The sequence below is a fragment of the Paenibacillus sp. NPDC101420 genome (assembly GCF_050277435.1).
Lineage (GTDB): Bacteria > Bacillota > Bacilli > Paenibacillales > Paenibacillaceae > Paenibacillus_AQ.
On the sequence record NZ_JBNNSE010000001.1, the window covers coordinates 1,850,353 to 1,965,695 of the forward strand.

Here is a 115,343-nt window from a genome sequence, read left to right on the forward strand (position 1 = left end):
TGGCGTCGGCGTTGCTGTCGGCGTCGGCGTTGCTGTCGGCGTCGGTGTTGCTGTCGGCGTCGGCGTTGCTGTCGGCGTCGGCGTTGCTGTCGGCGTCGGTGTTGCTGTCGGCGTCGGCGTTGCTGTCGGCGTCGGCGTTGCTGTCGGCGTTGGTGTTGCTGTCGGCGTCGGTGTTGCTGTCGGCGTCGGTGTGACCGTTGGCGCCGGTGTTACTGTCGGAGCGGGTGTTGCTGTTGGTGTTGGAACTTTATTCTTCACCTCAAGACTTACCCCTGTCGTCAAGGCAATAGTCACTTCATGTGGTGTTTGATCAAGTACATAACCCACAGGTGCTGTTTTCTCAATCACTACATATTTCCCACCGGTAAGCTTGGTAAATTCGAGTATCCCATTTATATCTGTAGTACCGTCCTTTATCCAGATCTTATCGTTGTCAACAACGCGATATAGATCAAATGTAGCTCCACTTAGTAGCTTTGCAGGATTACTAAAGTCTATCTTCGTAATGGTCAGGGGTCCTCTTACACCACTTCCTGTTCCAGAACCGCTGGAAAGCTTAACTGTAATTTCCTTGGTACTTTCATTTGTTATTACCTTGACGTTCTTACCATCAAAACTAACTTTATTGGTTACTTTATCATTGTTCTGTGCTGTAATCAGGGAGTCATATTTCAGAATATAAGCCTCCGAAATATCCTTTAGGAAACTAAGCTCAAAGCTTTCCTTTCCATTGCTGTCCGCAGTAATCTCCAGCTTATAATCCGTATCTTTGATCAACTCTTGATTGGTTGGTGTTATAGTCCCATCAGCTTTAACAGTCGTTTTATAGACATGAAAAGTATTAGACAGTAGGATCTGATTATCACTCGGAATATCTGTAATTACCGCTTCTTTTACAAAAGATTGGTTACGGTTGATGTTAACTGTCCAATGTATTTTATTGCCGTCCTGATCGCCGCCTTTATTAACGTATTCCCCACCTTGTGGAATACTAACAGTGGCTTCCAGTTTTGCGGATTCTTCTTTCGTACCGTCATACAATATGGCTGTATTTTTAATTTCATTTGAATCAATCGCTTGATCAGCGAATGTAGTTTTGAAAGTGACGTAGAACGCATAATTAATGGTTTTATTAAATGTCACCTTCAGCTCATTACCATTTAGCTTCACATTATAATCAGCGGAATTCACGTTAGCTTGAGGAGAAGGATCACCATTCTTCCCATATTCCCATTTATAAACTTTTACAGAATCCTCGTTGACGACTTGCCCAGCCGAAATGGTATCTACCAATTGTGCTTGGCTTAACGTTTTCTGATTATAATTGGCACCAATATTCCAGGTGATCTCTTTGGTTACAGCATTGTAGGACCCACTCTTTTTCCCATTTTTTTTAACTTCATCTCTTGGATTAAAGGTTGAGGTCGCTTCTTTATGCTTTGGCTCCTGTACCCCATTCACCGTTTCTTTCCAATCGAGTGCACCTTTATTTGAAAATTGCGTTTTGCCCGAAGCCAGCCAATCATAGTTAAAGCTTGTTGTATAAGTAATAGTATAAGGCTCATTAATTGAACCATTAAAAGTAATTACAAACCCATCGTCCACTGCAGGTGGATTATGATCATTGTAAACAACAGTATGAACGGTAGCAGTTCCACCTTTGGTCGGTTTAACCTTTAATGTGCCAGGAATTAGCTTTAATCCCGCGTTGCCAAAAGTATCGGTCACCACTAAATTTTCCATAGTCTTGCTGTCATCGTTAATTTGAATCGTCCAATCAATAGTCTTTGTCGCATAATTAACATTGCTATAGTTCTTATGAAGAATTTGCTGTTTAATATCGCGATTTCCAGTTTCTGATTTTCCATCATAAGTAATCTTGTTCGTAATTTGGCCATCATCAAATACACGGCCATTTGCTTTTGTCTGATATTCAATTCGGTAAGCAGAACTTAAATCATTGTTGAATTTCAGATCAAAACCATTTAACCCCGTTGCAGTTGTTGGCGTCACCGTATATTCGCTTGAAGCAAGTTCTGCGCCTTTGATCCCTTTACCATTGCTGTCAATCGTTACCGGATAGACTTTGACAGAGGTAGGGATTAAATCTTGGGAGTTGTTAAACATATCCTTTAAGATAGCATTTGCCGCTAAAATTGTTTTTTCATTGTAATTGAAATTAACAGCCCAAGAAATCGTCTGAGTTGCCGCATCGTATCCAGTGGACTCTTTCGACAGCGGCTTGCCGCGCCCAACTGTAACTGTAGTACTAGCTTTCTTAGAAATCCCGCCATCCCCAGTTAGAATAGCCTCATTATAGAACGATGCTGCATCTATACCTGAACCGGTAATATCTGTATAAAATTGAACTCGATAGGCCTTGGTGATCGGGTTATCCGTAAATTTAAGTTTAAGCTCACCTGAAGAGGAGGCGGATACATCATACTTGCCGCTATTCACCAAACTACCAAGACTTGCAGTCCCATCGACATTCACGTCAAGCTCATAAACAGCAATAGATACGGTATTTAAAGACAATCCCAAAGGAAGCTTGTCTGTAACCTCTGCATTGTAAACACTATCCAGAACCTTGTTTACATCAACCGTCCAAGCAATGCTTGTTGGGTTATAATACTGCGGTTTCGGTGAACCGTTTTTTTCTATCGTAGAGCTAACCTTTGGCTTAAAATTAAGCTCAATGGTCTGAGTTCCTCCCTGAATAGGGAATGTTATTGTCTGCTTAGCAGAGCCTGTAATCTTTTTGGAGCTCAGTAGCGACCTTACTGTAAAGGTGCCGCCCACTTGATCATGGGATTCAATATATTTGTTAAATGTGAATACAACTTTATTGGTATTTTTGTCAACCGTATAAGTCCCTACAGGCTCATCGTCAAAAATGAGATTACCATTCAGATCATTATAAAGTTCAAACTGTGTTGGAAGATCAAACGTAAAGGTAGAACCCTCCTTATACCCATGCCCATCTGAAATTGCCCATGTATAGTTTAATTCCGAATAGGAATCAAGCTGATATACGCTTTCCGTAACCGTATTTGTGTATTTATCATCGGTGTATACTGCAAGCGAAACACTAGTAATGAGATTATCTCCAATCACAGTACCATTTCCACTCGCATATGCTGGCGTATTGAACCCGAAGCCAAAGCTATAAGCCCACTGCGTCACAAGTAATAATACTATGAGCCATGCGCTTATTTTCTTTTTTGATAACATTATTAAAATGCCTCCTTTTCAATTCGTTTATTGTGCTTTCCCAAGTTCTATACTTTGGATCTTGTGCTCTTATGCTCTAATGCTCCGCAGTGACCTCCTTGATTTTTTCTCCTTCTACTAATCGCCATGCTTACATCTATTGTAAATAATGCATCTATACATAATCTGAACAGAGTCCTGTACAAGTCTTTTCCATACTTTTTCTTCCAAATAAAAAAACAGGGATATGCGATGTAAACTCGCATATCCCTGTCGTATCTCATGTATTCTCTTCTAGATCTTAATAGTAAGCGTAATACTACTTAAAAAATAAAAAATACAATGTACATTTTATATACTTGCGTGGTCACGTTTGGTGTAAGTTTTACGCTTCTCTAGAAGCTTGTTAAGCGCATCAATATAAGCACGGGCACTCGCTTCCAGAATATCGGTGCTAAGTCCACGACCCTGTGCAGCAACTTCACCCTGCGACAGTACTACATGAACCTCGCCCTGTGCATCTTTACCACGGGAGACGGATTTAATGGAATAGTCCCCAAGGGTAACTTCCTCACCCGTGGCTTTATCAATTGCATTGTAGATGGCATCTACAGAACCATTGCCTTCTGCCTCTGCTACAATAGGCTCCGCTTCCGGACCATCGATAATCACCTTAGCAGTTGGAACAGCTTTATTACCGTAAGTAACGTAAATCGTCTGAAGTCTGAATACTTCTGGCGTATCAATTAGTTTCTCTTCAATTAATGCCAAAATATCTTCATCCGACACTTCTTTTTTCTTATCCGCCAAGTCCTTAAACCTTGAAAAAGCTGTATTAAGCTCTTCTTCAGATAAATCATACCCTAGATCACTTAACTTATCGCGGAAAGCATGGCGTCCAGAGTGCTTACCAAGTACCAGTTTGCTCTCTTTAAGTCCAATGGTCTCCGGTGTCATGATCTCATAAGTGGTTTTCTCTTTCAGCATTCCGTCCTGGTGAATACCCGATTCATGAGCAAATGCGTTAGCTCCTACAATCGCTTTATTCCCTGGAACTACCATACCTGTCAGCTTGCTGACCAAGCGACTTGTGCGAGAAATCTCGGACAAAGTTAAGGAAGTTTTTGCGCCAAAGAATTCAGCACGTGTCTCCAGCGCCAATGCCACTTCTTCAATCGCTGTGTTCCCGGCACGTTCACCGATACCGTTGATCGTTCCTTCGATCTGATCTGCACCATTCTGAATCGCGGCTAACGTATTGGCCGTAGCCATGCCAAGGTCGTTATGACAATGAGCACTAAGCTGCACGCGTTCAATATCAGGCACATTCTCTTTTAAATATTTAAAGATAGCTCCGTACTCAGAAGGATTCAAATAACCCACAGTATCCGGGATATTAACAACATTAGCCCCTTCCCGGATAGCCATGCCGACCATTTCAGCCATGAAATCATACTCCGTACGGCCCGCGTCTTCTAATGAAAACTCGAGCTTAGGGAAATATTTCTTAGCGTATCGGATAGCAGACTGTGCAGTTTCCAACACCTGAGCCTTATCCATCCGCAGCTTATGCTGCCGGTGAATAGGAGATGTAGCTAGAAAAATATGAATACAAGGGTCCTGCGCTCCCTGTAGTGCTTCTTTTACAGCATCAATATCTGTCTCTCTAGAACGAGAAAGGCCGATTACCGTGACGTTCTTCACAGCTCTTGCCACCGCATTAACAGAAGCTAGATCTCCTGGAGAAGCTGCTGGAAAACCCGCTTCCATGCGATCAATTCCCAGCTTCTCTAACTGGTAAGCGATCTCCACTTTCTCACGCGTGTTGAGGTTCACACCAGGTGACTGCTCTCCATCTCGCAGTGTCGTATCGAACACATAAATTTTCCGCATGCTAAGCACCTCCCAAAAATTGTGCTGAAACTCTCAAATGCGGCTCGCAAAGTCACGGCCGCATTTGAAGGTAATACTATTTAATCATAAGTATGATTATAATTATTTCTTAATCCAGTGCATCATTTCACGCAATTGGCTACCTACAACTTCTACTGGGTGAGCAGCTTCGTTGCGGCGAGTAGCGGTAAGGAAAGCACGTCCGGATTGGTTCTCAAGGATAAAGTCACGAGCGAATTTACCTTCTTGAATATCTGTCAGAACAGCTTTCATAGCTTTTTTAGTATCTTCAGTTACAATGCGTGGTCCAGTTACATAGTCACCGTACTCAGCAGTGTTACTGATGGAATCGCGCATGCTGGACAATCCGCCTTCGTATACCATGTCAACGATCAGTTTCAATTCGTGTAGACATTCGAAGTAAGCCATTTCAGGAGCATAGCCTGCTTCTGTCAAAGTTTCGAATCCAGCTTTGATCAGTGCGGATACACCACCACAAAGTACTGCTTGTTCGCCGAACAAGTCGGTTTCGGTTTCTTCGCGGAAAGAAGTTTCGATAACTCCTGCACGTGTACAACCAATACCTTTTGCATAAGCAAGACCGATTTCTTTCGCTTTACCTGTTGCATCTTGTTCGATAGCAATCAAGCCAGGAACGCCAAAGCCTTCAACATAAGTACGACGAACCATGTGACCTGGAGATTTTGGTGCTACGAGCAGCACGTCCGCATCTTTAGGAGCAACGATTTGTCCGAAGTGTACGTTAAAGCCGTGGGAGAACATCAAAGCTGCGCCTTTTTTGAGGTTTGGTTCCACTTCATTTTTATATACGGATGCTTGAGTTTCATCTGGCATTAAGATTTGCACAACATCTGCACGGGATACTGCTTCAGCTACTGGCAATACTTCAAAACCGTCATTTTTCGCAGTTTCAAAAGATTTACCTTCACGAAGACCGATGACAACTTGAAGACCACTGTCACGTAGGTTTTGTGCTTGGGCATGTCCTTGGCTACCGTACCCGATTACCGCAATTGTCTTTCCTTTTAATACACTAAGTTCTGCATCCTGTTCATAGTACGTTGTAACTGCCATTGTCAATATCCTCCTTTAATTTGAGACCCATCATAAAGAGCGGGTGCTTCAAGAGAACTGGATTCGTCGATTAGATCAAGCTGCTCCTCAAGCTCCCGCTCTTTAGCGGGAATGTCATTCATATCATATCAGATTAATGCAATCAAGCAGTAATCCGTTAAAGTCGCAAAATAAACTATTTAAGAGTTGCCACGTACCATAGCCGTAACACCTGTGCGAGACAGCTCTCTGATTCCATAAGGCTTCAATAGCTCGATCATCGCGTCAATCTTCTGTGTCTCCCCAACTACCTGCACCAGTATAGTGGTGCTGCCGATATCGACAACTGAAGCACGGAAAGTCTCAACTACACCCAAAATTTCCGGACGCTCACTTGGATCAGCATTCACTTTAATCAGAGCCAGCTCGCGTGCAACCATAGGCTTAGCTCCAAGATCAACAACTTTGATAACATCAATTAGCTTATAGAGCTGCTTCTCGATTTGTTCAAGGGTATGCTGGTCGCCAAGAGTAACGATAACCATCCGGGATAATCCAACCTCTTCGGACTGGCCGACTGTAATACTCTCAATATTAAATCCACGGCGACCGAACAAGCCTGACACCCGTTGAAGCACACCTGGCTGGTCATTTACGAGTACAGAAATCGTATGTCTTGTCACTGTTATTCATCCCCCATCAGCATATGATCGATGGTTGAACCTTGAGTTACCATCGGGTAGACATTCTCGTCTTTTGGAACAACGAATTCTACCAATACTGGACCCGGTGTTTCCAGAGCTTTCTGCCATGCATCACGTGCTTCTTCCTTATTCGTCGCCCGTAGACCTTTTACACCATAGGCCTCAGCCAGCTTAACGAAATCCGGACTACCTGCAAGGTCAGTATAGCTATAACGTTTGTCATAGATAAGATTCTGCCATTGGCGAACCATTCCAAGCACTTGATTATTAATAACAACGATTTTGACAGGTATATTGTTAATCGCACAAATCGCCAGCTCTTGGGAACACATTTGCATACCGCCATCCCCGTTAATCGATACTACCAACCGTTCAGGATGTGCCATTTGCGCACCGATAGCTGATGGGAATCCGAAGCCCATCGTTCCAAGACCACCTGAAGTAATCCATGAACGCGGATGATTGAACTTGTAATATTGTGCTGCCCACATCTGATGCTGGCCAACGTCCGTAGTAACAATCGCTTCACCATTAGTGGTGTCATTAATCATTTCAATAACCCATTGTGGTTTAAGCTCTGTCTCCGAATCTTTATACCGAAGTGGCTGATCAAGCTTCGACTGCGCGATATGCGTTCTCCAAGCATCAGCCTTAGATGCACGGCCAACCTCAGGAATCAGCATTTCCAGTACAGTTTTTACATCTCCAACGATCGGAATATCAGGCGATACATTTTTTCCGATTTCTGCAGGATCGATATCGATATGCACGATCTTGGCTTTTGGCGCGAAGCCGTCCAGCCTACCCGTAACACGGTCATCGAAGCGGGCACCGATATTAATGAGCAAATCACATTGCTGAATCGCATTGTTTGCGGTATATGTGCCATGCATACCTGGCATTCCCATCCAAAGCTCTTCAGCACTTGGGAAGGCTCCAAGTCCCAGCAGGGTTGTAGTTATTGGAATCTCTGTCCGTTTCACGAATTCGAACATAGCCTCATGTGCTCCGGAGTAGATAACTCCACCACCTGCAATGATAATCGGACGTTCAGCAACCTCAATCGCACGAACCAGTTTATCAAGCTGCAGTTTGTTTGGAACTGTACAAGGGTTGTAGCCACGAAGATTTACGGTCTTCACTGGTGTGAACAACGTCTTTGCTGCCGACACATCTTTCGGTATATCGATCAATACTGGACCTTTACGACCGGTATTCGCCACATGGAAAGCTTCATGTATTACGCGAGGGAGATCCTCAACATCTCTTACAAAGTAGCTGTGCTTAGTGATTGGCATCGTGATTCCAGTTATGTCTGCTTCCTGGAAAGCATCTGTACCGATCAGGCTTGAGAAAACGTTACCTGTGATTACGACCAATGGAGTGGAGTCCATATATGCTGTAGCAATACCTGTTACAAGGTTTGTTGCGCCTGGACCCGAGGTTGCGATACACACCCCTGGTTTGCCACTTGCTCTAGCATAACCGTCAGCTGCATGAATCGCTCCTTGCTCATGACGTGTTAACACGTGATTGAAATCCGTAAAACCGTACAATGCATCATAAATGTACAATACAGCTCCACCTGGATATCCGAATACTGTGTCTACACCCTCCAATACAAGGCTGCGGAGTAGTATTTCCGAACCGGTAATAACTTCCGGCTCCATCCATTTTTCTTTTAGCTGCTCTGTAGACCGTAATTCCGGTATTTGCGCGCTCATCAGTATTCCTCCTCCGATATTTAACATTCATTATGCAAATGACGGACCGTCCTCTATACATCAGCAAATAGTTATTTATAAAACAAAAAAACCTTCCGCCTCCCACGCACAGTATTAGCGCGTGAGGGACGAAAGGTTGATCTTCCGTGGTACCACCCATGTTTGCATTACATCTCGCGATGCAACGCCTTATCAGGTATACAAAAATCCATCGATGTAGGCAAGGGCCCTAATCTCTGTAACCTGAAGTCCGTAACGCGGACTAAACGATTCCCCCTAATAATTCCACCACTCTAGCCAGTGGACCTTTCAGGGAAACAGCTCCGAGGTGAGCTCGTATATAAGGGATTTCGGTGGAGGTTGCAGCAAATCCTCACACTCTCTGAGCAAAAGAGCCCTTAAAACTTCGTCCTCATCATTGCCGATACATGTATGTTCGTTAAAATGTTTAGACACATTATATGATTCCTATCACGGATAGTCAATACCCTTATTTTTAAAATCGTCACAACTCCTGCTTCTACCCTCTCGGAACGCCTGCCCCTCTCCCAACATATGATGTACGACAATGCGTGGAAAGGGGACGCTCTATGATTCGTTATCGTCGACCGAAGCAGGATGACGTTGTTATTTTTGATTTAATCGAGCGACAGCTCGTTCCATTATCTCATCTGCCGCAAACTGAAATCACTAAAATCAAAAAGGATTTACCCCGTCGTCTAGGACACGGAATCACACTTGTCACCTGTCCCGACTATGAAAGCGATCCAAACGGGTTTGTCCATTTCTTGCTGCATGGTGATTTACTCTACATCGATATGCTAGCCATTGCACCAGATGCTCGGCGAAAACACTTGGGAAATATGCTTATGGATCGGGCAGAAAGATTTGCACTTTCTCGCGGTTGTCATCGTTCTAAGGTATCTGTCGATCTAGGGAATGCAGCAGCGCTAGCCTTTTATCGAAAATTGGGCTACAGCGTAGCCCGTTATCAATCGCTAAGTTTTTGTTACGAGCTTGAGAAACGATTCTCCTAGCCAAAGCAGCACTTATCGGAACTCAAAAGAATCCAAAAGGTGAATATGGTGTGCTTCCGTACCCATAACCTCCATAAGGAGTTCCATATCCGTAACCGCCACCATAAGGTGAAGCTCCACCATAGCCTCCTCCATAGCCTCCTCCATAACCTCCACCATAAGCATAAGGGGCAGTACCAATGGCGAGCAAATCAAACAACACTAATGGAATGATTGCTTTAGTTTGTACTTTTTTACCACTTACACGTTGCAAAATAAGACGATTTCCTGATACACGAAGCAGCTTTCCTGTAACCTGTGTGCCATCTTTTTTCACAGCGATGATCTGTTTACCTATGAGCCTCATAACCTGCTTTTTCGTAACTGGCTTAGTCATAATATCCCCTCCAAAAAGTTTTGCATGCCTCTGATTCCCACCATCTTCAAAACAGTTTATTCGCACAAAAGTACCTTCGCCTGTACACTTGCCCTTACCTCTTAATGTTTATCCATATCGATCCTAACAAAAAAAGCCGTATCTCCGGAAAAGTCCGGAAATACGGCTTGATAATGATATAAGCAAAAAATCGAAAAGATCTAGCGTTTACCAGGATCGTAAGGCTGACCTAATGCCTTAGGAGCAGCGGAACGACCTACAGCACCCACCAATACAATGATCGTTAATACGTAAGGAATCATAAAGATGAACTCTTGTGGTATGTCCTTTGACCATTCAAACAATTGTACGTAGTTACGGATCGCTTGAGAGAATCCGAAAAATACAGCAGCACCAAAGGCACCAAGCGGATTCCACTTACCAAAGATCATCGCTGCAATAGCGATAAAACCTTGACCTGAAATCGTATTATGCCCAAAGGTTCCAGTTGTAGTTAGAGTGATTGTAGCACCACCGATACCAGCCAGCAATCCACTCAGCATTACGCCGATATATCTCATCCGCTTCACCTTGACCCCTAAGGTGTCTGCAGCACTAGGATGTTCACCTACTGCGCGTAAACGCAGTCCAAATGGCGTTTTAAACAAAACGAAATAAATAACAATAACCAGCACAATGGCCAGATAAGTGGTCGGATAGGAATTAAATATCCCTTCACCGATCACTGGGATTTTGGAGAGTCCAGGAATTGAAACCTTGTTAAACCCATCGATTAGTGGAGTTTCAGCAGATCCATCAAACAGCAGCTTTACCATGTAGAGCGTACTGCCTGCGGCTAAAAAGTTAATAACCGTACCACTGATCGTCTGATCCGATTTAAAGGTAATAGCTGCAACTGCATGAATTAGTGAACCAATTACCCCGACGGCCATAGCACATAGTACGCCAATCCAAGGAGCCCATTCACCCATCCCAGCATCTTGAGCATAATAACCGCCTACTGCTGCGGCAAAAGCACCAAACATCATCAAACCTTCAAGTCCAATATTTACGACACCGGAGCGTTCAGAGAAGATGCCGCCAAGTGAGGCAAAAATGAGCGCTGTGGAAAAAACAAGCGTTGTATTAAGCAGTTGACCTAACGTCTGCAGATCCATCTATAACACCTTCTCTTTCTTGCGCTTGAAGTAAAAGGGCTTAAGCACCCAGCGCACAATCCCTTGTGCCGCAATAAAGAATATGATTGAACCTATAACGATACGAATAAGCTCTGGAGGAACATCTGCAGCAAAACTCATTCCTGCAGAACCATAAGTCAACGTACCATAGAGAATCGCAGCAAGAACAACACCAAGTGGGTGTGTTAAACCAAGTAGAGCCACTGCGATACCATCAAAACCATATCCTGGTGATGCCGCGAACACAGATTGATAATGGAATACACCCAGTACCTCCCCTGCTCCGGCCAACCCTGCAAATACTCCACTTATGAACATTGCTTTTACAACGTTACGGCCAACATTCATACCTGCGTACTCGGCAGCATGAGGATTGTAACCAACAGCACGCATTTCATATCCTTGCTTAGTCTTCCATAAGTAAACATAGAAGAATACTGCTGCGGCAAGGGCAATAGCTGTTCCCCAGTGCAGACGTGCATTGTCAAATAACGAATTCAAAAACGTCATAGAAAGTGAAGCTGGAATATCCTCGGAACGATTCTGTCCCGGGAGTAACAGAAATGCTCTTACAATATAATTCGACAAGTACAGAGCAACCCAGTTTAACATGATCGTGGTAATAACTTCATTAATCCCACGTTTGGCCTTCAAGTAGCCGGCGATGCCAGCCCACAGACCTCCACATAACCCCGCTATAATAACAGCAAGCGGAACCAATATGAATCCTGGCAAGGCTGCAAATTTAATGCCCACCACGGTCGCAGCTGTCATACCAATCATCACTTGTCCGTCTGCCCCGATATTAAACATCCCTGAACGGAATGCAAAGGCTACGGCTAAACCAGTGAGCATTAATGGCGTCATTTCGCGCACGGCTTCACCAAAGTTGTACAAGTTACCAAATACACGTGAGAACAGTGCGGAGTAAGCAGTTATCGGATCATAACCACCCATAAGCATAACTATTGCTCCCACAAGAAAACCAAGTACGATGGCGACAAGAGGAACGATATAGCTGTCAGTTGTGAAGATTTTTTTGAACTTATTCAACTGCCTTACCTCCCCGCTTCAAGCTGCCTGCCATCATAAGACCCAGTTCCTGGTCATTCGTATCCTGCGGGAACACTTCACCGACAATTTTGCCTTCATAGATAACAGCAATTCTGTCTGATACATTCATAATCTCGTCCAATTCAAACGAAATGAGCAATACAGCTTTTCCTTGGTCACGCTGTGCGATAAGCTGCTTTTGAACAAACTCGATAGCCCCAACATCTAGACCACGTGTTGGTTGTGCTGCAATAAGTAATGTCGGATCTTTATCTATTTCCCGAGCAATAATCGCTTTCTGTTGATTTCCGCCGGATAGAGAACGTGCTTTGGTCTGAATTGAAGGTGTACGCACATCAAATTGCTCCACAAGACCTTCAGCATATTTATCAATGACATCATTTTGCATAAAGCCATTTTTGTTATATGGACTCTTATAGTAAGTTTCCAGAACCATGTTCTCACTTACTGAGAAATCAAGCACCAAACCATGCTTATGACGGTCCTCTGGAATATGAGACACATTCATCTCCGTAATCTTACGCGGGGATAAATTAGCTATCTCGTTCCCGGACACCTGAATAGAACCAGAATCAATTTTACGCAGACCTGTAATGGCCTGAATCAGTTCACTCTGTCCATTGCCATCTACACCAGCTATTCCGAGAATTTCTCCGGCTTTCACATCAAAGCTAAGGCCGTCCAGCACTGAGACACCATCTTTACTCTTGCTGTTCACATCCTTCAGCTCGAGTACAGTTTTGCCAACCTCAGGAGCCTTCTTATCTACCTTGAAGGTTACGCCACGTCCAACCATCTTCTCAGCTAGTTCATTCGGATTAGTCTCTGCGGTATTTACGGTATCGATTACTTTTCCGCGTCTAATAATGGTGACCCGATCAGATATTTGCATAATTTCTTTAAGCTTATGCGTAATCAGGATAATAGATTTTCCCTCTGCAACAAGCCGCTTCATAATCGCCATCAATTCCGTAATTTCTTGAGGCGTAAGTACTGCAGTCGGCTCATCAAATATGAGAATATCCGCTCCGCGGTACAGGGTCTTCATAATTTCTACCCTTTGCTGCATACCTACAGAAATGTCATGAATAACGGCATTTGGATTCACTTGCAGGCCATATTGCTCCGATAGCTTCCGAACCTGTTCCGCAGCGGATTTATAGTCAATTTTAAGACCTTTCTTCGGCTCCATCCCAAGAACAATATTCTCGGTAACCGTAAAAGGTTCCACGAGCTTGAAATGCTGATGCACCATACCAATACCAAGCTCAATCGCTTTATTGGGATTATCAATTATAACCGGTTTCCCGTCGATTTCAATACTACCTTCGTCCGGTTGATACAATCCAAACACGATATTCATTAGGGTTGATTTACCTGCACCATTCTCACCGAGCAATGCAAGAATCTCACCCTTTTTTAAGGTCAAGCTAATGGAATCGTTAGCAACAATACCAGGAAATCGTTTTGTGATTTGCTTCAACTCTACGACAGGAGCCGCAGCACTCATGGAATCACCCTCATCACAGAATATATAACTACCATGCAGACACGGATGTACCGCCCTTTTCAAGACGGTATAACTGTGTCCAACTTATCATAACCAGTGCTTTAACAAGGAATAAGGCCAGCACATAACCGGCCTTATTCTTTGTTGCTTATTGTAATCCGATAAATAAAAGGGAGATCTTACTCGGTAGGAACTGTAATTGTTCCATCAATGATTTGTTTTTTGTAATCTTCAACTTTAGCCAAGATCTCTTCAGAAACGTTAACTTTAGATGTATCAGAGATACCTACACCATTGTCTTTCAAACCAAGAACAGTTGTAGTACCACCTTTGAAAGTACCATCGATTACTTCTTTGGAAACCTTCTTCACAGCTTCGTCAACGCGTTTGATCATAGAAGTCAAAGTTACGTCCGTACCAAATTCAATGGATTGGTCTTTGTCTACACCGATAACCCATACTTTAGCACCGCCAGCTTTGTTACGGGATTTAGCTTCGTTAAATACGCCATTTCCTGTTGCACCAGCTGCAGGGAAGATGATGTCATTACCATCGTTATACAATGTAGCTGCAAGAGATTTACCAGTATCTGGCTTGTCATATGCACCTGCATAAGTAATTGTAACTTTAGCGTCAGGCTTAACTGCTAATACACCAGCTTTGAAGCCTACTTCAAAACGTTTGATTACTGGGCTTTCCATACCGCCGATAAAAGCTACTTTGTTAGTTTTTGTAGTCAAACCAGCAACCACACCAACCAAGAAGGAACCTTCGTTCTCAGAGAAAGTAACGGATGCTACGTTAGGAGCATCTACAACGCTATCGATAATTGCCAAGTTAGCATTTGCGTTCTCACCAGCAACCTTTTTAATTGCGTCGCCAAGATCAAAACCAATACCCCAAGTCAAGTTGTAGCCATCTTTAACGAATTGGTTAAGGTTTGGCTCATAGTCAGCGTTTGATTTACTTTGCAAATATTTAACGGAAGAACCTGTTTCTTTTTCAAGAGCTTGTAATGCTTCCCATGCGGATTGGTTAAACGATTTATCGTTTACGCCTCCGATGTCAGTAACCATACCAAATTTGAAATCAGATTTTGCGGCATTTGTTCCGCCATTTGTTCCTGCATTAGTCTCGCCATTTGCAGCATTTTTAGCGTTGTTGTTTCCGCAACCGGCCAATACTACTGTGAATGCCAGCAACATTACAAGAGATAGCTTGAAAACTTTTTTCATTGAATGTGATCCCCCTTAAAATATTGGATGTCATCTGTGTTCTACTTGGACATTCCATAGATCAAATTATAACTGCAATAAAATCTAAAATCCAGTCCATAAATGACCTCAGGTCAATAAATATTTGTACTTTTTCGTAAGTAACCGCTTTCCATGACACGACATGTTATCATCATGTTTGAATGATGTTAGAAAACCTTATTTTACTTTGTATAGTATTCCAACACATTACAAATATTATTGCACACTTATGTGTTTTCTATTATTATGATTGCTTAGTATTTGCACTGAAAGGAAGTTATCAGATATGACCGATGAAAAAAATCCACAAACGATGCCGGCTTTTAAATATTGCCGTGAATCCCGTGTTTTCAAAACCGGACGCGTTTTCCCTAATGATGTTAATAATCACAAAACATTGTTTGGCGGTAAGCTTATGAGCGGCATTGATGAAGTAGCCTCCATCTCAGCTATGCGCCATTGCCGTGCTAATGTCGTTACAGCCTCTACAGACTCTGTTGACTTCTTGAGGCCCATCCGACCTACAGACTCCGTATGCTTCGAATCCTTCGTTTCTTGGACCGGACGTACAAGCATAGAGGTATTTGTAAAGATCATTTCAGAAAACTTATATACGGGTGAGCGCGCCGTCGCTGCCACTTCATTCCTTACCTTTGTTGCAGTTGGGGAGGATGGTACTCCCACTCCAGTTCCTGCCATAATCCCAGAAACCGATGAAGAGAAATTGATCAGCGAATCAGCTAATGAACGTTCTGAGCTACGTAAAGTAAGAAGAACCATCAGTAAAAAGCTCGCTGCCGAGCTCAATACTGTAAAGTACTGGGAATAACTCTGCATTAAGCAGAGTTTTTTTCTCGTTTTTTTACGGCAGAGAAATCATTTCCTCATTCTATATACTTCATACCACACAAAAAAGCACCGCTGCATGGGCAACACGCAGGCGGTGCTTTTCGATTATATTACAACACTTACGCGTTGATTTTCTCTTTGGCAATACCAGCCAAGGAGTTGAATGCGTTAAGATCGTTTACAGCCAGATCAGCCAGCATCTTACGGTTAACTTCTACACCAGCCAATTTCAGGCCGTATACAAGCTTGCTGTAAGAAAGACCGTTCAAACGAGCTGCTGCATTAATACGAACGATCCACAGTCTGCGGAAGTTACGTTTAGTTTGACGACGGTCGCGGTAAGCGTAAACCATCGATTTCATTACTTGTTCTTTAGCTGTTTTAAAAATGCGGTGTTTAGAACCGAAATAACCTTTTGCCAATTTCAATACTTTTTTATGTCTACGACGAACTACAAATCCGCCCTTAACTCTTGCCATATTAATAAACCTCCCAAAAATGTGTGATAAACTATTTCAAGTTAGCCAATCCTTGTTTCAAACGTCTTACATCCCCAGGGGCCATTACTGGATTACCGTTCAGAACGCGCTTAGCGCGTTTAGATTTGTGGGACAGCAAGTGGTTTTTGTGAGCTTTGTAACGTGTTACTTTACCAGTTCCGGTAATTTTGAAGCGGCCTTTCAGGCTGCTATGTGTTTTCATCTTAGGCATGGTGTTTCCTCCTTGAATATTATGCGGCGCCAAATTGCATGTAAGCAAGTGACTCCAGATTTATTGGGCTTTAGGAGCCAAGATCATAATCATGCTGCGACCTTCCAGCTTAGGCTGGCGCTCAACAACAGATATATCAGCCACTTCGTTCTTAACACGCTCGAGGATTTTCTGGCCGATATTCGCATGTGTAATCTCACGTCCGCGGAAACGAACGGAGCACTTTACTTTATCGCCTTCACCCAAGAACTTGATCACATTGCGGAACTTGGTTTGATAATCATGTTCCTCAATGTTAGCACGGAACCAGACTTCCTTGATATCAACGATCTTCTGGTTCTTACGGGCTTCCTTCTCTTTCTTCTGCGTTTCATAACGGAACTTGCCGTAATCCATGATGCGGCATACCGGCGGCTTAGCCTGTGGTGCTACATTGACTAAATCTAGATTAAGATCGATCGCCATTTGCAACGCTTCGCGGATCGGTTTAATTCCGATTTGTTCACCTTCCGCACCAACCAACCGTACCTCTTTGGCCCGAATTTCATCATTGATCATATGTTCCTTACTGATAACTCTCCACCTCCGGATCTTTTTAACAACTATACTGCCTTACTCCATAAAAAAGGGGTGCCGGTAACACCCGACACCCCGTGTTTGATCAACGTTCATGAACATTAACATTCATAAAGCATTGAGATCAAAACCAGCCGGCGAATATGCCAGTCAGGTGAGAAGCAGGTGCTTCTTCTTGCAATCCCTATGATTTGCGTACTTGAATACTATACACCACTCCAAACGGAGTGTCAATTCTTTTATTCAATATTCTTAAATATCTTATACCTGCTTGCTTTGCACTTCTTCAAGTCTTACGACACGCGTATGCTTGGTATGGCTCCATTGCTTGTTGTTCTGCGTGAAGAACGCATAGAACGTAATAGGATACCAAGAGATCAGGTAAATTGGGAAGAACACCAGATAAGCGTACACCTTCTTAAATTTAACCTTCTCCAAAGCCATCGCAATCCCAAAGGTCACCAGATTCAAACCGATCGCAAGGAAACCGAGCCAGACTGGCAAGCTGCCGTAAATATTAGCAATATTCGGTCCGTTAAAGAGGGCCATATCCACCCACATTACCGCCGTCATCAAGAAGGTGAGCAAAACAATGTACACATTTGCTCCGTAAAGCGCAAGGTCAAACTTCGTTAAGCTACGTTCTTTAATACTTTGCCAAAGTAATGGGAAAAAATAACGACGAGCTACAGTAAAGTGTCCTTGCATCCAGCGCAGACGCTGTCTTGAAGAGGCCTTGAAAGTTAGAGGCTTCTCATCAAATACCTTTGCGTCATAGTTGAACTTAGGATATACACCATGAGATGCACTGCGCATCGTAAACTCCAGATCCTCAACTAAGCTTGTAGCTCCCCAGCCCATCTCTTTAAGGAGATTGGTCTCGAAACACATTCCTGTTCCGCCAAGGAAGTTCGCCATATTCAAATTATGGCGTGAAAGTTGCCACAAACGGTTAATATACCAATACGACACACCATACGCTGCAGTAATCCAGGAATCTTCTGGATTCTTGGTGTCAATATAACCTTGAATAACACGCGCTCCTGAACAAAGATCATTATTCATCTCCATCAGGAATTCAGTATGTGCCAGATTATCGGCATCAAACATTACAACTGCGTCATATTGACGCTGCATGCCCCAAAGCTCCTTGAGCATCCATTCAATGGCATAACCTTTACCACGTAGATTTGGGTTAGTACGGACACAAGCGTTCATTCCGTGCTCTCTAACGATGCGAGCTGTACCATCTGTACAATTGTCACAAATTACAAATACGTCAAACAGTTCTGAAGGATAGTTAAGCTGCTTCAGGTTCTCCATTAACGCGCCGACGACTTCTTCCTCGTTATGTGCAGCAACAAGTACTGCAAATGTTTTTTCTGGCTTATACTTTGTCTTTGTCTTTTTCTTGTGCAGACCAAATAACGAAAAGGTAAACTGATATACTGCGATTGCTGCCAAGATCACTTGGAGCGTAACAAACAGTGCGTCTGTCATGACCTTTTGATGCCCCCTTTTTTCACTCTCGGTGTTCTTTTTTTTCTCTCTAGCTTGCTTGACGTTCCTTCTGACCCTTTTGTTGCATCCCTTAACAATAGACCAAGAGTATTCTTATTCTAGGCAGACTTCACAATTTTTATATGTGTTGTTTAAAAGAATTGTATGAATTCCATTTATTTGGATCCTTATTTATCTCTTACCCTTTTAAACATGTTTAGTCCGCTTGAATCATTGTACGGCGTTAGCGGCTCTAAGTCAAAACTAGCAAATTTCTAGCAAAACTGAGCTTTTCCTTGAAATGGACTACCTTTAAAAAGTATGATTAAGACAGATCTAATGCTAAAGAACGGACTGCTCATAAGCACCTGTTATCGGTAGCCGACTGGCGGAGGGACAAGATATGAGACATTTATTCATGAAGCTACATCTCTGGGAGCGGCACCTTTTTAAGTGGATCAACGGTCGAATGCATAATCGTTTTCTGAACTTTTGGCTCTTCTATCTCACTCATTTGGGTGGAGCTACAAGCACAATTGTTATCAACATACTGATATGGGCATTTGCTCCTCAGCCATGGAGAACCGCTAGCCTGCAAGCAATGACGGCTCTAGCTGTTAGCCATTTGCCCGTTGCTGTCGCTAAAAAACTGTATCCACGCATGCGGCCTTATCTGGCGTTACCGGATACGAACACATTTCGTAATCCATTAAAGGATCATTCCTTTCCTTCTGGTCATACTACAGCTATCTTTGCTTCAACGGTCCCATATATGGTAGCATTTCCTGCCTTGACCGTTATTCTGCTGCCGCTGGCCTGTATTGTTGGGTTTTCACGCATTTATCTGGGATTACATTATCCATCTGATGTCTTTGCAGGCTTAGTGATCGGAACCAGTGTTGCAGCGGGCACTATAGCCTTATGGATCTGAAGTATATATGGTTAAACCGGGAAAACCTTTGAGAATAGGTGAATCAAAATTGCAAAAAAAAAGAATTTTAATACTCTCAGAAGGCTTTGGAGCAGGACATACTCAAGCAGCTTATGCGCTGTCGAGCAGTCTGCGCCAACTGTCACCTAATTTACAAACGAAGGTGCTAGAACTTGGGAATTTCCTTAATCCCAAAATGGCACCCATTATTCTGTCTGCTTACCGTAAGACGGTAACGACTCAGCCAAAGCTGATGGGGTACGTCTACCGTCACCAGAAATCATTTAATCGTCTTACCACGCTTGCCCTGCATCGTATATTTTATACGCATACCAAAAATGTTGTAATGCAGTTGAAACCTGACGTTATTGTCTGCACACACTTCATTCCGGGTGCTGTAGTATCTCGTCTTAAGAGAGTGGATCCTACCCTAAAGATGCCTCTCGTAACTGTTATAACGGATTATGACGCACATGCCAGTTGGATCAGTCCAGAGGTAGACCGTTATCTGGTATCAACACCAGAGGTTAAATCCAAATTGCGTATGCGAAACATTCTTTCTGCAAAAATTCAGGTTACTGGGATACCCGTACACCCTAACTTTTGGCAGCATCCTGGAAAGCAGGAGATTCGACAGCAATTCAATCTCAAGGATATGCCAACGGTACTAGTCATGGGCGGCGGCTGGGGGATCATGAACGATCAGGTTGTAAATGCCTGTCTGGCGGAATGGCGAGAGAAGATTCAGATTGTTTTCTGTCTCGGCAAGAATGAAGAGCTGCTTCAGGAAATGAAAGAAGACTCACGTTATAATCATCCTAATATATCCTTGATAGGCTTTACGCGTGAGATTGACAAGCTGATGGAGGTGTCCGATCTGCTCGTCACGAAGCCGGGTGGAATGACCTGCAGTGAAGGGCTCGCTAAAGGAATACCGATGCTTTTCTATAACCCTCTGCCCGGGCAGGAGGAGGAGAATTGCCGCTATTTTACCGCAGCAGGTTTCGGAGAGCCGATAGAGTCTTTAGACGTAGTCGTAATGTGGATGGAACGTCTATTAAACAACTACGAGGATGTGCAGAATAAGCGAAAACTTCATCTTGAGGAAATCGCCCGTTACCACCCATTGCAATGTGCTCAGAGCATTATCGAATTATTGGAATAGTTAATTTAAAAGCGGCAGCCTCCAAACCACTTGGAGGCTGCCGCTTTATTATTGAAGCACATCTTTTGGAGCAGTGCTTTGTAACTACAACCGATATTTGTCCAAACGGGTAGCTTGATACTGCTTGAGCGCTTCCGCACCTACAATGGCCTCACAACGATGGATATTCACGCCACGTCCGACAAATTTCGTCTCGTATTCCGTCATAATATGATCCTCATTTATGATGCCGTCCGCATGTAGGTCTAACGAAATATTTTTCATCTGTAGACCAAAGTCCGCAAATGCATTTAATGAGAATTCAAATAGGCTTCGAGAATCTGTTTTCAAATGAATTTCACCTAAGTCGCTTAGCAGCCCCCGATATTTGTCAAGAAAACGCGGGTGTGTCAAACGACGACGAGCATGCTTACTCTTTGGCCACGGATCACTGAAGTTAAGATAAATTCGTTCCAGCTCTCCTGGAGCAAATACTTCCTCTGCATAATCAATATTGGCGAGTGCCAATTTCAGGTTGGGCGGCGTCTCATGACCTGCCGGCTCCCATACTGCTCTAGCCTTATCTCCAGCACGGCGGATCAGCTCATCATACATATCAACGCCGATAAAATTAATATCGGGATATTTGAAGCTCATTTGGCTGATAAACTGTCCCTTGCCCATTCCGAACTCCACATGGATCGGATGATCATTCCCGAACAGCTTGGACCACTCACCTTTATAACTCCGAGGGTCAAGAATGACTAGATCGGTCTGTTCTTCCAAACTTTCACGTATTCCTTTTCTTCCGCGTAAACGCATAGGTATTCCTCCGATTATCTCTTATACGATAACTGTCACTTGCAATATTGTGCCGAAATTGTCCCGAAAAGTAAAGGGATTGGGGTAAAAAAGAAAAAGGAATTCTCTGGCTCAGCTCTTAAATGAGCTATCCAGGGGAATTCCTTCGTTGTGTATATTTGGAATTAAGGCTCATTCTTTTCCGGTAGATTAGGATCTACTTTGTGTTTGAGCTGGTGGCAAATGTCTTTTTTTCGAATGCGCTGCGAATTTTACGCTGTGCATCTGTCTTGATCTTAGGGTTGCCGTTAAATTCCACACCTGTTAGTGCAAGGGCTTCATCTGGCGTTAAGTGGACTTCAATCGAATCTTTACCCTCAGCATATACCGTTTGAGAATTCATTGCTATCACCTCACGGTTATTATTATGGATCGGACGACACGAAATTATGAACTCCTGGCTGAATTTCTTTAAGCCACAGCAGCTTTTCACACTCTGAATATAACATACTATGTAAGCATTTTCAAGTTGAAAGCGCCTTACTTTCGGCCTATTTTTCATGCCAGTACCGGGAGTGAATGTTACGCCGAGCTCTGTTTTTTGATACAATGTATTGGATTATAAGAAACGGCTGTGTGTTCTTTTATAAAGGATGCCATCCGTCTCAGAAAAATATAAGGATAAGGATACTTATCTATGTTTATATTTTCAGAAAGGGGCTCCTCGTGTCTAATCTTCAATACACTACTCCTCCGCAGCTTTGGGGAGATAAACGTTTTCATACCTGGAATTACGAAATGCGTGAACATTTGAACACCAAGGTATTCAAAGTTATGCTTGATGCAGGCTTTACCTGTCCCAACCGTGACGGCTCCATCGCTAAAGGTGGTTGTACTTTTTGCAGTGCCAGAGGTTCTGGTGATTTTGCGGGAAGTCGCCGAGATGATCTCGTCACCCAATTTAATAATATCCGTGACAAGCAGCATCTAAAATGGCCAAACGCTAAATACATCGGATATTTTCAGGCCTATACGAATACGTACGCTCCGGTCGAAGAGCTTAGAGAATATTTCGAAGTGATTTTACAGCAGCCAGGTGTCGTTGGACTATCTATTGCTACACGGCCTGACTGTTTGCCGGATGATGTTGTCGAATATTTGGCCGAGCTAAACGAGCGCACGTATCTGTGGGTAGAGATGGGTCTCCAAACTATACACGATTCCACTTCTGAGCTAATTAACCGGGCTCACGACAGCCAGTGTTATGTAGATGCTGTTGAGAAGTTGCGGCGTCACGGCATTCGTGTCTGCACCCATATCATTCACGGTCTCCCACAGGAGACGCATGAAATGATGCTCGAAACGGTATCTGCTGTGGCTCGCATGGATGTACAAGGAATTAAGATTCACCTTCTGCATCTCATGCGTAAAACACCCATGGTGAAGCAATACGAAGCTGGGTTGCTACGATTCATGGAACAGGACGAGTATGTGAAGCTCATTGCCGATTCACTCGAAATTTTGCCCCCTGAAATGATTGTACATCGCTTGACTGGAGACGCTCCTCGGGATCTCTTAATCGGACCGATGTGGAGCCTCAAGAAATGGGAAGTGCTAAATGCCATTGACGATGAGCTAGTTGCTCGTGATACTTGGCAGGGTAAGTATTGGAGGAAGAGCTAATGGGCTTTATGTCCGTTTTAAGCTTTGCTCATAAATTAATCTCTGAGCGGTTAACTTTAGGTGATCGTGCGATTGATGCCACTGTAGGTACTGGTGCTGATACGCTTTTTCTAGCCAAAACAACCGAAGCTCGCGGTGAAGTCTACGGCTTTGACATTCAAGCTGCAGCGCTGAACCTGGCTGAAGAGCGCCTGCGGCTTGCAAAAGAGGAAGCTCCCTCGCTCGCCACCGTCACCTTACTGGAACGTAGTCACGCCGAAATGGCTGAAGCTGTTCCAGCGAACTGGCATGGCACCGTTGGAGCTGTAATGTTCAATCTAGGCTACTTGCCTTCAGGAGATGCCGACAAGAACATCATTACTCAGCCGGACAGCTCCATTACAGCCTTGGAAGCTTCTCTCCAGTTACTGCGTCCAGGTGGGATCATTACGGCAGTTCTTTATCCCGGCCATGCAGGCGGAGATAAAGAAGCCGCTGCCGTTGAATCTTGGGCAGCAGCTGTTTCCCAAAAGGTAGCACAAAGCATTGTTTATCGTCAGCTGCAGCGCACGGATTCACCTTATATGATTGCGCTCGAAAAGAAAAAAGGAAACCCCTCTTAAGCTGTAAGCATCAAACTATTTTATATTTGGGAAGGAAGATGTAGCAATGACTCAACCATATCCTTTGAAATTTCAACCGGAGTTTAAAGAACGTGTCTGGGGAGGACGCGCGCTGGAGAAATTCGGCCTAGATCTACCTGAAGGACATATTGGCGAAGGCTGGATGATCGCCGATCACGCGAATGGAACGTCATCGGTGGTAAACGGAGAGTTAGCTGGTCAAGGCTTAGATCAAATTCGTGAGCAGTTCGGCCATGAATGGTTCGGAAGCAAAGGGATTTCAGAAACGGGTGGAAGATTTCCTCTACTAATCAAATTGTTGGATTGCAACGACAATCTTTCCGTTCAAGTCCACCCTACAGATGATTATGAGGGATTGCCACAAGGTGAACTGGGCAAAACAGAGATGTGGTACGTGTTAGACGCTAAGCCAGGTGCCAAAATCATCTATGGTCTTAAAGAAGGCGTGGATCGTGAAACTTTGCGGGAAGCACTGGAGAAAGGCACCGTTATGGATAGCCTTCAAGAAGTATCTGTCTCTGCAGGAGACTCCTTCTATATTCCCGCCGGAACCGTTCATGCGCTATGTGCTGGTGTCGTTGTAGCAGAGATCCAGCAAAATTCCGACACTACATACCGCATTTATGACTATGACCGTCCAGGCCTGGACGGAAAACCACGTGAGCTTCATATTGAAGATTCACTTAATGTTACAGCTTATGAAGGCGCCGGGGCTACTTCGATGAAGACAGATAACGCAGTCCCTGGAGAGTGGCTGCAACTTGCCGCTTCGCCATATTTTATCGTAGAAAAAGGAATCGTAAATGGTTCATGGGACCTCACCACTACAGAAGACAGCTTCACTATTCTAGTCATCTGTGAAGGCAGCGGACATCTTACTTGGGATGGCGGCTCCCAACCTTATGCTGCAGGAGAATGCTATCTGATTCCTTCCAGTCTCGGCCGTTACGCTATCGAAGGTCATTCTACTGTGCTTCGCTCTTATTTACCATAAGTCGAGAACCTTTAGGAGGAATGGACCATGAAGGAAAATAGCTTTACCCTAACGGATCCCATAGGTGTAAATATCCATGTCTATGAATGGTTACCTGAATCCGATGTGCCAGTTAGAGGAATCGTGCAAATTTCTCACGGTATGTGTGAAACAGCTGTCCGCTATGCTCGTTTTGCGGAAGCATTAACCGGAGTAGGTTATGCAGTATATGTCAATGACCACCGGGGACATGGTAAAACCGCTGGTCAAGTCGATCTGCTTGGCGATGTTGGGGAGGACGGATTCTATTGGATGCGGCGCAATCTGCTCCAGGTAGCAGCCAAAGCACTCTCCAAACATGAAGGTAAGCCCATCTTTCTATTCGCTCATAGTATGGGTTCCTTTCTGGCTCAAAAGCTGATGTGTGAAGAGGGTAACGAAATCTATGCAGGATTTATCCTAAGCGGTACAAATGGTCCTCGCGGTATGCTGCGCCTTGGAGAATCTCTGGCTAGTGCACAGCTCAAGTTAAAGGGTGAACATCACCGAAGTGTACTACTGAACAGCTTAGTATTCGGCAGTTACAACCGTGCTTTTTCTCCCGTAAGAACTGCATATGACTGGCTGAGCAGCGATGATGCGGAAGTTGATAAGTACATTGCCGATCCATTCTGCGGAGCCATTTGTACAACACGCTTTTTCCGTGGTTTTTTCCACCTCCTAAGGGAGATCCATTCCGAGGAATCACTTAGGACATTATGTACAAGTAAGCCCATTTATATATTTGGTGGGGATAAGGATCCTGTAGGGATGAGCGGCCAAGGCATTCCTCGCCTTGCGGAGCTGTACAAGAAACGAGGGATATCGGACGTAGAGTATCGGCTCTATCCAGGAGGCAGGCATGAAATGCTTAATGAGGTGAACCGGGATCAAGTTACAGCCGATGTGCTTAACTGGTTAGAACAGCATCTCCCTTCTGAGGTTACGACTACAGCTTAAAAGAAAACCGTAGGTTTTTTGGATTATTTGAGACAGAGCAGCGATCCTCCCGTTATTAGGGGATCGCTGCTCTTCGTTTTGGGTTGTGAGCAGCTTACATTACTCCTAGCTCCTTTCTTCCCCTCCGCTCCCGGACTCATCTGGCGCTTTTGGCAGCCATTACTATCCCACTTCGTTTTCGGTCTTAGAAGACTTTTATGGCCAATCATCACTTCCCTCCACCACTTGCGAATTCAGAAGACGCTTGCGCATGTAACAAAAAAAGACCGCCCCCAAAGGAACGGTCTTTCCTCCCAACACAATCGCCCTATTACAAAGGCAGCGTATAATACTGAGCGCGTTGGCTCTCGTTCTGCTGATACATTACGATTAGCAGCGTGCGACCTTCTCGAACGGAAGGTGATTCAGCTATGGCTACAGCAGAGCTTGTGGTTTGGACAGACTCTTCTAAACTACTCTCTGTAACTCCCTGTATCAATGACTCAGGAGAAGGTACAGTCCCGTCGTTAGCATCGCCTGCTTCCTCTTCCTCTGAACCCCCATCCGCCCGTAGACCGCTGATGGATTCCAGCACCGCTTCAAGCGAGAACGGTAGCACTTCAAGCACCGTATATTTTTGCAGCTCTCTTTCGCTGAGTCCGGTTTCTGCCAACTGCGCAGAGATTTGACCCGGATTAGCAGCAATATCCCTCAAGTAACTCGACCAATCCGACTTATCCAGCACGAAATCCCACCAGATTTTGCGAGGCTTATACTTGTGTCCTAGGAAATAATCAAGCTTCATTAGCCCAGTAATAATATCCATAGACGGAGTCCCTCGATCTATCAAGAAGGACTGCAAACGGGTAAAGAGATCTTCTAGCTGATGCCCAATCTTTTGCCAGCCTCTCTCCTCCCAGTAGTCACCGAACTCCTGAAAGAAATCAAATGGTGAATCAAACACGTGACGGATCAAGTATTTGGCTGTATGGTCCATCCGGTGGCTGTTCCAGTATTTCTCCAGCACATCCTCAAGCCGCTTCAAACGAATAATATCCGAGAAGGTCATCATATGACTGCTAAGAATTTCGTAAGGGGCATGTTCCATATACGTATACTCATATTTTGCCGCCTGTGCACGCAGACCCGTCCCGCGAAGCATTTTGAGGAATCCAAGTTGCAGCTCTTCTGGCTCCATAACGAATACATCATTAAAGGTTTTGCGGAAGGTGGAGTAATCCTCCATCGGAAGCCCCGCGATCAAATCCAGATGCTGATCGATATTGCGGCTTTCCTTAATCTTCATTACCGTACGAGAGAGCTTCTTGAAATTCTGGCGGCGTTTAACAAGCTCGTTCGTCTCATCATTTGTAGACTGTACACCAATCTCAAATCTAAAGATGCCCGGAGGCGCATTATTCGACAGGAAATCCAGAACTTCTGGCCGCATGATATCTGCTGTGATTTCAAACTGGAACACACAGCCTTGATGATTATCGATCAGGAATTGAAACATTTCCATCGCATAGTTGCGGTTGATATTGAAGGTGCGGTCCAAGAATTTAATGATTTTGGCGCCATTTTCAATTAAGTAGAGTAAATCAGACTTCACTCGTTCAATATCATAATAACGTACGCCTACCTCAATACTGGATAAACAAAATTGACAGTTAAACGGGCACCCACGGCTCGTCTCAAAATAAACAATACGTTTGCTCAGATCTGGAATATCCTCTGGAAAACGATGCGGTGTAGGCAGCGTATTTAGATCGCTTTTGGGACGAGGTGGATTTACAATGATCTCCTCTCCCTTACGATAAGCAGCTCCGTACACAAAATGAAATTTCCGGTCGTCTCTCAGCTCCTGCAACAAATGATGAAAGGTCTCTTCTCCATCTCCGTTTACGATGAAATCAATGCCAGCTTCTCTCTTCATCCAATGCAGCGGCTCATAAGAGACTTCCGGTCCTCCGAGAACAATCGTAACCTCAGGCATCACTTGCTTAAGAATTCCGATCAGCTTGAGCGTCTCTTCGATATTCCAGATATAACAGGAGAAGCCAATCACATCTGGCCGTTTCTGAAACAAGTCGGACACGATATTCATCACGGGATCTTTAATGGTGTACTCCACCAAATGAATATCTTTAAATTCATGCTCACTGTAGGCTTTAAGCAAACGGATCGCCAGTGAGGTATGGATATATTTTGCGTTTAGCGTGGTCAGAACGATTTTCAATGCTACACGACCTTTTCTACATTTCATTTTGAAAAAACTCTAGGAATGCCTTACCATACTTCCGGTATTTCACTTCCCCGACACCCTTTACCCTCAGCATTTCCGCTTCGGTCTGCGGGCAAACCACACTCATCTCACGCAGCGTGGCATCATTAAAAATAATATATGAGGGCACATGCTCACGTCCCGCCAACTCTCGCCGGATCAGACGCAGCTGCTCAAAGACGGTCTCATTGACTGCCGAAGGTGACAGGTCATGCCCGCGACTACGAACTCGCGTACCAGATGCCGCACCTGCTCGTGATGGCCGCGCTACTCGCTGCATGACCTCACGCTGTCCGCGCAGTACCTCAGCAGCCAAAGGCTGGAGCCGCACTACGGGGTATTGTCCTTCAGATAAAGCAAGATATCCCTCAGAGATGAGTACATTGATGCTCTCTGAGATCTCCTTCTCTGTCCGGCTCGACATCGCACCGTGGGTCGGCAGCTTATCAAAACCATACTGCATCACCTTCTGATTACGAGAACCTTTCAGCACAGAAGCCACCAACGCAACTCCATAACGTTCCCGCATACGGTGAATGCAGGAGAATATCTTCTGCGCATCTACGGTCATATCTACAAGCTCTCGTTCATCTGTACATGAGCTGCAAATGCCGCATAACTTGTCCTCATGCTCCTCACCGAAATAATCCAGCTGGGCACTGCGCAAGCAGCGGGTAGTATAACAATAATCAATCATTTGCTGAAGCTTGCGATATTCGTTAGCTTTACGGTCCGTATCCTGTGGATTCTGCTCGATCAGGAACTTTTGGGTCATAATATCCTGCGCGCTAAAAAGCAAAATACATTCACTCGGCTCCCCGTCACGACCAGCACGGCCTGCTTCCTGAACATAAGCTTCCATATTTTTTGGCATATTGTAATGTATTACGTACCGGACATTGGATTTATCAATCCCCATCCCAAAAGCGTTGGTGGCCACCATGACCCGGATATCGTCATAAAGGAAGCCTTCCTGGCTATCTGCCCGCTCCTGATCATTCATACCTGCGTGATAACGGCCTGCCGCTATTCCTGAAGCCTGCAGCCTTTGATATAGATCATCCACTTCTTTGCGTGTAGCCGCATATACAATACCCGGCTGATGAGAATGCGTTGCGGTGTAATCCATGACGAACTCCCGCTTATTCTCTCCACGTAGCACAGACATCGCTAAATTATCTCTTCCGAGTCCAGTCATGAAAATACCCGGCTCGCGCAGACGCAGCAGCCGAACCATATCCTCCATAACCTCTGGTGTTGCCGTCGCTGTAAATGCAGCCAAAATTGGCCGTTCTGGCAACTCGTTCACAAAAGGCGATACCGACAAATAGCTTGTACGGAAATCATGTCCCCACTGAGATACACAGTGCGCCTCATCCACAGCCACACAGGAAATCGCCAGCTCAGCCATCTCCAGACGGAACCAGTCCAGCTCTAGCCTTTCGGGCGCAACATAAAGCAGCTTCAAATCGCCGCGACGGGCAGCCCGAATCCGCTCATTTACTTCTTTCCCGCTTAACGTGCTATTAATAAAGGCTGCCGGAATACCTGCCGTGGTTAACGCATCGACCTGATCCTTCATCAGAGAGATCAATGGTGAGATCACCAGTGTCAGCCCAGGAAGCAGCAGTGCGGGAACTTGATAGCAAATCGATTTCCCACCTCCCGTAGGAAGAATACCGAGTGTGTCGCGACCTTCCAGCAAGTTCTGAACAATCTTCTTCTGACCATCCCGAAAATCCGGATAACCGTAATATTTTTGCAGCTCAGCCTGCGCCTGTTCAATAGTAGGTGCTTGCATCATCATATCTCTCATAACCCCTTAAGCGTTTCTATCTTTAGTTTAGCGGTCAAAAGTGTATTGAGCAACACTCCTTAACTATGGTCCCCATGTTCTTCCTTTGAAATATTTACATAAAAGGCCTTCTTTTTAGCCAAGCTTTAAGAAGAGAGATTTCAAAGAAGGGTGGAGCGACCGTGCAAAATTGGAAACAAAAATATACCTCCTTTAAACATAAGCCTGCACGCAAAGAGTCCTCTGCCCAGGACAATCGTCCGGTAAAGCCACTGGATTCCAGCCTGGAGAGCAATATAAGCTTCATTCAACAAGTCTTTGGAGAAGACAGCGATCTTATAGTCCGTAACTTCAAGGTGTACGGTAGACATGATGCGGCTATTATCTTTTTTTCTTCTGTGGTGGACCAGAATCAAATTCAGAACTATGTTTTAAAGCCATTAATGAATGTTTCCTCTGATCTCTCAGAAATTCCAAAAGATCTAAAGGATTTACCTGATTACATCTGGAGTATGACAGTACAAGTAACACAAGGTAACCGTACTAAGGACCTAAATACTCTAGCCTCCATCTTGTTGGAGGGAAATGTAGTTCTAATCATAGATGGAATGGATCAGGCACTTTACTTCAATCTGCGTAAAATTGAGCATCGTAGCATTGAGCAACCTCAAACTGAACAAGTTATACGCGGTTCGCGTGATGGGTTTATAGAGAATTTAGAATCCAATATCTCTTTACTTCGCTATCGACTACAAACGCCGGATTTTCGTGTAGTAACTGCCCCTCTTGGCGTACGGACGCGCTCAAAAGTAGCTGTTTGTTATATCGAAGGAATAGCCGATCCAGGGCTAGTTCAAAAGGTGATGAGGAGATTATCAGCAATAAATGTAGACGGCATCCTTGATGCGGGGTATATCGAGCAATTCATAGAAGATCATCCCCTCTCCCCGTTTCCACAGGTTCAGCCAACCGAACGCCCGGATAAATCTATAGCCTCTTTATTAGAAGGACGAGTCATCATCCTTGTAGACGGTTCACCATTCTGCCTCATCGTCCCGGCGCTTTTCAATCAGTTCTTTCAGACGATGGATGACTATACAGAACGTTTTGTTGTAGGAAGCCTCCTAAGAATGATCCGCCTGATCGCATTATTATTTTCCCTTTTCTTCCCAGCCTTATATGTATCCATTATCTCTTTCAATCCTGAGCTACTGCCGACAGAGTTCGCCGTAGCAATAACTGGTGCAAGAGCTGGCGTACCCTTTCCAGCCGTATTGGAAGTTCTGATTATGGAAGTCTTCATGGAGGTGCTGCGCGAAGCAACCATTCGCTTACCGCAAATGATTGGCGGGGCTCTTTCTATTGTAGGTGTGCTTGTCATTGGTCAGGCAGCCGTAGCAGCAGGTCTGGCGAGTCCAACTACCGTAGTTGTTGTCGCTATAACGACCATAGGGTCTTTTGCCACACCCGCTTACAATGCCGCAATCTCTTCAAGAATGCTTAGATTTCCACTGATCATATTGGCAGGCTGCTTTGGTCTGTACGGAGTAATGCTTGGCACTATTGTTATTGTTAACCACTTATTATTCTTGGAATCCTTCGGCGTTCCCTACATGACACCCTTTGTGCCTACGATTTGGAAGGACCTCAAGGATAGTATTGTTCGTGTACCTTTATGGTGGATGCGAAGTCGCCCAAGCTTTCTCAATACACCTGATCCCGATCTTCTTGCGAATGATATTCCCAAAATGCATACCGATCTGATTTTTAAGGAGAAAAGTGAAGCTGATGAATAGTAACCGCCCCATAACAACGATCCAAGTCATGGCTGTAATCATCAGTACGATTATAGGAATAGGAATCTTAAGTATTCCTCGTTATATGGCTGAAGCCGGAGACAGTGGTGCACCGCTCGTAACTGCTTCTGGCGTACCTGTTGCTTTTTTAGGTTGCTGGTTTACAGCGGTTGTCTGCCGAAAATTCCCTAACGAAACGTTGTTCTTATTCAGCCGCCGCCTTCTCGGAACTTGGCTCGCGGATATTTTCTCCATGCTTATTTCTTTGTTTTTTGCTTTCTCTGCTGGGATCACCATGCGCCAATTTGGAGAAGTATGTGTTGCGGTTGTCTTTAAAAAGACACCCATAGAAGTAGTAATTCTCTTAATGCTCCTACTGGTTTCCTTATCAATCCGTAGAAATATTGTAAAATTCACTTATGTACATGTTTTTTATTTACCCTTTATTCTATTATCCGCTATCGCAATTATATTGGTAGCTATGAGAAATGTTGATGTTCTGAACTTGCTACCCCTCACCGGAAATCACACCACCTTTTCAAGCTTTTCCAAAGGAACGATTACGTCCGCTGGCCTTTATCAAGGTACATTTGTCATCATCCTGCTGGTTCCTCTAATGAAAAAACCTCAACAGATCCTTAAAGCAGGCACTATTGCGCTTGGTATCATTGGATTCATTTATGTAATGATCGTTTGGGTCACTCTAGGCATGTTTGGAGCTCAGGAAACCAAATTACTGTCCTATCCAACCCTAGAAGCAGCTCGCTCCATATCCATCGGCGCAGGACTATTAGAACGGTTTGATGCTCTTTTTATAATAATTTGGGTGATTTCTATATTCACTACCATCTTTACGAACTATTACTTAGCCGCATACTCTCTGCAACAAGTGCTGCGGCACAAGGATCACCGCCTAATATCCAGTTTCTTACTTCCACTTATCTTCACTTTTTCACTTTTGCCGAGAAACATATTTCAGGTCTATTCATTTGCTAGCATTACAGCGATAATCGGTTTGATTTTTTTGACCTTCTATCCTCTTTTATTATGGTTAGTCTCTCTAATCCGAAATAAAGGAGCCATTTCTCATGAATAAAAAAATTTATAAGCGTGTAGTTCTTATTTTTATTCTCTCACTCCTGTCTGGATTGCTCGCAGGTTGCTGGGACCAGCTCGAAATTGAAGATCGTGCATTGGTGCTAGGGTTATCCATTGATTCCGTCCCTCCAGACAGCAAAACAAATGATGACCAAACCACTCATCTTAAAAGCGCAAATATTAACTTACCCCAAATTCGTGTAACCGCCCAAATTGCGGTTCCGGGAAGAGTTCCACTCGGACCAGGCAGTGGGGGTGAAGGCGGAGGCGGAAATCAAAATCCAGTATGGGTCGTAGAAGTATACGGGTACACATTAGATGACGCCATGAACAATTTGCAGCAGCAAATTTCTGATCCACGTTATCTGATTCATTTACGAGTGATTATTATTAGTGAGGACATAGCAAGAAAAAGCATGGATGACTTAAATGATTATTTGCGTCGCAATCCAGAAGTTCGTCGCCGGACCTGGCTGCTAGTATCCGAAGGGGAGGCTGCCAAATTTATGAATATTAATCCTCCGCTGCAGCGAGTGCCGACCCTTTACATCCTCTCTACCATGGAAAAAGCAGTGACATCGGGGAAATTTCCTGCTGATTATATAGGTGTATTCTGGTCAGCAGATTCCAAATGGGGCGAAAGTGGTTATCTGCCTTACGTCTCATTACATCAGGAAGACAATATCATGATTAAAGGCCTAGCTTACTTTAGTGGTGGAGTGATGGTCAGTTCGACGATTCCCATTGAGATTGGCGCATATATGTCCATGAAGGGCATTAATCCCGGGGGATACTCCGATCTTTTTTATGCTGATGAATTCGGTCCGGTGATGCTCAAGGTCAACGACCGGTTCACGAGGGTGAAAGTTCAATTCAAAGAGGGCAAACCTCACATCACCTATAACCTCTCTTTAGAGGCGGCTCTAGATGAGCATTTACGTAGTGATATCCCTATCAGTTCCAGCCGTTCTTTAGAAAAGATTGAAGATATCTTTCAAAAGAGAGTGATCGGTATTTTCAACCACCTTATCGAAGAAACTCAACAAGCGCATTCCGATGTCTTTGGCATGGGTGAATATATTCGTGCATATGCTCCCTCCTACTGGAAAGCCCATGTTCGTGACAAACATGACTGGGAGCAGCAGTATTCCAATCTCAGTATTGAAGTTAAGTTGAAAACTCACATCGACAGAGTAGGTCTTAAACAAAATTAAATGACCTTTATAGGAGGCTCTACTATGTTCTATCACCAGCTAACCTACGTAATTGTTGCGCTGCTGATCTCCAGTGTTCTGTTGCTTACTGTGGATACTAAAATATATGCAGTCAATGCTATGCACCGGGAAAAGAAATACGCTAATGTGATCGGTTGGATATATTTCAGCTTATTCCTGCTGATAGGACTAGCTCAGCTATTCTATCTATAAATCGAATTCGTTTCTTGCTGCCCTTCACATAGTATTTCTTAACCGCCCATGGTATATTGAGGAGTACAATATTAAAGGACGGAGAATGCAGTCATGAACACAAGAAGAAATCCTAAAGAAACAGCCAAAAGAGGTACTCGTTCCCACAGCAATTCCCACAGCAAGCCAAATGGCAAGCTTAATCATAAAGCTAAAGCACCCGCAGCGCCCAAGTCTTTTACAGTAAATGAACCTTCTGAGCTGCTACCCTTCTTACTCATCCATATCACAGGCCGTGGACGAAATGCTATTAAATCTATCCTCTCGCGTGGACAAGTAGCAGTGAATGGCAAAGTAGTCACACAGCATAATTTTCAATTGCATCCGGGTCAAACTGTGACGATTGATCAAGAGAAACCTGTACAAGTAGCGGAAATGATCGGACTCACCATCGTCCATGAAGATGATGATCTAATCATTATTCAGAAGGATGCTGGACTGCTGTCGATTGCCACTGCGGAAGAAAATGAATTAACAGCTTACCGCCAGCTTATGGAGCATGTCCGCATCAGCAATCCTAAGAATCGAATTTTTGTCGTTCACCGCTTGGACCGCGATACGTCTGGGGTAATGATGTTTGCCAAAAGCGAACGGATCCAGCAAGCACTGCAAACTACGTGGAAGGATACCGTGAAAGAACGTTCTTACGTAGCTCTAGTCGAAGGCGCCGTTAAAAGACCTGAAGGTACAGTGAGCTCTTGGCTAAAAGAAACCTCTACCCTGAAAATGTACTCCAGTCCTCATGAAGGCGATGGTCTACATGCGATCACACATTATAAGCTCATTCAGGCGAACCGCCACTTCTCGTTACTTGAGGTAAAGCTTGAAACTGGACGCAAAAATCAGATTCGTGTTCATATGGCAGATATCGGCCATCCGATTGCAGGAGACAAGAAGTATGGTGCAGAGACCAAAACGGTAGGCCGTCTCGGTCTGCATGCTCGTGTACTTTCTTTTATTCATCCTACTACAGGAGAGTTAATGACCTTCGAAAGTCCAATTCCGAAGACATTCCTGAAATATACCGCACCTGCACCTACGAACTAACAAGATCACAGTGAATACCCATTCATCCTAAGGGGGCTGATTACAGTGGAGCTTACTACACTACAATCGCTACAATAACTTAACAAAGAATGGGTGATTAGCTATGACAACAGCACATCATTATGAATGTATTGAACGTTTACCCACGCCTGAGGAGCATGCCTCCTTATGGGAAGCTGTCGGTTGGGGGAACGTGAATACGGAAATGACCGCAGCCTCTCTCGCTCATTCGGTGTATGGTATGGTCGTTGTACAGGAAGACAAGGTTATCGGTATGGGGCGGATCGTCGGCGATGGTCATATGTATTTCTATATTCAGGACGTAGCCGTGTTTCCCGAATTTCAGGGCCAAGGCATTGGTAATGTCATTATTGAGCAGCTACTACACTATATTCGATCTCATTGTTTTTCTGGCGCGTTCGTCGGACTTTTCGCATCACATGGGAATGATACCTTTTACGAACGATACGGCTTTCAGAATCATGCCCCGGGTATGACGGGCATGTTCAAGGTCATGGAGTAACAAGCGAAAGATGCCCGGTCCATATGGTCCCTGGGCATCTTTTTCACTTCTATTTAGATCATGTTACAATACTAATAAACAAAAGAAGGTGCCATTATTGTTCCATCCTACTGTCTTCGATAATATTAAAATTGCTTTTGAGAACCAAATCTACGATTACGATAATTTGGACGGAATTCTAGTAGTTACGGATCGTTCCGACCTTCTGAATATGGCATTGATGTCCAGAGAATTTAGCCTTTCCTTCCAATTGACGGCTGGCAGGAGCGTAACAGCCGAAGTCTTTCTTACTTCATCTGTGAAAGATCTTAGCGATGAAATATTGGAAGTGCCTAACACGGATCCCGGCTGCAATCTTTCGTTACGTTTTTATATGGAGATCGAAGATATTCCTGCTGAATGTCAGGCAATCGAGAGTATTCTCAAAGCGATCTGGGGGCCTGAATTCCAGCCCGTGCAATCTTTAAGCTTCATTTATGGTCAAGAAGGTGAAACCTACAACAACTGCATCGAGCTGCGATTCAAAAGGCAAATCACGGAGGAGCAGATGGAGGACATTCCGAACCTGCTGAATCATCTTCTGCAAAGTGTAGAAGAACTGGAATCTTTCTCCGTATAATCCCTACTGCACACCGTTCGTACTTTGGAAAAAGAGGTGAGCCAGAAATGAAATTCCTGCCTGCTACCAAAAGTAACCGTTGGTTTATCTGGATGGCTGTTTATGGTGTTTTTCTGTGGTTGCTTTTCATTCTGCACAGATTCGTTATGATGGCTCATACATTAGATGTCACACTCTTGCTGCGCTTCGCACTCTTTTCCATTATTGTATCTGGTATCGTTAACGTCTTAGCGTGGTTCGGAGCTCGTCTACTCTGGTTAATCACTACAACAGGAATAATCATCGGTTCAGTAATTATGCTAAGCTACACCTATAGAGAGATGTCCGGTTGGGAGGATCTCGCGGGACTCCTTGCTTTTTTCTTTTTTACATGTGGAGGATTTGCACTCGGTTTATTGGCGGAAGGAATTCGTCTGCTAGTTAAGCAGTGGCCGAAAGCTTGAACGGAGGAGATGATCGATCGTTGTCCAATTCTTTTCTAACCAAAAATGCATTGTCCCATTCCTTAAAAGAACTAATGGAACATACGTCGCTCAATAAAATTACAGTCAAACAGCTCGTGGACCATTGCGGACTAAATCGACAAACTTTCTATTATCATTTTCAAGATATATTTGATTTACTCGGTTGGATCTATAAGACTGAGGCTGTAGAGAGCATCGCCCAGTATCGTAGCTACAGTACGTGGACGGACGGTTTTTATAGAATCTTCTGCTATATCGAACGAAATAAAACCTTTTGCTGCAACACCTTGAACTCACTGGGCAGAAATCATCTGGATGCGTATCTATACGAAGTGACGAATGATCTCATTATGGGTGTCATAAACGAACTGTCCGCCGGGATGGAGGTTAGCCACGAAGATAAACATTTCATTGCTAACTTCTATACACTGGCCTTCACAGGCCTTGTCATTCAGTGGATGAGAGACGGGATGAAGGAGCATCCGGATCACATTATCGAGAAGCTAAGTGTACTCATTGAGGGAAATTTTCTAAAAGCTTTGCACAAATATGAGAACAAGCCGTTGTAACCTTTGGGTTCAGCGGTTTTTTTGTCTAAAAACTAGACACATAGACCGTAATGACTAAAATCCATACACTCTAAAAGGATTGATTATACCTTCAAAATTGGAGTTGGTTTACATTAAGAATGTGATTATTTCAACAACAACTTGGAGGCGACCATTGTGAAAAAAGAGTACGGTAATAAACAGGTTTATTTTGTCGGTGGCGGAATTGCATCCTTAGCGGGCGCGGCTTACCTGGTCAGAGACTGTGACTTTCCGGGACAGAACATTCACATTATTGAAGAGATGAAGATTCTCGGTGGCAGCAACGACGGCGCAGGTGACGCTGAGCACGGTTATGTCATTCGCGGTGGCCGGATGCTCAACGATGAGACCTATGAGAATACATGGGATCTACTCATGTCGATTCCCTCCCTCGACCATCCTGAGAAATCCGTTAGAGAAGAGATTATAGAATTCGATACCGCCAATCCAACACATGCTAACGCTAGACTCGTTAACCGCAACGGTGAGGTGGAAGATGTATTATCCATGGGCTTCGATATGGCTGACCGGCTTGCGATGGGTAAATTGATTATTACACCGGAAGAAAAAATGGGAAAAGCTCGGATTAACGACTGGTTTGGTCCACACTTTTTCACCACGAACTTCTGGTATATGTGGGCTACTACTTTCGCCTTCCAACCTTGGCATAGCGCGGTAGAGCTTAAACGATATATGATTCGCTTCGTTCATGAGTTCCCAAGAATACAAACCCTGGAAGGCGTAACCCGCACTCCATATAACCAGTATGATTCCATCATCTTACCTATGCACAAATATCTCGAAGGCTTTGGTGTAGACTTTACATTGAAATGTACAGTAACTGACCTGCAGTTCAAAGATGGAGATGGCATTACCGTAACCCAAATGAACGTCCTGCGCCAAGGTGTCCCAGACGTTATTAACATAAGCGAAGACGATATCGTAATCGTCACGAACGGCTCCATGACTGAAGGATCAAGCCTTGGATCCATGACCTCTGCCCCACGTCTCAATGGGAAAGGTAGCTCATGGAAGTTATGGGAGAACATCGCTGCCAAAAAACCAGGTCTCGGCAATCCATCCTCCTTCGATGATCATATCGATGGTTCGAAATGGGAGTCCTTTACCGTGACCTTCCAAGATTCCAAATTCTTCGATCTTATGGAGAAATTCACTCGCAATCGTGCGGGTACTGGCGCATTGGTTACCTTTAAAGATTCAAGCTGGTTAATGTCCGTTGTCTTAGCCTTCCAACCGCATTTCCGCAATCAACCAGAGCATGTAAAAGTATTCTGGGGTTACGGTTTGTACCCTGACAACGTAGGAGACTTCGTGAAGAAGAAAATGAGCGAATGTACCGGTGAAGAAATTATGGAAGAATTAATCGGTCATCTTCATTTCGAAGAACATAAGGACGAGATCATGGCAACTGCTAATTGTATTCCATGTATGATGCCTTATATCACTTCACAATTCATGCCTAGATTAAATAGTGATCGACCTAAAGTAGTTCCTGAAGGCTCCACTAACCTTGCCTTCGTTGGCCAATATTGCGAAATTCCAGATGATGTTGTATTCACGGAAGAATACTCTATCCGAGCAGCAAGAACTGCAGTATACACATTGCTCGGCATTAACCGGCCTATCGAGCCAATCAATCAACATCAGTACGATGTCCGCACCTTGTTCACAAGCTTTATCACTTCTTTTAGATAAACACATCATAAAGAGACAAGCGCTCCCGGATAGATTCGGGGGCGCTTGTCTCTTTAGTGTGTAAAACAGAGCAGAGTTTCGGAATTAAAAAAAGAAGAAATGGAAACTTCCCCATCTCTTCTTCTCCACACTATACGAACTTTATATATTGCAAGATCCGTCCGCGCAGCCATCATCCGTGGATACTTCGGATTTTCCATTGCCAACCACCTGCAGCGTTGGTCCTGCTTGCTCCTCCGCCCACACGGTATCCAATACCTCTGTAAATACAGGTCCTGGCTGTGCACCAGATAACGCATATTTATTGTTGAATACGAAGAATGGCACACCGGTAATATTAAGACGGCTTCCTTCTTCGATATCGCCGTTCACTTCAGCTGTATAAGCATCTGTCTCCAGCATTGCCGCAACTTCTGCCTGATCCAGTCCTACCTCGGCAGCAAGTGTAGCAAGTACACTGCGGTCTCCAAGATTCAATGAATCCGTAAAGTAAGCACGTAACAGACGTTCAGACATTTCTGCACCTTTTCCTTTTGAGCTTGCAAAGTGACTCAGGCGGTGGCTGTCGAATGTATTCGTATGCTTCACTGTATCAAAATTGAATTCCAATCCCACATCTTGTGCTTGCTCAGCTAACTGAGCATTCATTGCTTTTGCTTTTTCGATTGACATGCCGTATTTGGTAGCCAACAGCTCATGAATATTCTTATCTGTACTCACCTCTGCGTGTGGATCTAGTTGAAAGCTACGGAATACCACCTCTACTTGATCACGGTTCGGGAACTGACTCAGCGCATTCTCCAAACGTCTTTTACCAATATAACAAAATGGACACGCATAATCGGACCAAATATCTATTCTCATGAAAAAAACCTCCTAATATTATTGTTCATTTGTAACTGCTGAATAAGATTGATAACTAAATATTCGTCGCTTACTATTATATAGTTAAAAACCGAAAAATACAAACTTAACTTTTATTTTCAAAAACTCTCATTAGACCTGAACCCCAACTAAAAGTATACGAAAGTGGTATATACGCTCTTCATTAGGAACGATAGAATCAAGGTAACCATTTCGCCGGGAGACTACATTCAGATTAGCGGACGAAAGAAGTCCTGAAGGGAGATTCAAGATATGTATGATCTATCTATAGTGATTCCTACCCGTAACCGAATCGACGACCTTACGGTGTGCATAGAGTCCATTGGCAAGCAGACACAGCTTGAGGACATCTCCATCGAGCTATGGATTGTGGACGACGGTGAGATCCCTGAGGACAGATTAGCCTATTATCGTGAAATACTAACTGGATTACCGCAGGCTAAACTACATTATCATCGCAAAACTAAGCCTGGTCTCTGGCTTTCACGTTACGAAGCGCTAGGACTGATCCATGCAGAAATTATGCTCCACTTAGATGATGATGCAGAATTAGATGACTCCTTATATATTCGACGACTGCTAGATACTTATGCAGCTGATGATTCCATTGTTGGAGTAGGTGGTGTAGCCAAAGGCATACATAGTAGCATGCCAAGCAGGCTATTCGGTATGCTAACCGGACAAATGTCCGGATCACCAGGCAGATTGTCGGCAAGTATGTTTGCAGGCTCGCAATTCCTTTGGGGAGAGAAGGAGCATGTATTTGAAACGGATTTTTTTCACGGATGCAATATGTCCTTCCGGCGTTCGGCACTGCGTGATATTAAGCCCTATCCATGGATGACAAGCTATTCCATAGCCGAAGATATTTATTTGTCCCATTTGGCTAGCCGCTATGGCAAGCTTGTAATTAATCCCGCGATGAAGATCATCCATCATGAGTCACCAGGTTCTCGCGATAAAGCGGGCGTTGTAGCACAAGCTACCGCCATCAACCACTACTATCTGCTTAACTTGCGTAATGCTCCTTTTATGAATTATGCTGCCTTGATCTGGACACTGACTTGTCTTACGGCTAAAGCGACTCTAAAACGAAATTTCAAAGCCGTTAGCGGATATGCCAAGGGTATCCTCTTCGTATTAAATCCTCGCAAGAATAAATATAGTGAATATATGCTCGATTAAGTAGCATCGTTTACTTCTAAATCTGTAGCACCGCTCCGAATCAGGATACGGGGCTTTTTTCTATGTCGCCCGATTATATCCCTAAATGTGTCATGAAATTAATTTCCATCAACTTGTTATCTGGGGTATGATATAAATAATGTGTTTTGTTTTAGAAACTAACTTTATGGATGGTGGAATATGTTCAAGAACAAAAAAACGACGCTGATCCTCGTTGTAATCGTCATCGCCCTCATAGCTGTCGGCGCTTGGCTAATTACTAAGGATAAGGACGATAAAACAGCGGGAACTACGGGTAGCGCAACAACAGCCGGAAAAGGAGAGGAAAAGTCTCTCTCACAAACCTTTTATATTTATGACACTGTTGTGAATATCAAAGTGTTCGGTGCTACAGTAGAACAGAAAAATATGGATGATATCCAGCAGATGCTGGAGCGAATGGATATGGAGCTTAGCCGCACCAAAGAAGGTGGAGAGACTTACGCAGTCAATCAGGCAGCAGGAAAAGAAGCGGTTGTTGTTTCTGACGAGACCCTGGATGTAATTAAACAATCCATACAATACGCAAAGGAAATGGACGGGCTATTTGATCCTACAATCGGTCCGTTAATCGATCTATGGAATATTGGTAGCGGTGGAGATAAGGTCCCTCCCCAAGCTGAAATTGATAAAGCGAAGAGCCTAACCAATTACAAGGACGTTGAAATTGATGAAGCTGCGAAAACTGTAAAGCTGATGAAGGAAAATATGGTGCTAGATCTGGGCGGTATTGGTAAAGGTTATGCTGCTGACCGTATCGCTGATTATTTGAAAGAGCAAGGTCTAAATAGCGCTATGATTAATCTCGGAGGCAGCAGTATTATTGCTCTCGGTAAGAAGCCAAACGGAACGGAATGGAATATCGGCTTACAGGATCCAGATCAAAGCCGTGGCACACAGCTAGGAACCATTAAGATCTCAGATGAGGTCATCGATGCTTCAGGTGTATATGAACGGTATTTTATGCAGGACAATGTTCGTTACCATCATATCCTTGATCCACGCACAGGATATCCCTCACAGAACGGTCTCAAAAGCCTTACCATTATGAGCCCGAATGCAACAGATGCGGATGCCTTATCCACTGGGGTATTCCTGATGGGAATCGAGGAGGGCATGAAATATCTTGAATCTTTACCTGATGATGTTGAAGCTTTCTTTATTACCGACGACAACAAAATCTATGCCACTAAAGGTATAAAAGAAAGAATGAACCTGACAGATCCAACGTACAGTTTCGCAGATTAAACGAAAAAAGCTTGTCCCTTTGAGCCGTAGCTGGCTTTCTAGGGAGCAAGCTTTTTTTTGGATAGAAGGAGCAACAAGAAGAGCACTTCTCCCTCTGCGAAACATGAGAAAATCGAAACATCCACCATCAACTAAGGAGCGAGATTTATGAACCTTGTGAAACCCCTAACTTCCATAGCGGCGGGCTATCGTCATACCGCCCTCCTTAAATCAGACGGCACAGTGACGGCTGTAGGTGATAATAAATATGGCCAATGTGATGTAAGTGACTGGTGCGATATGATAGCGGTTGCGGCGGGTAATGCTCATACCGGTAATGCTCATACCATCGGGCTTAAATCAGATGGTACGGTGGCGGCTGTGGGTTGGAATAAGTATGACCAATGCGATGTAAGCGGCTGGGCTGATATTGTGGCGGTAGCTGCGGGTTGGCGTCGTAGTGTCGGACTTAAATCGGATGGCACGGTGGTTGCTGTGGGTCGAAATAATGAAGGCCAATGCAATGTAAGTGACTGGCGTGATATAGTAGCAGTTGCTGCGGGTGATTGGCATACCGTCGGGCTTAAAACGGACAGCACGGTGACAATTGTGGGTAATAATCGGTATGGCCAACGCAATGTAAATGATTGGCATGACATAGTGGCTATAGCGGCGGGTTACCTTCATACCGTCGGTCTTAAATCGAACGGCACGGTAGTTGCTGCGGGTCGAAATCATGAAGACCAGTGTAATGTAACCAGCTGGCACGGTATTGTGGCTATAGCGGCAGGTAGTCATCATACCATCGGTCTTAAATCAGACGGTACAGCGGTTGCTGTGGGTTGGAATAAGCACGGCGAATGCAATATAAGTGACTGGCGCGATATAGTGGCGGTAACGGCAGGTTGCACTCATACCATCGGTCTTAAATCGGACGGTACGGTGGTTGCTGTGGGTAATAACGAACATGGACAATGCGATGTAAGCGGGTGGCGCGGCATTCAACTACCCGAAAATTAGTTATAAAAGTAATGAAAGCCATGCGCAGGTTTCTCTCGCATGGCTTTCTAATATCTTTGGAGGACTTGTTCTCTCACACCAAAGGAAGCTCGCCAAATTCCTTATAATTAGTAAAAATATAACTAGGCTTATGATCCGTAGCCGGTTGTCTTCCTCTCGGATTGTACCAGCAAACCTTCCATCCAGCCGCAAGTGCTCCAACTACATCGTTAGCCCAAGTATCCCCTATATAAAGCGAATTGTCCGCCAAAGTACCCGTCTTTTGGTTTACGTGCATGAATATTTCTGGGTCTGGTTTAGCAAGACCTACAGCATCAGAAATAAAGATCATGTCCTCGGGAATAATCTGATCTAAGCCTAGTCCACGAATCTTACTCATCTGATGATCCTTCGGTCCATTCGTAATAATGCCTACCTTATGACCATCCGCAATAAATCGTTCAAGATGCTCACGCACGCCATCAATCATCTGAATCGTATATTGACGTCCAATATATGCCGCTTGAACCGCCGTGGCTTGATCACGATTAATCTGCAAACCATACTCGGCAAAAGCAAGCTCCAAACGGCGCACCCTCGTCTCTTCAAGCGGAATCTCACCGCGCAAATACATTGGCCACAACACATCGCTATGATGTCTCACTTTATAAAATAATTCTGCAAAGTCCAGACTACTCTCATCTGGGCTGAGCACTTCCCGTACCGCTTCTTTAAATGGTACCAGATGATCATACAACGTATCATCGAGATCAAAAAAGATTGCCAACTTATGACTTGTTTCCACTTTAACGCCCCTTACTCGTCTTTCTCTCTAGCTGCTTTAGAAAAAAAGGTTATAGGTAAAAAATTCATCATCCCGAATGTAGCCATGCGCTTCATATAACCGCTGTGCCACCACATTCTCCGTCATCGTTGTCAGGGATAAGCCCTTCGTATTCGTAGAGACCGCATAATCTCTAGCACTTTCCAGTAGCATAGCACCTAGCCCTTGCCCTCGGATTTCTGCAGTAACGAACAAATCATTCAGTATCCAAAGGCGCTCCATCGTAACCGATGAAAAAGACGGATAGAGCTGTGTGAAGCCCCGCACGCGTTTCTCATCGCCTTCCCCCTCAACCACCATAAGGATCACAGATTCATTCAGCTTTAGTCTGTCAGCTAAGAAGACGCGTGCACCTTCCCGATCTGAGGCTGCTCCATAAAATACTCGATACTCATCAAATAATGGGATGAGCCGTTCTAAATCATCCAGAACCACTCGTTCTATCCGATAATTGTTCATCATCAGCGCTCACTTTCCGGCTTCGCCCGTTTTAACCTCATTGTAAATGGTTACCGAGCCGTTCACCATGGAGAGAACGCCGAATGATTTGGACAATTGAGCCTTATTCCTTTGAATCGTAGAACACATGCCGGGCACTAACTTTACCCGCTTCGATATCTAAAATTCCGAAAGAATACAATTTCTCACGCCGCTTATCTGTAGGAGAACCTGGATTAAATAGCAGGATACCATTCTCCTCTCTTAGCAAGGGCTGATGTGAATGACCAAAGAGAATACAATCCACCTCATCATTCGCAAAAGCAAGCAGTGCATTCCCATCCGTTCCTTTGCGGGAATGTGGCGTATGTCCATGTACCATGCCAATCCGGATTCCTTCAAGGGTAATGATCTTGCGCTCTCCGAAACGCGCAATGATCTCATCGCCATCATTATTTCCGGCAATCCCCTCCACCGGTGCTAGTTCTGACAGTAAATCATAGATTCCCATACTCACCCAATCACCGAGATGCAAGATTAAATCCACATTTTGAAACTCTGCTATCAACGCCTTTGGCAGAGACTTAGCCATTCTTGACATATGTGTATCAGATACGACTCCTACTTTCATAAATCTCAGCTCCTAATCTATCATACTTAACTTCGCTTATCATACTTATTCATAAATCTAATATTCAAATAATTGTACGATTTGCTTAAGCGAGAAGCAAGTTCTGTGACTCTATCACTATCTAGCTAGACCAAAAGCCGGGTACACCCTCCCATACAGGGCATATCCGGCTTCTATTAAATCTTAGTTCTCTCTATCCTGCCAATTCCACAGCCTTACTTCCCCAACATGCATTCTGCTGACCCATGTTTCTTCCTTCAGTTTGAGCAGTTCTTTCACCGGACCGGTTACAACAGCTCCATAGAGCTTAACTCCATTCTTCTCTATATAACTAATGGAATCATCTAAATCAATGAATGGAATCACCCTTTTGGAGATGGATTTATACTCTTGCATCAAGTGCAGCGTCTTGAGGAAGTTTGCATTACGCAGTTCACCATCACCATATGAGTTAACAGATGGAGAACTACTCGAACGGCTAGTCACCCCTCCAAACCATCCTCGCTTCTCCCTCGATTCCTGTGTCACTTTCATATCATCCGCATGCCAAATTGGCATATATGGAAAACCTAATGGATCATTAACTACTGGCTGTCGTGTCCGTGGACCTGTATCTGCCGCAAACCACAAAGGCTGAAGATTCTTAGGCTCAAACTTCTTCAACAGCTCATCTGTCGTAAATAATTGGTCAAAAGACAAGTATGCTTCCGCTACCGTCCCCTCAGGGAGCTTCTCTAATCTCTCCCACTCACTGCCATTATCCATACTATTTGCCGCATCATTCTTCCCCTGTGGATATAGAAAGTAATAACCAACACTTCTACTCTCATTCGTCCAGGAATAGTTGTAGAGCCTAGCCCAGCCAAATAGAAGCTTCATTGAATAATCTCCGACAGTGATTTGTTCATCTCCCACTTGTTTCTCTATCTTACTTGTCAGATTCATACTAAAAAATGGACCGGTACCACTGCTCAAATGTACAATCGTGTTCGGCTGTGAAACAGCAATTGCGGAAGAAACGACATCACGGTATTTCTCTACTCTCTCCCCAGTACCATAAAATATCGCACTGATAATACTGCAAATAATCATGAAAATTAAGAACGCAGAAATTACCGTTAAAGTATTCGATATACGGGCTCTCCATTTACCGCGGCGGATGATCTTTTTTTCCTTGCCAGATCTGTTTCTTTTACCCTTTCCGAATTTTATGCTCTTATCCTCACTTGAAGCCGGCTTTTTTTCACCCATGAGTTCATCCAGATAAGCCTGATAAGCTTCCATCTTCTCCAGTTCGCGCTCTACTACATCCCTATCCTCGTCAGCAAGGGTACCTTCGCCGTACCTTCTTAACTTCTCCTTGAACTCCTCACTCATGTTCATTCCTCCTCCGCTCTGCTTCACGCAGCTTCTGTCTAGCCCGAAAAATCAATATCTTATATTGGGACAGACCCACATTCATAATGTCCGATGCCTCCAGATAACTAAGACCATGAAAATCATGTAGCAGCAGTGCATGCCTCTGATTGTCCGGTAGCTCACCTATCGCAATCCTCATCTCTTCCCAACGTTCCTGCCGAAGCAGCGTGCTTTCCGTGGTATCTGGATGGGCCAGCTGTTTAAAAAAATCCTCACTGTGAACAGTACTGCGTCCTTCCTTCCGCTTATAATCTACGAAGGCATTGTACGCGACACGGAACAACCACGGCTTAATCTTCTCGTCTTTACAATCCTCCAAATATAAATAAGCACGGTAAAAGGTCTCCTGCATTAAATCTTCAGCCGCGTGATGATCACCACAAAGGGAGCGCAAATAGCGGTAAATATCCATCACATACATCTGATATATTTCATCCAGTGAATTTCGCTTCATGCACTCCCCCCTTAACCTAACCACGTATACTCGCATAAAAAGTTACAGCTAAATTTAGCAACTAGTATGAATATACCAGTAATTCTATGGAGGAATGCGAAAAAAAGCCCGCTGGCTAGGAGCATCGCTCCTGCCAACAGGCTTCTTAATAACCATTTCCTCGAGTTACTCTGCTTACAGAACAACCTCAACTTCTTTGAGCATTTCGCTAACAGAGATTAAACCGCCACCGGACAAGTACCAGTAGTTAGGATCAAGGTAAATGATTTTACCGTTTTTAAAAGCATTTGTGTTCTTCACGAGATCGTTCTCAACTGCATCCTTCGCTGAACCGGATTTGCTGCCATCACTCTTCACAGCCGCATCTCTATCTACTACGAACAGATAATCCGGATTCTTGTCGGCTACATATTCGTAAGATACGCTTTGACCATGAGTGGATACTTCGATTTTATCATCCGCTTGTGCAAATCCGAATACATCATGGATAATACCAAAACGTGAACCTGAACCATAAGCACTGATTTTTCCTTCATTGGCAAGAATGATAAGAGATTTTTTACCATCGGCTTTAGCTTTCTCATTCAGAGCTTTAACAGAGTCAGTAATAGTCGCAAGCTCAGCTTCTACTTCAGCTTCCTTGCCAAAAATTTGGCCCAGCGTCTTCACATTTTTCGTGAAGGATTCCATGTAATTCGCATTATCTACAGCAACGTACAATGTAGGTGCAATTTTGCTGAATTCATCATAAGAATCTTGCTGTCTGCCGGAAATGATGATCAGATCAGGAGAAAGACTATTTATTTTTTCGAAGTCAGGCTCTTTCAAACCACCGACATTCTCATATTTGGCATCGCTATATTTAGAGAGATAAGAGGGTACATTGCTTTGAGGCACTCCAGTCACCTCTACGCCCAGTTTATCCAAAGTATCGAGTGTACCGAAGTCAAATACAACCACTTTCTGCGGATTAGTCTTAATCGTAATTTCTCCAAGTTCATGCTTAATAGTAAGCTCTTTGGATTCTGTATTCGGTGCAGTAGTAGCCTCTGTATTGCCTGCCGCTGCTGTATTATTATTTGAAGTTGCTGCATTATTGGAGCCACAGGCCGCCAAGATTACGGCAAGAAACACTGTCATGATTAGTAAAGATACGTTCTTCTTCAAAATATTCACCCCTATAATTTATAGTCAAGCTATTTGAATTATTCGCGTATACGTCAAGAAGCTGGCGCCTATCACTTCTAGCGTTACGTCATAATAATTTCCGAATATAAGCGGCGTCTTGTTTAAAAATAGACACCAATTTTACGACCACCTATTGTTTCTATAGGGATATCCATGTCATATACATCCCTAAGCACTGCTGTATCAATAATTTCATCCACCGTACCCGATGAAGCTACCCGCCCATTCTTGAGCGCTACAATGTAGTCAGAGTAACAAGAAGCGAAATTAATATCATGAATGACGAGCACAATCGTCTTGCCCTTCTCTTCTACCAATCGGCGTAACACCTTCATAATTTGTACAGAATGCTTCATATCCAGGTTGTTGAGTGGTTCATCGAGTAAAATATACTCGGTATCCTGAGCCATAACCATCGCAATATATGCTCTCTGACGTTGTCCACCGCTAAGCTGATCAATATATTTATCCTGCATCTCTTGAAGGTCCATGTAAGCAATCGCTTCGTCAACGAACGCTCGATCCTCAGGTGTGAGCTTTCCCTGTGAATAAGGGAACCTTCCGAAAGAAACAAGTTCCTTTACGGTAAGGCGTACGCTGATATGATTGGACTGCTTTAGTACCGATATTTTACGAGCAAGCTCATTACTCTTACAGCTGCCAATTTCCTTCCCTTCAATCAGTACTTCCCCTGCGTCTTTAGAGATAAGTCTACTGATCATGGAGAGCAACGTGCTTTTACCAGCTCCGTTAGGGCCGATAAACGAGGTGATTGCACCCTTTTTAATGGTTAAAGACACATCATCTACAACGGTTACTCCGCCATAACGCTTGCTTACATGCTTAACTTCTACCACGACTTATTCTCCTTTAACAGCAGATAGACAAAGTAGACGCCACCTGCAAAATTAATGATTACACTAACCGTAGTAGTGAATCCAAACACACGTTCAACTAGAAACTGTCCCCCGACAAGCGCAATAATGCTTAGCAAAATCGTGCCGGGAATCAGATAGGAATGCTTATACGTACGGAACAACTGATGCCCCACATTGGCTACTAATAAACCCAAGAAAGTAATCGGCCCCACTAAAGCCGTTGATATTGAAACGTAGATGGATACAATTACTAACAATCTTTTGACTACATAGTCATAATTGATCCCTAAGTTAATGGCTTCATCTTTTCCTAAAGAAATAACATCTAAATACTTCACAAATCGCATGAAATACAGCGTAGTTAGCGCTAGAACAACTGTAGACAATATCAGTAGATCACTGCTGACGTTGTTGAAGCTGGCGAACATTTTTCCTTGTAGAATCAGGAATTCATTCGGATCAATGAGCACTTCCATAAAAGAAGATGCACTCTGGAACATCGTCCCCATAATAAGTCCTACGAGCAGCAGGAAGTATATGTTTTGACCCTCTCTGCGGAACATTAGCTTATACAGCACACCTGAGAACAGAACCATGATGCAAGCTGAGAACAAGAAATTCACATTTTTATTCATAAACGTCATATTGGATGAGCCTAGGGCGTATACACCGAACGTCTGGATCAACATGTACAAAGAGTCTAGCCCCAGAATACTAGGTGTCAAAATCCGATTGTTCGTAATGCTCTGAAAAACTACGGTAGAGACAGCTATCACCGCTCCGGTAATTAAGATGGCCGCCAGCTTTCTCCCCCGACTGGGTAGAACATAATCCCAATTTCCCATAACATGATAGGTCATAAACAAGACGATGAGAGCAACAGCGCTTAAGGATAATATAGTTAGTTTCGTCTTCATCACTAATTCGCCTTTCTTCTCATCAGCAAGTAGATAAATAGACCACTTCCGATGACGCCTACCGTGAGACTGATGGATATTTCGTATGGATATATAATGAGCCTGCCCAGAATATCACAGAACAGGAGGAACACCGCACCGAGAATGGCAGTATGCGCCAGATTTTTTTTCAAGTTATCGCCTATGTATAGCGTTACTATGTTAGGTACAACAAGACCCAGGAATGGAATCGTACCTACGGTTAAAATAACAACTGAAGAGATTAACGCTACAATCACCAATCCTACGTTCACTACCGCTTTGTAGTTCATACCGAGATTGACGGAGAAATCCTCCCCCATACCGGCAACGGTGAACTTATTAGCGAAAACATACGCAAGAATGACAAGTGGGATACTGATATAGATTAATTCGTATTGACCCTTAATAATCGTTGAGAAATCGCCAAGCATCCAAGACGAGATATTCTGAACCAAATCATTTTTGTAAGCAAAAAATGTAGTAATCGAGCCTACAATGTTCCCGAACATGAGTCCGACCAGGGGGATAAAAATACTATCCTTGAACTTGATCCGATCTAAGATTCTCATAAATATAAATGTTCCCAGTAGGGCAAAAACAAAAGCAACGAGCAGCTTCTGCATTGGTGTCGCCCCTGTGAACAGCATCAGGGACACGAGAATACCGAATTTCGCGGAATCCATCGTGCCCGCCGTAGTGGGAGAAACGAATTTATTTCGTGATAATTGCTGCATAATTAATCCGGCAATACTCATGCTTACACCAGCTATAATCAGTGCAGCTAAGCGTGGAATCCGGCTGACTAACAGAGTCTGCATCTGAGATTCTGTAAGCGAAAAAAGATCCAAAGGTGAAATGTCTTTTACGCCTATAAACAAAGATATAAATGAGAATACTATTAGAAGTAGGGACAAATATTTTAGTTTCATGAGTTGTTCCTTATCTGTTTAATAGTTAAATAGTTTGAGAAATAGATGATATTATCGGTATTGATAATGATTTTCATTTGCACTATGTTCGATTATACCTAAGCCCACTTTGAGGGTCAACCCTTTCGTATAGTAAAATTTAAAACAATTGATTTTTATAAATAACATTAAAAAAGAGACACCCTAATAGGCATCTCTTTATCACATGATCTATTTCCGCTAGCTATAGCAGTTATTTATACTTGTGCCAATCCTGATTACTGTTCTCCAACAGATGTGCAAAATCATTCTCAAGCCGCTTTTGCTCAGCTTTTCGCTGATCTTCAACCGCTTTACGAGCAGCTTCCTTGCGGTCATTCTCTTCCGCTTTCAACGCATCAGATTGCGCCTTCAGCTTTCCAAGAACATCACTGCTCAACAGGTCTTTTAGCGTAGCTGGTGCATCGGTCGCAGCAGGACGCGGAGTGGTAGGCATTTTCTTTTTTTTAGCCACTGTCAATCATCCCTTCTAGTTATGAATTAAATTGGAATTTGTTTAAATTATTGGTCTTTTCGTTTATAATGTTCACTAAGAGGTGAGCCATATGAAGTCCACTGATTTATGTCCCCAGCTACAAAAAAGTATGGATATTATCGGCAGGCGTTGGACAGGTTTAATTATCTACCAGCTCCTCCAAGGACCGCAACGTTTCAATGTGATTGAAGCAGCCTTGCCCATCAGCGGAAGATTGCTCTCCGAACGACTTAAAGAGCTTGAACTGGAAGGGATTGTCCTTCGAGAAGTATTCCCTGAGACACCTGTGCGAATCCAATACTCCTTAACGGATAAAGGACTTGCCCTGGAGACAGTTATCCGGGATTTGCAGCGTTGGTCAAAAATATGGATTGATTGTGACACAAATAGCGTAAGCTCAACACTCAAAATGTAAGCGTTTCAATTGCGGCAATTAGATTTTAAGTCCAACAATCACTAAATCACGTTCTATACCATCCAATTCAGCTACACCGGGCAGTAATCCCCATTGCTTAAAACCGAACTTTTCTAGCAAACCAAGGCTTGGATCATTATGTCCGAATACAAAACCAACTAGATTCTTAATGCCGAGACTAGGTGCTTTCTCAATGGCCTCTTTCAAAAGAATTCTACCGGCTCCACCACCACGGAACTTTTCACTCACGTATACACTAATTTCTGCTGTTGCATTATACGCTGGACGACCATAGAAGGATTGAAAGCTGAACCATGCCGCAACCTCATCTTCCTGCCTAAGTACCCATAAAGGACGATGGTGGCTATTATGCTCATTGAACCATTTTTCTCTGTCAGCAACAGTAATAGGTTCCAGATCCGCAGTTACCATCCGTCCAGCAATCGTTGAGTTATAAATCTCCACAATAGCTGCTAAGTCTGTAGGTTTTGCATCTTCAATCCTGCTATTCTCCCAATTCATCCCTTGATTCCTCCAAATGTGTTAATTCACTCAGGCCGACCTGCTCCTGGCTCCATTGCCACAGCCGCTGCGCCTCTTGTTTATTCTGTGCTCTGGGAGTCAGCTCCTGATTCTTTCGTCGATAATAATATTGACCGGTTACCTCTTGCAAATCCGATTCTGTAGCCAAATAGATCGCTGTATCGGCCCCTTGTTCAGGAGTTAAAAAGAAGTATGACAGCAGCTTAAGGATCGACTTGCCAAAGCCTGTCTCCCGGTTAACACCTATATTTGTGCCCACTGCTCCTGGATGCACGCAATTCACCGTTACTCTTGTCCCTTGCAGGCGTGCTGCCAACTCTTTCGTGAACAGTATATTGGCTAACTTGGATCGAGCATAGGCTTTTGCGGGATTGAAACGGCGTGCGAGAGTTGGATCTTCATAGTGAAGTGCACCTATTTTGTAAGCACCGGAAGCAACCACAACGATACGGCCTTGCTCTGCTGCTTTTAAAGGCTCCAGTAACAGATTCGTGAGCAAAAAATGACCCAAATGGTTCACACCAAGATCCATCTCAAAGCCGTCCTTCGTAAGCTGACGCTTAATCGTGACTACCCCAGCGTTATTGATGAGTATATCTAGAATCGGATATTTCCGGGTGAATTCCTCCGCAAAACTGCGAATGCTCTCCAGCGAGGCCAGATCACACAACATCAGCTCGATATCCTCAGAGCGGCTCTTTTGCTTGGCGGCAGCCAGTGCTTCCTCTCCACGCTGGCGATTACGGCATACCATAATTACTTTGGCTCCCTTGCGTGCCAGTTCAACTGTCGTCGCTAGCCCCATACCAGAATTCGCTCCAGTTACAAGTGCAATTTTACCTCTCATCCCAAGAATCACTCCTCTCTCAACAACCGTACCCCAATAAGCTTCCGCCTAACCTTACGAGAAGTATATTTAAGATTATGTTACACCAACTAGTAGGCTCAAGAAAAGCTTCTTGTCAGGTTTTAAAAGTATAGGTGATCAAATATGCATCCTTGTTTACGGAAAGCTTGCGAATAGGCATGTTATGATTAGCCCACGATAGATGTATTCCGTCTCGTGCGTCTAGTCTATTTTTGATCTATAATAGGAATATTGCAGTTCTAATCGTGAAGTTGAAAGGGGAACACCAACTATGAATAATGCTCTGACAAGCCTAGAGCAGCAAATGGCGGGCGAAGGCCTTGATGCCCTGCTCGTAACAGATCCCAAACATGTCTACTATTTAACCGGATTCGCCAGCGATCCGCATGAACGTTTTCTCGGTCTGCTGTTGATACGCGGAGAAGAGCCAATGCTCATTCTACCCGCACTGGATGCAGAAGCGGCTCAAGCAGCTTCTTCGGTCACCAAAATCCTAACTCATAATGACACCGATAATCCCTATAACCTGCTTAAAGATTGTTTCGGCAGCAGTAAGCTAGGTACTCTTGGTATAGAGAAGGAACATTTCTCAGTAGCCCGTTTTGAGCATCTAACCGCAGCCGTTCCAGCAGAACGTTTTAGTGATATAGGTCCATTGCTGCGCAGCATGCGCTCCAAAAAGACCCCAGATGAAGTTAAGCGCATGAAACATGCCGCTGAGCTAGTTGAGGAAGCTTTGCGCCGCGTGCTTACCCATGTAAAAACAGGCGTTACAGAAAACGATTTAGTAGCGGAACTGGAATATCTAATGAAAAAAGTTGGCGCTTCCGGCCCTTCCTTCGACACTATGGTGCTTTCTGGTCCGAAAACTGCTCTGCCTCACGGTGTTCCAGGCAACCGGGTCATTCAGCCAGGCGACTTCCTGATGTTTGATATTGGGGTGTATGCTGATGGTTATGCTTCTGATATTACACGTACCTTTGCTATTGAATCCGTGGACGACAAGCTAATCACGATCTATAACACCGTGCTGGCTGCCAACGAAGCTGGGATCGCTGCTTCCAATCCTGGAGCTCCCTTCGGTTCTGTCGACAAAGCTGCGCGTGATGTGATTGAGGAAGCCGGATTCGGAGAATATTTCTTGCACCGTGTCGGACACGGACTCGGTATGGATGTGCATGAATATCCATCACTCCATGGACAGAACGATGACATTATTGAGATCGGCAATGTGTTCACCGTCGAGCCAGGGATTTATGTACCGGGACTAGCGGGTGTGCGTATCGAAGATGATCTGATTATTACAGCTGAAGGTGCGGAAACCTTAACAAGCTTCCCTAAGGAACTGACTATTCTTCATTTGTAGAAAAGAAAATATCAAGAGTATCCGAAAAATATTAGAATCAAAGATAGCCCATCCCTAATAAGTTGGAAAAGAATCACTTTCAACTTACTGTGATGGGCTTTCTCTTTTTCCCGCACCATACTCGACTTGTTCAGACCTTTTCAAATCCATAATCCCTTTCAACCTTGCAAATTCTTGTTTTATAAGCGAGATACCAATCAGATACAGTAAAACCTTTTATGTTTTAGCAATCTCACTCATGACTTTGCCTCCGTTTTTTGGTTATTGCTATATCAATATTAGCGCATATATTCCTGAGTATAGGTTGCTAAACTAATCTGCCCGTTAGTTGAACAAATAAAAAAACGGCTGCCGAAGCAACCGCTATTCCACTAACGTACCCCGTGAGCTCAATGATCTGAAGAAATTGTTTCACTCAAGCTATTCCTCAGAAATCTCTACGTACTATCTAAACCCAATTTGACGCCGAAATTAGGCATTAACCTTGCCTAGGGCGAATATCTTAACGGGGAAATACATTAAAAAAAATGAGGCGATACACTTGGGATACTTCGTTACTGTAGAACCGGGCGTAAAAGTATTTATAGAGGACATCAATCCGAAGGGAAATAAAACGATACTTTTTATTCATGGATGGCCGCTAAACCATAACCAGTTCGAATATCAGTTCAATTTCCTTCCTAAGCTCGGATATCGTTGTATCGGAGTGGACTGGAGAGGATACGGTAATTCGGATAAACCATTCGATGGTTACGGTTTCGATAGATTAGCAGATGATCTTCGTATGGTCATCGAAGCGTTACAGCTAAAAAACATAACACTGGCAGGACACTCTACCGGAGGAGCGATCTCAATTCGTTATATGGCTCGTTATAAAGGGTACGGGGTATCTAAACTCGTCCTGATCGACGCTGCGTCTCCATCAAGCGTTCCAAAAGAATTTACGAATAAAATCATCGAAGAGACAAACAATGACCGTCCGAAAATGCTGCAAAACCAAACGGAGAGCTTTTTCTTTCAGTACATTTCTGAAGCGAAATCCGAATGGTTCTTTCTAATGGGTTTACAAGCTGCGAATTGGTCGACCTCCGCCATTATGGTCACGCTAAGAGATGAGAATGTTTACAACGATCTTGGACAGATCGATGTGCCCACATTAATTATCCATGGAATTCATGATAAAGTCGTTCCGTTTACCCAAGCTCAGGAAACAAATAAGCTGATTAAAAATTCGCAATTAGTTCCATTCCAATACAGCAGCCATTGCCCTTTTTTGGAGGAGCGTGATAGATTCAACCAACTATTATCTTCTTTTGCATAACGCCTCGGATTAGCCGCACCATCGCTCCCCATAAATATAGTCCGATAATGCCCGATGATTGAGCAAACCTGCCCGTTAGCTTAAAAAAGTATCGTCAATCTAATACCTATCTTTCAGTTCATTAATTCATCTTTTGGATACAACTGCTCTGCTGACAACTTCACGCCTGCATTCCCCACATCCCGCGAATCGACTCTGCGTCTTTGACCATCCTGCCGACTAGTTCCGAGACTGTAGGGATATCATGGATCATCCCTGTCACTTGGCCTGCCCAGCCGATGCCCTCTTCTTTGACATCATCATAAATCCAGCGCTTGTTGGCTGCACCGCTAATATATTCTTTTAAGGCTTCATAAGTCGGAGTCACACGCTCAATTTCGAGAATCTTATCTATGTACTCACTACGCAATACTCGCGCGGGCGCTCCGATAGAGCGTTTGATTACGACTGTATCTGACTCGGAGCTTTCTACTAGGGCTTTTTTATAAGAAGCAGCCGCATGAACACATTCAACCGTAGCAACGAATCGTGTGCCCATTTCAATTCCCTCAGCCCCCAGTGCATGGGCCGCCATCCATCCGCGGCCATCCCCGATCCCGCCTGAAGCAATCACAGGAATATCAACCGCATCAACTACTTGAGGAACGAGCACCATAGTCCCTACATCATCACGTCCCAAGTGGCCTCCTCCCTCCTGCCCGACAACAATAACCGCAGAAGCGCCTAATTGTTCAGCTTTTTGGGCTTGTCTGCGTGAAGAGACGAGCACGAGCGTTTTAATATCAGTCTGCTGTAGCATTTCCAGTATAGGGGCCGGATTCCCACCGGTGAGACTCACCACGGGAACCTTCTCGTCGATGGCGACCTGTACCCGATCTTCATAACCGATACCATGCACACCGATGGCAAAATTAACGCCAAAAGGCTTGTCGGTCATAGTACGGACCCGTTCGATTTCTGAACGTAAAGCCTCTGCGCTCGGAAGACTCATCGCTGTAACCTGACCCAATCCACCAGCATTCGAAACGGCAGCGGCGAGGTCTGCGTAACCTAAATAAGCAAGTCCACCTTGAATAATAGGATACTCTATGTGTAATAACTCCGTAATACGGGTGTTCCATTTCATCTTCATCTACACCTTTCCTATCTTTAACCACAGCAGAATCACAGCAAATAAAAGAGCAATACCCCCTGCCAGATAATCCATTTTCTGAAATAGCAATACCCTATAAGAAGTTCTTCCTTTACCATTTCCATAAGCACGCGCATCAATCGCATAGCTAAGCTGTTCAGCACGTTGAATCGTCGTGAAGAGCAAAGGAATAATGATCGGGACATAAGCAAATATCCGTTTTGGTAGTGATAATGCTGTAAGATCATAACCTCTAGCCTTTTGTGCGAGCAGAATACGATCAAGCCCCTCCTTGATGGTAGGAATAAACCGGATCGCAATCACTATCATTAAGGAGAATTGTTCTACGGGTATCCCCATTTTGGATAGGGGTGCAAGTAGCTTTTCAAGACCATACGCTAAGTCTAGCGGTTTAGTCGTTAACGTTAATACTGAGGCTAATAAGATGAGCAATATAATACGCCAAACAAAAAGTAATCCTGTTCGCAGTCCCTCTTCAGTTACCTCAATAAAGGACCAAGACCAGAGGAGCGTTCCTTTGGTGAACACAGCATTATACAGAAGGGTAAACAGCAAAACAAATAATAACGGCCGCAGCCCCCGCCAGAAGAAATGAATAGGAACCTTCGACAGCAGCAAAATTCCGAATACAAAAACGGTTGCAACTGCATAGCTAAGCCATGTTCCAAGCATCAGAAAGCTAAGCATGAGAATCACGATACTAACAAGCTTTATACGAGGATCTAAACGATGGAAAATCGAATGCGTCTCCACATATTGACCCACTATTACGGAATCAGCCATGTAGACGCCCCCTCGAATGCCAAATTGGCTGAACAGCATCGAAGATATCCTGCTCTTTACAGCTAGCAACCTCTATTTTTTGGCCAGATAGTTCCTCTACTAGCTTCAAAAGCTGTACGGGTTCAGGCATGGACAAGCCCAGCTCCACCAATAATTCTTCCTTTTCCATAAATAGTGTTCTGGGGTCAAAATGTCCTTCTAGCTGACCTTTATGAAAAACCAAAACCTCATCCGAGTACTCAGCAACATCCTCCATCTGATGCGAAACGAAGAGAATGGTGCTCTGATTTTGTTGCTGCCAAGTCTTCAGTAGCTTCAGCAAAGATACTTGGCTAGCTGGATCTAGCCCCGCTGTCGGTTCATCCAAAATTAGCAGCTTCGGATTCGTCATCAACACGGAGGCAATGGCCACACGGCGCTTTTCTCCACCGCTTAATTGGAATGGATTTAAGGGGAGAATGCCCTCTGATAGACCCACTTGCGGTAAAATCCTTTCAATCGCCTCCGTGATTTGCTGGCGTGAAGCACCCTGCAGATTCAGAGCAAAAGAAAGCTCCTTTTGCACCGTAGTTTCGAATAGCTGATGCTCTGGATATTGAAACACGAAGCCCAGCTCCGGGACCACCTTTAATTGTCCTTTGGCATCTCTGGGAGCAGGCTGCTGATCAATCCAATACTCTCCTTTTACGGTGGGAATCAAGCCCTTCAGCACTTTGACAAAGGTAGACTTTCCTGCACCCGTTGGACCGATAATCGAAATCCATTTGCCCGCAGTTATGGTGCAGTTTATATCGTGCAAAGCCATATGATCAGCATAGTTTACACTTAAATTATCTAATTGGTAGACCATTGTGATCGAATTATCCCCTTCCAATCGGCTGTTGGCGGCGCTGCTGAATGGAGCAATGCATGTACACGCACGGCAAAAGGCAGTTGTAATTGATAGTCCGCAACAGGCATCGTTTCAAAAAAAGCCAGTGGAGCACCATCATACTCAAGTCGCCCTTGATGCAGGAGTAATAAACGTTCTGCTGAAAGCACTTCCTCCATATGGTGAGTGATCTGAATAATGGTCAGCCCTTGACGATGCAGCTCTTGCATAATGGCAAGCACCTGCTGTCTTCCCTGAGGATCAAGCATAGAGGTGGCTTCGTCAAAAATAATGACTTGCGGGCGCATCGCCAATATAGCCGCAATAGCGACACGTTGCTTCTGACCTCCAGAGAGCTGATGTGGCATGGCATCCAGATAATCCTCCATATGGACGGCCTGCAAGGCATCCCCCAACCGGCTGCGCATTTCCTCCCTTGGCACACGGATGTTCTCCAAACCAAAAAGCACCTCATCCATAACGGTTGTGGTGATAAATTGATCCTCTGGGTTCTGAAAAATAAAGCCGATTTGCTGATGAATATCTGCAAGGTCAGCTGGATTTGTGGTATCTAGACCCTTAAATTGTACCGATCCTTTTCGCGGCAGCAGCAGTCCGTCCATGAGCTTTGCAATGGTGGATTTGCCAGAGCCATTCGCGCCAACAATCGCCACAAACTCCCCCGCTTCTATCGTAAAGCTGATATCCTCTAGGACAGGCTGACCCTTTTTATAATAAAAATGAACTTGATCGAAGGTAAGCATTTATTCACTCCCCTTTTGACGATGCCAAGCAGCGAAAAATGCCCCAATGCTGTTCTCGGAAAATGCAGGTGCAGGCTTCTCCCATTTCGTCACTTTTGATCCATTCACAGCAAAGATTTCACCGGTTAAATCCGCGTCAGACTCACTCAATAATGCAGTCACAAAGGAAGCAATATCCTCCGGGCCACCTATTTTCCAAAAGTCTGGGAACGGTTCATTAAGACTGGCATGTTTCGCTTTCAAATGATTAATGACAGGTCTGGTCATATCTGTTAAAGCGGCTGGTGAAATCGCATTGACCCTAATTCCATCACGTTTCAGCTCCGCTGCGAGTGTCCACGTCATTCCAAGTATTCCAGCTTTGGCTGCACTATAATTCACCTGACCCACAGAACCTGTTAGTCCAGCCGTAGAGGTCATCAACAGGATATCGCCACCTGTCTGGCGCATATATGGAAGTACGCGTTGAATGCTATAGTAGGTGCCATTTAGATGCACATCCAGCACAGCCTTCCACTCTTCATCCGTCATCCGTAGACATTTCTGATCCTGCAAATTCCCAGCGTTAGCTATCAATACCTCAATACGGCCATACCGTGTAATAACCTCATCCACCATTGCAGTGACCGCAACTGGATCTGCTACATTAGCAGAGTATCCTGATGCCTCACCACCCGCCTGACGAATCTCGTGGACAACCTCATCGATTAAGACTTGTTTTGTACCATTTACAACTACTATATAACCGGACTTGCCGAGCTGCACGGCAATACTACGCCCGATCCCTCTGGTTGCTCCAGTAATTAAGGCTACTTTGTTCATCACTACACCTCTTTCACTGAAAAAGCTCCCGAAGCAATAACATCGCCAGCTTCTGTTGTAAGGGTCACTTTAACCATGCAGTCATCCTCCGAAAAATCAAAAATCACGACATTATCGACCTCTATAGGCTTATGAAATTTCATATCATATTGAGTGATCCACTGTGCCTGATGCGCCTCGATATATAAGGATTGGGCTAATCCCATTAGATACATCCCATGCGCAATGGGCCGCTTAAATCCAGCCTCAGCTGCAGCATCCTCATCTAGATGAATAGCGGCCAGATCTTGGGAAGCTGCTGCATATTGCCGGATGGCCTCAGCCGTTATGTATTTTCTCATCATGATCATCACCTACCCGAATTAACACCGTTTCTGCGGTGACTATAAGCTCGTCCTCACATTTACAAACCAGCGTATGTGTGTAAAAGGTCAGCTTGCCCTGCCGGCCATCTTTTTGCACCTTGCTCGTTAATGCTAATTCACAATCTAACGTCATCCCTGCCGTAATCGGAGCTTGATATGAGAATTTCTGAGTACCGTGAAGCAAAGGCTCTCCCTTGCTAAGCCAAGGAATTTCGAAGGCTTGCCAAAAAATAATAGGCATCGTAGAAGGAGCAATCAGATTGCCATTAGTCGTCTGCACGGGTGCCTCAATACTCTGTGCGTAATCCGATATCCACTCAGCAGTCATAAGAATCTGATGTCGGACGCTGTTCATTCCGTAACCTCCACAAGCGTAGCCAGCCCCAACCCGCCGCCAATGCCCAAAGTGGCAAGTCCCCTTTGATAAGGCGTATGCTGCATTTCAGCACATAAGCGAGTCATTAAAATCGCTCCGGACGCCCCATATGGATGACCGATGGCTAATGCGCCTCCTCCAAGATTGACCTTTTCCTGTGGGATCTGAAGCTCATTCAGTGAGGCTAGAACTTGCGAAGCAAAGGCTTCATTAAACTCTACGATATCTAAATCGGCTATGGTCAGCTGTTGACGATGTAACACCTTTTGTACAGCTGGAACTGGGCCCATACCTAAATAATTCGGATCTACACCTGCTGCTTGCGCATCTACGACACGCAGGATAGGTTTTAGCTTGAGTTGCCGACATTTCTCACGGGACATCATTAATAGAAGCGCCCCACCATCATTAATAGGACAGGCATTTCCAGCGGTGACAGTACCCTTTTCTTCAAAGATTGAAGGTAGCTTTCGCAGCTTGTCCAGGCTCGTATTAGCCCTTGGACATTCGTCGGTGTTCACCCACTCCCCCTCAACCAGAAGAGGTACAATCTCCTGCTGAAACCTACCACTTTGCTGAGCATGAACGGCCTTCTGATGGCTTTTTAAGGCATATTGATCCTGCTCTTCTCGCGAAATCCCATACTTCCGCGCTACATTTTCCGCAGCAATTCCCATATCCGGGTCACCGTAAGCGCTAGGTGTAAAATGAGCACGGGTATATAGCTGCGGAACCCCCATCAAGGTTTGGGGCTTAGCCATTTTCCAAGGGGCACGACTCGTGCTCTCAACGCCGCCCGCTAAATAAATCTCACCTGCGCCACTTTGAATAAGCCGTGCTGCTATATTAATGGCCTCTAGCCCAGAACCGCACTGCCGATCCACAGTAACGCCCGGAACCGAAACAGGCAGTCCCGCTTCAAGCGCAGCTACCCGGGCAATATTCCCACCCGGACCGACCACATTTCCAATAATCACATCATCGATCATATCGACGGGCAGATTCGTCTCTGCCACAATATGCTGAATAAGCGGCGCCAGTAATGCTTCCGGCTCAAATGTACTTAATAAGCCGCCCATCCTGCCAATCGGTGTACGTTTTGCCATAACAATTACTGCTTCTATCATACCATCGCTCTTTTCACATAGTCTTTCATCGCTTGCCGGGCAATTTTGCCACTGCTTGTATAGATAAACTCATCAACTGTCAGCAGCTCCTTCGGCGCTTTGTAACTTGCTAAATACTGGCGACAATAATTCTTTATTTCGTCTATAGATAAATGCTTTTCACCATTCCATTTCACGAGGACTGCCAGCTGTTCTCCCCAATAATCGTCAGGGACGCCAAGCACCATTACTTCTTGTATTTCCGGAAGATGCTCCAGTACTCGCTCTATTTCCTCTGGATAAACGTTCAGCCCACCCGAGATGATTCTATTTTTCAAGCGACCCGCCAGATATAAATAACCAGCTTCATCCTGATAAACATAATCCTCCAACACAAGCCATCCCTCTCGAAAAGCTGCTGCGGTCTCCTTCGGCAATTGATGGTAGCCTAGAAATATCATATCACTTCGCACATATAACTGCCCAATCTCCCCCGTAGGGACTTCACGGAACTCTTCATCACGAATGGAAATTTGCACTCCGGGATAGGGCTTGCCTACAGAGTTCGGATTATGCTCTTCCAGAACATCCAAATAACTAATATAACTCGCTTCTGAGGAACCATAGGATTCATAGAGACGCGTTCCAGCGAACACTTCTATGCCCTTTTTTTTGGACAACTCCGACCACTTTGCACCTGAGCTAATAATCGCATCAATCTGCGTCTGCCCAGGAACAGCCTGCTGCATCATGGATTCAAGCATTGTCGGTACAACAAACAACACCACACCCGGAATCTGCCTGCACAGCTCTAACACCTGTGTGGCGCTAAATTTTTGCGTAATATGAAAGTTTGCTCCACCATACAGACTCTGCATTACAGCGAACAAGGACAGCGAATGCACAAACGGACCCGGTGCTAAAACATCCTTCATAGCGTCCAATTCAAAGGCAGCACTCGATACCTCAAAGCTCTTTAACCACGATAAATGGGTACGCATATATCCTTTGGGTAGCCCCGTTGTGCCTGAAGTAAAGCCGATAAATAATAACTCGTTCGTCTCATCCAATTCAGCTTCTGGCTTCTGGGCCTTCAACCACTGATCATAGGAACCTGTTCGTTCATTTGAAAAAGTCAGCGTTGGGATGGCTTGGTCCTTGAAGACCAAATTCTTTGCAGCTTCCGGCTCGGCAAAAATCATTGTCGGCTGGCACTGCTCTATAATAACCCGCAGTTCATTTGCACTCCACTTGGGATCTAAAGGAATGGGAACACAGCCTGCATAAATAGCCCCCAAGAAAACCTCGACAAATTCAATGCGATTCGTAGATAAAATAGCGATTTTGTCATGCTTAAGGCCCTTTTGCTGTAGACCATTGGCAATTCTCCGCATCGCTTGCACTAATGTTGCATAGGTATGCGTTGCTTGGTCATGGGTTAAGGCAATGCTGTCGGGCTGTTCTGCTGCATGACGCAGTATAGGAACTACTAGATTCATCCTTCACCACACCTATTCGTAATTTCTGTGACTACCGATTATGTACACTCTCTTCGCTCGGGATACAATTAGAATGGCTACGATAGCTTATTTTAGCTTTATATTAATTTTATGTACATATTTATATGGAACGATTGAGCCCTCTTACGACTGAAAAAATCAAACAGCGCGCATCGATTATGATCGGTACGCGCTGGCTGTATTGTTGTTTATTCCTTCTTATGAGCGGATGATGGTATTCCATCTTCAGCAAAAGTAAAAGTTCGGGCGATATATAAGATAGGTGTGCTTACTGCGGTTAGTAAGAATTTGGCTAGATACGTTGTAAGCAAAATTTCAAACCACACACTCCAGTTATACAACCCAGCAAATGCAATGGTACAGAAGATTAGTGTATCCACAAAGGAGCTAACCATCGTACTGCCGTTGGAACGAATCCACAACTGACTTGAGGTGCTGTAATATTTGCGAATCCAGGAGTACAACCGAACGTCTAGGAACTGACTAATGAAGTAAGCAGTTAGACTACCCAACGCTAGTCGAGGCATCAGACCAAAGATCGTCTCCAAAGAAGACTGAGCAATATCGGTCTCTTGCGGCTTAAATACTAGTACCATTTGCATAATGACTGTCGTCATAAGCAAGGTGAAGAAGCCAAACCAAACCGCTTTACGTGCTTCTGCTCTTCCGTACTTCTCATTAAGCAAATCGCTGGTCATATACAAAGTGACATACATCGTATTTCCGAGTGTCATCACGATATCAAATGGCATAGCAATCGTCTTAGCTACCTGAATGTTTGCAATTACAGTAGCGATACCTACCCAGGCATACATTCCACTTTTGCCGAACAGGCGGTAACAGAGTAGAAAAAAAGCAAAATTGACAATAACAAATAAAACTCCCCACATCAAATTAAACATATTGCTTAAACTCCTCCTAGTTTTGTTTACGCGGGATGGTTACGAACCGCGGCTTACATTAAGTTTTGGAACAAAACATTAATACTCTATCACACTGTCGTCAAACAATCCATAAAAATAAACAATTTATGAAATGGGTATTTATACCCATTTTTATTAACTAAAAATAAAAGTGTCAGTAATAATTCATCTTTTTCAGAAAAATATGCTCTATAAACTAAAACTTTCACTATTCATCCAGAGGTTAATTCTATAGAATAGTATCAAACACTTCATTCCCGATCCATTTAGTTGATATATTACATAACTATGGAATATATTGCAGGTTGCCAGTCACTAGCAGTCGGTAGGGATATAAAGAAATGGGGCTTCGCTGCCCATAAAAAGGGGGAGAACAATATGTTTCGTTTCAAGCAGTCGATCAGTCGCAGATTTACGCGTTTATTATTTGTAGTTCTATTACTCACGTCTCTTTTGTTAAGTACCAGCTTCTACTTTATATCCACCAGTATTTTCAACAGCTATGTCATGCCACAAATTAATCAAATTCTAACTGCAGCTGCTCAGGACGTATATAAGAATATAAATACAATGCATGCTCAGCAAGCACTAAAGAAGAACGAACAAGCAGCCACCAATCTTGAATTTTATTTCCAGGATAAGAGAAAGCAGCATGGGGTTGAGACTATTTTTCTACTCAATCTAAAAGGCAAGGAAGCTGAGGTTCTGTCCGTAGATCATGATGCAAAATTAAAGCCGGAGGAAATTGTTAAGGTGTCCTCTGCAATTCAGCAAGCTCTTAAAGGAAAGAGCGGACTAAGTGATACATACAAGGACTCGCATGGTGTACATAAGTCAGCTTATATCGGAATTCCCGGAAGTACGATGGTTATCGGAATCAGCAGTGATGTAAGCTTTATTCAAGAAAAAACAGACAGTATTCTGTGGACCAGTGCCGGGATCACTCTGCTAACGCTGATCATAGGCTCAACTGGTGCCTGGTTTATGAGTATGCGGATTACTCGTCCTATCTCAAAGCTTGCAGCTTACAGTGCCCGTCTCGCAGAGGGAGATTTCACAGAGGAATTAACGGTTAAAGGCAGTGATGAGGTAGCTCAACTGTCCAGAAGCTTCCAAGCAATGACCCTGCGCTTAAAAGAAATGATTGGACATGTACTCGTCACCTCAAATACTGTGGTCACCGATTCCAATTCTTTAAGAGAACGTGTTGAGGTCTTAAATGAAATGGCAGACCACTCTAGTACATCTGTTGTAGAAATTGGCAAAGGTAGTACGACCATCGCGAGCAGCGCTCTAGATAATTCAAAAGCTATGGAAGAAATCAATTTCGGCATTCAGCATATTGCTTCAGCAGCCACCGAAGTCACTGAGCAGATCAGTGAAGCTTCCGCTGAAGCGATTGGCGGTAATGAGATTGCCCAAAGTGCCGTTCTGCAAATGCGCCATGTTGAACGTGCCTCCCTGCAGTCGCTGGAGCAATTACAAGTTATGAATGAACGTTCAGTAATGATCGGAGAAGTCGTTCATAGCATTACTGAAATTACGAAGCAAATCCAAATGCTGTCGCTCAATGCTTCGATCGAAGCAGCACGTGCAGGAGAACATGGACGCGGATTTGCCGTGGTTGCCGGAGAAGTACGCAAGCTTTCCGAACAATCCCGTAATGCGAATGAGCAGATTCGTAATTTCCTACTCGGACTTCAGGAAGATATGAATCGCTCCGTTACTGAGATGAACCATGTGAATTCTGAGGTAGCCTCCGGGGTAGGCAAGGTGGCAGAAGCGGGCGATGCCTTCAATCACCTTCTGATTCTGATCCAAAGCATCAATCAGAATATTCAATCCGTATCTGCGGCTACGCAGCAAATCTCAGCAAGTACAGAAGAAGTTAGTGCTTCCGTCGAGGAAACCGCACAAATCACTTCAAGATCCCAAGAAAGTGCGGACACACTATCCGAGAACTCCGAGCGCCAACGTATAGAGCTTGAAGGACATGCAGTAACCGTGCAGCATCTATATGAGCAGGCTAAGAAGCTTCAGGAAGCTGTGCAACAATTTAAGATCTAAAGCTTAGGCTTAAATAAAAACAACCCGTTCACACGAAAGTGTTGAACGGGTTGTTTTGTTAGTGTCTTGGCGCCCAAAGAATGACCGAAACGCCGATCACACAAATAACAGCACCAACCCAGTCATATACATCGGGTGTTTTCTTGTCTACTAGCCAGCCCCATAACACAGCGAGCACGATAAACACCCCGCCGTAAGCTGCATACACTCTTCCGAAGGATGGAAACTTCTGCAAGGTAGGAATAATGCCGTAGCTTATCAGAATCAAAGAACCTACCAAACCGTACCAGAGAGGTCTTGATTCTCTTAGCCATAACCATACTAAATATCCGCCTCCGATCTCAGCAAGGCCAGCAATTACAAATAGTAGAATGGCAGCAACCATGTCATCCCTCTTTCCTATTGAACTCTAAAAATATCACTATGTGGACCTGCAAGCATCCGGGCCACCAAACAACTGGAACCACAGGCATCAAAAGAGGATAAAACCAGATTGAGCCAGCTAGCTACTATGCGTCACCCGCAGGAGCCACTCACATGAAATTGTGCTGGAGCAGCACTAATACTAGTAGGAGCACAGCCTCTAGCAGTTCATTCAGCGCGCCGTACACATCGCCGGTGAGCCCGCCGAGCCGGCTGCTAATCCGCCGCGCAGCCACGGTGCCGCTGGCCAAGGCCGCAGCCGGCAGCAGTAACGCTGCCGCCAGATGCAGCGGCCACGCGGCTAAGCCAGCGCCGAGCGCCAGAGGCGCACCGGCTGCGGCTAGCGAGAGCAGCGCGGCTATCGCCAGCGCGCGCCGCTCATGCGAGGGAGCGAGGCCGGCGAAGCTCGCGGCCAGCCCCTCGTTCCCGCGGGCAATGGGATAACGCACCATTGCCCGCACCATATACCAGCGGCTCCAGATCGCTGGCAGCAAGAGCAGTGGCAGCTCGTAATAGACGTAGCCTTCGATTAATGCTGCCACTAAAGAGACCTTTAACAGCAAGAGCAGCACGCAGGCGAGCACACCCATCGCACCCACACGGCTGTCCTTCATAATCTCCAGGATCCGTTCCCTCGGTCGGTAGCTTAGCAGACCATCCGCACTGTCCATCCAACCATCGAGATGCAGGCCGCCAGTAAGTCCTACCCATAAGATGAGGGTAATAACAGCTGCTGGCCAAGCCGGTAAAATCCAACCCGTCAAAGCTGCCCCAGCAGCTACGCACAGTCCGATAGCTGCACCCACCACAGGATAGAACAGCACACTTCGGCGCAGCAGCTCAGGAGAAAATCCAGGGTCACTCTTTACAGGAAACCGGGACAAAAACTGAAAGGCAGCCGCGGCAGCATCCCTGCGCTCCCTCATAAACGATACTCCCTGCTCTTGAGTTCAATTGGAATGCCCGCAGTCACTAAAAAAACCTGCTCGCATTGCCGAGCAAGCAGCGCGTTCATACGTCCTGCCAGATCACGGTACAATCGGCCAAGCGCATACTCCGGAACAATACCATCTCCAACCTCATTAGTGACCAAAATGAGGTTTCCTTGAAATGTGTGTACACTGTCTTCAAGTCTTGTAATCTCGCTCTCAATCAACTCTTGCCTATCCGTAAATCCTTCCATGGCTAGCAGTACATTCGATAACCACAACGTTAGACAATCTACGAGAACCGCCTTTTCACCAGATAAACGCTTAAGAAGATCTGGCAAATCATAAGGCTCCTCTAACGTCTCCCAAGCATATCCGCTTTGCGAGCGCTGTTGCTGATGCAGTGCAATCCGTTCATTCATTTCATCATCAAACGCTTGTCCGGTTGCAACATAGAAGGCCTGATCTGCCAGTGACGACATCAGTTTTTCTGCAAAACCACTTTTCCCGCTACGCGCCCCTCCCGTTACAAGAATACTCATTGTTTCCCAGCTCCAGAGATGCCTGCACTTTCAAAGGTGGCCATTTCGCTCAAAATGCGGCATATCGCCTCAATTAAATGAAGGGACAATACGCCTCCAGTTCCTTCACCCAAACGAAGACCCAGGTTAAACAACGGTTCAAGCCCAAGCCGCTCCAGCATCAGCTTATGTCCTTGTTCTCCTGATAGATGGGAGCCTATCATATAAGCAATGGATTCTGGCGCAAGCGCCTTCGCCACAAGAGCTGCCGCACCCGAAATAAAACCATCCAAAATGACAGGTACCCTGGCAGCAGCTGCGCCAAGAATCAGACCCGTCAAACCGGCGATTTCCAGTCCCCCTACTTTGGACAATACATCCAGTGGATCTGCCGGATTCGGCTGATTCACCTTTAAAGCGCGTTCCACAACTGCAATCTTATGTAGTAAACGTTCATCATCAATTCCCGTTCCTCTTCCAACGGCTACTTCAGGTGGTATTCCTTTTAGAGCACACAGAATAGCTGCGCTAGCCGTTGTATTCCCTATGCCCATTTCACCTGTAATAAAAATCTCTGTCCCGTTCTCAATCGCTTCTTGTGCGATTCTTATACCTACAAGCACAGCATTCATCGCTTCTTCACGACTCATCGCAGGTCCCACGGCTATATTATCCGTTCCTCGGCGCACTTTACAATCAATCAGATCCTCATGACTAAGGTCGCCGTTAACACCGATATCTACGAACTTTACCTCAGCCCCAGCTTGGCGTGCCAGTACATTCACAGCCGCTCCTCCGCTGAGAAAATTATAGGCCATCTGCATTGTGACTTCCTGTGGAAACGCGCTAACTCCCTCGCAGCATACACCGTGATCGGCAGCCATAACAACTACCGTTCGTTTGGTGAAACTAGGCTGCTCCGTACCCGAAATTCCGGCGAGCTTAACGGCCAGCGTCTCCAATTGTCCCAGGCTGCCCGGTGGTTTAGTTAGAATGTTCAAGCGGTGCTCCGCCTTTAGGAAAGACTGTTCATCCGCTGGTGTGATTCGTTTAATTACTTCTTGAATAGATGAAATCATATTTTAACCTCCAATTAAAGATATCCGTATAACCTATTCTATCTTATCTACACATAAAAGCCCCCATCTATGATAGATGGGGACCACTAGAATTACAACTTCACTTTCATAAATCCTTCGATTCTCTCCAGCGCTTCCGTCAATTTTTGTAGGGATGCTGCATAAGAGCAGCGAATATACCCTTCTCCACCCGCTCCAAACACATGCCCCGGAACCGCAGCAACACCAACCTCCTTGAGCAGCTGCAAAGCGAAAACTTCTGACTTCATTCCGGTATTAGCGATGGAAGGAAAGACATAAAATGCACCCTCCGGCTCGTGGCACGGTAAACCAATAGATCGAAATCCACTAACCAGCAGCTTTCTTCGCTCATCAAAGCATCGTTTCATGTGGTCCTTATGCTCCATACCGTTCCGCAGTGATTCAATGGCAGCGATTTGACCTAGTATTGGAGCACACATCGCAGTGTACTGATGGATTTTGAGCATCGCAGCAATTAATTCCTGATCACCACAAGCATAGCCTACTCTCCAGCCAGTCATCGCAAAGGCTTTGGAGAAGCCACTAATGACAATCGTTCGTTCCAACATCCCAGGAAGAGAGGCAATACTTACATGCTGACTATCATAGGTTAGCTCGGCATAGATTTCATCTGAAATGACAAGTAAGTTATTCTCTTTTACAATCTGTGCAATGGGTTGCCAATCCTCGTAAGTCATTACTGCTCCTGTAGGATTAGTCGGAAAATTCACCATAAGAATCTTGGAACGCGGGGTAATCACCTGCCGCAACGCTTCAGGAGTAAGTTTAAAACCCTGCTCGGCTGAAGATTCAACCTCTACCGTAATCCCACCGTTCAAATGAGTAATCGGCGAATACGCAATATAGCTCGGAGAAGGGACGATAATCTCATCCCCGGGTGTAATAAAGGCCCGCAGAGCCAAATCCACGGCTTCACTGCTTCCCACTGTAACCATAATCTCGTTTGTTGGCTCATAGCGGAGATTGAAGCTTGTGTGCAGATAAGAGGCGATCTCTTCTCTAAGCTCCAACAAGCCGGAATTTGGTGTATACATCGTCTCCCCATTATTCAAAGCACGAATACAGGCAGCTCTTACATGCTCCGGTGTAACGAAATCAGGCTCGCCTACACCAAGCGATATAATATCCTGATTCCCTGTACTTAGGTCAAAAAAAGCCCGAATCCCCGAGGGAGCAATCTCCCGTACACGCGGAGTAATCCATTCATTATGCATGACTGAGCACCTCTTCTTTCGGACTCTTTTCTGTTAGGGAAAGGGAAATGATCTCGTCCAGCAGTCCGCTGAAGGTGTAACCTGCCGCTTGCGCGCTTTTTGGTAAAAGACTCGCCTTCGTCATGCCCGGTAATGTGTTCACCTCCAGCACATATGGAATACCATCCTTAATGAGCATATCCACCCTTGCGTACACGCTGCATTTTAGTGCTTTGTAGCAAGTTAAGGCTGCATCACGTACTCGCTCATACACCTCAGCTGGTAGATCAATGACCCGTTCGTCTGCCCCGCCATCTTCGTATTTCGCACTGTAATCGAACCACTCCGCATGCGCCGAGGTGATTCCCAAAACGGGCAGCATCTCTCCATTTAGAATAGAGCAAGTGATTTCCTGGCCTTGAATGTAGCTCTCGATCAGAATCGACTGATCACAAGCAAAAGCCTTCTCTACTGCGCTCAACAGCTCCTCGCTGCTGCTCACCTTTTCCATACCGATACTCGAACCGCCTGCACATGGCTTCACCATAACAGGATATCCAATCCGCTCTACGGCTTCTTGAGAATAATCCTTCATACTATCCCAGCACAGCCAATCCGCCGTATTGACGCCTGAGCAGCGCATAAGCTTTTTGGAAAGATCTTTATCCATACAAATGCTGCTAGACAAAACGCCACTACCCGTATAAGGAATCCCCATCGTCTCCAGCGTCCCCTGAACCGTACCGTCCTCTCCGTAAGCTCCGTGGAGCGCAAGCAGCGCGATATCGATTCCTTTTGCCTGCTCAATAAGCTCTTCACGCTTGGTGATCACTATTGGAGTAACCTCATATTTATTGGGATCTAGATTCTTCAAAATCTCTCTACCGCTATTCATGGATACCTCATACTCTGAGGACACCCCGCCCATAATTACGCCTACCTTCATCTTCATCTCAAGCACCTCTTTATCCCATTAGTTGTCGTGCTGTTCTGCCAATAATCTCGATCCCCTTGCGGATATCCTCATCCGTCACTCTGGAGAAACCGATCCGTATCGTATTTTGACCTTTACCGTCTGTGAAGAATATATCTCCTGCTGTAAAAATAACCCCTTGCTCATGACAGGCCGCTAGCAGCGTCCTTGTATTAAAACCCTCCGCGAAGGTTACAAAAAGATGCAATCCGCCATCCCCTGATAACGCCGTATAAGGAATAAACTCCTTACAGAATTGCAGGGTTAATTCATATTTTCGTTTATATTCCGCTCTGGCTTTTTTCAAATACTTCTCTAAATGGCCACCCAATAAGTATTGATACAAAATGGATTGATCCAGCGTCGAGGTATGAATGGTACGTGCGCGCTTGACGCTTTCGAGAGAATTGATCAGCTCCTGATCTGCCAACACCCAGCCTACGCGTAGTCCTGGAAATAATACCTTTGAGAAGCTACCTAGATAGATCACGCTGTTGCCGCTCCCTGCTGCTGCGATAAGTGGAGCCACATGTGAGCCCGAATAGCGTAACTCCTCGTTAAAACCATCCTCGATCACTGGTATTTGGTACCGGTTCATCAGCTTCATTAGCCTCTGTCTTTTCTCGGGAGACATTACAATGCCGGTCGGATTATGATAAGAAGGGACAAAGTAGGCACAGTCAAAAGCTTGCTCCTGCAATGCCTTCTCCAGCTCAACCAGATCAATCCCATCACGCTCCATAGGAATCCCGGTGATCTCAAAGCCATTCAGCTTCAGATTTTTGATCGCCGTATGATGCGTTGGATTCTCACAGATGACCGAACCATTCTTTTTGCTAAGTGCAGACAATACAATATCGAATCCCTCTGTAAAGCCATTGGTGATCAATATATCCTTGCCTTTCATTTCAACGCCTTTGTGCTCCATGTACTGCTTCAAATAGTCTATTAAAGGCTTATACCCTTTGGCATATCCATAATTTAGTAAGACGTTGCCTTCCACCGACATACGATCCATAAAGGAGCGTTTCACATTATCTAGATCAAAAAGACTCTCATCAGGTGCGATGCTCGTGAAGGAGATCGTCCCCTTCTCCGCTCGTATGCCGCGCTTCATGATATCCAGATCCTCCGCCAGCCGCGCATGATCATTGATACGCGTCTTCCAGTCCATCGTCCAGGAAGAGATTGTTTCACTGCCGGGAGGTGTAGGTGCCACATAACTTCCCTGACCCTGCACGGCATACGCAAATCCATCATCCTCAAGCTCTGCATAAGCAGAGATTACTGAGTTACGGCTAACCTTAAGCAGTGTGCTGAGCTCTCTTGTGGAGGGCAGCTTTTGATTGCCTTGCAGACCGCCTTTTATGATTAAGTGCTTCATATAGTCTTTAATTTGTATATACACCGGCCGTCCGGCTATGAGCTTAAAATCCTTAAACATCTCTCAATCGCCCCCATGACTATCATGGCACAATCACTCGCTTAAAAAAAGAACCACAGCCATGGGATTTTAATCCGGCTGTGGTTCTATGAGGGGACAAATGCCCAAAATATCAAGTTATAGATCTATGCTTCGATCACAAGCTCCCCTTCTCCAGCAGGGATCTCAAAACCATTTAAAAACCGGGTTAGTATGTCCTCAGTAATCGGAAATGCGGCATTAGCGTCAAAACGTTCACTCCGGATAAGCAGTCTCTGACGCAATTCATTTGGCTGAATTTTTAAGTGAATCAGTTCCCACACGCCACCATAACTCTCAATAAGTTGCTTGTAATCGTTCCGTCTCTGACGTTGCCAGAAGCTGAAATCGATGACAACATGATGTTTTGCCTGAAGCAGATTCACCAGCTCCCCCCGCAGCTTTATCTCCGACTCTTCTTTATAGGACTCATAATTCTGCTCTGGATAATCCACCCCGAAACGTCCGTGCGTGGCCCAAATATCTTCATCTATCGAAAGTCTGGCGAATCCCTCTTTCTCCAGCTTTTTAGCAAAGGTTGTTTTACCCGACCCCGCTACACCGCACATCATCACTACGATGGAAGCAACACTCGTACGCTTTTGCTGAAGCAATTTTTCAATAACCAACTTTTCACTCAGCATTATAAATGCATCTTCCTTCCACTTGATCTAGTTTAATTACGGCGATGATGATGGTATACTCATCGTTACAAAATACTTTCTCAAAGGATTGTGATAAGGATATGGTGAAATCAGTCCAGCAGACCTCCTAAAATGAAAAATGAAATAATTTTAGGAGGTCATAATAAATGATTTTTAACCCGATTGTCATTGATAACTGGAGTAGAAAACCCTATTTTGAACATTATTTAAACAATGTCAGATGCACCTATAGCATGACCGTAAATATCGACATTACCCTTCTACTGTCAGAGCTTAAGCATAAGGGAATTAAGCTGTACCCGGCGCTAATCCACATGATAACTACGGTGGTAAACCGTCACAGTGAATTCCGCACTTGCTTTGATTCTGAAGGTAGATTAGGTTATTGGGATAGCATGTCACCTAGTTTTACAATTTTCCATGATGATGATAAGACTTTTTCAAGCATCTGGACTTCGTACGGAGAAAAGTTTAATGATTTCTATAACCGTTATCTGGATGATATGAAAATGTACGGAAGCGTGAAACAATTTATCGCTAAAGCAAACGAACCACCGAACACCTTCCCTATTTCTAGTATTCCGTGGGTCAGCTTTACGGGCTTTAACCTGAACGTGTATAACGAGGGAACCTTCCTACTTCCCATCTTTACTATAGGAAAGTATTTTCATCAAGACAAAAAAATACTATTACCAATATCGGGGCAATTCCACCATGCCGTGTGCGACGGTTACCATGCCAGCATGCTGTATAATGAATTGCAATCACGTGCAGATACCTATAAGGAATGGTTACCTAACATCTAATTATCCACTTTATTCTGCTGAGGGCGAACGATAGTTTAAACATAAAGGGTTGCACATATTAGGTATGACTAATATGTGCAACCCTTTTTTTCATTTGATTTTCTCATCAATCTCCCGAAATATCTGCTGACCATTGCCCGTTCCGCCAAAATAGCCTGAGTACCATTGCTGTTCCCGGAGAAGGTGCAACTGCGCTGTAGAATGTGACACCAGGAATTAACTGTGCAAGGAAATTCCGAATAACACCACCATGTGTGACTACCAATACCCTGCTTGTTATTACCTCAGCCTTTTTTTCACTAATTGCAGCCTGCACAAATGTATCCTCAGCCCCTCGCCCCAGATCTGACAGGAAGCTACGCAACCGTTCGTCAAACTGCGCCCATGTTTCACCATCCGGTGGTGTAATTGTGGAAGGACTATCAATCCACCTTCTATACAGTGAGTTATCCTTCAATTCCTCATAAGTACAGCCTTCGAAAGCTCCAAAATTTATTTCGCGCAGACGCGGATCGTAGACAGCCACCTTCTCTAAAGAAGGAGAAATGTAAGCTAGAGTCTCCCGACATCTAAGCAAATCGCTGCAAAATACACACCAAAAATCATTCGATACTTCAGACTGCTGCTTAAGCTGAGATAGCTGCTCTACTGCACTAGATAGCAACGGGAGATCCGAATGTCCTAAGTAACGATGCTCAGCATTCCACTGAGTTTGCCCGTGGCGGACAAGTACTAATTCTAGCTCTATTGAAGGAAACGCCATGTCTAGCATTAGCCCCCGATCCATATCCATGCCACAACCGCGCATAAGCCTACAAAAATTGAAGAGCAGAGCATCATCATCCGCGAGGTCTGAATAATATCGTCCGGCTCCATCGCTCGTACCGGATCACCCATATAGGCTCGGAAAGAAGCGACACCATGATAGACGTTCTCTCCTCCGAGACGGATACCAAGTGCGCCCGCAACAGCGGATTCTGGATAGCCGCTATTTGGGCTTGGATGGAGACGCGCATCCCTCTTCACCATTTGCAGACAATTGCGCCAATCCAGACGAAGCAGCCATGCACAAAGTGCCAAGAGCAATGCCGTAATTCGTGCTGGAATGAAGTTGGCAACATCATCAAGCCGAGCGGATGCCCAGCCGAGATCTCGATATTTATCATTCTTATATCCCACCATGGAATCGAGTGTGTTTACTGCTCGATAAGCCATAGCAAGCGGCGCGCCACCGATGAGCGCATAGAACAATGGAGAAATAATCGCATCGACGATATTCTCTGCTACAGTCTCTACCGTGCCGCGCACAATTTCCGGGGAATCTAGCGAAGTCGTATCACGCCCCACGATCATCCCCAACGCCTTGCGGGCAGCAGGGATATCGCCTTTACGGAGTTCCACGTACACCGCCATCCCTGCATCCTTCAGTCCCTTAGAGGCAATCGTCGTCGAAATTAACCAAGCCTCGGCTAACCAGATGAGCCAAGGTGAGATAAACGACAGCAGCCATAATAGGATGGCTGTCAGTGCCCAAGCACCACCCGCCACACATAGCGGAAGTAACACCCCTGCTCTGCGCAGGCTTTGCGGGTGGGACCATAAACGACGGATCGCCCGCTCCAGAGCCGTGATTGCTTTGCCCATACCAATTACGGGATGGGGCAAGCTACGCGGATCACCTACGATCCGATCAATTACATAAGCCGCAAGCAGTACTAAAGCGATTGTCACAGGCGATCACCTCTGAACAATCTTCTGTTTCTCCAGCAATCCATTCTCATTAGCTGTCCTTCCTTGCCTGCACCGACAGCAAGCTGCCCGTCACTGCGCTGTATACAAGGCGTCCGATTGCGCCACCAAGGTCGGTAGCGGTTCCGGCGTAAACATGCTCTGCCTTGTATCGCCCACTTTGGCTCACAGCTAGCACTATCGCATCCGTAGTTGTTCCGGTAGCGATCAGGCCATTCTCGGGATCGGTAATCCCGAGGTCTGCCAGTGCAGCAGCTTTGGCTTCGACAGCTGTCTGCACAGCATTGACCATGGCCGCCGGTGTCAGGCGGCCATCAATACCTAACATTATGTTAATCGTACCCGGGCGATAAACAGCCAGCACATTGCGTTCCACACCCGCGCGCGCAGCATTTCCTGCGGCGGCAGTAACGCAAACAAAAATACCCGCTGAGCCGGTGTCTTCCTCAGCTACCGCTGCATGCTCTAGCGGTACTGCCGTCATCAGACCGGCACAGCCAGACATTGAATAACCCCACTCGCGGAGCTTATTCTCCATATCCTGAACAGGATCACTACATTCATAATTGCGGTCAACATATAAATTGACGGCCCTCTCTAGCCGATTCATTCCTCCACCATAGAACGCACTCGATAAACCATCTGCTTCAGCAGGTAGCTCTAGTAGCAGATGGTTTCCCTTCCACTGTAAAGCAAGCCCTGGCCAGATGGCCGAATGGTACTCTTTTACACCTCCTGCGAGGTTAAATGGAATCTTTACTTGCACCATATATCGATCTTGCTCCTTCCACAGCACATTACTTTTATCCATTCATCCAACCCGCTTCACGGTCGCGCCTGTACTTCCCCAACCGCCTCACTTAGAAACTACCTAATTCTCTATTTCAGCAAATGACTATCTGCTCTAAAATCTACTCCAACACATACTCCAATATCCACCTAAAAATCCGTTCCTCACCCATCTATTGCACTTTATACAACAGATTCGGCTTTATTCACTGGCAAAAGTCATTCTGCTGTATTTCGTGCAATAGAATGTCACGTAAAAACCTATTTCGCATCAATTTCTAAACTTCTATTGTACAAAGTGCTATAGAATCGAATTGCTACGCCAGCAAAGCGAGTTCTGTTGTACGAAATACAACGAATGCACTTTGGAGGATGTCCATCAGAAGCTATCTCACCAAACTTTGTCACAACCCTAAGCATGCGAGCTGAAGCCTGCCATCCGGTATCAAATCGCAATTTTTGCTCTACACCAGTCACTTAACAGCAAACCCGCTGCCCTCTAAGCTACTCAGGTCACTTATCCGCCAGAATTTCCTTCATCTGTTTTAGCAGCCGGACATTATCCTCATGTCCCTTAACGGCTACTCGGATATGCTCGTCTCCTAGACCGGGGTACATAGCGCAGCTGCGCACCAGTATACCGACACGCCCAAGACGGGTCTGCATCTCAGCCGCACTCCACGGCGAAGGCAGGCCACAGAGCAGAAAGTTGGCTTCGCCTGGCGGCACTTCGCAGCCTAGCTGCATAAGGCCTTGCCGCAGCAGTTCCCGTTCCGTGGCGATCAGTTCGCGTGTGCGACGTCCATACTCGTGCCCACACTCAAGGCAGGCTTCGCCCGCCAGCAGCGCCAAACCATTCACGCTCCAGGTAACCTGCTTTCCGGTCATCGCCTTTGCCAGCTCCGGATGCGAAATGGCAAACCCGAGACGCAGTCCGGGAATCGCATAAAATTTCGTCATCGACCGCACCAAAATCGTATGCGGAAACTGATCCAGATCCGGCAAAAGCGTATTTCGTTCTGCTTCTGGAATAAAATCAATAAAGGCTTCATCCACAGCCAAATACGTCCCGTAGCTTTCAGCTTTCTGCGCTAACCAGCGCAGCTCATCCACAGTATACTGAACGCCATTAGGGTTGTTCGGCTGTCCAAGGAACAGCAGATCAACCTTCTCCAGCAGCCCGGCAATCTCATTCACTCCAGCTCGGAAGTGCTGTTCCCTTGTTCCCTGAACAGATAATACTTCTGCGCCGAATTGCACAGATAGCTGCCGGTACTCAGAAAAACAAGGTTCTACGATACCTACCTTTTGCGGAGCAATCGCAAGCAGCAACAATGCCATAGATTCTGCGGCTCCGTTGCCTACTGTCAACCAACTACTATGTATACCAAGATCCTTTGCTAGCAGACTTTTGAAGCGCCGATGTCCAGGGTCAGGGTAGGTAACCACCGTAGACAATGCTGTTCTAAGTAGCTCTAAGACGGCTGGCGGAGGCCCGATAGGATTGATGTTTGCGCTGAAATCAAGAAATGTGCCACCAGCCTCCTCATAAAGTTCCGCAGCTGTTAGCAAATCACCGCCATGGCCGTATTTTTCAAGCATATTTACACTCCCTCTATCCACTTTCGTTTGTTCGATATGTATCTCATTGCCACCATTATTGCGTCTTTGCCGGGAATACGTCAATGCTCACTAAAAGAATCACCTGAATAACCGCTTGCCTCAAATCGACATTAAAATCTACGAGATGTCAAAAGATAATAAAGTTCTAGACTGGCAGCCTCATCAGATCTATGGACACGCTGTCCCAGAACCCTAAAAAAAGAAGTCGACCATTTCGTTGGTCGACTTCTAATTTTTTTCTATTGCGCGGTCAAAATTTGTGGACCTTCAGCCGTAATGGCAATCGTATGCTCGTATTGGGCGGCGAGCTTGTTGTCCATCGTCCGTGCGGTCCAGCCGTCCGGATCGATTGTCATCAAGTAGGTACCTTCGGTGATCATGGGCTCAATCGTGAACACCATACCTTCCTTGATACGTGGGCCTTTTCCAGGCTTGCCGACATGCATATAAGTCGGCTCCTCGTGCAGGTCGCGGCCGATGCCATGAGCGAGAAGGTCGCGCACGACGCCGAAACCGTGTGATTCCGCATGCCGCTGAATCGCGCTCGTCACATCGCCGAGTCGATTGCCGGGCTGAGCCTGCTCGATGCCCATATCAAGACATTCCTTCGTGACACGCATCAACTTCTCGGCCGTCGGCGAGATCTGCCCTACCGCATAACTCCAGGCCGAATCGCCGAGCCAGCCATCGAGCTCAGCGACCGTGTCAATCGTCACGATATCCCCTTCCTCAAGTGGCTTATTGCTAGGGAAGCCATGCGCGATTACATCGTTGGCGGAGGCACAGGTCGCATATTGATAGCCCCTATAGCCTTTCTGGTATGGCTTTGCGCCGTGCTTCAACATAATGTCCTCGAATATGCGCTCAATCTCGTTGGTGGTAATACCCGGTTTGATAAGCGGGGCGATTGTACGATGACATTCAGCCACCACTTGGCATGCCTTGCGGATAGCCTCAATTTCATGCTTGCTTTTTAAAATGACCATGTTCGTATCAGGACCCCTTCGTAATAGCTTGGATAGCGAGTCGGGCGATTCGATCGACGTTCAGATCGGAATTGCCCGCATAGTAGTGCAGCCCACAGCAACCGACCAGCACAGCAAGCATATGGTCGACGCTGTCGTCTTCGCACTGGGCGATCGATTGGAGTGGAACGTACAGGCGTTCCATAAACCGTCTCTTGGCGTGGTGTCGATCCCTTTCAGACAAGCCTACATAATGTTCCGCCGCCATTTTGTAGACGAGATATGCGCGGGCGTCCGACTGCCACAGCTGGAGCAGTGCTTTACAATACATCAACAACTGCCTGTCATCCGGTGGGCTGCCGCTGATGTCCGCCCATTTTGCGATAACTTGCTCACATCGCTCAAAGCCGCTTTCTAACACATCTTCTATTAATAAATGCCGGTTGGGATAATAATGGTATACTGTGCCGTAACCAAGACCTGCCTCGCGGGCGACGTCGCGAATATCAAAGCTGCCGCCCGTGCGAAAGTAGGAGCGCGCGGCGACGTCCAGGATCTGTTCTTTGCGCTGTATGCGTATGAGCTCATTTTGTTCTTTGGTACGGGGGCACATAACGTGTAACCTCCTTATTTAGACCTGCAAATTTGTCAATATAAAAATAGTAACCCATGGGCTGAAGAAATGCAAAAGATTTGTTGATTTTCGATAAAATGAAGTACTTAACAATAAGACTGGGCGCTGGAAATTCTTCAACTTAAAAATCGCATTAATTCAACGATTCCAGTCTAATACTTTATTCCACCGAAACACGAAGCGATCTCTTTTGTTAAAAATCTGCTTTTGGTTTAAAATGAGAACTGTAATCAATTTTGCTGCAACGGAGGAATTCACTATGATTTTTATTGATAACACAGGGATTACTGACGCTTCCATCAATTTGGCGATTGAGGAATATGCGCTGAAACACTTGCCGATGGACGAGAGTTACCTGCTTTTTTATATTAACAGCCCATCTATCATCATCGGTAAACATCAAAATACGATTGAAGAAATCAATCAGGAATATGTTAAAGAGAATGATATTAAGGTTGTGCGGCGTTTGTCCGGCGGTGGAGCTGTCTATCACGATCTCGGAAATCTTAACTTCAGCTTCATTACTAAGGACGACGGCCAATCCTTCCATAACTTCCTGAAATTCACCCAGCCGGTGATCGACTACTTACAAAGCATGGGTGTAAACGCTGAGCTTAGTGGACGGAATGATCTTCAAGTCGGCGAACAAAAAATTTCCGGCAACGCTCAATTCTCCACACGTGGACGCATGTTCAGCCATGGCACACTGATGTTTGACCTCAATTTGGACAATGTACAAGCCTCTCTAAAAGTAAATCCAGAGAAGTTCAAATCGAAGAGCACCAAATCCGTACGTAGTCGCGTAGCCAACATCAAAGAGCTGCTAGGTACAGACATGACCATTGAAGAGTTCCGCTCCGGTCTCCTACGTTCGATCTTTGGCATGGAGCCATCCGAGGTCCCTCAGTATAAGCTTCAGGAAGCAGACTGGGACAAAATCCACGAAATTTCCAAAGAGCACTACCAGAACTGGGACTGGAACTACGGTCTGTCACCAAAAAGCAATGTCAAACACACACGTAAATTTCCTGCTGGAATTATTGATATTCGTATGGATATTGAGGATTCCCTCATTAAGGACATCAAAATCTATGGTGACTTCTTTGGGGTTGGTGACGTAGTAGATGTTGAAAATGCACTTCGTGGCAAACGTTATAATGAGGCAGAGGTTAGAGAAGCATTAGCTGATCTGGATTTGAAGCATTATTTTGGACGTATTGAGCCGGAGGACTTTATCGGACTGGTTTTCCTAGAAGAATAGTTACACAAAAATAAAGGGGCCTGCTTATCCTATGCGCAAATTTGCGTAAAGAATAGACAAGCCCCTTTTTCATATTCATTTTAGTTCAAGTAGAAAGTATAAATACATAGACAACGAACGCTAGAGTCAGCATGATGCAGATGTTCTCTACGGCTCCACCTTTTTTCGTGCCTGTACTCATTAGCTTTAGACGCAGCTTAAAGGGTATTGGCGGCAGGGGTGTAATTCCCCGTTGGGTAAGAGAGTCAGCTAGTAGGTGAAGCGCATACGACATGCCCCCAGCTATCCATAGACTGCCACCGTCATTTATACCCGCTGAGGCAAAATACAATAAGGCGCTCCAGCCCGCAACTCCATACAAGGTATGTGTCAGTCCACGATGAGGAACAACCGATGAGACTACAAGCACGCACGCTGCAATGTAGTTCCATGGATCATAGGCTTTCCCGAAGGCAAAGAGTGCTATGGCAATCAAGATCATGACCAAATGGCGCAGCTTTCGACTAGGCAGGAAAGATACACTTCCGACTAGCAGTGCAAGCACAATATTCCAAGGACGTTCCACGATTCCGGCAAAATAGAGATAGATCGCCGCGCCTATCAAAGCAATTTGCAGCGCTCTTAATAGAAATTCTGGAATCGCCTTGCGCACAAGCAGCGAATTCGGTTCATCGATATCAGGAAGCAAAGAGCTTAACGCTGCGACTGCAATAACTGGAATCGTAATCTCGTGTGACATCAAACTCATTACAGATAGGGTAACCCCAGTGCTGATTATTAAATGGGATCTGCCCATCATGGTGAAACCGCTCCTTTCTAAGATGCGAAAAACAAGAACAAATGTGCGGTTATCGAAGTATATCAAGACCCTGTTTTTTTGTCTAGCCTAATCCCTTAAATCCCTTTAAATATAAGCCTTTGAGCGATTCCTATCTTGTCCTCCCCATGAATATACGATACAATTTGGACAACTTGACCTTGTCGTTCTTACAAGGACGGCATTTGCCGAAGAGAGGATGACCTAAGAAGTGAAGCGTTCCCGTATGGCCGATTTCAGCCTGCTACTTGTGGCGATGATGTGGGGATGCACCTTTCTGATTGTTCAAAATGCTGTCAAAGTGCTCCCTCCACTCGCGTTTAACAGCATCCGCTTTACAGGTGCCGCCCTGTTGCTGGCTCTAATCACTTTTATTTTTTACCGCAAGGAGTGGAAACAGCTAAGTTTCCGCATGGTACGTGATTCTCTGCTGCTAGGCCTTTTTTTGTTTATGGGCTATGGCTTCCAGACCATGGGACTTCTATATACAACCACCTCCAATACCGGGTTTATTACCGGTCTATCGGTCGTATTGGTTCCGTTTCTCTCTCTGGCGCTACTAAAGCATGCCATTTCACGTTACACTTGGTTCAGCGCGGCGCTTGCCGCAGTAGGTCTTTATCTGCTAACCTTCACCGGCTCTGCTTTGTCCCTGAATAAAGGCGATGCTTTGATCTTGCTCTGCGCCATAGCTTTTGCGCTACAAGTCGCATATACTGGCGTTTATGCACCTCATTATCCGGCGCTGCCGCTGGCAACCTTGCAGCTCGCCTTCGTTGGACTGTTCAGCATTGTCGCTTCGCTTATCTTTGAAGGAGCTGCACCACTGGCACACAGCGCAGAGCTTATAAAGGACCCGGACGTTCTCTGGGCACTTTTAATCTCTATTGGTCCTACCAGCGCTTTTGCTTTCTGGATTCAAACCGCCTGCCAGAAATACACTACGCCTTCACGGGTTGCCATTATTTATGCCACAGAACCTGTATTCGCTGTTCTGACAGGCTTAGCCTTTGGCGGAGAAACGCTTGGTATGTCCGCTCTGCTCGGTTGTGGTTGTATTCTGGGAGCTATGCTTATGGCAGAGCTGAGTCCGGAACCGGGTCAGAATCAACATAAGAAGAATTATTTTTCCAAATTACATTTATTTAGAAAGAGATAAGGAGAGAGACAAATGTACAAATTGATCGCGATTGATATTGATGACACTCTAATTAACGATGACAAGGAAGTAACACCCGCTACACAGACTGCACTTGAAGAGGCTGTAGCCGCTGGCGTTGTTGTAACCCTTGCTACAGGCCGAGCTTATGCTTCTGCGCAAGCCATTGCCCGTCAAACTGGACTTAACGTACCAATCATCACTTACCAAGGAGCGCTCGTAAAGAACTTGCTCGATGAAAAGGTACTATATGAGCGTTACGTGCCACAAGATGCGGTACACAAGCTGTTCACTTACTGCGTGGAGCATAATCTGCATTTGCAAACTTACATTGACGACAAGCTGTATGCCCGTGAAGACAACCAGAAGATCAAAGATTATACAGACCTGAACAAAACGCCTTATTATATTGAACCAGATTGGGAGAAGCTTGTCCCACAAAAAACACCAAAAATGCTGATTATCGATGATCCTGCATTCTTGGATGAGCTGGCTCCAATTCTACGTGAATTGCTCGGCGGTTCCGTGCATATTACCAAATCCAAACCACAATTCCTAGAAATCATGCATCATGAAGGAACCAAGGGAATTGCGCTTGAATTCCTAGCCAATCATTTTGGTTGTGATCTCTCCGAGACTATGGCTATGGGTGACTCTTGGAACGACCATGAGATGCTGGAAGCTGCCGGTCTTGGCGTTGCTATGGCGAACGCTATTCCTGCGCTGAAAGAAATTGCTGATTTCGTAACCCTGAGCAACAATGAAGATGGTGTAAAATACGCGATTGATAAATTCATTCTCAATAAAGTGAACTAAATCGGCTGAACTTAATAGTTTTATATACGTTAAACTTAAGATTTTTCTATTAAGGTAAGTGCGTGACTGCGGGGAATGTTTGGACTTCCCCTCCGTCACTTTTCCCTTTTTAGAATGTTTTAAAGTTCAAAAGGGTGTTGCTACGCCATATTTTATGACGTTGCAACACCCTTTTGTTATTTCAGCAAGCTCGGTACTCCTGTAGATGCAAACTCTAATGCCTCTTGCTCTTGCTCACCCTCCCCAACCTCTTCCTCTTCCAGCTGAGAATAGTACAAATTATGATATCTTCCTTCTGCTGCAAGTAGCTCCTCGTGGGTACCACTCTCCACAATTTCACTGTTCTCCATCACTAGAATGACATCAGCGTTCTGAATCGTTGATAGACGGTGAGCGATAACGAGTGTGGTTTTGTCTCCCATTAATTTACGAATCGCTTGCTGCACCAGCTTCTCCGATTCATTATCAAGCGCAGCAGTAGCTTCATCCAGCAACAAAATTGGAGAGTTCCTAAGAATCGCTCTCGCAATCGATAGTCGCTGGCGTTGTCCACCCGACAGGCGTGAACCTTCCTCACCGATATCTGTATCGAGACCCTCCGGCAACTCCATTACAAAATCATAAGCGTTCGCTTGTCGCAAAGCTTCCAGAATTTCATGCTCATCTGCATCTGGATTTCCATTTCGGATGTTATCACGGATACTTCCTGTATAAAGCCCGGACTCTTGCGGCACATAAGAGAAGTGACTCCTAAGTTTAGCTAAACTCATCTCGCTTGTCTTCTCTTTATTTATAAACACTTCACCCTCATCAGGTTCATACAACCCAAGGAGTACCTTAAAAAGTGTAGATTTCCCTCCACCGCTCGGTCCCACAATTGCCATTTGAGCCCCTTTGTGAAGCTCTAAGCTGATTTTGTTCAAACTACGTCTCTCCGCTCCCGGATAAGAGAAGGATACCGAGGACATGACCATACGCTCAAATTCAGGCTGTTTCGTAGCTGCTTCGGGTAAAGCCTCCACTTCTACAGGGCTATCCAACACTTCAAAGATCCGTCCCGCCGCCCCAAGTGATTGCTGCATCGAATTGATCAGTCCTGGCAATGCCGAGAACGGCATCACTAAATAATTCATGAGCTGGATGAAAGCAATCATCGCACCGACCTCAAGTGATCCTTTTGCCACAAAATAACCAGCCACGACCAGCGCCAGAAGAAACGTAAAGTTTCCCAAAAAAGAGGAGAATGAGCCAGTAGCTCCCTCAATTCTTCCCCGTTTTAATTCTTCGGAAGTGATATTCTCACTATGTTCCTGATATTGCTTCATTAGTCTGCGTTCAATGCTAAAGGATTTAAATACCATACTACTGCCTAGAATGTCATGTAAAAAGGAAGTAATCTTGCTCATATTAGTCTGAATCTTCACACTGTTCTCACGCATAGCTGAACCGAAGATTTTTCCCGTAAGGAACATCAAAGGCCCCATTGCAAAACAGATCAATGCCAGTAGCCAGTTAATATAGAGCAAATAACCAAAAGCCGCGAGAGCAAGCAAAGGGTTACGGATTAAATCAATCATTACCTCGCCGGTAGCATTACCCACAGATTGATTATCATTAGTGAAGCGGGACAACAAATCTCCGGAGTGATTACGGTCAAAATAAGACTGAGGAAGAGCTAAAGCATGTCGCATCATATCTAGCCGCAGTTCATTTCTGATCTTGGCTGAGATTTTATTTTTGAGATAGCGATCGAAAAAACCGTTGATTGCACTCACTAATAAGTAGATTAATCCGAATATAACCAGCCCTTTAAAAGCTTTCACATCAAGTCTAACCGCCGCATCCGTAATTACTGAGAGCAGCCAAGCAATCGTTAAATCCAGAACAATCCCAAATAAAGTCGTAAACAATAAAACCGTATATAAGAGCTTGTGCCTTAACATGTATGTACTTAATCTTGAGAAAACACCTTTCTGCTTCAAAAAAATCAGCCCTCTCCCCTATTAGCTACTTATTACTCCCTTCCTGTCGTTGATAAATATTCTATATATGTAAATATAAGACGGCAATACTTTCTGATTATAAAGGATAAACATGATTCTGAATACCGAATGCAATAGATATCACAAAAGGAACATCAACTGTCCGAGATTGCCCGAGTGATGCCCCTTAGCCAAATCGCATATATATTGTTGCTGTCTTTTTCATGTATACTAGAACCAGTTTGACTATCTTAACAAAAAATAGAGGAGTAACTTCACAACATGATCAAAAGACTTACTGCACTATTTTCAATTCCCTCTTATGCCTTACTCTTTTTATGTATGCTACTTCAGGGAATGGGGATTTCACTCAGTTCACCCTTCTTATCCATTTATTTCACGGAACAGCTTGGCGTATCTGTCGGATTGTTTGGTGTTTTTCTAGCCACCACGTTAATTGCCGGAATATGGATCAGTACACTAATCGGGAGACGCTCTGACCTTGGCTTAAATCGAAAAAACATTTACCTTGTTGCCACACTCTGTAATGCGCTGGCATATAGCGGGTACTTGCTCATTCAGGATTTCACGATCTTGTTCATCTACATGATTGTGTTCACCGCCCTCGGTGCACCAGGGATGCCTCAATTGTTCGCCATTGCTAGAGAAGCAGTGAATAAGAGCAATTTTACGGATACTGCGTTTGCTAATTCTACCTTGCGTTCTGCTTTCTCTCTCGGCTTTATTACAGGTCCTTTAATCGGCACCCTGCTAATCGCTGCTGTTGGGTTTAAGGGGATTTTCACGGGTACGATCGGAGTATTCCTGCTTGTTGCCTTACTCGTTTTCTTCTTTCTCAAATCAAATACAGTTACAGAGCTGAGCAGCAACAAGGCTGAAGTAAAAGTGAAAACTTTCCGGCTCAGTCAGAACCGCAATATTCTGCTTCCTTTTCTGATTCTGATACTCATGTATGTAGCTCACTGGACGAGCAGCATCAATACGGCCCTCTTTATTACAAATAATCTAGGGGGATCGACAAGCGATGTCGGTCTAGTCAGCAGTATATGTGCTGCGCTGGAAATTCCGTTTATGATTATGCTCGGTCTACTCAGTGCGAAGTACAGTAACCGAGCCTTGATGATGTGTGGGGCCATTTTAGGAGGAGCATATTATCTCGTTGTCATTTTCTCAGGCGAGATGTGGCAGATGCTTGCAGCCCAAGTTCTACTAGCCGTTTTCGTTGCTGTGATATCAGCGATTGGCATTAGTTACATCCAAGATCTGCTCCCAAACATGCCTGGGTATGCTTCCACGCTTTATTCTAATTCATCCACGATCGGTAGACTGATTGGGAGTCTTGTTGGCGGGGGCTTAGCCAGTATTGTAGGTTACCGGTATTCATTTGTGCTCTGTTTTATACTCATCATTGTTTCCTTAGTCATGCTTGCGGTAAGCGGACGTCACCCTTTAAATGAACCAGAACAATTAACTGTTTAATCCGTTTATTTCTACTTGCCCATTCTCTTCTAAAGTGAAGAGAATGGGTTTTTGTATATTGGAATTCTCATACCTGTCTGGGCTAGAGTAACGTTCTCCGGTAAAATATATGCTTCTCTCATATCCACATCATGCGACATATGGGTATACACTGCCTTTTTAGGCTTCACGATTTGCAGTAGCTCCGCTGCCTCCGTCATGTCGTACACAGAGCGGGTGGATAGCTCCGCCGCTTCGTAATAGAAGCTTGTACCAAGGACCAGCAAGTCCGCCCCATGCATCAGGCGTGTCTCCTCAGCCCCAAGAGATATGGAATCAGGACAATACACCCATGTATAACCCTCCTTCTCTAGCCGAAAGGCGTACGAATATCCATTCTTACCATGGTTTACTTTCCAGGTATCTATCTTCCAGCCGTCCAGTTCTATCCCTTCATCACAGGGAATCATCTCGATGTGATTTCGCAGCCAAGGGTATTGCCGTTCGATAATAGGAATAACTTCTGCTGGAGTATAAAGTTCACCCTTAATGCCCGTCCATCGACAAGCATCTGCCCATTCCGGTAGCCCACCAATATGATCAAAATGAGCATGCGTCACCAGCAGTCTTCGCATATTCCGAACTCCCTGCGCCTCCATCTGACGTCGCCAATCTGGCCCACAATCAATCACTAGAAAGTCACTGCTATTATCTATAAGTACAGAGGAACGCAGCCTTGTATTGCTCCCATGCTCCCTTGCTTCTGTGCAGGTCTCGCAGCTGCAATATATCCGTGGAACACCCATGGCATCCCCAGTACCCAAAAACACCAACGTATCCATATTCTATCTCTCCTTCAGTTCCCATCAAGGAAGTCTTAAATTACCATATGTCTATCTTAAAGATGCTCACCAAAATATCCCCACAAAGTGAAGCTTTGCTTCGATGCGTACCCAGGTACTTTTTGCGGGGGCCCAATTATATACTTTCGTCAAAAAAGTCATCCCTTAAGCAGTAGCCCTGCTAGGATGACTCTATTTTTACACCTCTACCTATATTCCGGCAAGTATCTGATACCAAATTCCCCGCTTGGAATAAAGCGTGCTTCGCACCTCAGCCCAGCCCCCTAAATAATTAATATCGAAGAGACCCGCTGGATCGGGGTAGCGGCTTTTGTTCTCCGCATAGACCTGTTTATCTACGGGACGAAAGCCATATTTTGCAAAGATCTCTTGTGCCTGTGGGGTCATCAAGAAATCAACTAATGCTTCTGCTGCCGCGCGTGTCCCATGCTTATCCGCATACTTCTCTACGACAGCCGCCGGGTTCTCAATCAGCATTGTATTTTTAGGAATAATGACTTCATATTTAACACCCTGAGCAATCCGGGCCAGCAGTTCATTCTCATAGGTGACAATGACATCACCCACTCCATACTCGAAGGCAGCCATAGATGCGCGTCCGCTCTTATCCAAAGACTCCACATTGGCATGTACACTTTCTAAAAAAGCTTTCGCTGCTGCTGGATCCTTAACGCCCTCTTGCTCCTCTGACAGCTTCAGACCAGCCCCATAGATCGCGTTAATATCCCACTGCGCACCACCGGATGTTTTGGGATTTGGGTATAACACTTTAATCCCTGGCTTGGCTAAGTCCGCAAAATCGTGAATTCCTTTGGGGTTTCCCTCACGGGTACCAAGTGCGACTACCGAACGTGTCACCATGCCTTGTTCACCCTGCTCTTTCCACGTTGGCGCTACGAGTCCAGCCTTAACCAGCTTCTCGACATCACCTTCCATGGCTAGCAGTGTAACATCTGCTTCGAACCCGCCTACGATTGCACGTGCCTGTGTTCCGGAAGCTTCATAGGACTGCTGAAAACTAATCTCCTGTCCAGTATCCTCTTTCCACTGCGCTGCAAATAACGGCAAAATGTCTTCCATCGCATCCTTAGCCACACTGTATGCGCCAACGACTAGCGTAACATCCCCTTGCTTCGAAGGATCTGCCATCGTCGTAATCGCCTTCTCATTCCCGCAACCGACTGCCGCCAGCGTGAGTATGGCCAGCATTAGGGCAGCAAAACATCCGTGCAGTTGTCTGCTCCTTTTGAAATTCATTGCGGCCCACATCCTTCGAGGTAATGATTTTAATATTTCCTTGAAAGTAGCTCTATGGCTGAACTAAAAATTCAAGTAACCAACGTTCGGTATTTGCCGTAATTACGCGGAATGTTTGGACTTTCGGCCGCTGTTATGCTCTAATTTCTTGATTGGAACCGTATTACGGTTGAAATTAGAGCATAAAGGCGGTTGCTACCGCTCCTACAGTTCCAAACTTCCACTCCATTACTTCATACCTTCACATCAGTTCCTCTAATCCTAGCTCATCACATTCGCTACTCTTCAAAAAAATTGAAAATCATATTATTTATTTTATATTAAATAAATATCGGCATCGGATCTTCTTTCAGGTTGTTCTCCTGGATCCAGCTTCGCTCATCATTAAACAGGTAAGCGCGGTGCACAAGAACTGAGATATCCTGTCCCGGCTGCAATGTTTCTTTCTCCAAAGAACGGTAAGTGACCAGTTTATGACCATTAACTTCAACCTCTACGAGCCATTCACTTCCACGGAAATGCAGATGCTTTACGACACCTTTTTCCGTAGCTGAAGCCATCTTGAACTCATGCAGGTTACCAACTTCAATATACTCAGGACGAATTAGTGCTTTGGTAGGCTTACCGTCTCCAGCGCCTTTAAAGCCTTTCACCTCAGAAGCATCTTCAATCAGTGTCGACTCCCCGATAAAAGTTGCCACAAATGGTGTTTTAGGCTCCTTGTAAATGTCCCAAGGCGTACCCTTTTGTTCCAACTGTCCTTGGTTGATGATCATGATCTCATCTGCCACTTCTATTGCTTCGTCTTGGTCATGTGTTACGAAGATGGAAGTGATGCCAACACGCTCAATCAGCTCACGTAGCCAAGCGCGCAGCTCCTGACGGATCTTCGCATCAATAGCTGCGAACGGCTCATCTAAGAGTAATAGCTGTGGTTCAGGCGCGAGTGCACGAGCAAAGGCCACACGCTGGCGTTGTCCACCAGATAGCTGATGCGGATAACGCTTCTCGAAGCCTTTTAACCCCGTAAGCTCTACCAGTTCCATAACACGATCACGAATGGCGGTTTTGCTGGCTTTTTTTACTTTTAATCCAAAAGCAATATTATCAAAAACAGTCATATGCTTAAATAATGCATAGTTCTGAAACACAAAGCCGATCCCGCGCTCTTGAGGAGGAAGATTGTTAACTGTCTGACCATGAAAAATGATCTCGCCATTATCCGGTGTCTCCAGCCCTGCGAGCATACGAAGAATCGAAGTTTTACCGCCACCACTCGGGCCGAGCAGTCCGATCAGATGACCTTTTGTAATGGTGAAATTGACGTCCTTGACCGCATGAAAATCTCCAAAATGCTTATTTAATCCCCGCACTTCAACATGCATATTACTGCACTTCCTTTCTTCTCTTGGTCCATTCCATCAACAACAGTAGACCTGCGGAAAATGCAGCCAGAACTAGCGCTATTCCTCCAGCAGCCGTTACATTAAAATTCTCAACATCCTGATAGACTAGCGTCGTCGCCGTCTGGGTTTTGTTCATAATGTTACCCGAGACCACGAGCACCGCCCCGAACTCACCTAGTGAACGAGCCACCGTAAGGATGACCCCATACACAACCGCCCAACGAATCGAAGGCCAAGTCACCTTCCAAAAAATTGTCCAGCCACGAGCGCCCAGTGTAGAAGCAGCTTCCTCCTGCTGTGAACCAATCTCCTGAAGCACCGGCATTACCTCACGCACCATTAAAGGAAAGGTTACGAACAAGGTGGCAATGATCATTCCGGGAATCGCATAGACGATCTTCAGCCCAATCCCTTCAAATATCGCACCCAAGGCGCTATCCGGACCCAGCAGCAGGACAATCATCAGCCCGCCAATGACAGGGGACACAGCATAAGGCAAATCAACAATACTGTTAAGCAAGCCCTTTAGACGTCTATTTATCCAGTTCGCCCGGACAAGATACAGCGCCATCATAATTCCGAACAACGTATTTAATAACGTAACTACGATCACAACAAGCCCAGTCATCATAAGCGCATGCAGCGCTTCAGGCCTAGTCAGAGCATTCCAGAAACCACCAAATCCTTCACTAAAAGCACCTATAGCCATTTTCCCTAGCGGTGCAGCGATTAGCAGAAAAAACACCAAGTAGGTGAGTCCGATCCACAATTTTCTCATGAGCGTCTCCCCCGCATCTGCAGCATATTAATGAGCCAAAGAATGAGAAAAGATAAGGTCAAGAGAATGACAGAAACCGCTGCTGCGGAAACCGGATTATCACTTTCAACTTCACCAAAAATAAAAACAGAAGATACGAGTGTACGACCTGGAATATTGCCTGCTACGAGGACTACAGCGCCGAATTCAGCAAGTGCCCGCGAGAATGCGAGCATTCCACCGCTGATCATCCCAGGAGCCATAGAGGGGAGAATAACATGCCAGAAGACTTTAGTTCCCTTGGCACCCATTGTATATGCCGCTTCCTCTTCGGAAGGATCAAGTTCCTCCAGCAAGGGCTGAACCGCTCGAATCACGAAGGGAAAGGTTACGAAGACCATAGCAATTACGATAGCCGGTTGATGAAAAACAATTTCAAAACCAAGCGCTTCTGCAGCCTTGCCGATAAGACTACCAGGTCCGAGCAAGAGTAAAATCATCAAACCACCAACTGCCGTCGGCAGTGCAAATGGTAAATCCACAAGACTATTAAGCAATGCTTTACCAATGAAATGATAACGAATAAGAACCCAGGCAATCATTGTTCCTAAAAAGACATTAATTAAAGTAGCGATGATCGCCAGCTTTAAGGTTAACAGCACCGACTTCCAGGCAATCGGGTCGCTTATGCTTTCCACAAAATTACCGAAACCCAGTGAAAAAGAGTTGTAATAGACCCCAAGTATAGGCAGCACGATCAATACTACAAAATAGAGCAAAATTGTAGTTCGGAAACCCCAAGTCCAACCTTTGTGTCTAAGCAGCGAATTCAATGATTTTGCCCTCCCACCTCCGGATAACCGGTCGGTATACTAACCAACATCTCCATTAATTATTCCTATTTATATACTTGGTTTTATATTATTACTACTTTACCAAATCCTTCTCGTTGTCGTCAATTACTTTCAAGTGAATTTGGGGTAAAATATATATAACAAAGGTTAGGAAAAAGTGGCACATCACAGGAAGGGGAATGATTATGCTGCATACACTGGAGATTACTACAACGAAACGGGATGAATTACGGGATATTACTCGTGAAGTCATTTCTTTTGTGAAAAAAAGCGGGGTGCGTAGCGGGGTGATCGTAGTTTATTGTCCACATACCACCGCAGGAGTTGCAATCAATGAGAATGCAGATCCTGATGTGAGGCATGATGTTCTGATGCGTTTGGATGAAGTCTACCCTTGGGAGCATCCGAAGTATCGACATGCTGAAGGCAATACTGCCTCCCACCTTAAGTCTATTACATCCGGACCTTCCCAGAGCATAATCATCCATGATGGCGAACTATTACTTGGACGTTGGCAGGGTATTTATTTTTGTGAGTTTGATGGACCTAGACGTAGACAATGTTTCTTAAAAATTATTGAGGGATAAACAATGAATGGCCGCTTCCGTTATTGCTACGGAGCGGCCATTAAAATATAACTAGAATTAAATATTACTTTGACCAAGCAGAGAAGTAGCGTTATACCAATGCACAGCTTTAAAGTGTGAACTTATAAAAAAAACAGCATGTTAAAGGCTGCGACATAAAACCTTGATATGAGCTGATGCTGCCTCTTTTACATCCTCAAATGATACTTTATCTTGGATATAATAAGATATAAATCCGTGAGCGGATAAGAACAAGGTTAGCGGCACGTTCTGCCAATCCTCGGACACATATCCCTCTTCCTTCATATGACGGCGTACAATACTTGAGAATAAATCAAAACATCGTCCCTGCTCTGCTCTACAATAAGCCAGCAGCTCTTCATCACGAATCATAAACATAATTTCATACTGATAAGGATGATCTATTCCAAACCTTATAAACTCCATAATTAGCTGCTCTACTCGAGTCATACCCTCTTCAGGTGGCTTATTCATTACTTGACCAAGCAAAGTAGCCACATGATTAAAATCTTCGACAACAATGGCGTAGAACAATTCCGCCTTCTCTTTGAAATGATAATAGAGAGAGCCGTGGCTGTATCCCAAATGCTGACCGATGCTTCGCATTGAAATCGCTCGATACCCTTTGGTAATAAACAGATGCCTAGCGGCCTCTAATATTCTTTCCCTCGACAACTCCTGCTCCACTGCTCTCCTTGCCATATACCTAATCCCCTTCGCTGTAGTAAATCCGCCGCCCTTCTGTTACCAAGGCTTGCCCTTGGGTTAGATCTGTTATCCATGCCATAAATGCGTCTCCCTCGTCATTTCGCGGTAAGCATAACAACGTTACTTTATCGGTGAACAAAGTCTCGCCGGTCTGAATACCTCTTCCCCGAAGTTCGTTCTCAACCTTGCCTAGCCAAGTGTAATCAATTTCTACGAATACCTCTCGTCTTAGCACACGGGTGATTACTTCTCCTGCTTCAAGCGCAAGCACTGCCCCATCCGTATAAGCTCTAATCAGCCCTCCGGCACCCAGCATAATGCCTCCGAAATAACGGGTAACAACAATTGCGACATTTTTAACTCCCTGGTTGCGAATTACTTCCAAAATCGGTTTGCCGGCTGTTCCACTCGGCTCCCCGTCGTCCGATTGCCTCTGGATTTCGTCTCTCTCCCCAATCACATAAGCAGAACAGTTATGCGTTGCGTCCCGATGTTTCTTCTTGATGTCTTCGATAAACAACAATGCTTCTCCTTCATTCTCAACTGGCATAACATGACCAATGAAGCGAGATTTGCGGATTACGACTTCCTTGGAACCGGAAGAGCGCACCGTTCGATATTGTTCTAACATAATTATTCCAGTCCTTATATACATATGATGTCTTCATATAATGTCAGGAGCAGCCCCCGGTATTGGATTACCTATGGACTGCTCCTGGTGACTTACACTAGTATGAATGGTCTCTAAAATACTGCTGCAATACTATTCTGTAAGTCTTGCTTCCAGCTCTGCTTTTTCTTTTTCGTAACCCGGTTTGCCAAGCAGCGCAAACATATTCTTCTTGTATGCTTCAACGCCTGGTTGGTCGAATGGGTTAACACCGAGCAGGTAACCGCTGATGCCGCAAGCTTTTTCAAAGAAGTAAACCAAATAACCAAATGTGTATGGTGTTTGATCAGGAATAGTAACGATAAGGTTAGGTACTTGACCATCTGTATGCGCAAGCATTGTACCTTGGAAAGCCTTCTTATTTACGAAATCCATAGTCTTTCCTGTTAAGAAGTTCAAGCCATCCAGATCATCAGGATCGTTCTCAATGGTCACATGATGAGCCACTTGATCTACTTGGATTACCGTTTCAAAGATATTACGGTTACCTTCTTGGATAAATTGACCCATGGAGTGTAGATCCGTAGAGAAATCAACGGAAGAAGGATAAATTCCTTTGAAATCCTTACCTTCGCTCTCGCCAAACAATTGTTTCCACCACTCCGATACAAAGTGTAAGGAAGGCTCATAGTTCACGAGGATTTCAGTTGTCTTACCTTTGCGATACAGAGCATTACGAACTGCAGCATATTGATAAGCTTGGTTAGTAGCTACATCTGGATTATTGAACTCATCCGCAGCGGCAGCAGCACCTTGCATCATCTCTTCAATGTTAATACCTGCTACAGCGATTGGAAGCAAGCCTACAGGTGTCAATACGGAGTAACGTCCGCCTACATCGTCTGGAATGATGAAGGATTCATAACCTTCTTCAGTAGCCAATTTCTTAAGGGCACCTTTTTCCTTGTCTGTAGTAGCGTAAATACGTTTGCGAGCTTCTTCTTTACCATATTTCTTCTCCAGAGCTGCGCGGAAAATGCGGAAAGCAATGGCTGGCTCAGTCGTAGTTCCTGATTTGGAGATTACGTTCACGGAGAAGTCTTTGCCTTCTACTAAATCAAGCAAATGCGTGATGTATGTAGAACTGATGTTATTACCAGCGAAATAAACTTCTGGAGTTTTGCGCTTATCTTTAGAAAGGTTATTGTAAAAAGAATGCGAGAGCGCTTCAATCGCTGCGCGTGCTCCCAGATAAGAACCACCAATACCAATTACAATCAGTACTTCGGAATCGCTCTGGATCTTCTTTGCGGCTTGCTGAATGCGTGCGAATTCTTCCTTATCATAAGCTGATGGAAGATCAATCCATCCAAGATAGTCGGAACCTACACCAGTCTTATTATGCAACTGTTCGTGCGCTAACTTAACTGGAGCGGCAAGGTTGTCAATTTCTTGTTGGTTGAAGAAAGTAAGGGCTTTGGTGTAGTCAAAATTAATCTTCTTAGACATCGGTAATGGAAACCTCCTGTTTATCTCTTTAAATTTGAAACCGCTTGTTACAACTTTATAATTAGGATACTTTAATTTGCCTTGACTGGCAAGGTCTTAGGGCACATCCCGGGCTTTAGAACCAAGTTTTCGAAAGTTTCATGGAAGCGTTTCCCGTATCATTAGGCATGGCTGAGCTGTGGTGCTAGCCTAAGTGCCGTGATAGAATGAAGAAAACGGAAGGTGGCTATACAAATGAAACAAATCGGTTTTATCGGACTTGGAACAATGGGCGCGCCAATGGCTTCCAACTTGCTTCGTGGCGGCTTTCAGGTGACGGTGTACAACCGTACAGCAGCTAAATGTAAACCTCTTGAAGCAGAAGGTGCCCTGACTGCCCTTACGCCACGTGCCGCCGCTGAAGGTAAGGATGTTATTATTACCATGATCAGTAATGATGATTCGGTTCGTGAAGTGTTTTATGGTCAGGATGGTATTCTTGATGCACTTAAGCCAGGCGGCTTAATTATTGATTCCAGCACAATTTCTCCAGGACTAGTTCACGAAATTGCCACTGCTGTAGAAGCTCGAGGTGGACATTTCCTTGACGCGCCAGTGACCGGAAGCAAGCCGGCAGCTATTGAAGGAACCTTGGTGTTCATGGTTGGCGGCAGTGCTGAAGTTATAGAACAGCATCGCGATATATTCGATACTTTGGGCAAAAAGCTGATACATATGGGTGAGAACGGCAGTGGTGCTGTAGCCAAGCTGGCTCATAATGCTATGGTCGGCATTCACAACGTTGCCCTGGCTGAAGGATTCGCTATCGCTGTAAAATCAGGTGTTCCAGCTGACAAGTTCCTTGAACTAGTGCAGCTTGGTTCTGCGGGTAGCAAACAAGCAGAGCTTAAAGGCCGTAAAATCATAGAAAATGATTTCAGCAATCAGTTCTCCCTTGCATTAATGTTAAAGGATTTGAAGTTAGCCTCCGCCCACAGCGATTTCACAGGCGTCCCTTCTCCAATGCTGGGACTAGCTAAAAGCATGTTTCAAGCTGGGTTTACCCAAGGCTATGGCGACGAAGACCTCTCCGCTGTAGTGAAATGCTATGAAGAGTGGATCGGACAAAAAATGGGTTCTACTGTATCCGAATAACATTTCACTTACTCATAACCGTTTCTCACATGACTTCCAATGTGAGAGGCGGTCTTTTTTAACTAATTAATTACTTATGTAGTAAAAAATACACGAACGTTTGTTTGCATTAATAATACTAAATTATTCTTTGTAGTGCAAGAAAAAAAGGAAGCCCTGCTTTTCAGCAGAGCTTCCTTTAGTTATGTCTTTATAGAACCGGGTAAGAACAGCAATAATCAGTTACTTCAAATACTTCCAACGCAAATTTTGAGTTGCCAGGGACATTGAACGTTGCCGCTCCCTTAATCTCCTGCCATACCTCAGTGCCGGGAAGCAGCACTTTAAGATCGCCGGACAGAATCTCCATAATTTCAGGACCATCCGTACCAAATTCATATACACCAGGCAACATGATACCAAGGGTGACCTTAGTTCCATCCTGCAAAATTACCGTACGGCTTGTTACTTGTCCGCCATAATATACATTGGCTGCTTTTTCAATCGTTGCGTTGTTAAACTGACTCATTACTTGTTCTCCCCCTAATGATTATTCAGTTAATTACAGAAGTGCTTTCACACGGCTAACTACATTCTCAACAGTAAAGCCGTATTCTTTCATTACTCTGTCTCCAGGTGCGGAAGCTCCGAAAGTAGTGATACCGAGGATATCGCCTTGGTCACCAGTGTAACGTTCCCAGCCAAAGGTTTGTGCCATTTCGATTGCAAGACGAGCCTTAACTCCTGGAAGAATTACGGAATCACGGTATTCTTTATCTTGTTTTTCGAACAGATCCCAGCTTGGCAAGCTGATTACACGAACATCGATACCTTCTTCAGCCAAAGCAGCTTGTGCTTTAACAGCCAATTGTACCTCAGAACCAGTAGCGATCAGTTGTGCTTGTGGAGTGCCATTCTTGGAATCAGAAACAACATAACCACCACGTTTGATGTTTTCACGAACGCCATCAACTGTTCCAGCAAGAATTGGCAAGTTTTGACGAGTCAGAACCAAAGCAACTGGATTCTCTTTGTTTTCCATAGCATAAGCCCATGCTGCAGAAGTTTCGTTAGCATCAGCCGGACGAATAACAGTCAGACCTGGGATGATACGCAGGGAAGCCAATTGTTCGATTGGTTCATGCGTAGGACCATCTTCACCAACTGCAATACTGTCATGTGTCAGTACATAGGTTACTGGCAATTTCATGATCGAAGCCAAACGGATGGCTGGACGCAGGTAGTCTGTGAACACGAAGAATGTTCCTCCGAATACTTTAAGACCCGTGTGCAGTGCAATACCGTTCATTGCAGCAGCCATACCAAACTCACGTACGCCGAAGTAGATGTTGCGGCCATCATAAGATTCTGGTGTGAACGATGTCAAACCATTCAAATGCGTCATAGTGGAGCTTTCCAAGTCAGCAGAACCGCCCACAAGCTGAGGAACGCCAGCAGTCAGACCGTTAAGCGCACTACCGGAAGCTACACGAGTCGATACTGCCTTATCTTCAGTAGTGTAAGTTGGAAGGTTAGCATCCCAGCCTTCTGGAAGATCGCCGTTGATTACTGTTTCGAACTGTGCAGCAAGCTCTGGATATGCTTTTTTGTAAGCTGCGAATTTGTCATCCCAAGCTTTGTTAGCTGCGATTCCGTTTTTCTTCACTTCTGCAAAATGAGCACGCACTTCGTCAGGTACATAGAAATCTTCTTCGTATACCCATTTGTAGAAATCTTTGGTAAGCTTAGCTTCTTCTGCTCCAAGTGGGGAACCGTGAGTACCGCCATGGCCGCCTTTACCTTGTTTGTTAGGGCTACCATAACCAATTACAGTTTTCACTTCGATCAAAGTCGGTTTGCTAGTCTCAGCTTGAGCTTCAGCAATCGCTTTGGCAATAGCCGGAAGATCATTTCCGTCTTCAACGCGAAGTACTTGCCAACCATAAGCATCAAAACGTTGAGCCACGTTCTCGGAGAAGGAAAGGTTCAATTTACCATCAAGGGAAATATCATTTGAATCATACAATACAACCAATTTGCCCAGTTTCAAATGACCAGCGAGTGAAGCGGACTCGGAAGAGATCCCTTCCATCAGGTCACCATCACCACAAATAGCGTAAGTATAGTGGTCAACCACTTTATGTTCATCTTTGTTGTAGGTAGCTCCCAATTGAGCTTCAGCCATAGCCATACCAACAGCCATACCTATACCTTGTCCAAGTGGACCTGTTGTTGCATCGACACCAGCGGTGTGACCTACTTCTGGGTGACCCGGAGTCAAGCTGCCCCATTGACGGAAATTTTTCAATTCTTCCATAGGCAGATCATAACCACTAAGGTGCAACAAGCTGTACAGAAGCATAGAACCATGTCCTGCGGACAATACAAAACGGTCACGGTTTACCCATGTTGGATGATCAGGGTTGTGTTTCATTGTTTTTGCAAACAATTGGTAGCCCATTGGTGCAGAACCCATTGGCATACCTGGGTGGCCGGAGTTTGCTTTTTCAATGGCGTCAATCGCCAAAGTACGAATCGTTGTAATGGACAGGTTATCTACAGTTGAGTTTTCTTCCTTTTGAATCGCTTGTTCTTGTTCACTCATTTAATAGTTCCTCCTCTGAAATCTCAAGAATGTCATTTTGACTCTTATTGTATCATTAGTGTGGAAGCAATTCCAATTGTTTTTAAAAACTCTTTATTTGAACAGCTTATCTTTTGCAATATCGACGCATTTATATACACACAAGAACTATGAGACAAGCCAGAATTGCACTAGTCTATGGTCTAGTTTTTAATTGCGACTAAAGATTGTTTTACAATGCTCAAATATACAGTAAGATGGAGTTAGTTAAGCATAATTTTCATTCATTACCCAACATTTCCTAGTGGAAAGGAACTTTGAACATGAGTTCGAATAAGGACATCTTTATTGTGCTTACCGGTACAGGTACGGCCTTTAGTGGTTTTATTAAGTGGTTTACAAAAGCCGATCTGAATCATGCTTCGATCGCCTTTGACTGTGAACTGCGGGAGGTATACAGCTTCGGAAGAAAAAAAATGCACAATCCATTTGTGGCAGGACTAATCCAGGAGAACTTTATCGACCCTTTTTATAGCAGTGCTAATTGTTCCATCTATCAGTTACGTGTTAGCGCTGAGGAATACGATACGATGTACAATCACGTCCAAGGGATGATGCAAAATCAGGAGCGTTATAAATACCATCTTTTAGGATTAATCGGTGTGCTTCTGAATATTAAAATCGATAGAGAAAATGCTTATTTTTGTTCCCATTTCGTTGCCTCTTTATTTGAAGAAACTGCAGTTCAGCCTGTGAATAAGCCTTCCTGCTTCGTTACACCGGAAGATTTCGCGCTTTCACTCTGTGCACATAAGATTTTTACTGGCAAGCTATCCTATTATTTACGTAGAGCTCAGAGAGCCTCTGCGCGCCCATCCTCTTTACCATTACATACTACTTCGGTTGCCGCACGAATGATGCGAATGAATGAAGACCGGACTGAAGGGGTCGTATAAAAGGTTCTATGCTTGTGAAAAAGGACTAAGCGGATTTAAATCCGCTTAGTCCTTTTTCATTAACCATCAAATAACAAATTGGACCATGTACTGTTTGCACATAAGCTCAAAGCCGATGGATTGATATAGAGAAATTGCGCCTACATTTTCCTCAAGGACATTCAAATACACGTTAGAGGTAACCCTTCCCCCCGCTCGGGTGAGCTCTGCACAGATCTTTTTCCCGTAGCCTTGCCTTCTCCATCTTACATCCGTTCCGATGTTCCCCAATTCAACGTAATCTTCGCTATAAATATGGTATCCACCTACCGCAATCAGCTCATGTTGTTCCATCACACCATAGAACGGATACTGTAATTCTTCTTTTGAGAACGCCATTGTATCTAAATCGGCCATTTTCGACTCAATGAGTTCAAAATAAGGGGGACCCAAATGTAAAACGCTTGTATCGACCGGTGGTAACGCTTCTTGATGGATATGCTTCATTAGAAGCAGTTTTTTGGGTGACTTAACAAGTTCAAGCTGTGAAGCGAGTACAGCCATAACTTCTTCATTAACGATTACATTACCGACAGCATTGTCAGGTAAACTCAATTGATCTTTCATAACTGCAAGCACGGACCTGAGGCAGAATGACTTCTCCACAGGGAATACGGAAAACGCATAGAACGAAAGCCCTCTAAAAAAAGCCAATACGCCGAGCAGCTCCCCCTGCTCTGTAAACTGTCCATAGTGTACCGTATTATGCTTACGAGCTGTAAGGTATGAATAGTATAAAAAGTGCTGTTCCCTATTAATCGAACTCAAGATTGATTTCATTTCCGCTGGTGTTAACTCTCGAATCATGTCCCCTACCCCTATCAATGTTTGATACAATGCTTCAACATTAACATGATCCTGTGAAGTCACGCAAAAAAGATAGGGTGATATAGGCTCCTACTCTACTTAATTCGATGACTCTGGAAATACTCCGACCAATCCGATGATATAACAACGGTAACTATATCCGTTTTGGTGTTATACGCATTCTGAGCCGTAAAGGTAAAAGTAACAGGGCCATCTGGTAGCTTTTCAAAAGAGCTATCGTACATTTCACCTGTCCAGAAGGTTTTATCGTCGTTAGTTGGGCTGAGCTGCGTAGTAAACCCTCCGTTCATGGTTACTTGCACAGTATCCGGGAGACCTGTTGCTGTACCTTGCAGAACAAAACGTTCTCCTGCCCAAAATACGTTGTATCCTCTTGGACTCTCCTCATTGCCGCTTTTTTTCAGATTGTAGCCTTTACGATTGTTGTTCCACTCTTCGGTGTGCTTAACGCCACCTTTAATACTCAGTAGATTCACCATGAAGTATTTACGTGGAGAGATATTGCTCCAGTTGTAACCATCAAAGACTTCCACTTCAACGGCATATTTTTCATTCTCAATCAGTGAACCGACTGGAATCTGCCATTGCTTAGCGCTTGATACTTGTTCACCGGATTGGACCTTGATTGCACCAGTGGCCAAGTTAATAATTCGCACCTTATAACGTTGCTGCAGATCTCCGTCCTCATCTTGATAATCCCATTTAATGATCGGTGTAAGTGTACTTGCGATCGTTGGTTTAGATGGATCAACACTGGTTGGGTACGTTATTATAGTCGTCGGAATCCGGTTGACTACTGTGATGTTCTGCGAAAGCTCACGTTGCAGACCCAATGAATCTGTAACGATTTGTCTAAAGGTAAAGACACCGTTACTACTAAACTGCTTCGTGAAGTCCTTTTGAACGCTTGCTAGGGCTTCTGTTCCACTTGATGGTTTTAAGAAATACTTGTGGCTTATTGTATCTCCTTTTGGTTCGTCCGGATCAGTTGCGTTACTCTTAATGTTCAAAACGTCCGTCCGGTAGATCGGTACCTTAGTCGCATCTTTACCAGTATCTGTGATCAGAGTGAATCCCGGCTTAGGTGCGTTATCGATGATGAATGTTTTTTCATTTGATACATCTGACCATGAAAATTTGGAGTATGCTCGACCTTGCACTGTAAAGTATTCAAACCGTTCAAATGTATTATTTGGGATTTGATATTGTCTGAGCAATCCTGAAGGATCCGGATTTTCTATGGTGGAGACTAATAGACCATCCTTCGTAAAGAACTCTAACCTGTATTTCTCTTGTGAATCATTTTCCGGATCCGCGTAAGTCCACTTGATTAATGGATCGCCTTGTTCCGAGTCAATCACAGATGGGTTTGTTGCTGTACCTAAAGGACTAGTTAAAGTCATAGTAGCTGCCAAGTTTTCTTTCACTTGGACTTGCAATCCAGCGATATTCGACTTATCTCCTATTTGATCGATTGCCCAATGTTCTAACGTATATACTCCCGGATCTGAGAAAGTAAGCGTAATGTCACGCGTAAGATACGATTTCATTTCACCAGTACTGTTCGTTACTTTCCAATAGTATTCTAATGAGCCCTGATCTGATGTATCCTCATCGATATCCCCTGAAGTATATTGTTTCGTATCATACTGATTTACGGATGAAGGTCCGTTAATCTTAGCAACAGGGACATGATTCTTAACCATAAATGTACGTGTAGCATAAGAGCTTAATTTTCCATCAGAGGCTGTGAGCTGCATTTCCCAGCCATCAGAAATGGCTTTTTTATGTGATATACCGTTACGATTAATAAGATCACGAATGGTCATTGATTGATAACGGTTGTTTCCTGCCCAGTAGTAGGGAGAGTCATTAAATTTTGCATTCCAGGCATAAGATAAAACATCTCCATCTTCATCCGGATCTGGTGTTAAGTTATCCATTGTGATAATCGTATCGCGGTATATTTCGTTAGGCATTGTAAATGCTGCAGCCGGTGGATGATTGACTACCTGTACATTTTGACTGTACCAATCTGACCACAAGCCACGATTATCATGTACTTGTAGATTGAGTTGATAATTCCCTTCTCCGAATGATGCGATATTCGGTGGTGTTGTTGCTCCACCCCAATGTTCCCATACTTTATTCCATCCGTCTTTGATTACAGTCCAGTAGTATACATCTAATGGATCATTATCTGGATCGAAAGATTTGTCTATAATGCTCGTAGATTTACGATAGGAAACGATATTCGGATTAACGGTAAATAATGCAACCGGTGGTAGATTAACAGACGCATTCCCCACAGTCCTTTGACACCAATCACTCCATACACCGATTCCATTATCTCCATCCACATCACGGACCCTTAAACGTATGTCGTAACTGTCTTTTTCAAAAACTCCCCCAGGTGGCTGCCCGTCGATCCACATCTCATCAACGGTCTTTTTATATTGCCATTGCCACTGCATAATCCCTTTATCAGAACTTGTAATATGATCTAAATCGTAGGATGAATCTATTAATTGAACATTTCCATTGATAAGCCTTGCTGAAAAAAGCGCTATTGGCTTGCGATGGACTTTAAAACTCATCGTAGATGCGGCATCTTTACTCCACATCTGATATTCAGCAAAGCGAGCATCCTGTTTCGGTATATCCTTAGCTTGATAACTCACTACATATTGTCCGGTATACGGAAATGAAGTGTAAAGGCTCGTCCTCCATAGTCCCGAATCCCCTATAATCCCCATTGAGTTATCAAAGTAATTCGGATCATGATCATATCTCACTCGATCAGCGTACTTAGCATCCCACTCATAATCTTCATAGGTGGTGCCGCTATTCTCTATAGGACTATTAACGAGAACAAAAGCGTTTCGCTTCAGTCTGTTTGTAACCTTAAAGGTCATACTCGCGGATTCTGACATATTTGAAGGATCTGCTACTTTTACAGTCATCGTATAATCGCCCGGCGGGATCGAATCAGCCACAGCGTCTACAGGGATAGAGAAATACTGATACCCTTTCGTTTGAGATACTACCGTCTTCCTATAAAATATATTTGGTATCTCAGCGCTTACGATAAGATCATCATTATCTGGATCGTGGACATATCCCTCGATGTTAAGTATGTTTCGTCCAGGCTCGTTCTGCAGGACTTGATTATTGGGTGTATTTAACGAAATGGTAGGTGGACTATTAGGTATCAAAGGAAATACTCTTTGAAAACTCCAACCAATATACGGCCCTCCATATCCTTTATCTGGACTATATCCACCAAATGGGTCCTGTTGACCTGCACCAAAACTGTAATTAATAACTAATCCTTTTGGAAGTTCACCGTAACTTAAATTCCCTATATAGTTGTAGTAAGGAACATCAGTCACAAGATTAAATGTATGATCGAATGTATTCTCTTCAAACGGTCCATCAAAAAAGCTCCTATACAATGGGGTCCAATTGGTATTTGGATTTGACCAGTGGCTCGGACAATTATATTGGTAGACTGGTAAATCTAATGGTGCCCCCTCTGGTATTGCCGCCACACAGAGATCCGCTCGAACAACACGTCTATCTAGAGCACTGTTGGAACGATACAAGTTTACTCCTACAGTCAATGTTGCATCTGAACTAATATCAAATGTTAGTTGCTTAGTGGTACGATTATATTTAATATTCGTTAGCTTTTGGTTATTTATTGTCCCACGCATAGTACCATAGTTCCAACCAGCGTCATAAAAATCACCATCAGCAGGTATATTTATATCTTTATACGTGATGAAATTTGGATCACCCGTCGCAGCCTCTGCTGTCTGAAGATACACTCCCTGACTAGGGAAAACTCCGAATAGGATAGTGATTATAATTACTAGTGAAAGTATTTCTTTTGTCTTCTTCATTTAAGCACCTCTCCTACCAGGACCAATCAACTTCTGGCGCTCGATTTTTCACTTCTACAATCCGTGAGCTTAACTTTTGTCCATCTGAATTTGTAGATTTCCGATCAGATTCTGTCACAAACTCATCAATGGTTGGTTGACCAAACTCTTCAAACACAGTAAGTCGGACTTCATATTTCCCTACCTCGCTCAGTTCTAAATTTAAGCGATCCTTGTTCTCATTACTGAAGATCACCCATGCTTCTCCGCTAAAACTCCCGTCATTATTTGAATCATAGCGATACTCCCAGAGTCTCCGACCCACTACATCTTTATCAGGCGAATAGGAGATATCATCCAATGAAACCACCGCTTTATTACCGTAATCAGGACTTCGATATACCACTCTAGGCAGAGTAAAATAGTTGTACGGCGCTTCATCTGGCACAATATCAAAAGTAATCTCATCACTATCAGAATACCCAAGCGTATTTTCCACATAAATCGTAGCCTTATATTTTCCAGCTTTTTTAAATAAGATGTCTTTGCTTTCAAGTTCAGATAATGTACCACTATATTTAATATCTGCGTTCGTACCACCAGATACAGCAGTGATGGTAACTCGTGTTTTCGATGGTATTAACGGAAAGCGTGTTGGACTCTGGCTTCTATTAAACAATGTCGTTTTACGATTTTGTTTAAGTATTCCTTCTATATTTATAATTGCTGCTGGCTTCGGCTCAATGACGGTAACTTCTGTACTTGTACTACCTATTTGTCCATCATTGTCAACGACTGTGAGAGCTATAGGAAATGTCTCTCCAACTTGCTCTATGGTATACCATACATACCCCCTTGGGACATTTCCGATTTCTCCCTGCGCTCCAGATGTGCTCCAAGCATAATCAGTGATATATCCATCCGGATCATAGGAAGCATTTCCACTAACGAGCATATCAGACCCTGCTTTTATGTATCTAGCTGTTGATATTCTTGCAATAGGTGGCTTTCCTTCAGGTTCTGTTGGAATAGTTGGATTTGGAGGAAAAGTAACTTGAGGATTGTTTTTATAAACACCTGCTGAAATCTGTAGAGGCTGTTCCAGAGAGGTAATGGTTCCACTCTTTGTGACGATTGGCTTTTTAAAGCGGACGAGAACGGTTAAAGCATATTCCTGAGTAAAATATTCGCCCGTTACACTCGACTTTTTGATCTCAAAATCAAATAAAGTACTTACGTTAAATGTCTTTGCAGACTCCTTTTTCGTTTTGAGTGTGTTGTTCCTGTCTTTCTCTTTAGCATAGAACACCCACTCATCAATGTTTGAAGCATCATTGTAGCCTTGCAGCTGCCCCATTAACGAAATTTGAACGGGTTCGTCTTTATCTCCCAATTTTGTTGGATTGGGATTAGGTTTATTTAGAGTTACGGTACCGGTAAGTGTGGGTTCTGTAGGGAGAGTGTAGTCGAAGGAGACATTGCCGCTGTATTTGTACGTAGTTACATTAGCCGAACCTGTAAAGTAGTAGCTTAAATCTGTTTTATAACGTCTCCCCAACGCATGACCACTTGGATCAAAATTCGGACTTAATTGTTCAGGATCAAAATTTTGCTTAGCTGCGTTAGTTTTATAATAAATAATAAATTGATTCCCATTTACAACATTATGATTAACATAGGTTGTTGGAAGCAATTCTTTAGGTACAACTAATCGGACGGTTGACTCTATGATTTGAGAAGAATCTATCACCGAGTTCACGTTTTGGTCGTACCATTTAATTCCCGAACGTGATACTGCCGATTGAGTTACCACCGTCATATCAGGGGGATCATTTCTAGGTGTACCATTACCTTGTCCATTTTTATCGTAATGTTTCTGAGCATTAGCGTATGGGTCCCATTCATTAATCTGCCATCTTACACCGTCTGAATATCGCCAAATAGAATTACCGGGATTTGTTAAAAAAAGGGTTTCAAAGGAGGCCTTATACCCGAGTACATTATCTATTCGTTGTTTTGCTTCAACGCCCTTTAAAGTAACCTTTATTTTCCCATTCTCCATTGTAAGGGCAACTTTTTGATTAGTGCCATTATATTTAAGAGAAGAGACATCAATTGCTGAATTGGCAACTCCACTTGGAAGATCTAAGTAGTAAAATTTTTGAGCATTTGAAGACCCATTAAAAATTTCTGAAGGTATGGCCACTGTTTTGCTTTGTGAATTAGCTGCCTTAATGTTCTCTGGAATATATGAAAAAATCAGTATAAATGTAAGCAGAACAATCCAAATTTTCTTCATATAAGTTACTCTCCTGGACGTTTAACAATGTATTTTTCTTCAAATTCGCCTCCAAGATTAACGTATATAGAAATAACTGAAGGGTCTTTAATATACCCATACATCTGATAGCTAGATAGCTTTTCACCCGGTTTCAACACCCAATTCCACAACGCTTCTTTATTGTTCAGCTCCAACATTTTATTTCTAGGTGAGGGTGTAAGAAGATTATACCCATCCACTTTTAACATCCATTTTGCAATCGAATCTTTAGCACTTACTTGAATGACTTTACTTCCCTTATTTCCAATGGTGAGTTTAGTCCATATCATATATTTAGTAGGTGTTTTATAAATATCATCAGTATAACCATACATCTTCATTAGAGATTGTGCTTCTTTAGCCTTTACATCGTAAAACATCAGCTTTTCTAACGTGTACGTTAATCCTCCAGCGCTGATCGTCACAGGCAGCTCCAAGTCTTTCTTCAATCCAAATTTACTCAGATTATCCCTCATAATAGGCACTGGCGTTGCTATAGGTTTCACGGTTGCTGTGGGTACCGCGGATGTGGTTGGCTTAGCCGTAACTACTGGTGTAACCGTTTCCGCATTTACAACCACTCCCTGCCCCAAAACCACACTAAATAACATTGCCGCTACCAAAGTCGCCTCTACAACTCTCTTCTTCATCCCAAATCTCTCCCTAGTCTCAATTGAATTTTTCCTACTTATTGAACTTATACTCCTGAACTGCTGGTACTCTGATTGGCTCTTGTGTTTTGGCTCTGGAGATCAGCAACGGATGTTCCGTCTCAATGACGGCAATAACCGAGGGACCCTCTATGTATTTGGTAATGCCATATTCACTATCCTCGTATAAAAGTGGAAAAGTCACTCCGTCCGAAGCATCAACAATATCAAACTTCACAATCTTTACTTGATTTTTAAATCGGCTGCCCATTTTGGGAGAAAGACCGTTATCAAGTCCAAGATTCGCCTGCAAGGCATGCTGAAAAGTATCGTAAGCAAGCGCGGGATCGATAATTAGACGACCTCGTGTGAGTTCAGTTTCATCTAATTCCTGCGCGGCATCATGAACAGCGATATTGTTTGCATCTTTTAGCATGCTGCGCAGCATGTCCCACTCCTGATTCTGGATCTGAAAGAACCAGGAGTAGATAAAGATCAGTAGGACAAATGCCAGCTTAATAATGTAATCCATAAATTAGGCTCATCCCTTAATCAATCGAGATATTCACTCATAATTGACCCATGTCCATAATATCGGGTCGGCTGCGAAACCGTGGAAAAGTTATACGGAAACAAATTTATCCGTGGTACTGTTACATACACATCAATTCGTTGCTTGCGTTCTTGAATGGTATCTGTACTGCTCGTAATTTCTATAGAATCCTCTGAGAACCCAATCGCCTTCAGATTTGAAATCACTTCGTTCCGCATAGACGCGGTGACCATCCCCTCCGTTGCAGCTTTTTGTGTGATGTAGGATGTATTAGCTTTGACCTGTAAATCTAGCAGATAATCAATATAGGTGAATATGGGCTGCAGGATAATAAACAGGACAAGCCACATGAATAATGCCCGGAGGACGGTCTCCTTCAATAGAAACGCCTCCTTCTAATATTGTTCTACTTGCTTAGTATGTGTGATGATATCGTCTTGACTGCTGCCAATGATATTCGTAGCTACTGTGATAAACATCCCTGCGATCACAAAGCCAATAGCAAGAAACATTGCTATGGAGATAGAGTCTTTTTTCATAATCGAATTAAACCGAAGGTTGGGTTAAGACCAGAGCAGTTGCAGTTTGGCTGGAATCCAGCGGTTGAATAAATGTCACACCCGGAATCGTCGGTTTGTTATCATCCGTAGCATCAATTACATCTCGAACTACAGGAATCAAAACGGCAATTACGATGGCCACACATAAAAATCCGATAGCAATAAACAAACCTGTAGAAATAGCGTCCTTTTTCATTGTTAAAATCTCCCTTTTATTTTATATTTTTTAAATAATATTGAATATACTATTTTTCACTGGAACATACCGACCCCATTAAAATTCCCTTTGATCAGTAAAATGTACTGCATCGCCATCGCGACGATCATCAAAAAAGTAGCAATCGATGGGATAACATTAATGATCGTAGATAGATCACCGATAAAAGACCACTTTTTCAAATACTGATCGCTGGAGATTTTGGAGATAATCTTACTTTGCTCACGCAAATAATTCGCCGCTTCTGTGTCGTCATCCATACCCTCAGTAGCCAGCAAAATGGACCGAATATCATTAATAAAACTATGATTATCCGGAAACTTTGCACAAAACCATTCAATCGCCCCCTCCACACCCTCATCTACTGCTCGTTCTGACAACTCGTACAGATCCTGACGTATATATTGAAAATGTCCAGCCGTACTCCCGCAAAAAGTGCCAAATTGCGCATATCCGCGCTTGCGTAGCCGATTATTCTCATATAGACGGATGAAAGAGATCAGCTCACCGTCTTTTTTAATAACCGTTTTTTGATGAAGCCATGCAAGCACCCAGCCAAACGGAAGATAGCGCATCGGACTGCTGATTACGAGAATAAGAAGAGCAATTAGAGGGTCATAAATAGAAAAAGAATTAGAACGAATGAAATCACTGACGACTTGAGTTATTAAATAAATCAGCGCTGCTGAGTAACGGAAAAGGGTAATTTTACGGGCTGAAATCGATAAACCAGAATCATTCAATAATTGCTGAAGTCTATCCCCCTGCACCCGTTCCCCAAGCTCATTCCACCGTAGTCCTAATCGGACAAGATATCTTTCCTGTTTACTACTACTGCTTACAAAGACAAGTAATGCGACATAAACAATCCCAATTACAGTAACTAATAGTAACAATCTGTCCATAGCTCATCACCTTAGTGGTAGTCCAGTTTAGGTCTGGCGAGAATAGTGCTGATCACAAAAGAAATAAAAAGACCGGAGACGATCACCATCAAAAAAGAAAGTCCTACTGTAGTCTCAAACTGCAATTGGAAATAGATATCAGGCTTCAGCATGTACATAAAGGTTCCAACCGTTGATACCAGCACCAAAAGATTCCCGTATAAGCCAAGGCTGATCGCATCTCTACTTCCCGCTTTTACAGTCAAAATGGTTTCCCTCTGTTGCTCCATAGAACGATTTAACAGCATCAGTGAGCTTTTTAAATAACGGGTCCCTTCCTTCTCGGCATAGAGCAGATCCGATATAAATTCTAGGGCGAAAGTAGTGCCAATCGCATTGGAAAATCTCCCTGCTTCCTCAACAAGCTCCTTCTCATTACTGTAATTGGAAAATGCAGCCCCTAGCAGCTTCAAAGGCCCCTTCAACACATTCTTATCCGTAAGAAAATCCGCTGTCCGATCGAGAACGGAATCTACCGACAAGTGAGTGAATTTGGTGGAGATTTTGACTACATCAAGTAAATCATAGCTTCCATGCACCTTCCTCTGCGCGTAGATGTATCTCATACGAAAATAAGGAATCGTCGCAGAAATCACAGCAATAAAAAGTGGAAATCTCCAAGCCCCCTGAATCGAACGCCCTTCATTAAAAGTTATCCCTTCCAGAAAAGGATTGTTAAAACTCAATTGCCCAGGAAGCTCGCTTAGCGTCAATAGTCCTGATAGAAAAATCGCGATAAACACTATTGCTGTACGCATGATAAAACGCATAACGCTAATTCCCGGCTCATACTTTCGGTGTACGAAATATAAAAGATTATCTAGATGACGGTAGAGCCACAGCCTTTTTTTTACCGAGCTAACTCTTTTGCCAAAAATACTCATTTTATGTTTGATACGAAAATCGACTTTCTGACCTACCTGTCGTAAATGCCGTTCGATTAGCGGTTTAATGAGCAGCCAAATTCCCCATACAATTAACAAATGAAGGACAAAACGAAGAATATACAATAATAAATCCACGGTTTCACCTCCTCACTCGTTAAGAATGATCTTAGATTTCAAGCTTTCTTTGATAGGCTGATCCATTGGCTTTGCTGCTGCAAGCCGTCCCAGCTCTTTCTGGAGCAACTGTGTTGCCTGCTCATTTTTCCTAGTCATCTTCAGAATCAGGTTCTTTGTCAGCTTGTCATTATAGGACCAACACATCTTCTGGGGTTCCCAGCGCATCAAATCATTCGCAAATACAGAGTTCTTTTCCTCGTCATAAAAGACTTCCGATATTCGCGTCAGCCGCTTCTTCCCGTTCGGAACACTTTCCAAAATAAAGACCAGCTCGCATGATTTCAGTGCAGAGATCAAATGACCCTTAAGGCTCCCGCCAATCCTTGTCGACACGGCAAAAGCGCCTTGATAAGGAATATCCTCCGAATCAACGGTGTGGAAGGTTCCAGTGATGCCGTCATACCCTTTTTCCCCACTCCACAGATAAAATTCCCATTCGTTATACCGCATTTCCGTCATATACAAAATGTTTGGGTCATGCCGCAGCGATTCTACCCCTACCTCCATCAATTCCTCGTTCGCAGCCTGGATTGGAATAATTCGGTGCCCTTTAATCTGGTAAGGTAAAATCGACTCCGGATGCTTTTCTATCATCACTACACCCATACAGGATGAAGATCCGAGCAGTTGCTCGCCGACGATCGTATTTGCAAAGGTTGTTTTTCCCGAGCCTACAGCGCCCGCAATAATGGTATTGCGAAAGGTAGATGATAACGTCCGAATCATATCAACCGCTTCCGCAGGAATACATTCCGTACCCGCCTGATCTTCTAGACTCAGAAACTCTACAACCTGCCGCCGTAACGATATTGTGGTGAAGCCATCCCATACTCTCGGGGATACCCAAATGGCTAGCCTAATAAATCGACCAGGCCAGAGCGGGTCATCCATTTTAAACTCCACTGAAGGGTTGTCCTTGTTCAGCTTTTTGTTGGGATCACTTTTTAATAAGGAGCGCTTTAACTGTTCAACCCGATCTAGTGAAGGCATCTCATATGGATAAGCTACAAACTCACCTTTATGGTTATAAAAGATCTGCTTTCCGATCATCTGTAGCCCGGTTGATTCACTGTATGCACGATCAGTAAACCAACGATACGCCGGACCAAAACCCTTCCACTCATGATAGAGCGCTTCTGCAGCCGTTCTGTATGCTTCTGGAACCTTGCCCGTAAAGGGTGTCTTCCGCAAGTATTTCTCTATCTCATTCATAAAAAAGCTAACCGCCTGCGGATCTCCAATTAGCGCCTTCGCATTTAACTCGAAGTAAGCATCATCCTCACGTTCCAGCCCTTCGTTCATATCGTTCTTCATTTTTTGCAAAAATGCATAAAAGTCTTCCTTGCCCGGTTTGCTCATGCGTAGGATACTTTGTTTTAGAGAGAACAACGGACGGTTCGGTTGATTTCCATTCATAGGAATATGCCTTTCTTTTTAGCTTCTGGTGCCAGGCTCATGGACACGAGCAGAGAATGTACCTTATCATCCACATGCTGCAGCTCTTTTTTGCCTAGAGGTAAGCTTTCCTGCAAGGGCTGGTAATACGGTAGCTCCAGCAATATTTCAGCCCCAAAGCGAAGCGCTAGATTTTTAGGAGAAGATATTTCTTCCACATTACTGCGGTTAATAATCAGTTGAAAATCATGTGGACGTAGATCCATATGCCCAGCAAGCTCTAGAAGAGGTTCGAGTCTGTATTCATGCTTTGGATGAGTGACGATCATACGCAGTGCCGATTTGTGCATTCCGACATACCATGCAGCACTTTCCGGAATAGAGCCAAAGTCAGCAATAACCACATCTGCATTTGCCCCAGCTCTAGCTAAAAAATATTCAATCTCATCCTCCTGATAATCTTGTGCACTCAAGTAATCGTAATTGCCTGGGAGATACGAGTAACCGTCTTGCTTAATCAATTGTTCAAAATCCTCATCATGAATCATCTTCCCTGTGAGCCTTGATCGAAGCCTATCCAGACTAATTGTAGCTTTGCGGTCATATCCGGGATCATATAAATCAAGTCCAAGGACAATAACACGAAGGCCTGCCGCGGCAATTCGTCTTGCGAACAGTTTGGCTACACTAGTGCAGCCGATCCCAGGACCAGATCCAAAAAAACCAACCAGATTACTTCGTTCCTCCCCTTCCTCGTCTAGAATAAAGCGAATCTTCTCTATCACCACTGACGAGGTAGAACGAGGAGGGATAAAATAGATTCCTAAGCTTTCACACAGCATATGTACAGCTTGGTAACCACTGATTCCCTTTTGCAAATATACATATAGGATCATTGAGCTCGGATAATTCCGGCGCAGTTCGCTAAGTGACTGAGCTTGAATCTGGTCACTGGTAACCATTAGCATATGGCCCTCTGCATGAGACGGATCAGGAAGTACGCTTTGTGTAATTACAATAAATCCTGCATTTTTGATATCATTAATGGTTAACTGATCTATGCCTAGACTAAATATTTTCAAGACTCTTCCCTCCTACTCGACCCGTACGATCCACAGCTTTTTTCCCTGCTCCAAAAATTGTCCGAGCCGCTCGCCATCACTTTTCTTCAGCTTCAATTCTGGTGTCGCCACCTTGCCAGTCGAAGTGAACCGATTATTGTTGTTTCCCTTTTCTGAATCCAGCACATCATTATTGTCT

The 115,343-nt window shown here is 44.4% G+C and carries 113 protein-coding genes and 1 riboswitch (1 of these 114 running past the window's edge); of the genes, 33 read left to right on the forward strand and 80 right to left on the reverse strand.

Features of this window, described 5'->3' with window-relative positions:
• The 5 genes from ACQKMP_RS08000 to ilvB all read right to left on the reverse strand — a co-directional run.
• On the reverse strand, window positions 1-3,234 hold a 3,234-nt coding region (locus ACQKMP_RS08000), incomplete at its 3' end, for a collagen binding domain-containing protein (RefSeq protein ID WP_427469136.1).
• Between the two features lie 330 nt (window positions 3,235-3,564).
• On the reverse strand, window positions 3,565-5,106 hold the full coding sequence (locus ACQKMP_RS08005) for a 2-isopropylmalate synthase (RefSeq protein WP_042125095.1): 1,542 nt from the start codon (window positions 5,104-5,106) through the stop codon (window positions 3,565-3,567).
• A gap of 102 nt (window positions 5,107-5,208) precedes the next feature.
• Window positions 5,209-6,201 carry a ketol-acid reductoisomerase gene (ilvC, locus tag ACQKMP_RS08010; RefSeq protein WP_036679485.1) on the reverse strand — a complete coding sequence of 331 codons (993 nt, stop codon included), beginning with the start codon at window positions 6,199-6,201 and terminating at the stop codon, window positions 5,209-5,211.
• A gap of 179 nt (window positions 6,202-6,380) precedes the next feature.
• A complete protein-coding gene (gene ilvN / locus ACQKMP_RS08015; RefSeq protein ID WP_170880323.1) occupies window positions 6,381-6,869 on the reverse strand; it encodes an acetolactate synthase small subunit in 489 nt (162 codons plus the stop codon).
• Window positions 6,866-8,608 (reverse strand): biosynthetic-type acetolactate synthase large subunit, encoded by a 1,743-nt coding sequence (gene ilvB / locus ACQKMP_RS08020; RefSeq protein ID WP_042125091.1) that lies wholly within the window; start codon window positions 8,606-8,608, stop codon window positions 6,866-6,868. The genes ilvN and ilvB overlap by 4 nt, the downstream gene beginning before the upstream one ends.
• A gap of 590 nt (window positions 8,609-9,198) precedes the next feature.
• Between ilvB and ACQKMP_RS08025 the strand changes: the two genes are divergently transcribed.
• Window positions 9,199-9,645 carry a GNAT family N-acetyltransferase gene (locus ACQKMP_RS08025; protein WP_042125089.1) on the forward strand — a complete coding sequence of 149 codons (447 nt, stop codon included), beginning with the start codon at window positions 9,199-9,201 and terminating at the stop codon, window positions 9,643-9,645.
• Window positions 9,646-9,667: 22 nt separating this feature from the next.
• On the opposite strand, the gene ACQKMP_RS08030 is transcribed toward ACQKMP_RS08025, so the two are convergent.
• The 5 genes from ACQKMP_RS08030 to ACQKMP_RS08050 form a co-directional block, all read right to left on the reverse strand.
• On the reverse strand, window positions 9,668-10,021 hold the full coding sequence (locus ACQKMP_RS08030) for a hypothetical protein (protein ID WP_427469137.1): 354 nt from the start codon (window positions 10,019-10,021) through the stop codon (window positions 9,668-9,670).
• A gap of 200 nt (window positions 10,022-10,221) precedes the next feature.
• A complete protein-coding gene (locus ACQKMP_RS08035) occupies window positions 10,222-11,178 on the reverse strand; it encodes an ABC transporter permease (protein ID WP_042125085.1) in 957 nt (318 codons plus the stop codon).
• Window positions 11,179-12,252 (reverse strand): ABC transporter permease, encoded by a 1,074-nt coding sequence (locus ACQKMP_RS08040; protein ID WP_042125082.1) that lies wholly within the window; start codon window positions 12,250-12,252, stop codon window positions 11,179-11,181.
• Window positions 12,245-13,783: an ABC transporter ATP-binding protein gene (locus ACQKMP_RS08045; RefSeq protein ID WP_042125080.1), complete on the reverse strand. Its 1,539-nt coding sequence runs from the start codon at window positions 13,781-13,783 to the stop codon at window positions 12,245-12,247. Before ACQKMP_RS08045 ends, ACQKMP_RS08040 begins: the two co-directional genes overlap by 8 nt.
• Window positions 13,784-13,962: 179 nt before the next feature.
• A complete protein-coding gene (locus tag ACQKMP_RS08050; RefSeq protein WP_042185713.1) occupies window positions 13,963-15,018 on the reverse strand; it encodes a BMP family lipoprotein in 1,056 nt (351 codons plus the stop codon).
• Between the two features lie 307 nt (window positions 15,019-15,325).
• On the opposite strand from ACQKMP_RS08050, the gene ACQKMP_RS08055 reads away from it, so the two are divergent.
• A complete protein-coding gene (locus ACQKMP_RS08055; RefSeq protein WP_042185711.1) occupies window positions 15,326-15,868 on the forward strand; it encodes an acyl-CoA thioesterase in 543 nt (180 codons plus the stop codon).
• 139 nt (window positions 15,869-16,007) lie between these two features.
• On the opposite strand, the gene rplT is transcribed toward ACQKMP_RS08055, so the two are convergent.
• The 4 genes from rplT to ACQKMP_RS08075 form a co-directional block, all read right to left on the reverse strand.
• Window positions 16,008-16,367, reverse strand: a complete 360-nt coding sequence (rplT, locus tag ACQKMP_RS08060) for a 50S ribosomal protein L20 (protein WP_042125073.1) — start codon at window positions 16,365-16,367, stop codon at window positions 16,008-16,010.
• Between the two features lie 31 nt (window positions 16,368-16,398).
• Window positions 16,399-16,599 (reverse strand): 50S ribosomal protein L35, encoded by a 201-nt coding sequence (gene rpmI / locus ACQKMP_RS08065; protein WP_036679507.1) that lies wholly within the window; start codon window positions 16,597-16,599, stop codon window positions 16,399-16,401.
• Window positions 16,600-16,659: 60 nt separating this feature from the next.
• Window positions 16,660-17,157 carry a translation initiation factor IF-3 gene (gene infC, locus ACQKMP_RS08070; protein ID WP_042125071.1) on the reverse strand — a complete coding sequence of 166 codons (498 nt, stop codon included), beginning with the start codon at window positions 17,155-17,157 and terminating at the stop codon, window positions 16,660-16,662.
• A 279-nt stretch (window positions 17,158-17,436) separates the two neighbouring features.
• Window positions 17,437-18,675 carry a glycosyltransferase family 2 protein gene (locus ACQKMP_RS08075; protein ID WP_042185708.1) on the reverse strand — a complete coding sequence of 413 codons (1,239 nt, stop codon included), beginning with the start codon at window positions 18,673-18,675 and terminating at the stop codon, window positions 17,437-17,439.
• Window positions 18,676-19,078: 403 nt separating this feature from the next.
• Between ACQKMP_RS08075 and ACQKMP_RS08080 the strand changes: the two genes are divergently transcribed.
• Together ACQKMP_RS08080 and ACQKMP_RS08085 are read left to right on the forward strand one after the other, a co-directional pair.
• Entirely contained in the window at window positions 19,079-19,606 is a 528-nt protein-coding gene (locus tag ACQKMP_RS08080; protein WP_042185706.1) for a phosphatase PAP2 family protein, read from the forward strand.
• 49 nt (window positions 19,607-19,655) lie between these two features.
• Complete coding sequence (locus ACQKMP_RS08085) at window positions 19,656-20,771, forward strand: MGDG synthase family glycosyltransferase (RefSeq protein WP_427469138.1); 1,116 nt, start codon at window positions 19,656-19,658, stop codon at window positions 20,769-20,771.
• An 84-nt stretch (window positions 20,772-20,855) separates the two neighbouring features.
• Here ACQKMP_RS08085 and trmB read toward each other — a convergent pair whose 3' ends face one another.
• A complete protein-coding gene (gene trmB / locus ACQKMP_RS08090; protein ID WP_036679523.1) occupies window positions 20,856-21,572 on the reverse strand; it encodes a tRNA (guanosine(46)-N7)-methyltransferase TrmB in 717 nt (238 codons plus the stop codon).
• Window positions 21,573-21,768: 196 nt separating this feature from the next.
• Window positions 21,769-21,954, reverse strand: coding sequence for a hypothetical protein (locus ACQKMP_RS08095; RefSeq protein ID WP_042125061.1), 186 nt, complete (start codon window positions 21,952-21,954; stop codon window positions 21,769-21,771).
• A 323-nt stretch (window positions 21,955-22,277) separates the two neighbouring features.
• On the opposite strand from ACQKMP_RS08095, the gene ACQKMP_RS08100 reads away from it, so the two are divergent.
• Genes ACQKMP_RS08100 through ACQKMP_RS08115 form a run of 4 tightly spaced genes read left to right on the forward strand, consistent with a single transcriptional unit; the run spans window position 22,278 to window position 25,829 of the window.
• Window positions 22,278-23,234 carry a TIGR01212 family radical SAM protein gene (locus ACQKMP_RS08100; protein ID WP_379422980.1) on the forward strand — a complete coding sequence of 319 codons (957 nt, stop codon included), beginning with the start codon at window positions 22,278-22,280 and terminating at the stop codon, window positions 23,232-23,234.
• Window positions 23,234-23,836, forward strand: coding sequence for a class I SAM-dependent methyltransferase (locus tag ACQKMP_RS08105; RefSeq protein ID WP_427469139.1), 603 nt, complete (start codon window positions 23,234-23,236; stop codon window positions 23,834-23,836). The genes ACQKMP_RS08100 and ACQKMP_RS08105 overlap by 1 nt, the downstream gene beginning before the upstream one ends.
• A gap of 46 nt (window positions 23,837-23,882) precedes the next feature.
• Complete coding sequence (locus ACQKMP_RS08110) at window positions 23,883-24,851, forward strand: type I phosphomannose isomerase catalytic subunit (protein WP_042185697.1); 969 nt, start codon at window positions 23,883-23,885, stop codon at window positions 24,849-24,851.
• A 27-nt stretch (window positions 24,852-24,878) separates the two neighbouring features.
• Window positions 24,879-25,829 carry an alpha/beta fold hydrolase gene (locus ACQKMP_RS08115; RefSeq protein WP_379422985.1) on the forward strand — a complete coding sequence of 317 codons (951 nt, stop codon included), beginning with the start codon at window positions 24,879-24,881 and terminating at the stop codon, window positions 25,827-25,829.
• A gap of 310 nt (window positions 25,830-26,139) precedes the next feature.
• Here the strand turns inward: ACQKMP_RS08115 and ACQKMP_RS08120 are convergent, their stop codons facing one another.
• Together ACQKMP_RS08120 and recQ are read right to left on the reverse strand one after the other, a co-directional pair.
• A complete protein-coding gene (locus tag ACQKMP_RS08120) occupies window positions 26,140-28,047 on the reverse strand; it encodes a B12-binding domain-containing radical SAM protein (protein ID WP_379423562.1) in 1,908 nt (635 codons plus the stop codon).
• A 16-nt stretch (window positions 28,048-28,063) separates the two neighbouring features.
• A complete protein-coding gene (recQ, locus tag ACQKMP_RS08125; RefSeq protein ID WP_076284133.1) occupies window positions 28,064-29,899 on the reverse strand; it encodes a DNA helicase RecQ in 1,836 nt (611 codons plus the stop codon).
• Between the two features lie 170 nt (window positions 29,900-30,069).
• Between recQ and ACQKMP_RS08130 the strand changes: the two genes are divergently transcribed.
• The 10 genes from ACQKMP_RS08130 to ACQKMP_RS08175 all read left to right on the forward strand — a co-directional run bounded on the left by ACQKMP_RS08130 (window position 30,070) and on the right by ACQKMP_RS08175 (window position 39,206).
• On the forward strand, window positions 30,070-31,683 hold the full coding sequence (locus tag ACQKMP_RS08130) for a spore germination protein (RefSeq protein ID WP_197071268.1): 1,614 nt from the start codon (window positions 30,070-30,072) through the stop codon (window positions 31,681-31,683).
• On the forward strand, window positions 31,676-32,779 hold the full coding sequence (locus tag ACQKMP_RS08135) for a GerAB/ArcD/ProY family transporter (protein ID WP_379422988.1): 1,104 nt from the start codon (window positions 31,676-31,678) through the stop codon (window positions 32,777-32,779). Before ACQKMP_RS08130 ends, ACQKMP_RS08135 begins: the two co-directional genes overlap by 8 nt.
• Window positions 32,772-33,995 carry a Ger(x)C family spore germination protein gene (locus ACQKMP_RS08140; protein WP_427469140.1) on the forward strand — a complete coding sequence of 408 codons (1,224 nt, stop codon included), beginning with the start codon at window positions 32,772-32,774 and terminating at the stop codon, window positions 33,993-33,995. Before ACQKMP_RS08135 ends, ACQKMP_RS08140 begins: the two co-directional genes overlap by 8 nt.
• 24 nt (window positions 33,996-34,019) lie before the next feature.
• Window positions 34,020-34,208, forward strand: coding sequence for a CLC_0170 family protein (locus ACQKMP_RS08145; RefSeq protein ID WP_042185688.1), 189 nt, complete (start codon window positions 34,020-34,022; stop codon window positions 34,206-34,208).
• Between the two features lie 93 nt (window positions 34,209-34,301).
• A complete protein-coding gene (locus ACQKMP_RS08150) occupies window positions 34,302-35,294 on the forward strand; it encodes an RluA family pseudouridine synthase (protein WP_042185686.1) in 993 nt (330 codons plus the stop codon).
• A 103-nt stretch (window positions 35,295-35,397) separates the two neighbouring features.
• A complete protein-coding gene (locus ACQKMP_RS08155; protein WP_042185684.1) occupies window positions 35,398-35,817 on the forward strand; it encodes a GNAT family N-acetyltransferase in 420 nt (139 codons plus the stop codon).
• 97 nt (window positions 35,818-35,914) lie between these two features.
• On the forward strand, window positions 35,915-36,436 hold the full coding sequence (locus ACQKMP_RS08160; protein ID WP_042185682.1) for a hypothetical protein: 522 nt from the start codon (window positions 35,915-35,917) through the stop codon (window positions 36,434-36,436).
• Window positions 36,437-36,483: 47 nt separating this feature from the next.
• Entirely contained in the window at window positions 36,484-36,879 is a 396-nt protein-coding gene (locus ACQKMP_RS08165) for a hypothetical protein (protein ID WP_042185681.1), read from the forward strand.
• A 20-nt stretch (window positions 36,880-36,899) separates the two neighbouring features.
• A complete protein-coding gene (locus ACQKMP_RS08170) occupies window positions 36,900-37,469 on the forward strand; it encodes a TetR-like C-terminal domain-containing protein (RefSeq protein ID WP_042125036.1) in 570 nt (189 codons plus the stop codon).
• 156 nt (window positions 37,470-37,625) lie between these two features.
• Window positions 37,626-39,206, forward strand: a complete 1,581-nt coding sequence (locus ACQKMP_RS08175) for an oleate hydratase (protein WP_076284125.1) — start codon at window positions 37,626-37,628, stop codon at window positions 39,204-39,206.
• Between the two features lie 141 nt (window positions 39,207-39,347).
• Here the strand turns inward: ACQKMP_RS08175 and ACQKMP_RS08180 are convergent, their stop codons facing one another.
• Complete coding sequence (locus ACQKMP_RS08180; RefSeq protein ID WP_076298246.1) at window positions 39,348-40,070, reverse strand: DsbA family oxidoreductase; 723 nt, start codon at window positions 40,068-40,070, stop codon at window positions 39,348-39,350.
• 273 nt (window positions 40,071-40,343) lie between these two features.
• Between ACQKMP_RS08180 and ACQKMP_RS08185 the strand changes: the two genes are divergently transcribed.
• From ACQKMP_RS08185 to ACQKMP_RS08195, 3 genes are all read left to right on the forward strand, one after another.
• Window positions 40,344-41,276, forward strand: coding sequence for a glycosyltransferase family 2 protein (locus ACQKMP_RS08185; protein ID WP_427469141.1), 933 nt, complete (start codon window positions 40,344-40,346; stop codon window positions 41,274-41,276).
• Between the two features lie 180 nt (window positions 41,277-41,456).
• Complete coding sequence (locus tag ACQKMP_RS08190) at window positions 41,457-42,563, forward strand: FAD:protein FMN transferase (RefSeq protein ID WP_042185672.1); 1,107 nt, start codon at window positions 41,457-41,459, stop codon at window positions 42,561-42,563.
• Between the two features lie 147 nt (window positions 42,564-42,710).
• Window positions 42,711-43,562, forward strand: a complete 852-nt coding sequence (locus ACQKMP_RS08195) for an RCC1 domain-containing protein (protein ID WP_042185670.1) — start codon at window positions 42,711-42,713, stop codon at window positions 43,560-43,562.
• 73 nt (window positions 43,563-43,635) lie between these two features.
• On the opposite strand, the gene ACQKMP_RS08200 is transcribed toward ACQKMP_RS08195, so the two are convergent.
• The 10 genes from ACQKMP_RS08200 to ACQKMP_RS08245 all read right to left on the reverse strand — a co-directional run bounded on the left by ACQKMP_RS08200 (window position 43,636) and on the right by ACQKMP_RS08245 (window position 51,735).
• Window positions 43,636-44,346: an HAD family hydrolase gene (locus ACQKMP_RS08200; protein WP_339269383.1), complete on the reverse strand. Its 711-nt coding sequence runs from the start codon at window positions 44,344-44,346 to the stop codon at window positions 43,636-43,638.
• 36 nt (window positions 44,347-44,382) lie between these two features.
• Window positions 44,383-44,847: a GNAT family N-acetyltransferase gene (locus ACQKMP_RS08205; protein WP_339269381.1), complete on the reverse strand. Its 465-nt coding sequence runs from the start codon at window positions 44,845-44,847 to the stop codon at window positions 44,383-44,385.
• Window positions 44,848-44,947: 100 nt separating this feature from the next.
• Window positions 44,948-45,454 carry a metallophosphoesterase family protein gene (locus ACQKMP_RS08210; RefSeq protein ID WP_042185664.1) on the reverse strand — a complete coding sequence of 169 codons (507 nt, stop codon included), beginning with the start codon at window positions 45,452-45,454 and terminating at the stop codon, window positions 44,948-44,950.
• Window positions 45,455-45,637: 183 nt separating this feature from the next.
• On the reverse strand, window positions 45,638-46,831 hold the full coding sequence (locus ACQKMP_RS08215; RefSeq protein ID WP_427469142.1) for an anti-sigma factor: 1,194 nt from the start codon (window positions 46,829-46,831) through the stop codon (window positions 45,638-45,640).
• Entirely contained in the window at window positions 46,824-47,327 is a 504-nt protein-coding gene (locus tag ACQKMP_RS08220) for a sigma-70 family RNA polymerase sigma factor (RefSeq protein ID WP_339245738.1), read from the reverse strand. Before ACQKMP_RS08220 ends, ACQKMP_RS08215 begins: the two co-directional genes overlap by 8 nt.
• Window positions 47,328-47,501: 174 nt before the next feature.
• Window positions 47,502-48,494, reverse strand: a complete 993-nt coding sequence (locus ACQKMP_RS08225) for a siderophore ABC transporter substrate-binding protein (protein ID WP_269321807.1) — start codon at window positions 48,492-48,494, stop codon at window positions 47,502-47,504.
• Window positions 48,495-48,616: 122 nt separating this feature from the next.
• A complete protein-coding gene (locus tag ACQKMP_RS08230) occupies window positions 48,617-49,372 on the reverse strand; it encodes an ABC transporter ATP-binding protein (protein ID WP_042185659.1) in 756 nt (251 codons plus the stop codon).
• Window positions 49,366-50,310 (reverse strand): iron chelate uptake ABC transporter family permease subunit, encoded by a 945-nt coding sequence (locus ACQKMP_RS08235; protein ID WP_042125012.1) that lies wholly within the window; start codon window positions 50,308-50,310, stop codon window positions 49,366-49,368. The genes ACQKMP_RS08230 and ACQKMP_RS08235 overlap by 7 nt, the downstream gene beginning before the upstream one ends.
• Window positions 50,311-50,312: 2 nt before the next feature.
• Entirely contained in the window at window positions 50,313-51,260 is a 948-nt protein-coding gene (locus ACQKMP_RS08240) for an ABC transporter permease (protein WP_042125010.1), read from the reverse strand.
• A gap of 232 nt (window positions 51,261-51,492) precedes the next feature.
• The gene (locus ACQKMP_RS08245) at window positions 51,493-51,735 is read right to left on the reverse strand and encodes a YqkE family protein (protein WP_156113209.1); all 243 of its coding nucleotides are present in this window, start codon (window positions 51,733-51,735) and stop codon (window positions 51,493-51,495) included.
• Window positions 51,736-51,844: 109 nt separating this feature from the next.
• On the opposite strand from ACQKMP_RS08245, the gene ACQKMP_RS08250 reads away from it, so the two are divergent.
• Complete coding sequence (locus ACQKMP_RS08250; protein ID WP_042185654.1) at window positions 51,845-52,189, forward strand: winged helix-turn-helix transcriptional regulator; 345 nt, start codon at window positions 51,845-51,847, stop codon at window positions 52,187-52,189.
• An 18-nt stretch (window positions 52,190-52,207) separates the two neighbouring features.
• On the opposite strand, the gene ACQKMP_RS08255 is transcribed toward ACQKMP_RS08250, so the two are convergent.
• Together ACQKMP_RS08255 and ACQKMP_RS08260 are read right to left on the reverse strand one after the other, a co-directional pair.
• A complete protein-coding gene (locus ACQKMP_RS08255) occupies window positions 52,208-52,711 on the reverse strand; it encodes an N-acetyltransferase family protein (protein WP_427469143.1) in 504 nt (167 codons plus the stop codon).
• Complete coding sequence (locus ACQKMP_RS08260) at window positions 52,695-53,579, reverse strand: SDR family oxidoreductase (protein ID WP_427469144.1); 885 nt, start codon at window positions 53,577-53,579, stop codon at window positions 52,695-52,697. Before ACQKMP_RS08260 ends, ACQKMP_RS08255 begins: the two co-directional genes overlap by 17 nt.
• Before the next feature lie 292 nt (window positions 53,580-53,871).
• Between ACQKMP_RS08260 and ACQKMP_RS08265 the strand changes: the two genes are divergently transcribed.
• Complete coding sequence (locus ACQKMP_RS08265) at window positions 53,872-54,966, forward strand: Xaa-Pro peptidase family protein (RefSeq protein WP_339245732.1); 1,095 nt, start codon at window positions 53,872-53,874, stop codon at window positions 54,964-54,966.
• Window positions 54,967-55,507: 541 nt separating this feature from the next.
• Entirely contained in the window at window positions 55,508-56,287 is a 780-nt protein-coding gene (locus tag ACQKMP_RS08270; protein ID WP_042185646.1) for an alpha/beta fold hydrolase, read from the forward strand.
• A gap of 160 nt (window positions 56,288-56,447) precedes the next feature.
• On the opposite strand, the gene ACQKMP_RS08275 is transcribed toward ACQKMP_RS08270, so the two are convergent.
• From ACQKMP_RS08275 to ACQKMP_RS08320, 10 genes are all read right to left on the reverse strand, one after another.
• Window positions 56,448-57,413, reverse strand: a complete 966-nt coding sequence (locus tag ACQKMP_RS08275) for an NAD(P)H-dependent flavin oxidoreductase (RefSeq protein ID WP_427469224.1) — start codon at window positions 57,411-57,413, stop codon at window positions 56,448-56,450.
• A 6-nt stretch (window positions 57,414-57,419) separates the two neighbouring features.
• Window positions 57,420-58,223: an energy-coupling factor transporter transmembrane component T family protein gene (locus ACQKMP_RS08280; RefSeq protein ID WP_427469145.1), complete on the reverse strand. Its 804-nt coding sequence runs from the start codon at window positions 58,221-58,223 to the stop codon at window positions 57,420-57,422.
• Window positions 58,216-59,073 carry an ATP-binding cassette domain-containing protein gene (locus ACQKMP_RS08285; protein WP_427469146.1) on the reverse strand — a complete coding sequence of 286 codons (858 nt, stop codon included), beginning with the start codon at window positions 59,071-59,073 and terminating at the stop codon, window positions 58,216-58,218. The genes ACQKMP_RS08280 and ACQKMP_RS08285 overlap by 8 nt, the downstream gene beginning before the upstream one ends.
• Complete coding sequence (locus ACQKMP_RS08290; RefSeq protein WP_427469147.1) at window positions 59,058-59,858, reverse strand: energy-coupling factor transporter ATPase; 801 nt, start codon at window positions 59,856-59,858, stop codon at window positions 59,058-59,060. Before ACQKMP_RS08290 ends, ACQKMP_RS08285 begins: the two co-directional genes overlap by 16 nt.
• Window positions 59,859-60,680 carry an SDR family NAD(P)-dependent oxidoreductase gene (locus ACQKMP_RS08295; protein WP_427469148.1) on the reverse strand — a complete coding sequence of 274 codons (822 nt, stop codon included), beginning with the start codon at window positions 60,678-60,680 and terminating at the stop codon, window positions 59,859-59,861.
• Between the two features lie 2 nt (window positions 60,681-60,682).
• On the reverse strand, window positions 60,683-61,024 hold the full coding sequence (locus ACQKMP_RS08300; protein ID WP_427469149.1) for a MaoC family dehydratase: 342 nt from the start codon (window positions 61,022-61,024) through the stop codon (window positions 60,683-60,685).
• Complete coding sequence (locus ACQKMP_RS08305; protein WP_427469150.1) at window positions 60,999-61,400, reverse strand: FAS1-like dehydratase domain-containing protein; 402 nt, start codon at window positions 61,398-61,400, stop codon at window positions 60,999-61,001. The genes ACQKMP_RS08300 and ACQKMP_RS08305 overlap by 26 nt, the downstream gene beginning before the upstream one ends.
• Entirely contained in the window at window positions 61,397-62,548 is a 1,152-nt protein-coding gene (locus ACQKMP_RS08310; protein WP_339245715.1) for a thiolase family protein, read from the reverse strand. Before ACQKMP_RS08310 ends, ACQKMP_RS08305 begins: the two co-directional genes overlap by 4 nt.
• Window positions 62,545-64,026, reverse strand: coding sequence for an AMP-binding protein (locus ACQKMP_RS08315; RefSeq protein ID WP_427469151.1), 1,482 nt, complete (start codon window positions 64,024-64,026; stop codon window positions 62,545-62,547). The genes ACQKMP_RS08310 and ACQKMP_RS08315 overlap by 4 nt, the downstream gene beginning before the upstream one ends.
• A gap of 209 nt (window positions 64,027-64,235) precedes the next feature.
• A complete protein-coding gene (locus ACQKMP_RS08320) occupies window positions 64,236-64,949 on the reverse strand; it encodes a queuosine precursor transporter (RefSeq protein ID WP_042185630.1) in 714 nt (237 codons plus the stop codon).
• Between the two features lie 10 nt (window positions 64,950-64,959).
• Window positions 64,960-65,005, reverse strand: a riboswitch (PreQ1 riboswitch).
• A gap of 343 nt (window positions 65,006-65,348) precedes the next feature.
• Here ACQKMP_RS08320 and ACQKMP_RS08325 point away from each other — a divergent pair.
• Window positions 65,349-67,037, forward strand: a complete 1,689-nt coding sequence (locus ACQKMP_RS08325) for a methyl-accepting chemotaxis protein (protein WP_427469152.1) — start codon at window positions 65,349-65,351, stop codon at window positions 67,035-67,037.
• A gap of 58 nt (window positions 67,038-67,095) precedes the next feature.
• Here the strand turns inward: ACQKMP_RS08325 and ACQKMP_RS08330 are convergent, their stop codons facing one another.
• The 8 genes from ACQKMP_RS08330 to ACQKMP_RS08365 all read right to left on the reverse strand — a co-directional run bounded on the left by ACQKMP_RS08330 (window position 67,096) and on the right by ACQKMP_RS08365 (window position 74,303).
• Window positions 67,096-67,422 (reverse strand): YnfA family protein, encoded by a 327-nt coding sequence (locus tag ACQKMP_RS08330; protein WP_042185628.1) that lies wholly within the window; start codon window positions 67,420-67,422, stop codon window positions 67,096-67,098.
• A gap of 148 nt (window positions 67,423-67,570) precedes the next feature.
• Complete coding sequence (gene cobS, locus ACQKMP_RS08335; protein ID WP_339245711.1) at window positions 67,571-68,386, reverse strand: adenosylcobinamide-GDP ribazoletransferase; 816 nt, start codon at window positions 68,384-68,386, stop codon at window positions 67,571-67,573.
• Window positions 68,383-68,931 (reverse strand): bifunctional adenosylcobinamide kinase/adenosylcobinamide-phosphate guanylyltransferase, encoded by a 549-nt coding sequence (cobU, locus tag ACQKMP_RS08340; RefSeq protein WP_042185626.1) that lies wholly within the window; start codon window positions 68,929-68,931, stop codon window positions 68,383-68,385. The genes cobS and cobU overlap by 4 nt, the downstream gene beginning before the upstream one ends.
• Window positions 68,928-69,989, reverse strand: coding sequence for a nicotinate-nucleotide--dimethylbenzimidazole phosphoribosyltransferase (cobT, locus tag ACQKMP_RS08345; protein ID WP_042185625.1), 1,062 nt, complete (start codon window positions 69,987-69,989; stop codon window positions 68,928-68,930). The genes cobU and cobT overlap by 4 nt, the downstream gene beginning before the upstream one ends.
• 92 nt (window positions 69,990-70,081) lie before the next feature.
• The gene (locus ACQKMP_RS08350) at window positions 70,082-71,245 is read right to left on the reverse strand and encodes an aminotransferase class I/II-fold pyridoxal phosphate-dependent enzyme (RefSeq protein WP_427469153.1); all 1,164 of its coding nucleotides are present in this window, start codon (window positions 71,243-71,245) and stop codon (window positions 70,082-70,084) included.
• On the reverse strand, window positions 71,238-72,170 hold the full coding sequence (locus ACQKMP_RS08355) for a D-alanine--D-alanine ligase (RefSeq protein ID WP_379423566.1): 933 nt from the start codon (window positions 72,168-72,170) through the stop codon (window positions 71,238-71,240). The genes ACQKMP_RS08350 and ACQKMP_RS08355 overlap by 8 nt, the downstream gene beginning before the upstream one ends.
• A gap of 19 nt (window positions 72,171-72,189) precedes the next feature.
• Window positions 72,190-73,641 carry a PLP-dependent aminotransferase family protein gene (locus ACQKMP_RS08360; RefSeq protein ID WP_379423035.1) on the reverse strand — a complete coding sequence of 484 codons (1,452 nt, stop codon included), beginning with the start codon at window positions 73,639-73,641 and terminating at the stop codon, window positions 72,190-72,192.
• Between the two features lie 125 nt (window positions 73,642-73,766).
• A complete protein-coding gene (locus tag ACQKMP_RS08365; protein WP_379423037.1) occupies window positions 73,767-74,303 on the reverse strand; it encodes an AAA family ATPase in 537 nt (178 codons plus the stop codon).
• Window positions 74,304-74,470: 167 nt separating this feature from the next.
• Here ACQKMP_RS08365 and catA point away from each other — a divergent pair, with 167 nt between their 5' ends.
• Window positions 74,471-75,130 (forward strand): type A chloramphenicol O-acetyltransferase, encoded by a 660-nt coding sequence (catA, locus tag ACQKMP_RS08370; RefSeq protein ID WP_339245699.1) that lies wholly within the window; start codon window positions 74,471-74,473, stop codon window positions 75,128-75,130.
• Between the two features lie 106 nt (window positions 75,131-75,236).
• On the opposite strand, the gene ACQKMP_RS08375 is transcribed toward catA, so the two are convergent.
• The 6 genes from ACQKMP_RS08375 to ACQKMP_RS08400 all read right to left on the reverse strand — a co-directional run bounded on the left by ACQKMP_RS08375 (window position 75,237) and on the right by ACQKMP_RS08400 (window position 80,869).
• Window positions 75,237-75,893, reverse strand: a complete 657-nt coding sequence (locus ACQKMP_RS08375; protein WP_427469154.1) for a histidine phosphatase family protein — start codon at window positions 75,891-75,893, stop codon at window positions 75,237-75,239.
• Between the two features lie 8 nt (window positions 75,894-75,901).
• Window positions 75,902-76,861 (reverse strand): adenosylcobinamide-phosphate synthase CbiB, encoded by a 960-nt coding sequence (gene cbiB / locus ACQKMP_RS08380; RefSeq protein ID WP_427469155.1) that lies wholly within the window; start codon window positions 76,859-76,861, stop codon window positions 75,902-75,904.
• 49 nt (window positions 76,862-76,910) lie between these two features.
• Window positions 76,911-77,690 (reverse strand): adenosylcobinamide amidohydrolase, encoded by a 780-nt coding sequence (locus tag ACQKMP_RS08385; protein ID WP_256721602.1) that lies wholly within the window; start codon window positions 77,688-77,690, stop codon window positions 76,911-76,913.
• A gap of 491 nt (window positions 77,691-78,181) precedes the next feature.
• A complete protein-coding gene (locus tag ACQKMP_RS08390; RefSeq protein ID WP_427469156.1) occupies window positions 78,182-79,270 on the reverse strand; it encodes a pyridoxal phosphate-dependent aminotransferase in 1,089 nt (362 codons plus the stop codon).
• Window positions 79,271-79,530: 260 nt separating this feature from the next.
• Window positions 79,531-80,277, reverse strand: a complete 747-nt coding sequence (gene map / locus ACQKMP_RS08395; RefSeq protein WP_427469157.1) for a type I methionyl aminopeptidase — start codon at window positions 80,275-80,277, stop codon at window positions 79,531-79,533.
• A gap of 7 nt (window positions 80,278-80,284) precedes the next feature.
• Window positions 80,285-80,869, reverse strand: a complete 585-nt coding sequence (locus tag ACQKMP_RS08400; RefSeq protein WP_076298271.1) for a TetR/AcrR family transcriptional regulator — start codon at window positions 80,867-80,869, stop codon at window positions 80,285-80,287.
• A 280-nt stretch (window positions 80,870-81,149) separates the two neighbouring features.
• On the opposite strand from ACQKMP_RS08400, the gene ACQKMP_RS08405 reads away from it, so the two are divergent.
• Complete coding sequence (locus ACQKMP_RS08405; protein WP_042185606.1) at window positions 81,150-82,151, forward strand: lipoate--protein ligase; 1,002 nt, start codon at window positions 81,150-81,152, stop codon at window positions 82,149-82,151.
• Window positions 82,152-82,236: 85 nt separating this feature from the next.
• Here the strand turns inward: ACQKMP_RS08405 and ACQKMP_RS08410 are convergent, their stop codons facing one another.
• On the reverse strand, window positions 82,237-82,950 hold the full coding sequence (locus ACQKMP_RS08410; protein ID WP_427469158.1) for a metal-dependent hydrolase: 714 nt from the start codon (window positions 82,948-82,950) through the stop codon (window positions 82,237-82,239).
• 229 nt (window positions 82,951-83,179) lie between these two features.
• On the opposite strand from ACQKMP_RS08410, the gene ACQKMP_RS08415 reads away from it, so the two are divergent.
• Window positions 83,180-84,127: a DMT family transporter gene (locus tag ACQKMP_RS08415; RefSeq protein ID WP_076284092.1), complete on the forward strand. Its 948-nt coding sequence runs from the start codon at window positions 83,180-83,182 to the stop codon at window positions 84,125-84,127.
• 12 nt (window positions 84,128-84,139) lie between these two features.
• Entirely contained in the window at window positions 84,140-84,943 is an 804-nt protein-coding gene (locus tag ACQKMP_RS08420) for a Cof-type HAD-IIB family hydrolase (protein WP_427469159.1), read from the forward strand.
• Between the two features lie 176 nt (window positions 84,944-85,119).
• Here the strand turns inward: ACQKMP_RS08420 and ACQKMP_RS08425 are convergent, their stop codons facing one another.
• Window positions 85,120-86,925: an ABC transporter ATP-binding protein gene (locus ACQKMP_RS08425; RefSeq protein WP_427469160.1), complete on the reverse strand. Its 1,806-nt coding sequence runs from the start codon at window positions 86,923-86,925 to the stop codon at window positions 85,120-85,122.
• Between the two features lie 282 nt (window positions 86,926-87,207).
• Here ACQKMP_RS08425 and ACQKMP_RS08430 point away from each other — a divergent pair, with 282 nt between their 5' ends.
• Window positions 87,208-88,425 (forward strand): sugar efflux transporter, encoded by a 1,218-nt coding sequence (locus tag ACQKMP_RS08430; RefSeq protein ID WP_042185600.1) that lies wholly within the window; start codon window positions 87,208-87,210, stop codon window positions 88,423-88,425.
• A gap of 29 nt (window positions 88,426-88,454) precedes the next feature.
• Here ACQKMP_RS08430 and ACQKMP_RS08435 read toward each other — a convergent pair whose 3' ends face one another.
• The 5 genes from ACQKMP_RS08435 to cysT all read right to left on the reverse strand — a co-directional run bounded on the left by ACQKMP_RS08435 (window position 88,455) and on the right by cysT (window position 93,520).
• Window positions 88,455-89,246, reverse strand: coding sequence for an MBL fold metallo-hydrolase (locus tag ACQKMP_RS08435; RefSeq protein WP_042185598.1), 792 nt, complete (start codon window positions 89,244-89,246; stop codon window positions 88,455-88,457).
• A gap of 210 nt (window positions 89,247-89,456) precedes the next feature.
• A complete protein-coding gene (locus ACQKMP_RS08440; RefSeq protein ID WP_042185596.1) occupies window positions 89,457-90,524 on the reverse strand; it encodes a sulfate ABC transporter substrate-binding protein in 1,068 nt (355 codons plus the stop codon).
• Window positions 90,525-90,844: 320 nt separating this feature from the next.
• Window positions 90,845-91,909, reverse strand: a complete 1,065-nt coding sequence (locus tag ACQKMP_RS08445) for a sulfate/molybdate ABC transporter ATP-binding protein (protein ID WP_042124940.1) — start codon at window positions 91,907-91,909, stop codon at window positions 90,845-90,847.
• A gap of 1 nt (window position 91,910) precedes the next feature.
• A complete protein-coding gene (locus ACQKMP_RS08450; protein WP_042124938.1) occupies window positions 91,911-92,708 on the reverse strand; it encodes a sulfate ABC transporter permease subunit in 798 nt (265 codons plus the stop codon).
• Window positions 92,705-93,520: a sulfate ABC transporter permease subunit CysT gene (cysT, locus tag ACQKMP_RS08455; protein WP_427469161.1), complete on the reverse strand. Its 816-nt coding sequence runs from the start codon at window positions 93,518-93,520 to the stop codon at window positions 92,705-92,707. Before cysT ends, ACQKMP_RS08450 begins: the two co-directional genes overlap by 4 nt.
• A gap of 206 nt (window positions 93,521-93,726) precedes the next feature.
• Here cysT and ACQKMP_RS08460 point away from each other — a divergent pair, with 206 nt between their 5' ends.
• Window positions 93,727-94,128: a secondary thiamine-phosphate synthase enzyme YjbQ gene (locus ACQKMP_RS08460; protein WP_427469162.1), complete on the forward strand. Its 402-nt coding sequence runs from the start codon at window positions 93,727-93,729 to the stop codon at window positions 94,126-94,128.
• A 141-nt stretch (window positions 94,129-94,269) separates the two neighbouring features.
• Here ACQKMP_RS08460 and ACQKMP_RS08465 read toward each other — a convergent pair whose 3' ends face one another.
• From ACQKMP_RS08465 to ACQKMP_RS08475, 3 genes are all read right to left on the reverse strand, one after another.
• The gene (locus ACQKMP_RS08465) at window positions 94,270-94,851 is read right to left on the reverse strand and encodes a TetR/AcrR family transcriptional regulator (protein WP_076284085.1); all 582 of its coding nucleotides are present in this window, start codon (window positions 94,849-94,851) and stop codon (window positions 94,270-94,272) included.
• A 4-nt stretch (window positions 94,852-94,855) separates the two neighbouring features.
• Entirely contained in the window at window positions 94,856-95,488 is a 633-nt protein-coding gene (locus ACQKMP_RS08470) for a YigZ family protein (protein WP_427469163.1), read from the reverse strand.
• A 132-nt stretch (window positions 95,489-95,620) separates the two neighbouring features.
• Window positions 95,621-96,976 (reverse strand): glucose-6-phosphate isomerase, encoded by a 1,356-nt coding sequence (locus tag ACQKMP_RS08475; RefSeq protein ID WP_042185583.1) that lies wholly within the window; start codon window positions 96,974-96,976, stop codon window positions 95,621-95,623.
• Window positions 96,977-97,210: 234 nt separating this feature from the next.
• Between ACQKMP_RS08475 and ACQKMP_RS08480 the strand changes: the two genes are divergently transcribed.
• Window positions 97,211-98,110 carry an NAD(P)-dependent oxidoreductase gene (locus tag ACQKMP_RS08480; RefSeq protein ID WP_339801228.1) on the forward strand — a complete coding sequence of 300 codons (900 nt, stop codon included), beginning with the start codon at window positions 97,211-97,213 and terminating at the stop codon, window positions 98,108-98,110.
• 190 nt (window positions 98,111-98,300) lie between these two features.
• Here the strand turns inward: ACQKMP_RS08480 and ACQKMP_RS08485 are convergent, their stop codons facing one another.
• The gene (locus ACQKMP_RS08485; protein ID WP_042185578.1) at window positions 98,301-98,618 is read right to left on the reverse strand and encodes a pyrimidine/purine nucleoside phosphorylase; all 318 of its coding nucleotides are present in this window, start codon (window positions 98,616-98,618) and stop codon (window positions 98,301-98,303) included.
• Window positions 98,619-98,651: 33 nt separating this feature from the next.
• Window positions 98,652-100,694 carry a transketolase gene (tkt, locus tag ACQKMP_RS08490; protein ID WP_042185576.1) on the reverse strand — a complete coding sequence of 681 codons (2,043 nt, stop codon included), beginning with the start codon at window positions 100,692-100,694 and terminating at the stop codon, window positions 98,652-98,654.
• Window positions 100,695-100,996: 302 nt separating this feature from the next.
• On the opposite strand from tkt, the gene ACQKMP_RS08495 reads away from it, so the two are divergent.
• On the forward strand, window positions 100,997-101,629 hold the full coding sequence (locus ACQKMP_RS08495) for a hypothetical protein (protein WP_042124922.1): 633 nt from the start codon (window positions 100,997-100,999) through the stop codon (window positions 101,627-101,629).
• 66 nt (window positions 101,630-101,695) lie between these two features.
• Here the strand turns inward: ACQKMP_RS08495 and ACQKMP_RS08500 are convergent, their stop codons facing one another.
• From ACQKMP_RS08500 to ACQKMP_RS08560, 13 genes are all read right to left on the reverse strand, one after another.
• On the reverse strand, window positions 101,696-102,475 hold the full coding sequence (locus tag ACQKMP_RS08500) for a GNAT family N-acetyltransferase (protein WP_427469164.1): 780 nt from the start codon (window positions 102,473-102,475) through the stop codon (window positions 101,696-101,698).
• A 95-nt stretch (window positions 102,476-102,570) separates the two neighbouring features.
• The gene (locus tag ACQKMP_RS08505) at window positions 102,571-106,401 is read right to left on the reverse strand and encodes a hypothetical protein (protein ID WP_427469165.1); all 3,831 of its coding nucleotides are present in this window, start codon (window positions 106,399-106,401) and stop codon (window positions 102,571-102,573) included.
• Window positions 106,402-106,414: 13 nt separating this feature from the next.
• The gene (locus tag ACQKMP_RS08510; protein WP_427469166.1) at window positions 106,415-108,679 is read right to left on the reverse strand and encodes a PKD domain-containing protein; all 2,265 of its coding nucleotides are present in this window, start codon (window positions 108,677-108,679) and stop codon (window positions 106,415-106,417) included.
• A 5-nt stretch (window positions 108,680-108,684) separates the two neighbouring features.
• Entirely contained in the window at window positions 108,685-109,350 is a 666-nt protein-coding gene (locus ACQKMP_RS08515; protein ID WP_427469167.1) for a hypothetical protein, read from the reverse strand.
• 34 nt (window positions 109,351-109,384) lie between these two features.
• The gene (locus ACQKMP_RS08520; RefSeq protein WP_427469168.1) at window positions 109,385-109,882 is read right to left on the reverse strand and encodes a hypothetical protein; all 498 of its coding nucleotides are present in this window, start codon (window positions 109,880-109,882) and stop codon (window positions 109,385-109,387) included.
• A 20-nt stretch (window positions 109,883-109,902) separates the two neighbouring features.
• A complete protein-coding gene (locus ACQKMP_RS08525; protein ID WP_427469169.1) occupies window positions 109,903-110,283 on the reverse strand; it encodes a hypothetical protein in 381 nt (126 codons plus the stop codon).
• A gap of 15 nt (window positions 110,284-110,298) precedes the next feature.
• Window positions 110,299-110,442: a hypothetical protein gene (locus ACQKMP_RS08530; protein WP_179085743.1), complete on the reverse strand. Its 144-nt coding sequence runs from the start codon at window positions 110,440-110,442 to the stop codon at window positions 110,299-110,301.
• Between the two features lie 7 nt (window positions 110,443-110,449).
• Window positions 110,450-110,659: a hypothetical protein gene (locus ACQKMP_RS08535; RefSeq protein ID WP_427469170.1), complete on the reverse strand. Its 210-nt coding sequence runs from the start codon at window positions 110,657-110,659 to the stop codon at window positions 110,450-110,452.
• A gap of 56 nt (window positions 110,660-110,715) precedes the next feature.
• Window positions 110,716-111,585, reverse strand: coding sequence for a hypothetical protein (locus ACQKMP_RS08540; protein ID WP_427469171.1), 870 nt, complete (start codon window positions 111,583-111,585; stop codon window positions 110,716-110,718).
• Between the two features lie 11 nt (window positions 111,586-111,596).
• A complete protein-coding gene (locus ACQKMP_RS08545; protein WP_427469172.1) occupies window positions 111,597-112,646 on the reverse strand; it encodes a hypothetical protein in 1,050 nt (349 codons plus the stop codon).
• Window positions 112,647-112,658: 12 nt separating this feature from the next.
• The gene (locus tag ACQKMP_RS08550; protein ID WP_427469173.1) at window positions 112,659-114,104 is read right to left on the reverse strand and encodes an ATPase, T2SS/T4P/T4SS family; all 1,446 of its coding nucleotides are present in this window, start codon (window positions 114,102-114,104) and stop codon (window positions 112,659-112,661) included.
• Entirely contained in the window at window positions 114,101-115,165 is a 1,065-nt protein-coding gene (locus ACQKMP_RS08555) for a hypothetical protein (RefSeq protein WP_042185557.1), read from the reverse strand. The genes ACQKMP_RS08550 and ACQKMP_RS08555 overlap by 4 nt, the downstream gene beginning before the upstream one ends.
• Window positions 115,166-115,177: 12 nt before the next feature.
• A protein-coding gene (locus ACQKMP_RS08560; protein WP_042185555.1) for an SAF domain-containing protein crosses the window boundary here: on the reverse strand, window positions 115,178-115,343 show its 3' end. It continues 575 nt past the right edge of the window; only the last 166 of its 741 coding nucleotides appear in the window; its start codon lies beyond the right edge, outside the window; the stop codon is at window positions 115,178-115,180.

Coding starts and splice junctions, on each gene's coding strand:
- ACQKMP_RS08265 (WP_339245732.1), top strand. CDS start 53,872: ATGAATAATGCTCTGACAAGCCTAGAGCAGCAAATGGCGGGCGAAGGC.
- ACQKMP_RS08420 (WP_427469159.1), top strand. CDS start 84,140: ATGTACAAATTGATCGCGATTGATATTGATGACACTCTAATTAACGAT.
- ACQKMP_RS08350 (WP_427469153.1), bottom strand. CDS start 71,245: ATGCATAATGAATGGATTACTCCGCGTGTACGGGAGATTGCTCCCTCG.
- ACQKMP_RS08080 (WP_042185706.1), top strand. CDS start 19,079: ATGAGACATTTATTCATGAAGCTACATCTCTGGGAGCGGCACCTTTTT.
- ACQKMP_RS08240 (WP_042125010.1), bottom strand. CDS start 51,260: ATGAAACTAAAATATTTGTCCCTACTTCTAATAGTATTCTCATTTATA.
- ACQKMP_RS08520 (WP_427469168.1), bottom strand. CDS start 109,882: ATGGATTACATTATTAAGCTGGCATTTGTCCTACTGATCTTTATCTAC.
- ACQKMP_RS08435 (WP_042185598.1), bottom strand. CDS start 89,246: ATGGATACGTTGGTGTTTTTGGGTACTGGGGATGCCATGGGTGTTCCA.
- ACQKMP_RS08310 (WP_339245715.1), bottom strand. CDS start 62,548: ATGATAGAAGCAGTAATTGTTATGGCAAAACGTACACCGATTGGCAGG.
- ACQKMP_RS08445 (WP_042124940.1), bottom strand. CDS start 91,909: ATGCATGTTGAAGTGCGGGGATTAAATAAGCATTTTGGAGATTTTCAT.
- ACQKMP_RS08430 (WP_042185600.1), top strand. CDS start 87,208: ATGATCAAAAGACTTACTGCACTATTTTCAATTCCCTCTTATGCCTTA.
- ACQKMP_RS08140 (WP_427469140.1), top strand. CDS start 32,772: ATGAATAAAAAAATTTATAAGCGTGTAGTTCTTATTTTTATTCTCTCA.
- ACQKMP_RS08510 (WP_427469166.1), bottom strand. CDS start 108,679: ATGAAGAAAATTTGGATTGTTCTGCTTACATTTATACTGATTTTTTCA.
- ACQKMP_RS08495 (WP_042124922.1), top strand. CDS start 100,997: ATGAGTTCGAATAAGGACATCTTTATTGTGCTTACCGGTACAGGTACG.
- ACQKMP_RS08550 (WP_427469173.1), bottom strand. CDS start 114,104: ATGAATGGAAATCAACCGAACCGTCCGTTGTTCTCTCTAAAACAAAGT.
- ACQKMP_RS08165 (WP_042185681.1), top strand. CDS start 36,484: ATGAAATTCCTGCCTGCTACCAAAAGTAACCGTTGGTTTATCTGGATG.
- ACQKMP_RS08215 (WP_427469142.1), bottom strand. CDS start 46,831: ATGAGTGAGGAGTTCAAGGAGAAGTTAAGAAGGTACGGCGAAGGTACC.
- ACQKMP_RS08145 (WP_042185688.1), top strand. CDS start 34,020: ATGTTCTATCACCAGCTAACCTACGTAATTGTTGCGCTGCTGATCTCC.
- ACQKMP_RS08375 (WP_427469154.1), bottom strand. CDS start 75,893: ATGGCGTTTCCTTCAATAGAGCTAGAATTAGTACTTGTCCGCCACGGG.
- ACQKMP_RS08325 (WP_427469152.1), top strand. CDS start 65,349: ATGTTTCGTTTCAAGCAGTCGATCAGTCGCAGATTTACGCGTTTATTA.
- ACQKMP_RS08315 (WP_427469151.1), bottom strand. CDS start 64,026: ATGAATCTAGTAGTTCCTATACTGCGTCATGCAGCAGAACAGCCCGAC.
- cobT (WP_042185625.1), bottom strand. CDS start 69,989: ATGATTTCATCTATTCAAGAAGTAATTAAACGAATCACACCAGCGGAT.
- cobU (WP_042185626.1), bottom strand. CDS start 68,931: ATGAGTATTCTTGTAACGGGAGGGGCGCGTAGCGGGAAAAGTGGTTTT.
- ACQKMP_RS08460 (WP_427469162.1), top strand. CDS start 93,727: ATGCTGCATACACTGGAGATTACTACAACGAAACGGGATGAATTACGG.
- ACQKMP_RS08295 (WP_427469148.1), bottom strand. CDS start 60,680: ATGAACAAAGTAGCCTTAATTACTGGAGCAACCAGAGGGATCGGGCGT.
- ACQKMP_RS08105 (WP_427469139.1), top strand. CDS start 23,234: ATGGGCTTTATGTCCGTTTTAAGCTTTGCTCATAAATTAATCTCTGAG.
- ACQKMP_RS08320 (WP_042185630.1), bottom strand. CDS start 64,949: ATGTTTAATTTGATGTGGGGAGTTTTATTTGTTATTGTCAATTTTGCT.
- ACQKMP_RS08095 (WP_042125061.1), bottom strand. CDS start 21,954: ATGAATTCTCAAACGGTATATGCTGAGGGTAAAGATTCGATTGAAGTC.
- ACQKMP_RS08405 (WP_042185606.1), top strand. CDS start 81,150: ATGATTTTTATTGATAACACAGGGATTACTGACGCTTCCATCAATTTG.
- ACQKMP_RS08110 (WP_042185697.1), top strand. CDS start 23,883: ATGACTCAACCATATCCTTTGAAATTTCAACCGGAGTTTAAAGAACGT.
- ACQKMP_RS08450 (WP_042124938.1), bottom strand. CDS start 92,708: ATGAGAAAATTGTGGATCGGACTCACCTACTTGGTGTTTTTTCTGCTA.
- ACQKMP_RS08275 (WP_427469224.1), bottom strand. CDS start 57,413: ATGAAATGGAACACCCGTATTACGGAGTTATTACACATAGAGTATCCT.
- ACQKMP_RS08530 (WP_179085743.1), bottom strand. CDS start 110,442: ATGAAAAAAGACTCTATCTCCATAGCAATGTTTCTTGCTATTGGCTTT.
- ACQKMP_RS08250 (WP_042185654.1), top strand. CDS start 51,845: ATGAAGTCCACTGATTTATGTCCCCAGCTACAAAAAAGTATGGATATT.
- ACQKMP_RS08330 (WP_042185628.1), bottom strand. CDS start 67,422: ATGGTTGCTGCCATTCTACTATTTGTAATTGCTGGCCTTGCTGAGATC.
- infC (WP_042125071.1), bottom strand. CDS start 17,157: ATGATCAATGATGAAATTCGGGCCAAAGAGGTACGGTTGGTTGGTGCG.
- ACQKMP_RS08305 (WP_427469150.1), bottom strand. CDS start 61,400: ATGAACAGCGTCCGACATCAGATTCTTATGACTGCTGAGTGGATATCG.
- ACQKMP_RS08195 (WP_042185670.1), top strand. CDS start 42,711: ATGAACCTTGTGAAACCCCTAACTTCCATAGCGGCGGGCTATCGTCAT.
- ACQKMP_RS08035 (WP_042125085.1), bottom strand. CDS start 11,178: ATGGATCTGCAGACGTTAGGTCAACTGCTTAATACAACGCTTGTTTTT.
- ACQKMP_RS08365 (WP_379423037.1), bottom strand. CDS start 74,303: ATGCTGAGTGAAAAGTTGGTTATTGAAAAATTGCTTCAGCAAAAGCGT.
- recQ (WP_076284133.1), bottom strand. CDS start 29,899: ATGATGATGCAAGCACCTACTATTGAACAGGCGCAGGCTGAGCTGCAA.
- ACQKMP_RS08470 (WP_427469163.1), bottom strand. CDS start 95,488: ATGTTAGAACAATATCGAACGGTGCGCTCTTCCGGTTCCAAGGAAGTC.
- ACQKMP_RS08045 (WP_042125080.1), bottom strand. CDS start 13,783: ATGAGTGCTGCGGCTCCTGTCGTAGAGTTGAAGCAAATCACAAAACGA.
- ACQKMP_RS08235 (WP_042125012.1), bottom strand. CDS start 50,310: ATGAAGACGAAACTAACTATATTATCCTTAAGCGCTGTTGCTCTCATC.
- ACQKMP_RS08185 (WP_427469141.1), top strand. CDS start 40,344: ATGTATGATCTATCTATAGTGATTCCTACCCGTAACCGAATCGACGAC.
- ACQKMP_RS08190 (WP_042185672.1), top strand. CDS start 41,457: ATGTTCAAGAACAAAAAAACGACGCTGATCCTCGTTGTAATCGTCATC.
- ACQKMP_RS08025 (WP_042125089.1), top strand. CDS start 9,199: ATGATTCGTTATCGTCGACCGAAGCAGGATGACGTTGTTATTTTTGAT.
- ACQKMP_RS08180 (WP_076298246.1), bottom strand. CDS start 40,070: ATGAGAATAGATATTTGGTCCGATTATGCGTGTCCATTTTGTTATATT.
- rpmI (WP_036679507.1), bottom strand. CDS start 16,599: ATGCCTAAGATGAAAACACATAGCAGCCTGAAAGGCCGCTTCAAAATT.
- ACQKMP_RS08505 (WP_427469165.1), bottom strand. CDS start 106,401: ATGAAGAAGACAAAAGAAATACTTTCACTAGTAATTATAATCACTATC.
- ilvC (WP_036679485.1), bottom strand. CDS start 6,201: ATGGCAGTTACAACGTACTATGAACAGGATGCAGAACTTAGTGTATTA.
- ACQKMP_RS08220 (WP_339245738.1), bottom strand. CDS start 47,327: ATGAAGCGAAATTCACTGGATGAAATATATCAGATGTATGTGATGGAT.
- ACQKMP_RS08480 (WP_339801228.1), top strand. CDS start 97,211: ATGAAACAAATCGGTTTTATCGGACTTGGAACAATGGGCGCGCCAATG.
- cobS (WP_339245711.1), bottom strand. CDS start 68,386: ATGAGGGAGCGCAGGGATGCTGCCGCGGCTGCCTTTCAGTTTTTGTCC.
- ACQKMP_RS08300 (WP_427469149.1), bottom strand. CDS start 61,024: ATGATGAGAAAATACATAACGGCTGAGGCCATCCGGCAATATGCAGCA.
- ACQKMP_RS08385 (WP_256721602.1), bottom strand. CDS start 77,690: ATGGATAAAAGTAATGTGCTGTGGAAGGAGCAAGATCGATATATGGTG.
- ACQKMP_RS08360 (WP_379423035.1), bottom strand. CDS start 73,641: ATGTTTAAGGATTTTAAGCTCATAGCCGGACGGCCGGTGTATATACAA.
- ACQKMP_RS08030 (WP_427469137.1), bottom strand. CDS start 10,021: ATGACTAAGCCAGTTACGAAAAAGCAGGTTATGAGGCTCATAGGTAAA.
- ACQKMP_RS08540 (WP_427469171.1), bottom strand. CDS start 111,585: ATGGACAGATTGTTACTATTAGTTACTGTAATTGGGATTGTTTATGTC.
- ACQKMP_RS08535 (WP_427469170.1), bottom strand. CDS start 110,659: ATGAAAAAGGACGCTATTTCTACAGGTTTGTTTATTGCTATCGGATTT.
- ACQKMP_RS08210 (WP_042185664.1), bottom strand. CDS start 45,454: ATGAAAGTAGGAGTCGTATCTGATACACATATGTCAAGAATGGCTAAG.
- tkt (WP_042185576.1), bottom strand. CDS start 100,694: ATGAGTGAACAAGAACAAGCGATTCAAAAGGAAGAAAACTCAACTGTA.
- map (WP_427469157.1), bottom strand. CDS start 80,277: ATGGTCATTTTAAAAAGCAAGCATGAAATTGAGGCTATCCGCAAGGCA.
- ACQKMP_RS08440 (WP_042185596.1), bottom strand. CDS start 90,524: ATGAATTTCAAAAGGAGCAGACAACTGCACGGATGTTTTGCTGCCCTA.
- ACQKMP_RS08515 (WP_427469167.1), bottom strand. CDS start 109,350: ATGAAGAAGAGAGTTGTAGAGGCGACTTTGGTAGCGGCAATGTTATTT.
- ilvB (WP_042125091.1), bottom strand. CDS start 8,608: ATGAGCGCGCAAATACCGGAATTACGGTCTACAGAGCAGCTAAAAGAA.
- ACQKMP_RS08500 (WP_427469164.1), bottom strand. CDS start 102,475: ATGATTCGAGAGTTAACACCAGCGGAAATGAAATCAATCTTGAGTTCG.
- ACQKMP_RS08485 (WP_042185578.1), bottom strand. CDS start 98,618: ATGAGTCAGTTTAACAACGCAACGATTGAAAAAGCAGCCAATGTATAT.
- ACQKMP_RS08135 (WP_379422988.1), top strand. CDS start 31,676: ATGAATAGTAACCGCCCCATAACAACGATCCAAGTCATGGCTGTAATC.
- trmB (WP_036679523.1), bottom strand. CDS start 21,572: ATGCGTTTACGCGGAAGAAAAGGAATACGTGAAAGTTTGGAAGAACAG.
- ACQKMP_RS08285 (WP_427469146.1), bottom strand. CDS start 59,073: ATGGTCTACCAATTAGATAATTTAAGTGTAAACTATGCTGATCATATG.
- ACQKMP_RS08055 (WP_042185711.1), top strand. CDS start 15,326: ATGACCGATGAAAAAAATCCACAAACGATGCCGGCTTTTAAATATTGC.
- catA (WP_339245699.1), top strand. CDS start 74,471: ATGATTTTTAACCCGATTGTCATTGATAACTGGAGTAGAAAACCCTAT.
- ACQKMP_RS08050 (WP_042185713.1), bottom strand. CDS start 15,018: ATGAAAAAAGTTTTCAAGCTATCTCTTGTAATGTTGCTGGCATTCACA.
- ACQKMP_RS08260 (WP_427469144.1), bottom strand. CDS start 53,579: ATGAGAGGTAAAATTGCACTTGTAACTGGAGCGAATTCTGGTATGGGG.
- ACQKMP_RS08290 (WP_427469147.1), bottom strand. CDS start 59,858: ATGCTTACCTTCGATCAAGTTCATTTTTATTATAAAAAGGGTCAGCCT.
- ACQKMP_RS08150 (WP_042185686.1), top strand. CDS start 34,302: ATGAACACAAGAAGAAATCCTAAAGAAACAGCCAAAAGAGGTACTCGT.
- ACQKMP_RS08255 (WP_427469143.1), bottom strand. CDS start 52,711: ATGAATTGGGAGAATAGCAGGATTGAAGATGCAAAACCTACAGACTTA.
- ACQKMP_RS08115 (WP_379422985.1), top strand. CDS start 24,879: ATGAAGGAAAATAGCTTTACCCTAACGGATCCCATAGGTGTAAATATC.
- ACQKMP_RS08155 (WP_042185684.1), top strand. CDS start 35,398: ATGACAACAGCACATCATTATGAATGTATTGAACGTTTACCCACGCCT.
- ACQKMP_RS08280 (WP_427469145.1), bottom strand. CDS start 58,223: ATGGCTGATTCCGTAATAGTGGGTCAATATGTGGAGACGCATTCGATT.
- ACQKMP_RS08400 (WP_076298271.1), bottom strand. CDS start 80,869: ATGTGCCCCCGTACCAAAGAACAAAATGAGCTCATACGCATACAGCGC.
- ACQKMP_RS08390 (WP_427469156.1), bottom strand. CDS start 79,270: ATGCTTGAAAAATACGGCCATGGCGGTGATTTGCTAACAGCTGCGGAA.
- ACQKMP_RS08355 (WP_379423566.1), bottom strand. CDS start 72,170: ATGAAGGTAGGCGTAATTATGGGCGGGGTGTCCTCAGAGTATGAGGTA.
- ACQKMP_RS08005 (WP_042125095.1), bottom strand. CDS start 5,106: ATGCGGAAAATTTATGTGTTCGATACGACACTGCGAGATGGAGAGCAG.
- ACQKMP_RS08475 (WP_042185583.1), bottom strand. CDS start 96,976: ATGTCTAAGAAGATTAATTTTGACTACACCAAAGCCCTTACTTTCTTC.
- ACQKMP_RS08205 (WP_339269381.1), bottom strand. CDS start 44,847: ATGATGAACAATTATCGGATAGAACGAGTGGTTCTGGATGATTTAGAA.
- ACQKMP_RS08465 (WP_076284085.1), bottom strand. CDS start 94,851: ATGGCAAGGAGAGCAGTGGAGCAGGAGTTGTCGAGGGAAAGAATATTA.
- rplT (WP_042125073.1), bottom strand. CDS start 16,367: ATGGCAAGAGTTAAGGGCGGATTTGTAGTTCGTCGTAGACATAAAAAA.
- ACQKMP_RS08075 (WP_042185708.1), bottom strand. CDS start 18,675: ATGACAGACGCACTGTTTGTTACGCTCCAAGTGATCTTGGCAGCAATC.
- ACQKMP_RS08245 (WP_156113209.1), bottom strand. CDS start 51,735: ATGCCTACCACTCCGCGTCCTGCTGCGACCGATGCACCAGCTACGCTA.
- ACQKMP_RS08410 (WP_427469158.1), bottom strand. CDS start 82,950: ATGATGGGCAGATCCCATTTAATAATCAGCACTGGGGTTACCCTATCT.